The organism is Stenotrophomonas sp. CFBP 13725 (genome assembly GCF_014841935.1).
GTDB lineage: Bacteria > Pseudomonadota > Gammaproteobacteria > Xanthomonadales > Xanthomonadaceae > Stenotrophomonas.
Map to the genome: position 1 here is coordinate 1 of NZ_JACYUV010000011.1, position 105,398 is coordinate 105,398.

Annotated in this window: 96 protein-coding genes and 1 tRNA gene; 40 read left to right on the plus strand and 57 right to left on the minus strand. The window is 64.7% G+C overall.

The window, feature by feature from the left end; translation table 11 throughout:
• Positions 1–215 (plus strand): hypothetical protein (locus tag IFT65_RS18515; protein ID WP_206756814.1); only part of this gene is annotated, 215 nt, incomplete at its 5' end.
• Here IFT65_RS18515 and IFT65_RS15360 read toward each other — a convergent pair.
• From IFT65_RS15360 to IFT65_RS15380, 5 genes are all read right to left on the minus strand, one after another.
• The gene (locus IFT65_RS15360; protein ID WP_192082151.1) at positions 212–1,471 is read right to left on the minus strand and encodes an OprD family outer membrane porin; all 1,260 of its coding nucleotides are present in this window, start codon (positions 1,469–1,471) and stop codon (positions 212–214) included. The genes IFT65_RS18515 and IFT65_RS15360 overlap by 4 nt on opposite strands.
• A gap of 39 nt (positions 1,472–1,510) precedes the next feature.
• A complete protein-coding gene (locus tag IFT65_RS15365; RefSeq protein WP_192082152.1) occupies positions 1,511–2,851 on the minus strand; it encodes an SLC13 family permease in 1,341 nt (446 codons plus the stop codon).
• 69 nt (positions 2,852–2,920) lie between these two features.
• A complete protein-coding gene (locus tag IFT65_RS15370; protein ID WP_192082153.1) occupies positions 2,921–3,853 on the minus strand; it encodes a hydroxymethylglutaryl-CoA lyase in 933 nt (310 codons plus the stop codon).
• A complete protein-coding gene (locus tag IFT65_RS15375; protein ID WP_192082154.1) occupies positions 3,850–5,043 on the minus strand; it encodes a CaiB/BaiF CoA-transferase family protein in 1,194 nt (397 codons plus the stop codon). The genes IFT65_RS15370 and IFT65_RS15375 overlap by 4 nt, the downstream gene beginning before the upstream one ends.
• A gap of 96 nt (positions 5,044–5,139) precedes the next feature.
• Positions 5,140–6,036, minus strand: coding sequence for a LysR family transcriptional regulator (locus IFT65_RS15380; protein ID WP_192082155.1), 897 nt, complete (start codon positions 6,034–6,036; stop codon positions 5,140–5,142).
• Between the two features lie 828 nt (positions 6,037–6,864).
• On the opposite strand from IFT65_RS15380, the gene IFT65_RS15385 reads away from it, so the two are divergent.
• From IFT65_RS15385 to IFT65_RS15395, 3 genes are read left to right on the plus strand one after another with little or no spacing between them, the layout of a single operon-like run.
• The gene (locus IFT65_RS15385; protein WP_192082156.1) at positions 6,865–8,379 is read left to right on the plus strand and encodes an alpha/beta fold hydrolase; all 1,515 of its coding nucleotides are present in this window, start codon (positions 6,865–6,867) and stop codon (positions 8,377–8,379) included.
• On the plus strand, positions 8,376–9,122 hold the full coding sequence (locus tag IFT65_RS15390; protein WP_188325369.1) for an ATP-binding cassette domain-containing protein: 747 nt from the start codon (positions 8,376–8,378) through the stop codon (positions 9,120–9,122). Before IFT65_RS15385 ends, IFT65_RS15390 begins: the two co-directional genes overlap by 4 nt.
• On the plus strand, positions 9,119–10,303 hold the full coding sequence (locus IFT65_RS15395) for an ABC transporter permease (RefSeq protein WP_192082157.1): 1,185 nt from the start codon (positions 9,119–9,121) through the stop codon (positions 10,301–10,303). The genes IFT65_RS15390 and IFT65_RS15395 overlap by 4 nt, the downstream gene beginning before the upstream one ends.
• 48 nt (positions 10,304–10,351) lie before the next feature.
• On the opposite strand, the gene IFT65_RS15400 is transcribed toward IFT65_RS15395, so the two are convergent.
• From IFT65_RS15400 to IFT65_RS15410, 3 genes are all read right to left on the minus strand, one after another.
• Entirely contained in the window at positions 10,352–11,062 is a 711-nt protein-coding gene (locus IFT65_RS15400; protein ID WP_192082158.1) for a transposase, read from the minus strand.
• A 145-nt stretch (positions 11,063–11,207) separates the two neighbouring features.
• Positions 11,208–12,230 carry an energy transducer TonB gene (locus IFT65_RS15405; protein WP_192082159.1) on the minus strand — a complete coding sequence of 341 codons (1,023 nt, stop codon included), beginning with the start codon at positions 12,228–12,230 and terminating at the stop codon, positions 11,208–11,210.
• A 154-nt stretch (positions 12,231–12,384) separates the two neighbouring features.
• Complete coding sequence (locus IFT65_RS15410) at positions 12,385–13,008, minus strand: TIGR00645 family protein (RefSeq protein ID WP_192082160.1); 624 nt, start codon at positions 13,006–13,008, stop codon at positions 12,385–12,387.
• A gap of 110 nt (positions 13,009–13,118) precedes the next feature.
• Between IFT65_RS15410 and IFT65_RS15415 the strand changes: the two genes are divergently transcribed.
• From IFT65_RS15415 to IFT65_RS15425, 3 genes are all read left to right on the plus strand, one after another.
• Positions 13,119–13,808 (plus strand): glutathione binding-like protein, encoded by a 690-nt coding sequence (locus IFT65_RS15415; RefSeq protein ID WP_192082161.1) that lies wholly within the window; start codon positions 13,119–13,121, stop codon positions 13,806–13,808.
• Positions 13,809–13,918: 110 nt separating this feature from the next.
• On the plus strand, positions 13,919–16,144 hold the full coding sequence (locus IFT65_RS15420) for a DPP IV N-terminal domain-containing protein (protein WP_192082162.1): 2,226 nt from the start codon (positions 13,919–13,921) through the stop codon (positions 16,142–16,144).
• A 147-nt stretch (positions 16,145–16,291) separates the two neighbouring features.
• Positions 16,292–18,103, plus strand: coding sequence for a DUF885 domain-containing protein (locus IFT65_RS15425; RefSeq protein WP_192082163.1), 1,812 nt, complete (start codon positions 16,292–16,294; stop codon positions 18,101–18,103).
• Positions 18,104–18,203: 100 nt separating this feature from the next.
• Here IFT65_RS15425 and IFT65_RS15430 read toward each other — a convergent pair whose 3' ends face one another.
• Positions 18,204–18,659, minus strand: a complete 456-nt coding sequence (locus IFT65_RS15430) for a hypothetical protein (protein ID WP_188325360.1) — start codon at positions 18,657–18,659, stop codon at positions 18,204–18,206.
• Positions 18,660–18,855: 196 nt separating this feature from the next.
• Here IFT65_RS15430 and IFT65_RS15435 point away from each other — a divergent pair, with 196 nt between their 5' ends.
• From IFT65_RS15435 to IFT65_RS15465, 7 genes are all read left to right on the plus strand, one after another.
• Positions 18,856–19,104 (plus strand): hypothetical protein, encoded by a 249-nt coding sequence (locus IFT65_RS15435; protein ID WP_188325359.1) that lies wholly within the window; start codon positions 18,856–18,858, stop codon positions 19,102–19,104.
• 126 nt (positions 19,105–19,230) lie between these two features.
• Positions 19,231–19,593: a bestrophin family ion channel gene (locus tag IFT65_RS15440; RefSeq protein ID WP_249405183.1), complete on the plus strand. Its 363-nt coding sequence runs from the start codon at positions 19,231–19,233 to the stop codon at positions 19,591–19,593.
• Between the two features lie 25 nt (positions 19,594–19,618).
• The gene (gene hemB, locus IFT65_RS15445; RefSeq protein WP_188325358.1) at positions 19,619–20,608 is read left to right on the plus strand and encodes a porphobilinogen synthase; all 990 of its coding nucleotides are present in this window, start codon (positions 19,619–19,621) and stop codon (positions 20,606–20,608) included.
• Positions 20,609–20,641: 33 nt separating this feature from the next.
• Positions 20,642–20,872: an SHOCT domain-containing protein gene (locus IFT65_RS15450; RefSeq protein WP_188325357.1), complete on the plus strand. Its 231-nt coding sequence runs from the start codon at positions 20,642–20,644 to the stop codon at positions 20,870–20,872.
• Positions 20,873–21,030: 158 nt separating this feature from the next.
• Complete coding sequence (locus tag IFT65_RS15455; protein WP_192082164.1) at positions 21,031–21,462, plus strand: hypothetical protein; 432 nt, start codon at positions 21,031–21,033, stop codon at positions 21,460–21,462.
• Positions 21,463–21,644: 182 nt separating this feature from the next.
• The gene (locus IFT65_RS15460) at positions 21,645–22,277 is read left to right on the plus strand and encodes a hypothetical protein (RefSeq protein WP_192082165.1); all 633 of its coding nucleotides are present in this window, start codon (positions 21,645–21,647) and stop codon (positions 22,275–22,277) included.
• Entirely contained in the window at positions 22,231–23,058 is an 828-nt protein-coding gene (locus IFT65_RS15465) for a peptidoglycan-binding domain-containing protein (RefSeq protein ID WP_192082166.1), read from the plus strand. Before IFT65_RS15460 ends, IFT65_RS15465 begins: the two co-directional genes overlap by 47 nt.
• Positions 23,059–23,112: 54 nt before the next feature.
• Here IFT65_RS15465 and IFT65_RS15470 read toward each other — a convergent pair whose 3' ends face one another.
• Entirely contained in the window at positions 23,113–24,009 is an 897-nt protein-coding gene (locus tag IFT65_RS15470; protein ID WP_192082167.1) for a PD40 domain-containing protein, read from the minus strand.
• 67 nt (positions 24,010–24,076) lie between these two features.
• Between IFT65_RS15470 and aroE the strand changes: the two genes are divergently transcribed.
• The 3 genes from aroE to dinG all read left to right on the plus strand — a co-directional run bounded on the left by aroE (position 24,077) and on the right by dinG (position 27,504).
• Positions 24,077–24,916, plus strand: a complete 840-nt coding sequence (gene aroE, locus IFT65_RS15475; protein WP_192082168.1) for a shikimate dehydrogenase — start codon at positions 24,077–24,079, stop codon at positions 24,914–24,916.
• A 2-nt stretch (positions 24,917–24,918) separates the two neighbouring features.
• Complete coding sequence (locus IFT65_RS15480; RefSeq protein WP_188325352.1) at positions 24,919–25,272, plus strand: hypothetical protein; 354 nt, start codon at positions 24,919–24,921, stop codon at positions 25,270–25,272.
• Between the two features lie 129 nt (positions 25,273–25,401).
• Positions 25,402–27,504: an ATP-dependent DNA helicase DinG gene (gene dinG / locus IFT65_RS15485; RefSeq protein WP_192082169.1), complete on the plus strand. Its 2,103-nt coding sequence runs from the start codon at positions 25,402–25,404 to the stop codon at positions 27,502–27,504.
• Between the two features lie 104 nt (positions 27,505–27,608).
• Here the strand turns inward: dinG and IFT65_RS15490 are convergent, their stop codons facing one another.
• Together IFT65_RS15490 and ilvD are read right to left on the minus strand one after the other, a co-directional pair.
• A complete protein-coding gene (locus tag IFT65_RS15490; protein WP_192082170.1) occupies positions 27,609–28,199 on the minus strand; it encodes a hypothetical protein in 591 nt (196 codons plus the stop codon).
• 202 nt (positions 28,200–28,401) lie between these two features.
• Complete coding sequence (gene ilvD / locus IFT65_RS15495; RefSeq protein ID WP_192082171.1) at positions 28,402–30,237, minus strand: dihydroxy-acid dehydratase; 1,836 nt, start codon at positions 30,235–30,237, stop codon at positions 28,402–28,404.
• Positions 30,238–30,428: 191 nt separating this feature from the next.
• Between ilvD and IFT65_RS15500 the strand changes: the two genes are divergently transcribed.
• Together IFT65_RS15500 and IFT65_RS15505 are read left to right on the plus strand one after the other, a co-directional pair.
• Positions 30,429–31,001, plus strand: coding sequence for a DUF1190 domain-containing protein (locus IFT65_RS15500; RefSeq protein WP_188325348.1), 573 nt, complete (start codon positions 30,429–30,431; stop codon positions 30,999–31,001).
• Positions 31,002–31,004: 3 nt separating this feature from the next.
• Positions 31,005–32,183, plus strand: a complete 1,179-nt coding sequence (locus IFT65_RS15505) for a glutathionylspermidine synthase family protein (RefSeq protein WP_192082172.1) — start codon at positions 31,005–31,007, stop codon at positions 32,181–32,183.
• A gap of 6 nt (positions 32,184–32,189) precedes the next feature.
• Here IFT65_RS15505 and IFT65_RS15510 read toward each other — a convergent pair whose 3' ends face one another.
• The 9 genes from IFT65_RS15510 to IFT65_RS15550 form a co-directional block, all read right to left on the minus strand.
• The gene (locus IFT65_RS15510) at positions 32,190–33,488 is read right to left on the minus strand and encodes a DUF58 domain-containing protein (protein WP_192082173.1); all 1,299 of its coding nucleotides are present in this window, start codon (positions 33,486–33,488) and stop codon (positions 32,190–32,192) included.
• Complete coding sequence (locus IFT65_RS15515) at positions 33,485–34,495, minus strand: MoxR family ATPase (protein WP_188325345.1); 1,011 nt, start codon at positions 34,493–34,495, stop codon at positions 33,485–33,487. Before IFT65_RS15515 ends, IFT65_RS15510 begins: the two co-directional genes overlap by 4 nt.
• Positions 34,492–35,688, minus strand: a complete 1,197-nt coding sequence (locus IFT65_RS15520; protein ID WP_192082174.1) for a DUF4350 domain-containing protein — start codon at positions 35,686–35,688, stop codon at positions 34,492–34,494. Before IFT65_RS15520 ends, IFT65_RS15515 begins: the two co-directional genes overlap by 4 nt.
• Entirely contained in the window at positions 35,685–37,322 is a 1,638-nt protein-coding gene (locus IFT65_RS15525; protein ID WP_192082175.1) for a DUF4129 domain-containing protein, read from the minus strand. The genes IFT65_RS15520 and IFT65_RS15525 overlap by 4 nt, the downstream gene beginning before the upstream one ends.
• The gene (locus tag IFT65_RS15530) at positions 37,312–38,313 is read right to left on the minus strand and encodes a stage II sporulation protein M (protein WP_192082176.1); all 1,002 of its coding nucleotides are present in this window, start codon (positions 38,311–38,313) and stop codon (positions 37,312–37,314) included. The genes IFT65_RS15525 and IFT65_RS15530 overlap by 11 nt, the downstream gene beginning before the upstream one ends.
• A complete protein-coding gene (locus IFT65_RS15535; protein ID WP_249405184.1) occupies positions 38,310–39,002 on the minus strand; it encodes an RDD family protein in 693 nt (230 codons plus the stop codon). Before IFT65_RS15535 ends, IFT65_RS15530 begins: the two co-directional genes overlap by 4 nt.
• Positions 39,003–39,633: 631 nt before the next feature.
• The gene (locus tag IFT65_RS15540) at positions 39,634–40,170 is read right to left on the minus strand and encodes a gamma carbonic anhydrase family protein (protein WP_192082177.1); all 537 of its coding nucleotides are present in this window, start codon (positions 40,168–40,170) and stop codon (positions 39,634–39,636) included.
• A 94-nt stretch (positions 40,171–40,264) separates the two neighbouring features.
• A complete protein-coding gene (gene mnmG, locus IFT65_RS15545) occupies positions 40,265–42,154 on the minus strand; it encodes a tRNA uridine-5-carboxymethylaminomethyl(34) synthesis enzyme MnmG (RefSeq protein WP_192082178.1) in 1,890 nt (629 codons plus the stop codon).
• Between the two features lie 455 nt (positions 42,155–42,609).
• Complete coding sequence (locus tag IFT65_RS15550; RefSeq protein ID WP_192082179.1) at positions 42,610–43,146, minus strand: hypothetical protein; 537 nt, start codon at positions 43,144–43,146, stop codon at positions 42,610–42,612.
• A gap of 157 nt (positions 43,147–43,303) precedes the next feature.
• Between IFT65_RS15550 and IFT65_RS15555 the strand changes: the two genes are divergently transcribed.
• Both IFT65_RS15555 and IFT65_RS15560 read left to right on the plus strand, forming a co-directional pair.
• Positions 43,304–44,263 carry a pyridoxal-phosphate dependent enzyme gene (locus IFT65_RS15555; protein WP_192082180.1) on the plus strand — a complete coding sequence of 320 codons (960 nt, stop codon included), beginning with the start codon at positions 43,304–43,306 and terminating at the stop codon, positions 44,261–44,263.
• Positions 44,248–44,865 carry a YdcF family protein gene (locus IFT65_RS15560; RefSeq protein WP_192082181.1) on the plus strand — a complete coding sequence of 206 codons (618 nt, stop codon included), beginning with the start codon at positions 44,248–44,250 and terminating at the stop codon, positions 44,863–44,865. The genes IFT65_RS15555 and IFT65_RS15560 overlap by 16 nt, the downstream gene beginning before the upstream one ends.
• A gap of 285 nt (positions 44,866–45,150) precedes the next feature.
• On the opposite strand, the gene bioC is transcribed toward IFT65_RS15560, so the two are convergent.
• From bioC to IFT65_RS15585, 5 genes are all read right to left on the minus strand, one after another.
• Positions 45,151–46,035 carry a malonyl-ACP O-methyltransferase BioC gene (gene bioC / locus IFT65_RS15565; protein WP_192082182.1) on the minus strand — a complete coding sequence of 295 codons (885 nt, stop codon included), beginning with the start codon at positions 46,033–46,035 and terminating at the stop codon, positions 45,151–45,153.
• Between the two features lie 28 nt (positions 46,036–46,063).
• Positions 46,064–46,846, minus strand: a complete 783-nt coding sequence (locus IFT65_RS15570) for an SDR family oxidoreductase (RefSeq protein ID WP_192082183.1) — start codon at positions 46,844–46,846, stop codon at positions 46,064–46,066.
• Between the two features lie 36 nt (positions 46,847–46,882).
• On the minus strand, positions 46,883–47,680 hold the full coding sequence (bioH, locus tag IFT65_RS15575) for a pimeloyl-ACP methyl ester esterase BioH (RefSeq protein ID WP_192082185.1): 798 nt from the start codon (positions 47,678–47,680) through the stop codon (positions 46,883–46,885).
• A 9-nt stretch (positions 47,681–47,689) separates the two neighbouring features.
• Positions 47,690–48,889 (minus strand): aminotransferase class I/II-fold pyridoxal phosphate-dependent enzyme, encoded by a 1,200-nt coding sequence (locus tag IFT65_RS15580; RefSeq protein ID WP_192082187.1) that lies wholly within the window; start codon positions 48,887–48,889, stop codon positions 47,690–47,692.
• A gap of 90 nt (positions 48,890–48,979) precedes the next feature.
• On the minus strand, positions 48,980–49,246 hold the full coding sequence (locus IFT65_RS15585) for a hypothetical protein (protein WP_192082189.1): 267 nt from the start codon (positions 49,244–49,246) through the stop codon (positions 48,980–48,982).
• A gap of 273 nt (positions 49,247–49,519) precedes the next feature.
• Between IFT65_RS15585 and IFT65_RS15590 the strand changes: the two genes are divergently transcribed.
• The gene (locus IFT65_RS15590; protein ID WP_192082191.1) at positions 49,520–50,206 is read left to right on the plus strand and encodes a ComF family protein; all 687 of its coding nucleotides are present in this window, start codon (positions 49,520–49,522) and stop codon (positions 50,204–50,206) included.
• A 55-nt stretch (positions 50,207–50,261) separates the two neighbouring features.
• Here the strand turns inward: IFT65_RS15590 and IFT65_RS15595 are convergent, their stop codons facing one another.
• From IFT65_RS15595 to IFT65_RS15665, 15 genes are all read right to left on the minus strand, one after another.
• The gene (locus IFT65_RS15595; RefSeq protein WP_192082192.1) at positions 50,262–50,612 is read right to left on the minus strand and encodes a transcriptional regulator; all 351 of its coding nucleotides are present in this window, start codon (positions 50,610–50,612) and stop codon (positions 50,262–50,264) included.
• A 508-nt stretch (positions 50,613–51,120) separates the two neighbouring features.
• Positions 51,121–51,573 carry a PA2169 family four-helix-bundle protein gene (locus IFT65_RS15600; RefSeq protein WP_188325330.1) on the minus strand — a complete coding sequence of 151 codons (453 nt, stop codon included), beginning with the start codon at positions 51,571–51,573 and terminating at the stop codon, positions 51,121–51,123.
• A gap of 168 nt (positions 51,574–51,741) precedes the next feature.
• Entirely contained in the window at positions 51,742–52,137 is a 396-nt protein-coding gene (locus IFT65_RS15605; protein WP_192082194.1) for a hypothetical protein, read from the minus strand.
• A gap of 321 nt (positions 52,138–52,458) precedes the next feature.
• Positions 52,459–52,535, minus strand: a tRNA-Arg gene (locus IFT65_RS15610).
• A 100-nt stretch (positions 52,536–52,635) separates the two neighbouring features.
• Complete coding sequence (locus IFT65_RS15615; protein ID WP_192082196.1) at positions 52,636–54,519, minus strand: acyltransferase family protein; 1,884 nt, start codon at positions 54,517–54,519, stop codon at positions 52,636–52,638.
• An 83-nt stretch (positions 54,520–54,602) separates the two neighbouring features.
• Positions 54,603–55,694 carry an acyltransferase gene (locus IFT65_RS15620; RefSeq protein WP_192082198.1) on the minus strand — a complete coding sequence of 364 codons (1,092 nt, stop codon included), beginning with the start codon at positions 55,692–55,694 and terminating at the stop codon, positions 54,603–54,605.
• Positions 55,691–57,046, minus strand: coding sequence for an O-antigen ligase family protein (locus tag IFT65_RS15625; protein ID WP_192082200.1), 1,356 nt, complete (start codon positions 57,044–57,046; stop codon positions 55,691–55,693). Before IFT65_RS15625 ends, IFT65_RS15620 begins: the two co-directional genes overlap by 4 nt.
• A gap of 19 nt (positions 57,047–57,065) precedes the next feature.
• Complete coding sequence (locus IFT65_RS15630; RefSeq protein WP_192082202.1) at positions 57,066–57,992, minus strand: glycosyltransferase family A protein; 927 nt, start codon at positions 57,990–57,992, stop codon at positions 57,066–57,068.
• A 94-nt stretch (positions 57,993–58,086) separates the two neighbouring features.
• Positions 58,087–59,031: a glycosyltransferase family 8 protein gene (locus tag IFT65_RS15635; RefSeq protein WP_342365899.1), complete on the minus strand. Its 945-nt coding sequence runs from the start codon at positions 59,029–59,031 to the stop codon at positions 58,087–58,089.
• Positions 58,982–60,418 carry an oligosaccharide flippase family protein gene (locus tag IFT65_RS15640; protein ID WP_192082205.1) on the minus strand — a complete coding sequence of 479 codons (1,437 nt, stop codon included), beginning with the start codon at positions 60,416–60,418 and terminating at the stop codon, positions 58,982–58,984. Before IFT65_RS15640 ends, IFT65_RS15635 begins: the two co-directional genes overlap by 50 nt.
• A complete protein-coding gene (locus IFT65_RS15645; protein ID WP_192082207.1) occupies positions 60,415–61,530 on the minus strand; it encodes a polysaccharide pyruvyl transferase family protein in 1,116 nt (371 codons plus the stop codon). The genes IFT65_RS15640 and IFT65_RS15645 overlap by 4 nt, the downstream gene beginning before the upstream one ends.
• Before the next feature lie 57 nt (positions 61,531–61,587).
• Positions 61,588–62,901, minus strand: a complete 1,314-nt coding sequence (locus IFT65_RS15650) for a Coenzyme F420 hydrogenase/dehydrogenase, beta subunit C-terminal domain (protein WP_192082209.1) — start codon at positions 62,899–62,901, stop codon at positions 61,588–61,590.
• Between the two features lie 100 nt (positions 62,902–63,001).
• The gene (locus IFT65_RS15655; protein ID WP_342365900.1) at positions 63,002–63,634 is read right to left on the minus strand and encodes a WecB/TagA/CpsF family glycosyltransferase; all 633 of its coding nucleotides are present in this window, start codon (positions 63,632–63,634) and stop codon (positions 63,002–63,004) included.
• A gap of 143 nt (positions 63,635–63,777) precedes the next feature.
• Complete coding sequence (locus tag IFT65_RS15660; protein ID WP_192082211.1) at positions 63,778–64,752, minus strand: NAD-dependent epimerase; 975 nt, start codon at positions 64,750–64,752, stop codon at positions 63,778–63,780.
• A gap of 9 nt (positions 64,753–64,761) precedes the next feature.
• Positions 64,762–65,928 carry a nucleotide sugar dehydrogenase gene (locus IFT65_RS15665; RefSeq protein ID WP_192082214.1) on the minus strand — a complete coding sequence of 389 codons (1,167 nt, stop codon included), beginning with the start codon at positions 65,926–65,928 and terminating at the stop codon, positions 64,762–64,764.
• 605 nt (positions 65,929–66,533) lie between these two features.
• Between IFT65_RS15665 and IFT65_RS15670 the strand changes: the two genes are divergently transcribed.
• Together IFT65_RS15670 and ubiA are read left to right on the plus strand one after the other, a co-directional pair.
• On the plus strand, positions 66,534–68,756 hold the full coding sequence (locus tag IFT65_RS15670; protein WP_192082216.1) for a polysaccharide biosynthesis tyrosine autokinase: 2,223 nt from the start codon (positions 66,534–66,536) through the stop codon (positions 68,754–68,756).
• 115 nt (positions 68,757–68,871) lie between these two features.
• Positions 68,872–69,762, plus strand: coding sequence for a 4-hydroxybenzoate octaprenyltransferase (gene ubiA, locus IFT65_RS15675; protein ID WP_192082218.1), 891 nt, complete (start codon positions 68,872–68,874; stop codon positions 69,760–69,762).
• Positions 69,763–70,303: 541 nt separating this feature from the next.
• Here ubiA and IFT65_RS15680 read toward each other — a convergent pair.
• Both IFT65_RS15680 and IFT65_RS15685 read right to left on the minus strand, forming a co-directional pair.
• On the minus strand, positions 70,304–70,549 hold the full coding sequence (locus IFT65_RS15680; RefSeq protein WP_192082220.1) for a hypothetical protein: 246 nt from the start codon (positions 70,547–70,549) through the stop codon (positions 70,304–70,306).
• A 61-nt stretch (positions 70,550–70,610) separates the two neighbouring features.
• Complete coding sequence (locus IFT65_RS15685) at positions 70,611–71,282, minus strand: VOC family protein (RefSeq protein WP_192082222.1); 672 nt, start codon at positions 71,280–71,282, stop codon at positions 70,611–70,613.
• Between the two features lie 510 nt (positions 71,283–71,792).
• On the opposite strand from IFT65_RS15685, the gene IFT65_RS18520 reads away from it, so the two are divergent.
• Positions 71,793–76,664: ESPR-type extended signal peptide-containing protein (locus IFT65_RS18520; protein ID WP_206756815.1), on the plus strand; the 4,872-nt coding region annotated here is incomplete at its 3' end.
• Between the two features lie 2,802 nt (positions 76,665–79,466).
• Positions 79,467–80,273, plus strand: coding sequence for an OmpA family protein (locus IFT65_RS15695; protein WP_192082226.1), 807 nt, complete (start codon positions 79,467–79,469; stop codon positions 80,271–80,273).
• Between the two features lie 91 nt (positions 80,274–80,364).
• Here the strand turns inward: IFT65_RS15695 and IFT65_RS15700 are convergent, their stop codons facing one another.
• Positions 80,365–80,712 (minus strand): hypothetical protein, encoded by a 348-nt coding sequence (locus IFT65_RS15700; RefSeq protein WP_192082228.1) that lies wholly within the window; start codon positions 80,710–80,712, stop codon positions 80,365–80,367.
• 240 nt (positions 80,713–80,952) lie between these two features.
• Positions 80,953–82,455, minus strand: a complete 1,503-nt coding sequence (locus IFT65_RS15705) for a YifB family Mg chelatase-like AAA ATPase (protein ID WP_192082230.1) — start codon at positions 82,453–82,455, stop codon at positions 80,953–80,955.
• A 159-nt stretch (positions 82,456–82,614) separates the two neighbouring features.
• Between IFT65_RS15705 and IFT65_RS15710 the strand changes: the two genes are divergently transcribed.
• The 10 genes from IFT65_RS15710 to IFT65_RS15755 all read left to right on the plus strand — a co-directional run bounded on the left by IFT65_RS15710 (position 82,615) and on the right by IFT65_RS15755 (position 91,367).
• Complete coding sequence (locus IFT65_RS15710) at positions 82,615–83,307, plus strand: hypothetical protein (RefSeq protein WP_192082232.1); 693 nt, start codon at positions 82,615–82,617, stop codon at positions 83,305–83,307.
• A gap of 99 nt (positions 83,308–83,406) precedes the next feature.
• Positions 83,407–83,931, plus strand: coding sequence for a hypothetical protein (locus IFT65_RS15715; RefSeq protein ID WP_192082234.1), 525 nt, complete (start codon positions 83,407–83,409; stop codon positions 83,929–83,931).
• A 20-nt stretch (positions 83,932–83,951) separates the two neighbouring features.
• Positions 83,952–84,194, plus strand: a complete 243-nt coding sequence (locus tag IFT65_RS15720; protein WP_192082236.1) for a hypothetical protein — start codon at positions 83,952–83,954, stop codon at positions 84,192–84,194.
• A gap of 156 nt (positions 84,195–84,350) precedes the next feature.
• Positions 84,351–85,301 (plus strand): glutathione S-transferase family protein, encoded by a 951-nt coding sequence (locus tag IFT65_RS15725; protein WP_192082237.1) that lies wholly within the window; start codon positions 84,351–84,353, stop codon positions 85,299–85,301.
• A gap of 195 nt (positions 85,302–85,496) precedes the next feature.
• Positions 85,497–85,892, plus strand: a complete 396-nt coding sequence (locus IFT65_RS15730) for a glycine zipper 2TM domain-containing protein (RefSeq protein ID WP_188327374.1) — start codon at positions 85,497–85,499, stop codon at positions 85,890–85,892.
• Positions 85,893–85,989: 97 nt separating this feature from the next.
• Positions 85,990–87,060 carry a tartrate dehydrogenase gene (locus IFT65_RS15735; protein WP_192082239.1) on the plus strand — a complete coding sequence of 357 codons (1,071 nt, stop codon included), beginning with the start codon at positions 85,990–85,992 and terminating at the stop codon, positions 87,058–87,060.
• A 350-nt stretch (positions 87,061–87,410) separates the two neighbouring features.
• Entirely contained in the window at positions 87,411–87,743 is a 333-nt protein-coding gene (locus IFT65_RS15740) for a hypothetical protein (RefSeq protein WP_188325316.1), read from the plus strand.
• Positions 87,744–88,281: 538 nt separating this feature from the next.
• Complete coding sequence (locus IFT65_RS15745; protein WP_192082240.1) at positions 88,282–88,794, plus strand: hypothetical protein; 513 nt, start codon at positions 88,282–88,284, stop codon at positions 88,792–88,794.
• A gap of 67 nt (positions 88,795–88,861) precedes the next feature.
• The gene (locus IFT65_RS15750) at positions 88,862–89,455 is read left to right on the plus strand and encodes a hypothetical protein (RefSeq protein WP_249405186.1); all 594 of its coding nucleotides are present in this window, start codon (positions 88,862–88,864) and stop codon (positions 89,453–89,455) included.
• A 91-nt stretch (positions 89,456–89,546) separates the two neighbouring features.
• The gene (locus IFT65_RS15755; protein ID WP_192082242.1) at positions 89,547–91,367 is read left to right on the plus strand and encodes a peptidoglycan-binding protein; all 1,821 of its coding nucleotides are present in this window, start codon (positions 89,547–89,549) and stop codon (positions 91,365–91,367) included.
• A 59-nt stretch (positions 91,368–91,426) separates the two neighbouring features.
• On the opposite strand, the gene IFT65_RS15760 is transcribed toward IFT65_RS15755, so the two are convergent.
• Positions 91,427–91,684: an accessory factor UbiK family protein gene (locus tag IFT65_RS15760; RefSeq protein ID WP_188325313.1), complete on the minus strand. Its 258-nt coding sequence runs from the start codon at positions 91,682–91,684 to the stop codon at positions 91,427–91,429.
• Positions 91,685–91,783: 99 nt separating this feature from the next.
• On the opposite strand from IFT65_RS15760, the gene IFT65_RS15765 reads away from it, so the two are divergent.
• Positions 91,784–92,122, plus strand: coding sequence for a P-II family nitrogen regulator (locus IFT65_RS15765; RefSeq protein ID WP_192082244.1), 339 nt, complete (start codon positions 91,784–91,786; stop codon positions 92,120–92,122).
• Between the two features lie 250 nt (positions 92,123–92,372).
• On the opposite strand, the gene IFT65_RS15770 is transcribed toward IFT65_RS15765, so the two are convergent.
• On the minus strand, positions 92,373–93,038 hold the full coding sequence (locus IFT65_RS15770) for an RIO1 family regulatory kinase/ATPase (RefSeq protein ID WP_192082245.1): 666 nt from the start codon (positions 93,036–93,038) through the stop codon (positions 92,373–92,375).
• Positions 93,039–93,395: 357 nt separating this feature from the next.
• Between IFT65_RS15770 and IFT65_RS15775 the strand changes: the two genes are divergently transcribed.
• Positions 93,396–94,301, plus strand: a complete 906-nt coding sequence (locus IFT65_RS15775; protein ID WP_188325310.1) for an aspartyl/asparaginyl beta-hydroxylase domain-containing protein — start codon at positions 93,396–93,398, stop codon at positions 94,299–94,301.
• A gap of 16 nt (positions 94,302–94,317) precedes the next feature.
• On the opposite strand, the gene IFT65_RS15780 is transcribed toward IFT65_RS15775, so the two are convergent.
• The 6 genes from IFT65_RS15780 to speE all read right to left on the minus strand — a co-directional run bounded on the left by IFT65_RS15780 (position 94,318) and on the right by speE (position 99,567).
• Positions 94,318–95,310, minus strand: a complete 993-nt coding sequence (locus IFT65_RS15780; RefSeq protein ID WP_192082247.1) for a PDR/VanB family oxidoreductase — start codon at positions 95,308–95,310, stop codon at positions 94,318–94,320.
• Positions 95,307–96,617 carry an aminotransferase class I/II-fold pyridoxal phosphate-dependent enzyme gene (locus IFT65_RS15785; protein WP_192082249.1) on the minus strand — a complete coding sequence of 437 codons (1,311 nt, stop codon included), beginning with the start codon at positions 96,615–96,617 and terminating at the stop codon, positions 95,307–95,309. The genes IFT65_RS15780 and IFT65_RS15785 overlap by 4 nt, the downstream gene beginning before the upstream one ends.
• A gap of 1 nt (position 96,618) precedes the next feature.
• Positions 96,619–96,963: an AzlD domain-containing protein gene (locus tag IFT65_RS15790; protein WP_192082251.1), complete on the minus strand. Its 345-nt coding sequence runs from the start codon at positions 96,961–96,963 to the stop codon at positions 96,619–96,621.
• Positions 96,960–97,661, minus strand: a complete 702-nt coding sequence (locus IFT65_RS15795; RefSeq protein WP_188325306.1) for an AzlC family ABC transporter permease — start codon at positions 97,659–97,661, stop codon at positions 96,960–96,962. Before IFT65_RS15795 ends, IFT65_RS15790 begins: the two co-directional genes overlap by 4 nt.
• Positions 97,658–98,482, minus strand: a complete 825-nt coding sequence (locus IFT65_RS15800) for a sugar phosphate isomerase/epimerase family protein (RefSeq protein ID WP_197974160.1) — start codon at positions 98,480–98,482, stop codon at positions 97,658–97,660. The genes IFT65_RS15795 and IFT65_RS15800 overlap by 4 nt, the downstream gene beginning before the upstream one ends.
• A gap of 230 nt (positions 98,483–98,712) precedes the next feature.
• Positions 98,713–99,567: a polyamine aminopropyltransferase gene (gene speE / locus IFT65_RS15805; RefSeq protein ID WP_188325304.1), complete on the minus strand. Its 855-nt coding sequence runs from the start codon at positions 99,565–99,567 to the stop codon at positions 98,713–98,715.
• A 175-nt stretch (positions 99,568–99,742) separates the two neighbouring features.
• Here speE and speA point away from each other — a divergent pair, with 175 nt between their 5' ends.
• A complete protein-coding gene (gene speA / locus IFT65_RS15810) occupies positions 99,743–101,632 on the plus strand; it encodes an arginine decarboxylase (RefSeq protein ID WP_192082255.1) in 1,890 nt (629 codons plus the stop codon).
• Between the two features lie 85 nt (positions 101,633–101,717).
• Here the strand turns inward: speA and IFT65_RS15815 are convergent, their stop codons facing one another.
• The 3 genes from IFT65_RS15815 to IFT65_RS15825 are packed head-to-tail and all read right to left on the minus strand — an operon-like array spanning position 101,718 to position 104,016.
• Positions 101,718–103,046 carry a sensor histidine kinase gene (locus tag IFT65_RS15815; protein WP_192082257.1) on the minus strand — a complete coding sequence of 443 codons (1,329 nt, stop codon included), beginning with the start codon at positions 103,044–103,046 and terminating at the stop codon, positions 101,718–101,720.
• An 11-nt stretch (positions 103,047–103,057) separates the two neighbouring features.
• Positions 103,058–103,720, minus strand: coding sequence for a response regulator transcription factor (locus IFT65_RS15820; RefSeq protein ID WP_188325301.1), 663 nt, complete (start codon positions 103,718–103,720; stop codon positions 103,058–103,060).
• Complete coding sequence (locus IFT65_RS15825) at positions 103,720–104,016, minus strand: PepSY domain-containing protein (protein WP_192082259.1); 297 nt, start codon at positions 104,014–104,016, stop codon at positions 103,720–103,722. The genes IFT65_RS15820 and IFT65_RS15825 overlap by 1 nt, the downstream gene beginning before the upstream one ends.
• Before the next feature lie 121 nt (positions 104,017–104,137).
• On the opposite strand from IFT65_RS15825, the gene IFT65_RS15830 reads away from it, so the two are divergent.
• Positions 104,138–104,581 carry a PepSY domain-containing protein gene (locus IFT65_RS15830; RefSeq protein WP_188325299.1) on the plus strand — a complete coding sequence of 148 codons (444 nt, stop codon included), beginning with the start codon at positions 104,138–104,140 and terminating at the stop codon, positions 104,579–104,581.
• A gap of 146 nt (positions 104,582–104,727) precedes the next feature.
• Here IFT65_RS15830 and IFT65_RS15835 read toward each other — a convergent pair whose 3' ends face one another.
• Positions 104,728–105,228 carry a hypothetical protein gene (locus IFT65_RS15835; protein WP_192082261.1) on the minus strand — a complete coding sequence of 167 codons (501 nt, stop codon included), beginning with the start codon at positions 105,226–105,228 and terminating at the stop codon, positions 104,728–104,730.
• Positions 105,229–105,398: the final 170 nt, after the last annotated feature.

Sequence of the window (105,398 nt, forward strand, 5' to 3'; positions counted from 1 at the left end):
GCGCGAATGCGATGACGTGGACCCCGCCATGGATGGCGCGAAACAAGGCACGCAGGACGCAGTTTTTGCCGTCCCCCGGCAACCCACCCCGCCCCGCCCAACACACAGCCCTGCAGGCCGTTGCTGTTGCCCTTGCTGTTGCCCTTGCTGTTGCCCTTGCTGTTGCCCTTGCTGTTGCCGTTGCTGTTGCTGTTGCCGTTGCTTCGCGCTTCTAGCCCTGGCCCGCCCACAGCGGTACGTCGTACACCACCATCACGCGGTTTTCTTCGGCATCGCGCTGGTAGTTCGACCGGAAGAATCCGTTGCGCCAGCGGATCGACAGGTGCTTCAGCGCCTCGCTCTGGAAGGTATAGCCGATTTCAAAATCACGCTGCCATTGCCGGCCCTCGCCCGCGAAGGTGGCCGGGCGCGCGTTGTCGCCTTTCACGTAGCGCAGCAGGAACTTCAGGCCGGGCACGTTGATCTGCTTGCCGTCCAGTTGGTACCGCAGCTGCCAGCTGCGTTCGTCGCGTTCCATGAAGTCGTTGATGAACGTCCAGTTGAACACGTTGCCATCGGTGCCGCCGACGAACGGCATCGCCGTGTCGCCACGCATGTCCTGCCACATGACCGCGAATTCCTGGCCGGCGTGCTGCCACGCCACCAGTCCGTTGAGCGCCCGGTTGTCGATCACACCGGCCAGCGCAGGACCCACGTCATCTGACACGTAGTAGCGCACTTCGGTGCTCAGCTTGCCCAGCGGCAGCGGCTGCTTGAACTGCACCGAGGCAACCTGCTGGCGGTACAGGTCCAGCAGTTCGCCATGCTCGACGTGCAGTTTGAAGCGGTCATTCGGGGCCCACGAAGCGCTGAACAACTGGAAGCCCTCTGAATCCGGGGTCCCGCTGAAACGGCGGTCCTTGTTGGTGATGGTCAGGTCCACGCGCTCGGTGCCGTCGCGATACCAGGAACGGTCGAAGCGCGAATAGCCCAGTTCCAGACCGTTGCCCCAACGGGCGCCCAGCGTCGCACCCTCGAAGGTCTGCGGCAGCAGGCGGCTGGTATTGGATTTCAGCAGCAGGTCCGAGGCGATGTGGCTGCCCACGCGCAGCTCGGCAGGTCCGGCCTTCGCCTTGCCGGTCACGGCGATGCGGCCGAACGCCGAGCGTGCGCCGTCTTCGTCGTAGGGCAGGATGCCGGTGCCGACTTCAGACTGCAGGCCATCCAGTTTGAAATCGGCCAGCCCCAGCACGTCGATGCCGAAACCGATCACGCCCGGCGTATAGCCGCTGCGCGCGTCCAGCAGGAAGCCCTGCGCCCATTCCTCGCGCTTGCCCTGGCCACTGCCACTGCGGAAATCACGGTTGTAATAGAAGTTGGTTGCGGTCAGGTCGGCGCTCGCGCCGGCCAGGAAACCTTGGCCATCGGCGGCCAGTGCCGAAGCACTGGCCAGCCCGAGGCAGATGAATGAAGAAGTGCGTGCAAGTTTCATGAGTCCGGCCCCTCCGCCGTACACAGATGGAAGAACGGATCAGAACAGCGCGCTGGCCACCAGGATCAGCAGCAGCGATACCACCGAGGCCAGTGACACCGGCAGGCTCAAGGTCTTCAGCGTGCCGCGCAGGGTCATGCCGAAGGTGGTCTGCATCAGCCAGAACGTGTTGCTGGTGACATGCACCAGGAACAGCGACCCGGAGCCTGCCGCCAAGGCGACCAGCACCGGTGGCACGTCCAGCGAATGCAGCGCCGGGGCCAGCATGCTGGCGGCGGTGATTGCCGAGGCGGATACCGAGCCGATCGCGATGTGCAGGATGGCGGCCACCACCCACACCAGCAACAGCGGTGCGGCCGAGTTGGCGCTGAAGTAGCCCGACAGGATGTCGCCCAACCCGGTGGTGGCGACCACCGCGGACAACGAGCCGGCCACGCCGGTCAGCAGCAGGATCTGACCGCTTTCCTTGAACGCATCGGTCACCGCACCACTGCGGTCATGCGCAGGGACAGTGAAGCGGGCGATGACGAAGGCCAGCACCAGGCCGCAGAACAGCGCGAACGTCGAGTTGCCCACGGCTGCCAGCGCCGGGATGTCCAGGCCCAGTGCACGATCCAGTGCGCCGGTGGCGATCATCAGCAGCGGCACGATGATCGGCAGCAGCGACAGCTTCAGCGGTACCGCGTTGTCTTCGTCCTTGATCTCGGCGGCGACCACGGCCGGTGCCTGGTCATCGGGCAGTTCATCGGTGTCTGGATTCCAGAACCCGCGACGCAGCAGGAAGTGGAACCCCCACAAGGTCAGGAACACGGTCGGGACCGCAATCGCCAGGCCGACCAGCAGCATCGTCCCCAGCTCCACGTCCAGCACCGCCGACAGCGCCAGCGCGGCCACGCCCGGCACCACCATGGTCAGTGCGAGGTAGATACCCACGCCGACCGCACCGGCCATCTTCGGTAGCGCGTCGCCGCCCATGCGCTTGGCGGTGGCACGTGCCAGTGGCGCGGACATCAACAGCAGCACGTCGGTGTAGATCGGCGGGAAGATGGACGTCAGGATCGTGGCGAACGCATACGGCATCTGCGTGGGCTTGAAGGTACGGACCAGCAGGCGCACCACCTGCTGGAAGGCCCCCATGCGGTGCAGGAAGGCGCCGATCATCACGCCGAAGCCGATCAGCAGGCCGATCTTGCCCATCAGGTCGCCGAAGCCGTCGGTGATCGCCTCGATGGTCGGGCCGAACCCCAGCCCGGATGACAGGCCCAGATACAGCGGGCCGGCGATCAGCGCGATCATCGGGTTGACCTTGAAGTAGATGATCAACAGGACGATCAACAGGATGGCGAACATGGCGTTCGCCAGCACAAACCACTCGTGCATGATTCCCTCCCAGGAATGAAGCGTGTTCTGTAGAGCGGAGCCGTGGCCCGCTGTGAAAGTTCGAAAGGGTTACGCGGCGCGCAGTCCCGGTGGAGCCGGATGCAGGTCGCGCACGCGTCCTGCCTTGGCCACCTGGCCGGCGGTGTCGTGGCCTACCAGCGCAGGCAAGCCGCGCGACAGGGTGATCAGCGCGGGCAGGTCCAACCCGGTTGCAATCCCCATCTCTTCGCACATCGCGACCAGGTCTTCGGTACAGATGTTGCCCGACGCACCGGGGGCGAACGGGCAGCCGCCCAGCCCACCCAGTGCGGCATCGAAGCGCTGTGCGCCGGCATCGAAGGCGGCGATCACATTGGCCAGTCCCAACCCGCGGGTGTTGTGGAAATGCAGGGTCAACGCATCGGCCGCGACCAGCTTCAAGGCCTGCTCCACCAAGGTGGCCACCTGGCGTGGATTGGCCATGCCCGTGGTGTCGGCCAGCGTGATGCCGGTGCAGCCCAGGTCAAGGTAGCGGCGGACCAGATCGAGCACCTTCGGCACCGGCTGGTCGCCGTCGAACGGGCACCCGAACGCGGTGGCCACGGTGCCATTGAGCCGTGTCTCGCCCCGCGGCAACGCGGCGATCTGCGCGAAGCCGGCGAAGCTTTCCTCGGTGGTCATGCGCATGTTGGCCAGGTTATGGGTCTGGCCGGCGGACATCACCAGGTTGAGCTCGTCCGCACCGGCGGCAAGCGCGCGCTCGGCACCTTTCAGGTTCGGCACCAGCGCCACGTAGACGGTTCCCGAAGCGCGCTGCAGGCCGGCGAACACCTCGGCCGCATCGGCAAGGGCCGGCACGGCCTTCGGTGAAACAAAGCTGCTGACCTCGATGCGTTCGAAGCCCAGCGCACTGAAGGCGTCACCCAGGCGGATCTTTTCTGCGGTGGGGACGAACACCGGTTCAATCTGCAGGCCATCGCGCAGGCAGACTTCCTGCACGATCAAGCGGCGGTCGGCGGTCATGCGCGTACTCCCCGGCCACTGGCGGCGGCGATGGCATCGGCGGCCATACCCAGTTCCGTCAGGACCTGATCGGTGTGTTCACCCAGCGCCGGGCCGGTCCAGTGCATCTGCCCCGGCGTTTCAGACAACTTCGGCACGATGCCCGGCAGGGTGATCGGCTGGCCGTCGGGCAGGGTGGTTTCCAGCAGCATCCCGCGTGCACGGTAGTGCGGGTCGGCGACGATGTCGGCGGCCGAATAGATGCGTCCGGCCGGCACGTCGGCCGCGTCCAATGCCGCCAGCACGGCATCGATGTGCAGGCCGCTGGTCCAGTGGGTGATCGCCGCGTCCAGCTCCGCGTTGCGCAGCACGCGGCCGGGATTGGTGGCCAGTGCGGCATCCGCAGCCAGATCATGGCGGCCGATGGCCTGCATGAAACGGCGAAAAATCGGATCGCTGTTGCCGGCGATCACCACGAAGCTGCCATCGGCCGTCGGGTAGGTGTTGGAGGGGCTGATACCAGGCAGCGCGCCGCCGGTGCGCTCACGTACCGTGCCGAACATCGCATGTTCCGGCACCAGGCTTTCCATCAGGTTGAACACGCTTTCCACCAGCGACACATCGACCACCTGGCCACGGCCTTGCCCGGTCTTCACCCGCAGCAGGGCCATCAGTGCGCCCATCACCCCATGCAGCGATGCAAGCGAATCGCCCAGGCTGATCCCCACGCGGGCGGGCGGTGTACTCGGATCGCCAGTGGTGTAGCGGATGCCGCCCATCGCTTCGCCGATCGCACCAAAGCCCGGCCGATCGCGGTAGGGGCCATCCTGGCCGTAGCCGGAGATGCGCACCATGATCAGGTCGGGGTTCAGCGCGGACAGCACGTCCCAGCCAAGGCCCAGCTTTTCCAGGCCGCCGGGACGGAAGTTCTCGATCACCACGTCGGCACTCGCTGCGAGCTGACGTGCGGCCTCGGCGCCTTCGACGGACTTCAGGTCCAGCGCGACGGACTTCTTGTTGCGTGCCTGCAGCGACCACCACAGCGAGGTATCGCCATGCAGCTTGCGCCATTTGCGCAAGGGGTCGCCGCCCTCGGGCGACTCGATCTTGATCACGTCCGCGCCGAATTCCGCGAACAGGCGCGCGGCGAACGGCGCTGCGATCAGTGTTCCGAATTCAACAACACGGATGCCATGCAATGGACCGGACATCATCAACCCTCCCAGGAAGCAGGTCCGCAGGGTAGGTCGCTGAGGCAGGCGGCGCCATGCCTTTCTGACGAAAAAGCGTTCGCATATCGCGAACGCCTACGCCTTTAGTCGAAGGTGCTCCACCAGCTGTTGGGCGGCGGTGGACAGGGGCCGATCGCCGCGCCAGACGAGTTTCAGCTCACGCTGGGCCCACCCGTCGGTGAGCGGCTCGATGTGCAGGTTCATCGCCCGCCCAAACAGGGCGAACACGGGCTCCGGCACCACGCCGATGCCCAGGCCGGCCTGCACCGTGCGGCAGATCGCATCGAAACCCGGCACGTGGATGCGCCGTCGCAACGCCCTGCCCGCATCACGTGCGGCCATCTGCGAACGGGTGAAGATGGAACTCTCCGCATGCAGCGCGATCTGGTCGTAGCCCAGCGTATCGGCGAACGCGAGCGGACCCCCGCCCGCCAGGGGGTGGTCCGGGCGCATCAGCATGACCAGCCGATCGCGGCGGAACGGCAGCGCGGTCAGCTCTCCCAGTTCGCCATCGCCGGAGCACACGCCGATCTCCGCCCACCCTTCCTGGATGCCGCGCACCACGCCGCCGGTAGGCCGCTCTTCGAGCTCGATGCGCAGGTCCGGATGGGTCAGGAAGAACTGCTCCAGCTCTTCCGGCAGGTAAGCCACGATGGCCGACAGGTTGGCCAACATGCGGATGTGCCCGCGGATGCCACGGCGGTACTCCAGCAGCTCCGACGACAATGCTGCCGCGGCCAGCAGCATGCGGCGCGCGTGCTGCAGCAGGCTCTCGCCGGCCAGGGTGAGCTGCATGCCGCGCGAGTTGCGGGTGAACAGGGCAACGTCCAGCCCGCTTTCCAGATCGTTCAGGCGACGGCTGGCGGCGGACGTGGCGATGGCTTCGCGCTCGGCCGCGCGGGTCAGTGATCCCTCTTCGGCCACCGCGACGAACAACCGCAAGGTGGTGAGGCTGATCCGATCGATGGACATCGGCTGGCTGATGGGAAGGATCCTGCTGCAGGCGAACTGACATTGTACGGCGCACCGCTGCGCTGCCCGTGGCACGGGTGGATGCTCGAGGAACGCTCGCGGAATGGCCGAGAAATTCCGAGAAATTCCGAGAAATGCATGGGGAATGCCCGCGAAATGTGCCGGGGGAGGATAACCGCGGAATGCACGGGAATGCATGGGGTATTCACGGCGAAATGCCCGCGGAATGCACGGGGGAATGACCGCGGAATGCGTGGGGGATGCACGGGGAACGAACGGGGAAATGGCCGCGGAATGCACGGGAACGCATGGGGAAATGCGCGGGAAAATATCTCAGGGTAGAGCCGACTTCAGTCGGCTGCTCTTCTTACCGCAGCCGACTGAAGTCGGCTCTACCAAGTCCAAGTCCAAGTCCAAGGCCAAAGCCAAAGCCAAAGCCAAGTCCAAGTCCAAGTCCAAGTCCAAGTCCAAAGCCAAGGCCAGTTCCAATGCCAAGGCCAAGGCCAAGTCAACGTCCGAAGCCAGGTCCACGTCCGAAGCCGAATGCAGAGCCAACGAGACGTCCGAAGCCGAATGCAGAGCCAACGCCGCGTCCGAAGCCAAATCAGCGTCCAGATCCAAGTCCAAACCCAAACCCAGATCCAAACCCAAACCCAAACCCAAACCCAAACCCAAACCCAAACCCAAACCCAAACCCAAACCCATTGAAACGCCGCATCTCGCCGCCACCGCCCATCGCGGCGCTGCCACCCTTCGGTGTAACTTGGTCACATCCGCGACCGGGCCCCGTCCCGTTTGCATGACCATCAGCAAGGGGAAGCAAGGAAGATGTCCAGAATCCACCTGAAACTGGCCGGGGTGTTGGCCAGTGTCCTGTGCGCGTCCTGCAGCGCGCCGCCCTCCGCGGGCGACGGCGACGGTACCGGACGCCACTACGGGCAGATCGAGTTCAAGCCCTGCACGTTGAGCGGCTCGGTGGCCTCGGCCAATGTCGAAGCCCAGTGCGGCACCTTGTCGGTTGCGGAGAATCCGGCTGCGCCGGACGGCCGCCGGATCGACCTGCGCATTGCCTGGTTGCCGGCGGACAACAACGCTACCGGCCTGCCGGATCCGGTGTTCTTCATTGCCGGCGGCCCGGGGCAGGCGGCCAGCGAGGTCGCGCTGCCCGTCAGCACCGCGCTGCGCCTGGTGGGCAAGCAACGCGACATCTTCCTGGTCGATCAGCGGGGCACCGGTGGCTCCAATCCGCTGAGCTGCCTGGGTGCCGACGGCAAAGAGCTGCCGATGGACGAGAAGGCCGAACCTACCGAAGCCAACGTCCGCGCTTACGCCGGCCGGTGTGCTGCGTCGCTGCAGGGCCGCGCGGACCCGCGCTTCTACACCACCTCGCAGGCCATTGACGATCTGGACGCGGCGCGCAAGGCGCTTGGCGCGCAGCAGCTGAACCTCGTCGGCGGCTCCTACGGCACCCGTGTGGCACAGCACTATCTCGCCCGCTACCCGCAGCACGTCCGCAGCGTGGTCATCGACGGCGTGGTGCCCAACGATCTGGTGGTCGGCGGTGATTTCGCCAACACCTTCGAAGACGCGATCATCCTGCAGTCCGCGCAGTGCATCAAAGACGCGGCCTGCGCCAAGCGCTTCCCGGTCAATACGCGCACGCAGCTGCGCACGGTGATGGATGCGCTTGCCGCAGCACCGGTGACGGTGGACTACCGGGATCCGGCCACCGCCGAAGCGCGGCAGGACGTGCTCAGTCCAGACAGCGTGATCGGGCTGGCGTTTGCGTTCTCCTACATGCCGGAGCTGTCATCCTTGCTGCCGGTCGTGCTGGATGAGGCCGCGCACGGGCGGTATGCGCCACTGGCCGCACTCAGCCGCAATGCATCGCGCGCGGTCGACCTGCAGATCAACCGCGGCATGCAGTGGTCGGTGATCTGCAGCGAAGACGCGCCGCGCTTCCAGCCCGCTGCACAGAGCGATCGACTGCTCGGCCCGCACGTGGCCGGCATGTTCTTCGCTGCCTGCCAAGCCTGGCCCCACGACAAGGCCCCGGCCGACAGTGCCGTACCGCTGAAGAGTGACGCATCCGTGCTGCTGCTGTCGGGCGAGCTGGACCCGGTGACGCCGCCGCGCTATGCGGAGCAGGTGCTGAAAGGCTTGCCCAATGGCCACCATATCGTCGCCCGCGGCCAGGGCCACGGCACCCTCAACGCAGGCTGCATGCCGCGGGTGGTGGCGCAGTACATCGAAACGGCAGACGCCAAGGCAGTAGATGCCGGCTGTCTGGACGCGCTGAGCCACGTGCCGGCGTTCACCTCGTTCAACGGATGGGAACCATGATCGTCGCAGAGGGCCTGCACAAGGCATTCAATACCAAGACCGGCCGCATCCAAGCGGTGCAGGACGTCAGCTTCCGTGCCGAGGATGGCCGCATCACCGGCCTGCTCGGCCCGAACGGCGCAGGCAAGACCACCACCATGCGCATGCTGTACACCTTGATGAGCCCGGACCAGGGCCGTGTCACCGTCGATGGCATCGATGCGAATGTCGATGCGACGGAAGTGCGCCGCCGACTGGGCGTGCTGCCCGATGCGCGCGGCGTCTACAAGCGGCTGACCGCGCGCGAGAACATCGCCTATTTCGGTGAACTGCATGGGCTGGATGCTGGCACCATCGCCCAGCGCACCGAGGCGCTGTCGCGCGCACTGGACATGGCTGACATCCTGGACCGGCAGACGGATGGCTTTTCGCAGGGCCAGCGCACCAAGACCGCCATCGCCCGCGCGCTGGTGCATGACCCGCGCAACGTCATCCTGGACGAGCCGACCAATGGCCTGGACGTGATGACCACCCGGGCCATGCGCCGCTTCCTGCACGGCCTGCGCGACGAAGGTCGCTGCGTGATCTTCTCCAGCCACATCATGCAGGAGGTCGCCGCGCTGTGCGATCGCATCGTGATCATCGCCAAGGGCACGGTGATGGCCGCCGGCAGTGCCGATGAACTGCGCGAACAGGCGGGCGAGAGCAACCTGGAGGACGCCTTCGTCAAACTGATCGGCACCGAAGAGGGCCTGCACGCATGAGCATCATGTCCACGTTGTTCACCGTGATGCGCAAGGAACTGCGCGACCTCTCGCGTGATCGACGCACGCTGGCGCTGACCCTGCTGTTGGGTCCGCTGCTGTACCCGATCCTGATCCTCGGCATGGGCAAACTCGCCGAAAGCCGGGTCAAGTCGCAGATAGATCAACCCCTGGACATCCCGACCATCGGCGCACAGAACGCGCCGAATCTGGTGCGCTTCCTCGCCGCCCAGGGGCTCAATGCAACCGACGCGCCGAAGGACCTCAACCAGGCGATTTCCGACCAGCGCATCGACGTGGCGCTGCGCATCAGCGATGAGTTCGATGAGCGCTGGCGCGATGGCCGTCCGGCACTGGTGGAGATCCTGCAGGACAGCACGCGGCGTGCCGCCGATGTGCCGACGGCCCGGTTGAAGGCGGCCCTGCAGACCTACAACGGCCAGGTCGGCGCGCTGCGCTTGATGGCGCGTGGTATCGACGCCCAGGTTGCACGTCCGCTGGACGTCGCCTCGCAGGACATGGCATCGACCGAAGCCAAGCAGGGCATGATGCTGTCGATGCTGCTGCCGCTGCTGTTGACGATCACCTCCTTCCTTGGCGGCGCCTACCTGGTCATGGATACCACCGCCGGCGAGCGCGAGCGGCAATCCTTGGAACCGCTGCTGGCCACGCCGGCCAAGCGCAGCGCCATCGTCAGCGGCAAGATCGCCGCCGCGTGTGCGGTCGGACTGGTCTCCCTGCTGCTGACATTGGCCGCGTTCAAGATCAGCGCCCAGCTGTCGGACAGCAGCGTCGGCCGCCAGCTCAACATGGGACTCGGATCGATGCTGCAGATGCTGTTGGTGATGCTGCCGATGCTGCTGATCGGCACCTCGCTGCTGACCTTCCTGTCGGCGGCCTCCAAGAGCATGAAAGAGGCGCAGAGCCACATGACCTGGCTGATGCTGTTGCCGATGCTGCCCAGCTACGCGCTGATGGTGTACCCGCTGAAAAGCGTGCTCTGGCAGTACGCCGTACCGTTCCTGTCGCAGAACCAGATGCTGCTGAAGGTGATCCGCCACGAGCACATCAGCCCCACCATCTGGGCGATCTACCTCGGCGCCAACGTCGGCCTCGCCGCCCTGCTCTGGTACGCCGCCGTCCGCCGCTACCAGCAGGAACGCCTCGCGATCTCCGGCTGAAAAAAGGGGACGGAGGGGATTAAGTCGTTTTCGACTCCCTCCGTCTTCTCATCGCGCCCCTGTACCGTGCAGGCCCTCTTTGCGAGGGCGGCCGGGACACCGCATTGCGACCGACTGGCCCAGCGTTTCGCGCAGCATCTCCAGGAAGCGCTCATCCCCCAGCGGCGACTGCCTGCGTTCGTGCTGGCGGATGGTGGCCGCATCGTCCTGTGCGTGGCTGTCCTGCAGGAACGTGTGGTAGCGCGAGGTTATCTCCGTCGGCGTCTCGCCCAGCGCTCGGTAGGCAGGATGTGCCACCAGCAACGGATCGCGCCGCAGCCCCAGGTTGCCGTGCACGCTTGACCAGCGATGCTGCTCGGCACGGTCCACCAGCCCCGCCCGCACCGGATTGAGCTCGATGTAGCGGTACACCGCCAGCAGATATCGGTCGTGATCGATCAGGCTCGAGTGGAAACGCCCCTGCCACAGCGGGCCGCAACGCCCGTGGCGCTGATTGAAGGCCTGCACGTACCCGTTGCCCAACGCACGCATCGCGAAGGCGAGCGAGTTTTCCGCGCGTGGCGTGGCCAGCAGATGCACATGGTTCCCCATCAGCACATAGGCGTGCAGGGCGACGCCGTATTTTACGAACGCTTTGTGCAGGACGCGGAGGAAGTGCTCACGGTCCTGATCGTCGAAGAATATCGCGCCTTTGTTGACGCCGCGCTGGACGACGTGGAAAGGCAGGCCGGGGACCAACAGACGGGCATGGCGAGGCATCAGCGGGGCACTCCAGGCAGGCTGGAAGCACAGCATGACCCGCGGTGTCGCCCATCCGTATCAGCGCACAGCGCACCAGGCCGTCGCGGCATGGCGCGCGCTGCACAGGGAGGGGATTACGACTTAATCCCCTCCGTCCCCTTTTTTAGTTGCCGGGGCTGAAGGCGAGGGTGCGGCGGGTGGTGACCGGGGCGGCCACGGGTTCGAAGCGCCAGCGCTTTACGGCGCTCAGGGCTTCGCGGTCGAAGGTGCGGGCCGGTGTGGCGCGCAGCACGCGCGCACTGGTCACCGAGCCGTCGGTGCCTACGGTGATTTCCACCAATACTTCGCCGGACGTGTTCGAACGCAGGGCGTCGGCCGGGTAGCGCGGGGCCGGCGTGCTGACCGGGCGCAGCGTGGGGGCAGCGGTCTGGCGAGCGGCGGCAGCGGCCTGCGCGGCAGCCTGCTGCTGGCGCTGCTCGGCCTCGCGACGGGCGGTGTCCGCTGCGGCCGCTGCCGGGGTCGGTGCGGGCGCTGCCGCCGGTGCAGCGACGGGCTGCTGCGCGGCGATCTGCTGCGCAGCGGCGGCCTCACGGGTGCGCTGTTCGGCCAGCTTCTGCTGCTCGGCCAACTGCTTGGTCTTGGCCTCGGCTTCACGCTTCACCCGGTCGGTTTCTTCCGTGGTGCGCTGCGCGGCCACTTCCACGCCGCGGGTGATGCCCTGCTTCAGGCGCGGCAGTGCCGGCGCCTTCGGATCGACTTTCTCGATCAGCGCGATCAGCCGCTGGCCTTCTTCGAAATCTTCGCGTGCCAGATTCTGCTCGGCGGCGATCAGGGTGTAAGGCAGCAGGTCGGTCAGCGCGCTCTTCACCGAGGCGTCGTCCGGGGTCTTGTCGCGCAGCGCCAGGTAGTACTCGATGGCGTTGTCACCGGCCGGCGCGTACATGCGGTTTTCGCGCAGTGCCTGGCTGGCCGATTCACGCAGTTCTTCGCTGCCCATCGCCTGTACCTTGCTGGACACCGCAGGCGGCGCCACGGGCGCGGTCGGCGTGGCGGCAGCGGGCTTGGCGGCATCGGCCGCAGGCGCGGCGGTTTCGTCCTTGCCGGAACAGGCCGCCAAGCCCATCAGCAGGAAGGCAGGCGCCAGCAGGCGCGCACGGACAACCACGGATTTGCTGACGTACGACATCCAACTTCCCCTTGAATACGACGGTACGAAAAGCCCGGCACTGGTCCCAGGCGATGGCCGGCGGCGTTTCCCGACGCCGCCGGCAGATTCACTCAGGGATGCAATCTAGCATCCCGTGCCCGTGATGGGGCAGGGGTACGTGCCGCCGTTCCCTTCAGTGCGCTCGGTGCGCATCCTTGGCAGGCTCATTGCCGCTGTTCATCAGCTTGTCGGTCCAGGCGATACCGATCGCAGACAGGATGAATACGGCATGGATGATGGTCTGCCACAGCACGCCGGTCGAGGTCAGGGTCGAGCACCGGGCGGCGCCGATGTTGGCGGCAGACGCAGCGGCGTTCATCAGCTCCGGCGGACACAACGGCAGGCCATCCAGTGCGCCGGCGGCGATGAACGTCTTCAGCAGGTGGATCGACGAGATGCCGATGATCGACAGCGCCAGCTTCACTTTCAGCACGCTGGCGTTGACGTGGCTCAGCCACTCCGGCTGGTCCGGGTGGCCTTCCAGGCGCAGGCGCGAGACGAAGGTTTCGTAACCGCCGACGATCACCATCACCAGCAGGTTGGAGATCATGACGACGTCGATCAGGCCCAGCACGATCAGCATGATCTGCTGTTCGCCGAGATGGCCTGCTTCCATGATCAGGTGCCACAGCTCCTTGCCGAACAGGAACACGTAGACGCCCTGGGCAACGATCAGGCCCAGGTACAGCGGCAGCTGCAGCCAGCGCGAGGCGAAGATCAGCGTGGACAGCGGGTTGGGGCGGTACGGAGGAGTCATGGACGGCATGCTGCGTTGCAGGAGAGCGCGCAGAGTACTGGCCCACGATGACGGTGCCAAGCCAGTGCGCGTTCTACACTCGGTGGACATCCTCGCCGAGTGCCACTGCCATGATCGATCTGTATTACTGGCCCACCCCGAATGGCCACAAGGTCACCCTGTTCCTCGAAGAGGCCGGGCTGGAGTACCGCATCCATCCGGTCAACATCGGGGCCGGCGACCAGTTCAAGCCGGAGTTCCTGGCGATCTCGCCGAACAACAAGATGCCGGCCATCGTCGACAACGCACCCGCCGGCGGCGGCGCACCGCTGAGCGTGTTCGAATCCGGCGCGATCCTGCTGTACCTCGCGGAAAAGACCGGCACCTTCCTGTCGCGCGACGCCCGTGAGCGCGTGGAGACCCTGGAGTGGTTGTTCTGGCAGATGGCCGGGCTGGGGCCGATGAGCGGGCAGATGGGACACTTCACCGTCTATGCGCCTGAGAAGATTCCGTATGCCATCGAACGCTATGGCAATGAAGTCACCCGCCTGCACGGGGTGATGGACAAGCGGCTGGCGCAGCACGAGTGGCTGGCAGGTAGCGAATACAGCATCGCCGACATGGCCAGCTACCCGTGGATCGGGCCATACGACAAGCTGCCGCCCGACTATGCCGCGTTCCCGAACCTGCACCGCTGGCAGCAGGCCATTGCCGCACGGCCCGCCACCCAGCGCGCCTACGCCCTGCGCCAGCAGGTCAACCCGGACGCCGGCAAGCCGATGGGCGAAGAAGGACGCAAGCACCTGTTCGGCAAGCGCTGAGCAGATCGTGCGCTGGGGCGTGGCCCGTCCCAGCGCACCACCAGGCACCCGGCGAGGCAGCCGTTGGCGCAGCGGGTTAGGATTGGGGTTGCTGCATACCGGAACCGTCCATGCGCCACCTTTTTGCTGCCCTTGCCCTGATGTTCGCCACGACCACCGCTGCCCACGCAGAAAAACTCACCCTGGAAGCCATCACCGGCTCGCTGCCGCTGTCCGGCCCGACGCTGATGAAGCCGAAGGTCGCCCCGGACGGGTCGCAGGTAAGCTTCCTGCGCGGCAAGGATAGCGACCGCAACCAACTGGACCTGTGGACGTATGACATCGCCAGCGGGCAGACCCGCCTGCTGGTCGATTCCAAGGTGGTGCTGCCGGGCACTGAAACGTTGAGCGATGAAGAAAAGGCCCGCCGCGAGCGCCAGCGCATCGCCGCGATGACCGGCATCGTGGATTATCAGTGGTCGCCCGATGCCCGCAGCCTGCTGTTCCCGCTGGGCGGCGAGCTGTACCTGTATGACCTGCAGAAACAGGGTAGTGCGGCCGTGCGCCAGCTTACCCACGGCGAAGGCTTTGCCACCGATGCCAAGCTGTCACCCCTCGGCGGCTTCGTCAGCTTCATCCGCGCGCGCAACCTCTGGGTGATCGACCTGGCCAGCGGCGCGCAGCGTCAGCTCACCACCGACGGCAGCGCGACCATCGGCAACGGTGTCGCCGAGTTCGTCGCCGACGAAGAGATGGACCGCCACACCGGCTACTGGTGGGCACCGGATGATTCCGCCATTGCCTTCGCCCGCATCGACGAAAGCCCGGTGCCGGTGCAGAAGCGCTACGAGGTCTATCCGGACCGTACCGATGTGATCGAGCAGCGCTACCCGGCTGCAGGCGATGCCAACGTGCGCGTGCAACTGGGCGTGATCGCACCGGTAGCCGGGTCGCCGCCGCGCTGGATCGACCTGGGCACCGACCCGGATATCTATCTGGCACGCGTGGACTGGCGTGACCCGAAGCATCTCAGCTTCCAGCGCCAGAGCCGCGACCAGCGGCAGCTGGATCTGGTGGAAATCGCGCTGGACAGCGGCGCGCAGCGCGTGCTGGCCCATGAAACCAGCAAGACCTGGGTGCCGCTGCACAACAGCCTGCGTTTCCTGGCCGATGGCAGCCTGCTGTGGTCTTCCGAGCGCACCGGTTTCGAGCATCTGTACCGCATCGACAAGGCCGGCAAGGCACACGCGCTCACCCACGGCGACTGGCCGGTAGACGAACTGCTGGCGGTGGACGAGGCCGCAGGGCAGGTGTTCTTCCGTGCCGGCGTTGAATCGTCACGCGAGAGCCAGATCTACAGCGTGCCGCTGCAGGGGGGGGCGCTGAAGAAACTGTCGCAGGCCCCGGGCATGCACAGTGCCAGTTTCGCCCGCAACGCCAGCGTGTACGTGGACAGCTGGTCCAACACGCGCACGCCGCCGCAGATTGAGCTGTTCCGCGCGAACGGCGAGAAGATCGCCACGCTGGTGAGCAACGACCTGGACGATCCTTCGCATCCGTATGCGCGCTACAAGGATGCCCAGTTGCCAGTGGAATTCGGCACGCTGACCGCCGCCGACGGCCGCACGCCGCTGCACTACAGCGTGATCAAGCCGGCAGGCTTCGACGCCGGCAAGCGCTACCCCGTTGCGGTGTACGTGTACGGCGGCCCGGCATCGCAGACGGTCACCGATGCCTGGCCGGGCCGTGGCGATCACCTGTTCAACCAATACCTGGCCCAGCAGGGCTACGTGGTGTTTTCGCTGGACAACCGCGGCACCCCTCGTCGCGGCCGTGACTTCGGTGGCGCGCTGTACGGCAAGCAGGGCACGGTCGAAGTCGCCGACCAGCTGCGCGGCGTGGAATGGCTGCAGAAACAGCCGTGGGTGGATCCGGCGCGGATCGGCGTGCAGGGCTGGTCCAACGGCGGCTACATGACCCTGATGCTGCTGGCCAAGGCGTCCAACCGCTATGCGTGTGGTGTGGCCGGTGCACCGGTCACCGACTGGGGTCTGTATGACACCCATTACACCGAACGCTACATGGACCTGCCGACCCGCAACGAAGCCGGCTACACCGAAGCCCGCGTACTCACGCACATCGATGGCCTGCGCTCGCGTCTGTTGTTGATTCACGGCATGGCCGACGACAACGTGCTCTTCAGCAATTCCACCGTGCTGATGAGTGCCTTGCAGAAGCGCGGCCAGCCGTTCGAGCTGATGACCTATCCGGGCGCCAAGCATGGACTGTCCGGGGCCGATGCCCTGCATCGCTACCGGGTAGCGGAAGACTTCCTCGGGCGTTGCCTGAAGCCGTGAGCTCAAGGCCGGTCTCTTTCGCTGGGCGAGAGGGACCGGCCCGCTTCTGCGATACAGGGCCACGGCGACGAGCGTGACCTCCGGCCGATTGCCGCGCCGCCGGTGAATGCGTAGGGTGCAGGCATTGCCCATCACCTGGATTGCCTGATGAAGCCGCTTGCCTTTGCCGTCGCCCTGGCCCTCGGGCTCACTCCGTTGCTGTGCGCTCCGTCGGCCGCTGCAGCGCCCGCCGCGGCCACCGCCGCCGCCGCGAAAAAGCCGGCTGCCGCGCCCGCCTGGGTGGCACGCAGCAACCAGCTGGCGCAGATCCTGCTCGACGCGCAGGGCCCATTCCAGCCGGAAAGTACCGGCTTCTTCGGCGTTCCCGGCTACGACGACAAAGTCGCCGACCTCGGTCCGGATAACGGCAAGCGCTACCGCGATGCGATGACCAAGGCGCGCGGCGAACTGCAGGCCAAGCTGGCTGGCGAGAAAGATCCCAACGTCCGTCAGGACCTGGAGATCATGATCGGCGCGGCCAACGAGAGCATCGAGGGCAGCGCGCTGACCGAGCAGTATTTCCTGCCGTGGAGCGATGCGCCGCAGACCATCTTCAGCGGTCTCAACCTGCTGCTGTCCGACCAGGTGCCGGCCGAGCGTCGGGCCAAGGCCGTGGATCGCCTGAAGGCCTACGCGGGCCTGCAGCAGGGCAGCACGGCGCTGACCACGCTTGCCCGCCAGCGTTACGAAGAGCGCCTGTCCAACAAGGCCTTGCTGCAACCGACGAAGATCGAAGTGCAGCAGTCGCTCGACAACGTGGATACCTACGTGAGCGGCATCGAATCGCTGCTGCAGAAGTACAAGATGACCGGCGCGGACGACGCGATGAAGGCCCTCGCCGGCCAGATGAAGGACTATGCCGCCTGGACCCGCGCCGAGGTACTGCCGAAGGCCCGTGACGACGCGCGTCTGCCCGCGCCGGTGTACGCGTTCCAGCTCAAGCAGGTCGGCATCGACATCGCCCCGCAGCAGCTGATGCAGCGTGCGCAGCTGGAGTTCATGGAAACCCGCTCGGCGATGCGCCAGTTGGCCCCGCTGGTGGTGCAGGCCAAGGGCCTGAAAGTTGCCGATACCGCCGACATCGTGGCCGTCATCCGCGCGCTGAAGCAGGAAAAGATTCCCAACGACCAGCTGGAAACCCACTACCGCAAGGTGATCGATGCGATCGACCCGCTGATCCACGAGCACAAGATCGTCGACGTGCCGCAGCGGCCGATGCAGATGCGCCTGGGTTCAGCCGCCGAAAGCGCAGCAAGCCCTGCGCCGCATTTCCTGCCTGCACCGTTGGTCAACAATACCGGGCAGCAGGGTACGTTCGTCCTGCCGCTGGGCAATCCGGCAGCTGGCGAAGGCGCGCAGTACGACGACTTCAATTTTGGCTCCGCCGCCTGGACGCTGAGTGCGCACGAAGGCCGCCCGGGTCACGAACTGCAGTTCACCGCTATGGTGGAGCGCGGCATCTCGCTGGCCCGCACCATGTTCGCGTTCAATTCGGTCAATGTCGAAGGCTGGGCGTTGTATGCCGAAGCCGAGATGGTGCCGTACGAGCCGCTGGACGGGCAGCTGATCGCATTGCAGTTCCGCCTGCTGCGTGCCGCACGCGCGATGTTGGACCCCATGTTGAACCTGGGCCAGATCGACCGTGCCAGCGCCGAACGCGTACTGATCGATGAAGTCGGCCTGTCCAAGGCGATGGCCACGCAGGAGCTGGACCGCTACATGGTGCGCATGCCCGGCCAGGCCGGCAGCTACTTCTACGGCTACACCCGGATCATGGAACTGCGCATGCAGACCGAACTCGCGCTGGGCGCAAAGTTCGACCGCAAGGCCTTCAACAACTTCCTGCTGGACCAGGGCCTGCTGCCGCCCGACCAGCTGGCCAAGGCAGTGAACGAAACGTTCGTCCCCAAGTACCGGTAAGCAAAACGGGACTGCAAAAAGGGGACGGAGGGAGTTAAGTCGCATTTGGCCCACGAGTGGGCCAAATGCGACTTAACTCCCTCCGTCCCCTTTTTTTTGTTCAGCGGGCCGGGATCTGCTGGGCGGGCAGGCGCGGGACGGGCTGCGGGTTGGGCACCCAGATCGCCACGCCGGCCGCTTTGCGCTGGGTGGTCGGGATGCCGATACCCAGGCCACCGCCGACGCGCGAACCGTAGCTGCCTGCGCCGACCGACATGCCCACCGGAGACCCGCTGGAGCCGACGCCCATCAGGATCACGCCATTGGCGCCCAGTGCGGCGGCATCGCGCTTCAAGCGGGCCACGGCGGCATCGGTCTGGCCCTGCGTGCCGAAGCCCACTGCACTGGAGGACTCCAGCTGCGCGATTTCCACCGAGCCGGCAGGCGGGGTGGAATACACCTGTACTTGTGACGGATCGATCGGTGCGCGGGCCTGGCCCAGCATCACCTTGGACGTGCTGGCGCAGCCGGCAGCAACCAGCAGCACGGCGGCGGCGGCAACCCAGCGCATTTTCATCGCGTGCATCTTCATGGCTCGAACCCCTGTTGGATGGAACGGATCATCGGTCCATCGATCTGAATCGGCCCCAACGCCGGGGCCCTGAGGCGACGCTAGCACCGGGGTGGTGAGCGTGATGGCAAGCTGCGGCGGGCCTATCCGGTTCCCACGCGACCGGCTATGGTGGGGCCCAATCCATCGGCGAGGAGGGCGCATGGGACTGATCAGTCTGTTGTGGGGCATCGTGGCACTGGGGTGGATGGTCATCGCGCTGGTGCCGCTGCTGGGCTGGGGCAACTGGTTCCTGATTCCGTTCGCGGCAGTGGGCGCGGTGGTCGCGGCGATCGGCATCCTGTTCACCCATCCCAGCAAACGGGGCCGTGCCTGGACCGGCCTGATCCTCAACGGCATCGTCATCGTGGTCGGCATCTTCCGCCTCGGCCTGGGCGGCGGCATCGTCTGACTGCAGCAGGTGCGACGATGCGTCGCAGCGGCTGAGCGCGCCGTCGGGGCGGGCGTACAATGGCGCCTCTGATGGCGCGCGCCATCGCCTGCGCCCGGCTGTGGCGCGCGACGCCCCTCATTCCTGATGATCATCCGCCCACGTCCCCACGGCTGGCAGCTTCTCTACATCCTGCGCGGGTCCATCGTTCCGGCGGTGGCACCGAAAGTGGTGGCGATCCTGCTGCTGGCGATCGCGGTCGCTGCGGTGGCCGAGCTGGGCGAGGTGCCGGGCATCGAGCGCGTGTCATCTGCACCCTGCGCCCTGCTTGGGCTGGTGCTGTCGATCTACCTGAGCTTCCGCGACAGCGCCTGTTACGAGCGATGGTGGGAGGGCCGAAAGCCATGGGGCCAGTTGATTCTGGAATCGCGCTCGGTGGCCCGCCTGGATGCGCTGGGCCAGCGCCCGCTACCCGAACCCCTGCTGCCGCGCGACTATCGCCTGCAGTGACCTGATATCCCGACGGAGCCCCCTCATGTCCCATCCTCTGTACCGCCCCCGCCGCATGCGTCGCGATGATTTTTCACGTCGACTGATGCGCGAAAACACGCTCACCGTGGACGACCTCATCTACCCGGTGTTCGTGCATGAGCATGCAGGACGCACGGCGATTCCTTCGATGCCGGGCGTGGAGCGGCTGTCGATCGAGGAGCTGCTGAAAGTAGCCGAGGACGCAGTTGCGCTCGGCATCCCGGTGCTCGATCTGTTCCCGGTGATCGATCCGGCGCTGAAGTCGTTGGACGCGGAGGCCGCCTGGGCCGATGACGGGCTGGCGCAACGCGCCGTGCGCGCATTGAAAGAACGCTTCCCCACGCTGGGCGTGATGACCGACGTGGCGTTGGATCCGTACACCACGCACGGGCAGGACGGCATCATCGATGACAGCGGTTACGTGCTCAACGACATCACGGTCGACGCGCTGGTGAGGCAGTCGGTGTCGCACGCACAGGCCGGCGTCGACGTCATCTCGCCATCGGACATGATGGACGGCCGCATCGGTGCCATCCGCCGCGGACTGGACGACGCAGGCTTCATCAACACGCGCATCATGGCGTACTCGGCGAAGTACGCATCGGCGTTCTACGGCCCGTTCCGCGATGCGGTGGGCAGCGCCGGCAGCCTGGGCAAGGCAGACAAGAAGACGTACCAGATGGACCCGGCGAACGGCGATGAGGCGATGCGTGAGATCGCACTGGATCTGGAGGAAGGCGCGGACATGGTGATGGTCAAGCCGGGCATGCCGTATCTGGATGTCGTTCGCCGGGTCAAAGAGACCTTTGGCGTCCCGACGTTCGCGTACCAGGTCAGTGGCGAGTACGCGATGTTGAAGGCCGCCGTTGCCAATGGCTGGCTGGATGAGCGCGCGTGCGTGATGGAGTCCCTGATGTGCTTCAAGCGCGCAGGTGCCGATGGCGTGCTGACTTATTTCGCCCCGCAGGTAGCACGCTGGCTGCACGAGCGCTGACAATAGCCGCTTCGGCACAAGGAGAACGGAACGATGGAAATCCTGGGCACAGGCCACTGGATGATCTGGATCATCGGCGTGGTGGTATTCGGCGCGTTGATCGTGTGGCTTGCGCTGGCCGCGTTTCGCCAGAGCCGGCAGAAGCCCGAACTGCCCTCGGCCGCGCGTCAGGTGGCCCTGGCCGAACTCGATGAGCGCAAGGCCAAGGGCACCATCAGCGAAGCGGAGTACCAGCAGGCACGCGCAAAGCTGCTCGCGGGCTGATCATCGGTACTGACGGCGTCGCTCCGGGTAGTGACGCCGCGCCCTGGTCGTGACGGCCGCTGGCCGTCAGCCTCTGCATCCAATGCCCCGAAACACCGCAGACGTCGGCGGTGGCTCTGACAAAGGACGGCCCCAGCCGCTAAGGTCGACCGGTGCCGATGCGGCACCTGCTGGGGATCTCCATGCGCTATTCCTGCTGGCCAATCCTCCTGATGCTGGGCGCCCTGACGCTGTCGTCGACCACTGTGGCAGCCGACGCGGTGCGGATGCCGAAAGCGCTGCGTGGCATGTGGGATTGGGGGCCAACTGCCTGCAGGCTCGAACTGAGCCCTGATACTCAATCGCCGATCTGGATCGAGGCGAAGGGCGTTCGTGGGTACGAGTCAAATGACGTGCCCGTCAAAGTAACTCGCGTGCATATCAAGCCATCCATCTGGGTGATCGAAAGCGTCGACGAAGCTCTGGCGCCCGGCGTTGAGACACTCGTCTACGTACTTGCTGGGGATACGCTGGCCATTACAGATGGCAGACGCAGTACGGACTATCACCGCTGCGAAGAGGCGGTCACGGCGGAACGCAGTTCCAGATGAAGGCCATATCCAAGGATGTCCGGGAGATCGCGGCGAGACCTCTTGTACGGAAACGAGTCTGCACTGGTAAAGGTGTCGTACCGAAGCTAGCGATCAACGACATCACGGTCCGGAGCTGAGATGACTTGACGACTCCGTGCTGATTATCCTGCTGAATTCACCGACAGCGGTGGCAGCGCTTCATGTTGAATGCCCAATCCAGCGAGGGTGTTCAAGTGGATCGATCCCCGTCAGAGGCATATCAGACGAAGTATCGAGTATCACAGCTCGTCAACGGCAGGTTAGGTAACCGGCACGTTGATGACTTTGATGGACTGGTACTCCATCACCCAATCAGCAACACCAGTGCACGCGTGAGCAACGGCGAAGTGGTCGACACCCAGCGCGGAGGACGACGAAGTTACGGCGTCATAGGCGGGCAGATCGAAGAAATCGAGACCCGTCAGTCAGACGCCAGATCCAGCGCCATCGGCCCGGACCAGGTACTCCTCATAAAAGACTTCATCCTGGAAGACAGTCGAATCGCTCCATTCGGCCGCGGTGCGCGCGACGTCGACGTGCCCGCTCCCTTCGCCGGATATGTCGGCAGGGTCATCCCCGGGCAAGGGTTGGTCGATATCCTTGACCGGAAAGACGGTGAACTGCTGGCCAGGATCCGCCACCTGAAGCCGATCAATGTCAGCGTCGGCGACACGATCCAGTATGGACAGACGCTGGGCACGCAGGGAGCCGTCGGTCTGGGTCGGGACGGACGCAAAGCATGTCCACATGGAAGTCGACACCGGTCAGTATCAGCAGTACGCGAACTACGTTGAAGACCTCGTCAGCGGCCGCTTGGCACTGGGTCCGGCCGACCGTGGCACAGGGATCGAACCGCGCGCGGTCGTCGATGATGGCGTCACGCGCGTCGGCGAATCGAACGGGGTCGTGCGGATCGTGCAGCAGCGCTTGAACGAGGGTGGATTTCGCGGCGCAGACGGAGAGCGGCTCGCAGAGGATGGGATCTATCGCTTGTCCATGCAGAGGGCGGTCATCAACTACCAGGCGGCCGAAGGACTGCCGCAGAGCGGCGATCTCGATGCGGCCACCTTGCAGCGCATCGCCCCCACGATCTTTCCACCGGCGGTGAACTCCCCCCGCAACCCCGCTTCGCCCGCCCTTCTCGAGGGGCAGGCGCAACTGCATGACGCGCCCGCAGGAGATGCACCCTCCGACCCCTTGTTCGCCCAGGCGCAGGATGCCATGCAGCACCTGGAAGAAAGCCTGGGACGCGGCTACGACGCGCACAGCGAACGCATGGCAGCGAGTGCGGCCTGCCTGGCCAAGGCAAACGGCTTTGATCACATCGACCACATCGTGCTGAGCAGCGCGACAGAAAGGGCGGCGCAGGGAGCGGACGTCATCGTGGTGCAGGGCGCCATGAACGATCCGGCGCACCTGCGTGCACAGATGGGGACGGACGATGCACTGGCAGTGCCCGCGGATGCCTCATTGGCCCGCCTCGCGCGCATCGAGCCGATGGCGCGGGAGCCGAGCACAGTGCAGGCCGACCCGTGCGTGCAGCAGGATCCGTCGGTCGTGCATCGAATGGGCTGACGCCTTGGCTGCGCCCGTACGGGCGGAGGGTGAGCATGCCTCCGGTCGACCGCTCTATCGGACGCCGGCACTCGCCGCGCCCACCGTCGGGCCACAGCCCGCGACCGGCTCCACCCGCGGCGTCATCATCCGGTACACATCGGTGCCGCCAGCACGTGGCGCACGCGCGCTGCGGCTGACCAGCATCATCTCGCCCGGCTTGGCGTTGTCCACCACCGGGGTGGCGGTGTGGCCGTCCGCGGTATTGAACGACAGCACGACCGGCTGCACGGCCCCGCCGGTCCACGCACAGCCACTGCGCCACACTTGTGCCGTGTCACCGATGGCACGCGTGAATACCACCGCGCCATCGCGTCCCAGCCAGTCGCCATCGGTCTCGCCAGCGGCAGTGTTCAACCCATCAAGCGCAATGGCAGCCCCGCGCCGACCGTCGACGACAGGTGCCGCGAACAGATCCCAGCCATGCCCCTTGCCCCGCTGTCGCGAGAACAGCAAGTGCAGGCCATCGGCACTCAGTGCGGGCGCGCGCTCCGGCGCGGCGTCAGCCGGATCGCGCCATGTCTCAGGCATGCCAAAGCGCCCGTCGCTGCCCATGGCCACCCGGTACAGCGTCAGGCCCCCGTTGCGGTCCGAGGCGAACAGCAGCCAGCGCCCGTCGCGGCTGAAATAGGGGTCCACGTCATCGCCGGCGCTGTTGAAGGCCAGCGGCTGCGGATCCTGCCAGCGACCCTCGCGTAGCGTCGCCTGCCACAGATCCCAGCCGCCCACACCACCGCTGCGGTCGCTGGCGAACACGATGTGCTGTCCATCGGCGCTGATGCTGGCCCGGCCTTCGTTGGCCTTGGTCGACACGACCCCCATGCCCTCGATGCCGAACTCATTCAACGCCACCGCCACGGGGGCGAAGAGTAAACTGGCGGCAATCGCCAACAGGGGCAGGGCAGTTCGCATCGTCCACGTCCAGGCAGTACAGGGCCGCCCAGTGTAGGGCGTCCCCTTTGAACCCTCCGAGGATTCCATGACCGATCGCTACGCTGTCTTTGGCCACCCCATTGCCCACTCCCGTTCGCCTGACATCCACGCCGCCTTCGGCCGGCAGGAAGGCATCGCCGTGGACTACCGCGCCATCGATGCCGCGCCGGACGCTTTCCTCGCCGCGCTTGACGCCTTCGCGGCGGACGGCGGTCGTGGCGCCAACGTGACCCTGCCGCACAAGGAAGCGGCCTATGCGCTGTGCACCACGCGCACCGCACGCGCCACCCGCGCCGGCTCGGTCAACACCCTGCTGCGCAAAGGGGATCGCTGGCATGGCGATACCACCGACGGCGCCGGGCTGGTGCGCGACCTGACCGATCGCCATGGCCAGGACCTGCGCGGTCGTCGCGTGTTGCTGCTGGGTGCTGGTGGATCGGCCCGCAGCGTCGCCCCGTCACTGCTGGACGCCGGCATCCGCGAGCTGGTGGTCGTCAACCGCACGCCAGAACGGGCCGATGAGCTTATCGACGCGATGGGTGAGCCGGGCCGTGCGCTCAGCCGCTACTGGGACGACCTGCATGACCTCGGCGACTTCGAGCTGATCGTCAACGCGACCTCGGCCGGACGCGATCCTGCGGCTACCTTCAAACTGCCCTTGTCGCTGGTCAACAGCATGACCACCGCCGTTGACCTCAACTACGGCGACGCTGCCATCGCTTTCCTGGCCTGGGCGCGCTCGGCAGAATGCCGCAACACCGTCGATGGCCTCGGCATGCTGGTGGAGCAGGCCGCCGAGAGCTTCCAGCAGTGGCACGAAGTGCGCCCGGATACCAATGCGGTCTACGCCGAGCTGCGTGCCCACAGCCACAACCTGGAGGACTGAGCATGGAAGGCACCGATCTGCTGATGACCGTGTTGAGCCTGGTGGGCGTGCGCCTGCCGGTGTTGATCGCGCTGACCGTCGGCGTGGTCTGGGTGATGGACGTGCCCCGCGGACCGGTGCGAAGTGGGGCCCTGGCCGGCCTGCTGTTGCTGGCAGTGACCACGGTCATCGGGCTGCTGGCGTCGATGCTGCCGATGGTGCTGGTCAGCATGGGCCGCTACGAGTCGATCTCCGGCATGAACATGATCTTCGGCGTCGTCCACTTCGTCCTGTCGCTGCTGGAGGCCTTCGGTCTGGTCCTGATCGTGTGGGCGCTGACCCGGGCACTGCGGGGTGGCGTGCCGCGCCCGGCCTGACCCTGTTGCGGTGCCGGCGCCATGGCGGGGACCCGCCCGCAGCACGCTGACAGGTTCAGCGTGCTGGCCCGGGCGCGCGGGCCCGGCGTGCGACAATACGCGGCCTGATCCTGTAACGGTAACCTTGGCGTGACCGAACCCGTCGCCGTCCCGCGTGCGCTTGATGACGCCTTGAAGGATTCGATCCGCAAGGCCTACACCACGCTGCAGGCCAACACCCCCGGCTTTGCCACCCGCCGCTCGCAGAGCCAGATGATCGGCGTGGTATCGCGTGCGCTGGCCAAGAGCGGGGGCGTGGGCGTGGTGGAGGCACCGACCGGCGTCGGCAAGAGCCTGGGTTACCTCACGGCAGGCGTACCGATCGCCCTGGCCACCAAGAAGAAGCTGGTGATCAGCACGGGCACCGTCGCGCTGCAGTCGCAGCTGGTCGAGCGTGACATTCCGAATTTCCTCAAGGCCACCGGCCTGGAGGCGACCGTGGCACTGGCCAAGGGGCGCACGCGTTACCTGTGCACCCGCAACGCCGCCGAAGCGCAGGGAGAGGCATCGCAAGGTGGCATGTTCGAAGACGAGCAGCCGTTGTACGACCGCCCGCTGGCCCCGATTGAAATGGACATCGCCGCGCGCCTGACGGTGGCGTTCACCTCCGGCAGCTGGGACGGTGACATCGACAACGCCCCGGAAACCATCAGTCCCGGATTGCGTGGGCGCATTACCACGCCGGCATCCGCGTGTGCGGGCAGGCGCTGCGCGTACTCGGCGCAGTGCGCGGTGCTGCGCTCACGCAACACCGTGCGCGATGCGCAGATCGTGGTCACCAACCACGCGCTGCTGCTGTCGGCCCTGTCCATCGGCGAGAGCGACAACGGTCAACCGATGATCGCCGCACCGTCGGACATGCTGCTGGTGCTGGACGAAGGCCACCACATCGGCAATGTAGCGATCGACCAGGGCGCGGCCAGTCTGGCGCTGGATGACATGGCCAAGCGCGTGGGCCGGCTGCAGATACTGATCGCCGGGGCGTACCGCGCGGTGGACAAGGATCGCTTGGGCAACCTGCTGCCCAATGAAGCCATCGACGTGGCCACCAACGTGGCCAAGCAGCTGCGCGCGTTCCGCGATCACGTCGAAGCGCTGTGGATGCCGGCCCCGGCCGACGAGGAGCCGATGTGGCGCGCGGCGAATGGTCGCCTGCCCGAAGCGTGGCGCGAACCGATCGAGGCCTTGGCCGACGACACCCGCAGCCTGTTCAACTGGGCGCACGCGGCCAACGCGCAGGTCGCCAAGGGCAAGCCGGATGATGCCGCGCGCGAACGCCTGCAGCGCAACCTCGGCATGGCGCTGGAGATGATCGAAGGCCAGTACAACCTGTGGCAGGCGTGGCGTCGCGAAGACAGGGATGGCGCACCGCCGATGGCGCGCTGGATCACCGCCACGCGCGAAGGCGACCTGGTGCTGCATGGCTCACCGGTGTCGGCCGCGCACGTGCTGCGCAAGTTGCTGTGGGACGAAGTGGATTCGGTGGTGATGACGTCCGCCACGTTGACCGGCGGCGGTGATTTCCAGTCGCTGGCGATCGACAACGGCATCCCCGAGGACGCCGAGATGGTGTCGCTGTCCTCGCCGTTCGACCTGCCCAACCAGGCCGAGCTGATCGTGCCGCAGTTCCCGGTGACGCCGGATGACCGCGAGGGCCATCCACGCGAAGTGGCGCGTTACCTCGCCAAGGAACTGGACTGGAAGAAGGGCTCGATGGTGTTGTTCACCTCGCGCTGGAAGATGGAAAAGGTCGCCGGCCTGATGCCCGCCGCCAAGCGCAAGCAGGTGCTGGTGCAGGGCGAGATGTCCAAGACGCGGCTGATCGATGAACACCTGCGCCGTGTCGCCGAGGGCGAAGGGTCGGTGCTGTTCGGGCTGAATTCCTTCGGCGAAGGCCTGGACCTGCCCGGTGAAGCCTGCACCACGGTGGTGATCACCCAGGTGCCGTTCGCCGTGCCCACCGATCCACAGACCGCCACGTTGAGCGAATGGTTTGAAGCCCGCGGCCTGAACGCCTTCAACTTGATTGCCGTGCCCCATGCCCTGCGCACGCTGACCCAGTTCTCCGGCCGCCTGATCCGCACCAGCACCGACACCGGCCGCGTGATCATCCTCGACTCCCGCCTGCTGACCCGCCGCTACGGCAAGCGCATCATCGACGCGCTCCCCCCGTTCAAGCGCGTGATCGGCTGACCGGGCGTCACACCGAAAAAGGGGACGGAGGGGATTAAGTCGTTTCCAGCACTGTGCCATTAGCAGGCCGTGCTGAAAGCGACTTAATCCCCTCCGTCCCCTTTTTACTGCCTGCAGGTCTGCATCGCTTGCAGATACGGCGTGTCAAAACAGCGTTGCAGCGCCTGCAGCACGTCCAGGTTCGCGGGCCATCGGATTTCCATGCTGTTGCCTTCCGGATCGGTGATAAGGAACTTGCCGTCCTTCACATCAAGGCCCGGTGGCGGGGGTGTTGCGGCCAGCTTGGCGACAGCACGCTGCAAGGCGGCGTTGTCCCGTTCAAGAAAGGCGATGCTTCCTTCGACATAGGCGTTCCAGCCGCTTGCCTCGCCATCTGGACCGCGCAGCGACTGCCGCATCAAGGGCACGGCGGCCGCGGACTGGCCGGCGTTCGCCCGCATCTGCGCTTCGTGCCATGCCAGCACGTTGCCTTCCTGCGGTTGATGGACCCTGCGGTATTCGGCAATCAGGTCTGCCGCTTCGGCGTGACAGCCTTTTGCTTCGCCCAACGTACGCCAGCCGCCCTGCAGGTCCTGATCGAACGCCTCGAACGACAACGCCAGCATCGCCTTGCGGTCCACGCTGCAGTCCGCCGCGGTGGGCGCCTGCACGCCGCCGGCCAGCGCAGCGGCGAGCACGAGTGAAATAAACGCCATCACAACTTCCTTGTCGAAAAAGGGGACGGAGGGGATTAAGTCGTTTCCAGCACTGTGCCATCACCCGGCCGCGCTGGAAACGCGCTGAGGGCCGGGCTCGACAAGCCGCCGAGCACGGCTCGGCGCTACCGTGCTGAAAACGACTTAATCCCCTCCGTCCCCGTTTTGCGGTCAGTCGAGCAACCGCGCTGAGGCCTCCTCGTCAGCCGAGCAGGGTGGTGTCGCGTACGGCGCCCTTGTCAGCGCTGGTGGCCAGCAGGGCATAGGCTTTCAGGGCGCTGGTGACCTTGCGCGGACGGGCTTCCAGCGGCTTCCAGCCGCGCTTATCGGCCTTGTCGCGGCGCGTGGCCAAGGTGGCCTCGTCCACCAGCAGATGGATGCCGCGGGTCGGGATGTCGATGCGGATGCGGTCGCCGTCCTCCACCAGGCCGATCAGTCCGCGAGCAGCCGCTTCCGGCGAGACATGGCCGATGGACAGCCCCGAGGTGCCGCCGGAGAAGCGGCCGTCGGTCAGCAGCGCGCACTGTTTGCCCAGCCCTTTGGACTTCAGGTAACTGGTCGGGTACAGCATCTCCTGCATGCCCGGGCCGCCCTTGGGGCCCTCATAACGGATCACCACCACGTCACCGGCCTGCACCGTATCGCCGAGGATGCCGGCCACTGCGGCGTCCTGGCTTTCGAACACGCGGGCAGGGCCTTCGAACACATGGATGGATTCATCCACGCCGGCGGTCTTCACCACGCAGCCATCCAACGCCAGGTTGCCGCGCAGCACGGCCAAGCCGCCTTCCAGCGAATACGCATGCTGCAGCGAGCGGATGCAGCCTTCGGCGCGGTCCAGGTCCAGCGACGGCCAGCGCGTTGACTGGCTGAAGGCGACCTGGGTCGGGATGCCGGCCGGCCCTGCAGCGAAGAACTCGTGCACCTTGGCGTCGTCGGTCAGGGTGGCATCCCAGCGCTGCAGCGCATCGGCCAGCGTGGTGCTGTGGACGGTCGGCACGGAGGTATCCAGCAGGCCGGCGCGATCCAGTTCGCCCAGGATGCCGAACACGCCGCCGGCCCGATGCACGTCTTCGACGTGATACTCCGGTGTATTCGGGGCGACCTTGCACAGCTGCGGTACGCGCCGCGACAGCGCGTCGATGTGGGTCAGGTTGAAGTCCACGCCGCCTTCCCGCGCTGCAGCGAGCAGGTGCAGGATGGTGTTCGTCGATCCCCCCATCGCGATGTCCAGTGTCATCGCGTTGTTGAACGCAGCGGCCGTGGCGATACCGCTCGGCAAGGCGCGTGGATCTTCACCGCCATACCAGCGGTGGCAGAGTTCCACGATCACCCGGCCCGCGCGGCGGAACAGCTGCTCGCGGTCGGCATGGGTGGCCAGTGTGGTGCCGTTGCCGGGCAGCGACAGGCCCAGGGCCTCGGTCAGGCAGTTCATCGAATTGGCGGTGAACATGCCCGAGCACGATCCACAGGTCGGGCAGGCACTGCGCTCGTACTCGGCGACTTTTTCGTCCGATGCGCTGTCGTCGGCGGCAATCACCATCGCATCCACCAGGTCGAGCTTGTGCTCGGACAGCTTGGTCTTGCCCGCCTCCATCGGCCCGCCGGACACGAAGATCACCGGCACGTCCAGGCGCATGGCGGCCATCAGCATGCCGGGGGTGATCTTGTCGCAGTTGGAAATGCAGACGATGGCATCGGCGCAGTGCGCGTTGACCATGTATTCCACCGAGTCGGCGATGATCTCGCGGCTGGGCAGCGAGTACAGCATGCCGTCGTGGCCCATGGCGATGCCGTCATCCACCGCGATGGTGTTGAACTCCTTGGCCACCCCGCCGGCCTGCTCGATCTCGCGCGCGACCAGCTGGCCGAGGTCCTTCAGGTGGACATGGCCGGGCACGAACTGGGTGAACGAGTTGGCGATGGCGATGATCGGCTTGTGGAAATCGCCGTCCTTCATGCCGGTGGCACGCCACAGAGCGCGGGCGCCGGCCATGTTGCGGCCGGCGGTGGAGGTGCGGGAACGGTAATCAGGCATGGGCTGGCAGCAACGGGCGGGCCGTACGACGTGGGTGTCGTTCGATGATGCCCAATTTTTCCGGTTGCGTTTGCAACCACCGGGCCAGGGTTGATCTGACCCACCGTTCATGTTGTGTGCTTTGCCGACTTTGGTTGCAGCCGCTGATGCGGCATTATTGTGGGGTTGACCCGCATGAGAGGCATGAGGCCATGAAACGTTCCCGCACCACCGCGCTGCTGTTGATGAGCGCCGCACCGCTGCTGTTCACCGCCTGCCAGAAGGAAGAACAGGTGCAGGTGCAGGAAGGGCTGTATACCTCCGTGCAGGCCTGTACCGAGGCCACGGCTGATCCGTCGGCGTGCCGCAACGCGTTCGCCGCCGCCCAGCAGCAGTCCGCCGATGCAGCGCCGAAGTACGCCGACAAGGCGGCCTGCGAAGCCGACTACAAGCCGGAGCAGTGCGTGGAGCAGCGCACCTCGGCCGGTACGTCCTTCATCGGGCCGATGATGATGGGCTTCTTCATGTCGCAGATGATGAACAGCGGACGCGCGGGCCTGGCCCAGCAACCGGCGGCCGCCAGCCCGGCCTTCCAGGACAAGAACGCCGGGTGGGCGCGTGCGGCCCCGGGTGGCAGCGGCGGATTGAACACCGCCAGCGGCATCGGTGCGGGCAAGGCCGGCCTGGCGCCCGTCACCAACCAGCCGAACCGCGCCACCACCGCCAGCCGCGCCGGCTTCGGCAGCACCAGTGCGCGCCGTAGCGGCGGCAGCTTCGGCGGCTGACCGATGCAGCGTGTCCGTATCGCCGAGCGCCCCCAGTGGCGCGCCCGGGCCGAAGAAGCCGGCTTCCGCTTCCACACCATCGACGGTCAGGCGTACTGGGATGAAACGGCGTACTACGCCTTCACCCTGCGGCAGATCGAGCAGGACATCGAAGACCCCAGCGCCGAGCTGCACCAGATGGCGATGGCGCTGGTGGAGGAAGTGGTCGGTTCCGATACGTTGATGGAGCGCTTGGCGATCCCGGCGCATTACCGCGAGTGGATCGCCGACAGCTGGCGCCAGCGCCAGCCGCACCTGTATGGACGCTTGGACCTGGCCTACGACGGCACCGGCCCGGCCAAGCTGTACGAGCTGAACTACGACACCCCGACCTCGCTGTTCGAGGCCAGCTTCTTCCAGTGGCAGTGGCTGGAAGAACAGCGCAACGCCGGCCGCCTGCCGGCGCACGCCGACCAGTTCAATGCGCTGCATGAGGCACTGGTGGAACGCTTCGGCGAGCTTGCTTCCCGACTGCCGCCGCCGCTGTATTTCAGCGCCGTGGGCAGTTCGCAGGAAGACATCGGCACGGTGGAGTACCTGCGTGATTGCGCCGCCCAGGCCAACCTGCACGGCGAAGGCATCGCGGTGGAAGACATCGGGCTGTCCGAGGACGGGCGCTTCACCGCGGTGGACGACACGGTGATCGGCACGCTGTTCAAGCTGTATCCGCTGGAAGACCTGATGGCCGAGGAATTTGGCCGCGCCTTGCCGACATCCGGCCTGCAACTGCTGGAGCCGGCCTGGAAGGCGGTGCTGAGCAACAAGGGCATCCTGCCCTTGCTGTGGGAGCGTCATCGCGGGCACCCGAACCTGCTGGAATCGCACTTCGACGATGGCAGTACGCTGCGCGCAGGGTGGGTACGCAAGCCGCTGTTCTCGCGCGAAGGCGCGAACATCGAAATGCATCTGGCCGACGGCACCACGCAGCGCAGCGACGGCCCGTACGACGGTCCGGCGATCATCCAGCAGGCGCATCCGTTGACCCGTTTCGAAGGCGGCTATCCGCTGATCGGCAGCTGGGTGATCGGCGACCAGGCCTGTGGCATCGGCATCCGTGAGGATGACAGTGCGATCACCCGGGATACGTCGCGGTTCGTTCCGCACGCGATCATCGACGAAGCGCCGACGCAGATCTACGTCTGAAACCGGCTACAACAAGCCGTCGCGCTTGACCGACAGGTAGCGCTCCACCAGCGCGCCGGGCAGGGCGTCGGCGGTGACATCCAGCACCATCACGCCGTGTCCGCGCAGCGCATCGTGCGCCTGCGCGCGCTGTTCCAGGTACAGGGCCGCCGCGCCGACCTGCGCGGCGTCGGCATCCGTCTGCACCGGACCCTGCAACGCGTGGTCCAGCACCTGCTCGCGCAGGCTGGCCACGCACACCAGGTGCCGGCGCTGCAGCAGCTTCACCGCGGCCAGCAGGTCTTCGATATCTTCGTCGCGCACGTTGGTCACCAGCATCACCAGCGCACGACGGCGCTGCAGCACCGACAGCTGTGTCGCGGTGGCCAGGTAGTCCGTCGCCACTGGCTGCGGCTGCAGGTCGTAGCTGGCGCGCAGCAGGTCATCGATCGTGCCCATGCCGCGTTTCGGTGCTACCCAGCGCTGCTCGCCGCCCATCGCATGCAGGCCCACGCCGTCGCCCTGCCGCAAGGCCAGATAGGCAAGCACCAATGCGGCGTTCAACACCTGGTCGAAGTGCGACAGGCCGCCATCACTGGCCATCATCCTTCGGCCAGAATCGAGCACCAGCAGCATCTGCTGGTTCTTTTCGTCCTGATACTCGCGCGACACCAATCGCCGTGCACGCGACGTCGCCTTCCAGTCGATCTGGCGCAGGCTGTCGCCGATGCGGTATTCGCGCATCTGGTGGAAATCGGTGCCTTCACCGCGGCGCCGCTTCAGGTGCGCACCGACCATCCGCGAGGCCTGTTCGGCACTGAACAAGGCGAAGCGTGTGAGCGGCACGAAGTTCGGGAATACGCGTACATCGAGCGCAGGCGGCACGACGCGCTGCTGCCGCCACAGCCGCCACGGTGAGTGCAGGCGTACCTGGATGCCGTCAAAGCGGAAGTGGCCACGCTGCAGCGGTTGCACGTGATAGTCGAGCGTGGCGGCAAACCCGGGACGCAGGCGCAGACGTCGCGGCATGCCCTCGCTCTGCCAGGCGCCCGGCAGCAGATCGAACACCTCCAGCCGCAGCGTGCGCTCAGCCTGCAGGGTCAGTTGCACTGCACGTCGCACGTTCAATGCCAGTGCTTCGGGAAGCTGCCGCTGCACGCTCGGCGAGGGCAGCCTGCGCAGACGCAGCAGGTCCACCAACGCCACCGCGACCACGATCGCCAAGACGGCCTGCCAGCTCCAGCGCGGCAGCCAGCCGGCCAGCACGGCAGCGCCTACGCCGGCCCACACCAGCAGGCATCCGAGCAGGGGCAGGGCAGGCCTCATCGGCGCGGTGCATCCACCTTGGCCAGCAGTGCACCGAGTACATCGTCGGCGCCCTGTCCTTCGATCTGCAGCTCCGGTGCCAGCGCGATGCGATGGCGCAGCGCCGGCCGGGCGATATCGCGCACATCGTCCGGCGTCACGAAGTCACGGCCGGCCAGCAGCGCCTGTGCGCGTGCCGCACGCACCAGCGCGATGCTGCCGCGCGGGCCTGCGCCGAGGGCGATGCCGGGCCACTTGCGCGTGGCCGCAACGATACGCACCGCGTAGTCGATCACTTCGGCGTCCACGGTGATCGCCGCGGTGGCCTGCTGCAACGCCACGACGTCCCCGGCGTTGAGTACGCGGGGCACCCGCTGCAGGTCGAAGTCGCTGGCGCTGCGGCCGGTGGTCACTGCATCGACCATGCGCTTTTCGTCTTCCAATCCCGGGTAATCGATGACGATCTTCAGCAGGAAACGATCCAGCTGTGCTTCCGGCAGCGGATAGGTGCCTTCCTGTTCCACGGGGTTCTGCGTGGCCAGGGTCATGAAAGGCGGCGCGAGCGCGAACGATTTCCCTTCGATGGTGACCTGGCCTTCCTGCATCACTTCCAGCAGGGCCGACTGGGTCTTGGCCGGCGCGCGGTTGATCTCGTCGGCCAGCAGCAGGTTGGTGAACACCGGGCCGCGACGGATCTTGAAGCTTTCGCTTTTGGGGTCGTACACCGCGTGGCCACTGACATCGCTGGGCATCAGGTCAGGGGTGAACTGCACACGTCCGTGGTCAAGCTCCAACGCCTGTGCCAGCGCACGCACCAGCAGTGTCTTGCCCAGCCCGGGCACGCCTTCGATCAGCACATGGCCACCCGCGAGCAGTGCGATCAGGATCTGGTCGAGCACCTCGGGCTGGCCGATGAAGGCATGACCCACGGCTTCGCGTACGGCGTCCACGCGTTCCAGCACGTCGGCTGCGGCCGATACGGCAGCCAGCGGCGGCGGCACGGAGGGGGAAGAGTCCAGTTCGGTCATAGCAGGCTTCTCATCTGCAGCAGGAGGGTGATCCGCGCTTTCAGCGCGGTCTGGTCATTGGCGGCTGGCGGTGCCAGCGCGGTGTGTACGCGGGTGACGGGCCACTGCAGCAAGGCGGCGATGGCCTGTTCCTGTGCGGCACCCTCAAGCGTGGCCGCCAGCGGTGCACGGGCCTGCAGCCGACGCAGGAACAGGTCCCGTACGGCTGCATGCAGTCGCGGGCCCTGGCGTTGGCGCAGCAGCAGTTCACCACTGGCGCGCACGTGTTCCAGCAAGGAGCGGCGCTCTGCCACCGGTGAAGGCTGCACGCTGCCGAAGCGCTGCGCGCGCGCCCACAACCAGCCCAGCAACGCCAGCAGCAACGGCAACCAGACCGGCCAACCCTGCAGCACGATGCGCGCCCATAGAGAGGGCGGTCGGCTGGCATACACCAGCCACACGGTGCCCTTGCCGTAATTCGGCGCCAGCAGATGGCGGGTCAGGTCGCGGTGCGCACGGTCGTGCAGGCCATCGCGCGGCTGCTCCAGGTCTTTGCTCGGCCGCAGTGCAGCCGGGAGCAGCGAGGTGGTTTCAGGTACGCCACGCATGAAGTCCATGTCCGCCAGCACATCGACCCTGCCCTGGCCATGGCGCAGGCGAGCGAACACGAAGCCGTCTTCGCTGCCCCACTCACGCTGCACCTGTGCGTACGCCGCTTCGGTCAGATCGAAGCGACGACCCTTGCAGAACTCCACGTGGCCGGTGTCATCGTCCACATGGAAACGCTGGCAGGCACTGCCGAATCCAAGGCTTTCCACGCCCAGGCGCTGCAACAGCAAGGGCTCGTTACGCGTGGTGTCTTCGCCGGTGGGGGGCGTGCGTACCAGCAGGTGGCCGCCCCGCTTCACCCACGCCAGCAGCGTATCCACCTGCGAGGGCGCCAGTTCACCGCTGTCCTGCAGCAGCACCACTGTATCGCCCGGCGCGAGCGTCATCGCCGCCAGGTCCAGCCGGGCCCGCGACTCTGCCTGCAGGCCGTCGGCGCGCAGCGCTTGGCCGAGCACGTACAACGGGTTGTAGCTGGCCTCGCCCTGCGGGGGCATCACCTCGGTGCGCGTCACTTTTTCGTGCGTGCGCAGGAACAGCACCACCAGCGGCACCGCCAGCAGCACGATCAGCCCGATCACCAACGACCACACCACCCGGGCCTTCATGCCGGCCACCGGTACTGCGCCTGCAGTGCGTCGGCCAGCGTTTCGAAATCGGCGTGGTCGGGCAGCCGGTTGCCATACGCGGCGTACTGCCACATGCGCACGATCGCCGCGAACAGGTCGCGGTCACGCGCGTCCGGCATGCGCCGCGATGCACGCAGCACCTGGGCTTCGGTCGCGCCGGGTGGCAAGGCCACGCCAGTCCGCTCCACCACCGTGCCGACGCTGGCGCGATACAGCAGGGCCAGTGCCTGACGTGGCATGCCGCGCGCCCACAGCGCACGTGCACGCGTGGCCACATCCGGCGGCACCACCTCGGGCAGCACGATCGAATCTTCGTTCACCGCAGGCGTGGGCGGGGCCTTGCACCGCGCCGATCCGCTCAGCCAGGGCAACCAGCGCCGCGCGGTGAGCAGCAGCGCCACGACGACGATGCCCAGCAGCAGCCAGAGGCCCCATTCGGCCACCATCGCCGCGATCTTCGCCGCACCACCGGACATCTGCTTTGCCGACTGTTCGTCGGCCTCGCGCTTCAGGCGTTCGCGCTCCTTGCGCTTGGCCTCTTCGTCGTCGTCCTTCTTGCGGGGTTCCCACTCGCTGATGGAGCGGGTGGGGCGCTGCAGCGGATCTTCGTAAGCGCGCTGCACGGCTTGGCGGAAGCCCGCCGTGTCCACGGGCACGTCACCGAAGATGCCAGCCGGCGTGTCAGCGGGATCGATGGCCGGCGGCTCCTCCTCGTCGTCGTCGGAAGCCTCTTCTGCCCGCTCCTCATCAGCCGCGCCTGCATCGTCGTGTGCGTGCGCTTGCTGTGCATGCACCGGCACAGTGGCAACAGGCAGCGCGAACAGGACCACCAGCAGCAACAGCGGCATGGCCTGCTGCAGCCGTTCGCGCAGGCGGCGGAAGCTGATCTCCACGTCCCAGGCCTCCATCTGCGTGCGTCGGTTCAAATAGAGTCCGAACCCGGCACCGACGTGGAAAGGCCCCATCACACTGGCCGCCAGCCAGAGCAGCAGGTTCATACCGAACTTCGCCCAAGCGGGGGTGTCCTGCCGCACCAGTTCCCACGCTGCGCGCCACGAATCGGACAGCAGTTCCACCGGTACGAACATGAAAACGGCCGTCAACGCGCCGATCACCAGCACGGCCTCGAAGCCCATGCACAGCACCGTGAGCAGCATCGATGGACCCGCGGCGGCAGACAGTACCGCGCGTCGGCGCTGCCCGCGGTGCGCTGCGTCCGTGCCTTCCAGCAGGTTCACCGGCAGGCACACATTGCGCACCGCGCTGAAGCGCCGCCACCCCAGGTAACCCCAGAAGCCGGCGACCTGCCAGCCCGGCTGCGCACGCAGCGCCTGCCACGCGGTGACCGGCTCACCGAACACGCCACGCGACAGCACGTACAGGACCACCCGTTCGAACGCCGGCTTGCACCACCACAGCAGCAGCCACGCCCAACCGAATCCGGCACCCAGCCACCACGCCAGCGCATTGGCCAACAGGAATAACGGTGCACTGGCCAGCAGCCACGCGCCCCAGGCCGCCCGCCACTGCCGGCGCGCCAGTGCAGTGCCCAGTTCCATTGCTTCCCAACTGCTGCGGGCACGCAGCACCACGTTGAGCTGATCAATCCGCATGCTGCGCCTCGCCCCGGCCGCCGCGCCACAGCCATAGCCCCACCAGCGACCACAGCACTGCGGCCACGCTGTACTTGCCCCATGCAGGCACCGCGGCGATGGAGGACCAGAATGCTTCGATGAACGCCGCCACCAGCAGCATCGCGGCGATGCCCAGGCATAGTCGCGCGCCGATGCGGCCGCCCTCCACCAGCGCATCGATGCGACGCTTGCGCCCCGGCGCCACCAGGCGCATGCCCAGTTGCAGGCCCGCCCCGCCGGCGATCACGATCGCGGTGAGTTCGAAGGCACCGTGGCCGACCACGAAACGCCAGAACGGATCACCGTGGCCGACATGCTGCAGGTGGCCGGCGACCGCGCCGATGGTGATGCCGTTGAACAACAGCACGATCACCGTGCCCACGCCGGCCAGCAGGCCGCTGGCAAACGTGCGCAGGCCGATGCTGATGTTGTTCATGATGTAGTAGCCGAACATCATCCAGTCGGTGCCGCTGTCGCGGCCCAGGTTCGGTGACGACGGATCGTACATGCGCTCCATCTGTGCAACGCGCGCGCTGTCCATCAACAGGTGGATAAGATCCGGGTGCAGCTGCACCAGCACGAAGCCGGCGACCAGCGGCACGGCGAACAAGGCCAGCGCTACCCACATCACTGTCGCCTGGCTGCGCACCAGGTGGGGAAAATCAGCGAACAGGAACTCCAGCACGCTGCGCCAGCGGAAGGCCGGGGTGCGATACAACAGCGTGTGGCCGCGCTGCATCAACTGCTGCAAGCGCTCCACCAGCTGCGGGCTGTACCCGCGCTGGCGGGCCAGCGCCAACTGCTGGCATAACCGTCGGTAGCGTTGCGGGAACTCCGCATCGGCGGGCAGGGCGGGATCGGCAGCCACGCGTGCACGTTTGCGGGCACGCAGATGGGCACGCTGCTGCAGCCAGGCCTCCAGTGCTTCCCATTCCCCTTGGTGGCGGGCGACGAATTGTTCCTGTTTCATCGGCGGCCCAGCAACCAGTTGGCCATCGCATACAGGCGCAGCACACCCACCTGGCCGTCGGTTTCGGTCAACGGGGTGACGATGCCGGCCAGCTCCTGCTGGCGTGCGGGTGAGAGCAGGGGCGCCCGCTCGGCGAAGGCGATCACGGCGGACTGCTCCTGCGGCTGCAGCGGCACCGGCGGCGGCAAGGCGCTGTCGATGGTGGCGGGTGCGTGGCGGGGGGATGCATCGCCATGCACCACCAACGTGCCGGCGACCAGATCACCCAACCGCCGGCCGTGCGCATCGAACAGGCTGCTCACCAGCCCCACGGCGTAACCGAACGGCAGCATGTCCACGGTGCGCAGCAGGTTGCGGGTGACGGCACCGCTCCACCCGACCGGTGCCCCATCGCGCGCAATCACCCGCAGGCCCATCGCCCGCTTGCCCAGCGTCTGCCCCCACACCGCTTCGAGCACGATGGCATAGGCCCAGTTGAGCAGGAACATCAGTGCCAGATAGATGCCACGGCCGAGCTCATCAAGCAGCATCAACGGGAAAGAGAGCAGCATCAGCGCGGCACCGCGGATGGCCAGGTCAACCAGCCACGCCACCGCACGCGGCAGGGGACCGGCCGCACGCAACTGCAGCGGCACGCCTTCCGGCGTGACCACCTCGCGGTAGGTATCCAGCATCGTCGCGGCGGTCATCGACACGCCACGCGTAATGAGGGAAGGCGCCGGGTTGCTCTCCGGCAGGGCGCCACGGGCATGGAAATCTCGACGTCATCCTGGTCGGGGCTCGACTTTAGCAGACCCGCGCCCCGCCAATGGTAGAGCCGCCAGGTAGAGCCGACTTCAGTCGGCTGCTCCACCGACGCGCGAGAGGCCAGCCGACCGGCTCTACCCATCGGCCTCACCGACGCGCGAGACGCCAGCCGCCTGGTAGAGCCGACTTCAGTCGGCTGCTCCACCAACGCGCAAGAGGCCAGCCGCTTGGTAGAGCCGACTTCAGTCGGCTGCTCCACCGACGCGCGAGAAGCCAGCCGCTTGGTAGAGCCGACTTCAGTCGGCTGCTCCACCGACGCGCGAGAGGCCAGCCGACTGAAGTCGGCTCTACCAGTCGGCCGCCCCACCAACGTGCGAGAAGCCAGCCGACTGGAGTCGGCTCTACCGGTCGGCTGCCCCACCAACGCGCGAGAGGCCAGCCGACTGAAGTCGGCTCTACCGGTCGGCTGCCCCACCAACGTGCGAGAGGCCAGCCGACTGAAGTCGGCTCTACCAGGCGCCTCTACCCATCGGCTCTAACCATCGGCTCTAACCATCGGCTCCACTCACGGCATCACGACCCGCCCAGGTACTCATCCTTCAACCGCACGTAATGATCAGCCGAGTAATGCAGCGCTTCGATCTCACTGTCTTTCAACAACCGCGCGGGCCGTGCCGGGTTGCCCAGCCACAATTCGCCTTCGCCCACGACCTTGCCTGGTCCCACTACCGCACCGGCGCCGACGAAGCCGTGCTTCTCCACGCGCGCTCCATCCAGGATGCACGCGCCCATTCCGATCAGGCTGTAGTCGCCGATGGTGCACGCATGGAGGATGCAGCCATGACCCACGGTCACGCCCTCGCCGATCAGCGTCGGATACCCGGCCTTGTTGAAGGGGCTGTGGTGGCTGACATGGATGATGGTGCCGTCCTGCACATTGGTGCGGGCACCGATGCGGACGAAGTTGACGTCACCGCGGATCACCGTGCCCGGCCAGACCGACACATCCTCGGCCAGCTCGACATCACCAATGATCGTGCAGGCGGGATCCACATAGGCGCGCGCGCCGAGTACCGGCATTTTGTCGCGGAAGGGACGTAGCGGGGTCAAGGGATTCTCCAATGTAGCGCCGAGCCAAGCTCGGCGAACGCAGCGGCGGGCAGGCAGCCGCCAAGCAGGGCTCGGCGCCACCGTGTTCGGTGTATCAGGCGACGCGACCGCGGCGCGAACGCTCCAGGTGCACCAGCAGCAGCGAGATCGCTGCCGGGGTCATGCCGGGAATGCGCTGCGCCTGGCCGATGGTCTGCGGCCGCACGCGCTCCAGCTTCTGCAGGGCTTCGGCCGACAGTCCACGCACGATGGCGTAGTCGAAGCTGTCGTGGATCGGGGTGGACTCATGGCGCTGCTGGCGCTCTATCTCGTCGCGCTGGCGGTCCAGGTAGCCGGCGTACTTCACACCGATCTCCACCTGTTCGGCCACCTTGGCGTCCGCCACGCCGGGGCCCAGCGACGGCACCTGCATCAGCTTGGCGTAATCCAGTTCCGGGCGCTTGATCAGGTCCAGCACGTTGGTTTCGCGGCTGACCGCCACGCCCAACACCTGCTCGACTTCGCGGCCCAGCGCGTTGCCCGGCGTCGCCCACACCGCGCGCAGGCGTGCGCTCTCGGCATGCACGGCCGACTGCTTCGTCTCGAAAGCGGCCCAGCGCCGGTCGTCCACCAGACCCATCTGGCGGCCCACCGGCGTCAGCCGCTGGTCGGCATTGTCTTCGCGCAGCTGCAGCCGGTACTCGGCGCGGCTGGTGAACATGCGGTACGGCTCGGTGGTGCCATGGGTGATCAGGTCATCCACCAGCACACCCAGATAGGCTTCGTCGCGGCGCGGGCACCAGCCGTCCAGCCCACGCACCTGGCGCGCCGCGTTGAGGCCGGCCAGCAGCCCCTGCGCGGCCGCTTCCTCGTACCCCGTGGTGCCATTGATCTGGCCGGCAAAGAACAGGCCGCCCACGGTCTTGGTCTCCAGCGACGCTTTCAGACCACGCGGATCGAAGTAGTCGTACTCGATGGCATAGCCGGGGCGGGTGATGTGCGCGTTCTCGAAGCCGCGGATGCTGCGCACCATGGCCAGCTGCACATCAAACGGCAGCGACGTCGAGATGCCGTTGGGGTAGATCTCGACGATGCCCAGGCCCTCCGGCTCGACGAAAATCTGGTGGCTTTCCTTCTCGGCGAAACGCACCACCTTGTCTTCGATGGACGGGCAGTAACGCGGGCCGATGCCCTCGATCTGGCCGCTGTACAGCGGCGAGCGATGCAGCGACTCGCGGATGATGTCGTGGGTCCGCGCGCTGGTATGGGTGATCCAGCAGCTGACCTGCGGCGGATGCTCATCCACCGAGCCAAGGAAGGACATCACCGGGCGCGGATCGTCGCCGGGCTGTTCGTCCATCACGCTGTAGTCCAGCGAACGGCCGTCGATGCGCGGCGGGGTGCCGGTCTTCAGCCTGTCCACCTGGAACGGGCGCTCGCGCAGGCGGGCCGCCAACGTGGTCGCTGGCGGATCGCCCATGCGGCCGGCCGCGTACTGGGTGGGCCCAACATGGATCTTGCCGGCCAGGAAGGTGCCGGCAGTCAGCACCACGGCCGCTGCATCGAAGCGCAGCCCGGTCTGGGTGAGCACGCCGCGCACCTGGTCACCTTCGATGACCAGATCATCCACGGCGGCCTGGAACACGGTGAGGTTCGGCTGCGCCTCCACCAGCGAACGGATCGCCATGCGGTACAGGTTGCGGTCGGCCTGGCAGCGGGTCGCCCGCACCGCCGGGCCCTTGGATGCATTCAAGGTGCGCCACTGGATCCCGGCGCGGTCGGCCGCATGGGCCATGGCCCCGCCCAGCGCATCGATTTCCTTGACCAGATGCCCCTTGCCGATACCGCCGATGGCCGGGTTGCAGCTCATGGCGCCCACGGTTTCGATGTTGTGGGTCAGCAAGAGGGTGCGCGCACCGCTGCGCGCCGCAGCCAAGGCGGCCTCGGTGCCGGCGTGGCCGCCGCCGATGACGATGACGTCGTAACGATGGAAGGAATCAGTCATGGCTCATGCAATGCGGGGCCGGAAGCGGCAGGTGGCGATTTTAGCGCCAATCGGACGAGGCGGTCAGGTCGCTTTTTCAAATGAACCCTAAAGTTGGCACGCTACCTGCAGATAACCCAATAGCACCCAGCGTGATCGGCGCCTCAGGCGCTATGGACCGGAATTGGAACAGGGGCTGGTCCAGATGCACGAGGGGGAAGCGACGGGCCGGCAGTCGGGGGACTGTCCGGCCCAGTTTTTTGCTGTTGGCTGAAACAACAAGGCCCCGCGCGAGCGGGGCCTTGTTGTTTAGTAGGTGCCGACATCCGACAGGGCCGGAACAGGGGGGATCCAGAGTTTCCCATCGGATATCGACATAGCTTGCATGACCCGCTGCGTCTGCTTTGTCACTTTTGGACGCGGCGGGTCATTGACGCTCTAGCTTGAACCTTCCCGACGGAAGGTTCAAGACCCGATCACGGCTCGGCCTGCCGTTCTGTGGAACGGTTCAAATTTCGCCACGGCGAACCGCTCGGACGCGGGGCTGAGGCGGGACGCGGCGGCGCGGCCGGGCGGACCTGCTGCTGCGGCGACGGGCGGTTCATGCCCTGCTGCGGACGCGGACGGGTGTTCGAATCCAGGTTGCGCCACGGCGAACCACCGTTGTTGCCCGGCGGGCGGGGCGGGCGCGGACCATTGTTGTTCGGCGGCCGGGTGGTGGGCGGTCGGTGGCCGTGATGCGGCGGACGGTAGTTGGGGTACGGACGATAGACCGGATAGCCATAGCCGCCACCGTAACCACCGCCGTAATAGCCACCGCCACCGCCGTAATAACCGCCACCGTAGCCATAGGGCGAACCGTAGGGGTAGCCGGCCGGATAGCGGTATTCGGTCGACGGGGCGCCGTGGTAGTAGCCACTGCCGCCGCCTCCGCTGCCGCCCACGTAATCGTAAGTGGCGCAGCCGGACAGGGCCAGCAGCAGCCCTCCGGCAACGATCAGACGCATCTTCATGACAAGACCCCCCATGGGTTATGGACTCCAGCTTCTGCCTAATGCGTTGAATCGCCCCTTAATTCGTGCAACGAAGCATGAATGGTTAGGCGAAGCGGACATCCTGGCACGACGAGATAGGCCGCGACCGATGGCGGGCATACGTTAATCTTTGCACATGAACGAGGCCCCACCCCCTGCCATCGATGTGTTGGTCGCCGCCGCACGGATCGCCCCGCATGCCACGGTGACGCCGGTGCTGCGCTCGCGCACGCTGGATGAGCTGGCGGGTGCCCGGTTGGCGTTCAAGGCGGAGCACCTGCAGCGCAGCGGCGCCTTCAAGTTCCGCGGTGCCTGCAATGCGGTGTGGGCGTTGTCGGCCGAACAGGCCGCCGCGGGCGTGGTGACCCATTCTTCAGGCAACCATGGGGCCGCACTGGCGCTGGCGGCGCTGACCCGGGGCATCGCCTGCCACGTCGTGGTGCCCGAGGGCGCGGTGGCGGCCAAGCTGGCCAACATCGAACGCCATGGCGCCACCCTGTGGCGTTGCGCCGCCAGCATCGCCGCCCGCGAACAGCTGTGCGCGCAGGTGCAGGCGGATACCGGCGCCACCTTGGTTCATCCGTATGCCGATGCGCGAGTGATCGTGGGCCAGGGCACGGCCGCGCTGGAACTGCTGCACGCCGAGGGTCCGTTCGACGTACTGGTGGTGCCGGTGGGCGGCGGCGGCTTGGCCGCAGGCACCGCGTTGGCCCTGCAGCATGCCGCGCCGCAGACCCGCCTGGTGCTTGCCGAGCCGACCGGCGCTGCAGACACGGCGCGCTCGTTGCAGGCGGGCGAGCGGCGTATCGAATTCGTGCCGGACACGATCTGCGACGGCCTGCGAGGCACGCTGGGGGCGCCCAATTTCGAGGTGCTGCGCGCGGCCAAGGCCGAGGTGATCGTGGTGGACGACGCGGCCACTGTGCAGGCCATGCGACTGCTGTGGCAGGTCCTCAAGCAAGTTGTGGAGCCGTCCTCGGCGATCGCACTGGGCGCCGTGCTGGCCCAGCCGCAGCGCTTCGCCGGCCTGCGCGTGGGGCTGGTGCTGTCCGGTGGCAATGTGGACATCGATGAGTTGCCATGGGGAATTGCATGAGCGGGCAGCGGGCTGGCGTATTCGGTTGGCTATGGCGGCTGTTCGTGCTGCTGATGGTCTGGCTGTTCGCGGTGACCGCGTGGATCGTGTGGATCGGCGAACGCGACCAGGCCGCGCATGCTGACGCGATCATCGTGCTGGGCGCAGCCGCTTACGATGCCAAGCCGTCGCCGGTGTTCCAGGAACGCATCCGTCACGGGCTGGATCTGTACGACGCGGGCTACGCGCCGCTGCTGATTTTCACCGGCGGCTATGGCGGCAGCGGTGCGCGTTTCTCCGAATCGCAGGTGGCGCGGCGTTATGCCTTGAAGCAGGGCATACCGGACAAGGCGATCCTGATTGAAACCGCATCGCGCAACACCGTGCAGAACCTGGTGGAAGCCAAGCGGCTGATGGACCAGCGCGGGCTGCACCGCGTGATCATCGTCAGCGATCCGCTGCACATGGCCCGCGCGCTGCGTCTCAGCCGTGCGATGGGCATAGACGCATTGGCCTCATCCACACCGAGCACGCGCTTCCGCAGCTTCCACACCAGCTGGCGATTCCTGGCACAGGAAGTGTATTTCTTCCACCGCGACCTGTTCGTAAAAGCCGCAGGCTAGGGACGAAGAGCAGCCAATGCCGGCACCGTAGCAAACAGCAGCGAATGGTAGTGCCGGCTTCAGCCGGCACCGTGGCAAAGCGCAGCAAATGGTAGTGCCGGCTTCAGCCGGCACCGTAGCAAAGAGCAGCAAATGGTAGTGCCGGCTTCAGCCGGCACCGTGGCAAAGAGCAGCCGACTGAAGTCGGCTCTACCGAGGCCCGTCCAAGGCCCGTCAACGCCCGTCCCTCTGGTCCGTCGGGGCGACGCCCGCGGCATGCCGCGTGGCGCGACCACCGCACCGCACTTACACAGGCCGACGGCGGATCGGGATCGCCGATACCGGCACAGCGGCGATATCCTGGCCCTGCTCGCGGATCGGGGCGCCGGCCTCCGGTGCCCAGGCATGCGCATAGATGACGTCCCAGCTGCTGGGCAACTTTCCGTCGGCGCGCCGCATCGCTTCATACGCCGCCGCAGCCGCGGTGAAGCGGGCGCGTCCGGTCAACGTGCGGCGACGATCCATCCGCGCATTGGTGGCGCCCAACGCCCGCAGCTCACGCATCAGCGCCGGCAGGTCGTCATAGGTCAGGGTGAACAGATCGCGGTCCAGTACCGGATCGCGGAAACCGGCCATCATCAGCGCATCGCCGAACTGCGCGATCGGTGCGAAGCGGCTGACGTGCGGTGACGCGTCGTCGGCGTGGAACGCCTCCGCCAGCTCGATCAGCGTTTCCGGGCCGAACGTCGAACACAGCAGCAGGCCGCCCGGCTTCAACACCCGGCGGAACCCGGCGAAGACGGCCGGCAGATCGTCCACATACTGCAGGCACAGATTGCTGAAGATCACATCCACGCTGTTGTCGGCCAGCGGCAGCGCAGTCGCGTCGGCGCACAGGCGCTGGAACGGCTTCCACCAACCCGCCTGCCGCCTGGCTTCGTGCAGCATCGGCATCGCCACGTCCAGCGCGATCACCTGCGCCTTCGGCCAGCGCTTCTTGATCAGGGCGCTGGCATGGCCGGTACCGGCCCCCACGTCCAGCACGACCTCCGGGCTGCGCGTTTCCAGATAGTCCAGCGACTCCATCAGGCGCTGACGCACCTCGCGCGGCAGTGCAGCCGCTTCGTCGTAGGTCGTGGCGGCCCGCGAAAAAGCGCGGCGAAGGTGGCGGTGGTCGGTACGGGGGTCCATGCGGATCTCGATGAAAAACGGTGCGGCGTCAGAACGTTCCGGGGTAGGCGCCGCCGTCGATCAGCAGGTTCTGCCCGGTAAGGTAGCCGGCCTGCAGGCTGCACAGGAAAGCACAGGCGGCGCCGAACTCATCCGGCTGGCCAAAGCGCCCTGCCGGGATGTGGTCGCGTTTCTGCGCGGCGATCGACTCCATGTCCCCGCCCTGCTGCTCGGCCAGGAAGGCGAAGTTGCCACGCAGGCGATCGGTATCGAACTGGCCAGGCAACAGGTTGTTGATGGTGACGTTGGCCGCCACCGTACGCCGTGCCAGCCCCGCGACGAAGCCGGTGAGCCCGGAACGCGCACCATTGGACAGCGCCAGGATGTCGATCGGTGCCTTCACCGATGACGACGTGATGTTGACGATGCGGCCGAAACCGCGCGCCATCATCGCATCCACCGTGGCGCGGATCAGGGCTATCGGTGCCAGCATGTTGGCATCCAGCGCGGCGATCCAGTCATCGCGCTCGAAGGTGCGGAAATCACCGGCAGGCGGGCCAGCGGCGTTGGTGACCAGGATATCCACCTGCGGGCAGGCCGCCAGCGCGGCGGCACGTCCTGCTTCGGTGGTGACATCGGCGGCCACGGCGATCACCTGGCCTGCGCGGGGCAGGGTACGCAGCACCGCCGCGGCCTGCTGCAGGGCGGTCTCGCCCCGGGCGACGATCACCACGTTGACCCCTTCGGCGGCCAGCGCACGCGCGCAGCCCAGGCCGAGCCCCTTGCTGGCGCCGCATACCAGCGCCCAACGTCCCGCGATTCCCAGATCCATGTCAGTTCACCTTGCGATGCGTACGACGGTTGGCCGTCATCCGTGCATTGTCGGGTGACGGCCAACCGCCGTCACTATCCGCTGCATGACGAAGCGTTGCAGCTGCTCCGCTACCTCGTCGGCATGGCCGAGGAACGGGGCGTGGCCACCGTGGGCAATCGTGTACGCACAGGCGTGCGGGGCCATCGTCGCTGCGGCATGGGCCGCAGCGGGCGGCACCAACCGATCGCGCTGGCCGGCCAGCCACAGGCTGGGCACAGGCAAGGTGGGCAGGGCGCCCCGCAGATCGGTGGCTTCGAGCAGGTGCCGGCCGTCCGCCGGCACGCGCGCAGCCGGCGCCCCGCTGTCCAGCAGGCGCTGGCGCAGGCCGCGCAGATCCTCCCGGCCTGGCGCGACGTTCATCAGGTCCAAGGCAAGGAAACGATCCACCGTGGCGGGGAAATCCTCGGACAGGTCGGCGGCGAACTGCGCGAATACCGTCGCAGGAACCGCGTGGGCCCAGCGCTCATCGCGCACGAAGCGCGGCGACGAGGCCAGCATCACCAGACCCTGTACCTGCGGCTGCGTCGCCGCGGCATGCAGGGCGAACAGTCCGCCCAGTGACCAACCACACCACACCGCCGGTGGCGTCGCCGCCGCAATGACGCTGACGACCGGTGCCAGCTGCAGCGGCGTGGTGTCATCGCGGCTGCGGCCATGGCCGGGAAGGTCCACGACGTGCACGGTGAAATGGTCGGTGAGACGTTGCAGCAAGGGCGCGAACACATCGCCCTGCAACGCCCAGCCGTGCAGCAGCACCAGATCGGGGCCGCTACCGCTGACTGAAATATGCATACGGGTCGCTCAGACGGTGGCCGCGACAGGCAGCACGGTGCCGGACTGCAGCCCATCACGGGCGAGCGCAATGGCATCCACCAGGGCCTGGACCTGTGCGGGAACGTGCAGCGCCGACAGACGCACACGCACGCGTGCCGCGCCATCGCCGCTGGCTGCCGCGTCGATGGTCTCGATCCACCAGCCGGCCTGCTGCAGATTCCGGGCGATGGCCTGTGCGTGCGAATCGGAGGGAAAGCTGAGTGACTGGATGGGCATTTCCGAGGCCATCATCGCGAGCCCGCGGGTGCGCGCTGCAGTGCGGAAGGTGGCCACCAGCTCGCCCAGTTTTTCGCGGCGCCAGTCATCACGGCAGGCCAGGCGGAGTGCGGCCGTCGATGCGGCGGCCAGTGCAGGCGGCAGCATCGGGGCATACCGGTAGGGGCGCGCACAGGTGGCCAGGTGCTCGATCACGTGCGCATCGCCCAGCACCAGCGCACCGGCACCGCCCAACGCAGTGTCCAGCGTCACGGTCTGCAGCGGCACGTCGGCCACGCCCAGTCCGGCGGCCGCCACGCTGCCGGCGCCGTGTTCGCCCAGCACGCCCACGCCGTGTGCATCGTCCACGTACAGAAGCGCTTCCTGCAGCCGCGCAACCAAGGCCAACGACCGCAGCGGGGCGGCGTCGCCATCGGTGCAGAACACCGCCTCGGTCGCCAACATCGCCGCACCTTCACCGGCATGCTTGAGCTGGCGCATCGCGCCTTCTGAATCCAGATGCGGATAGCGGCGCAGGCGCGCGCCTGCCAGGGCGGTGGCGTCCAGCAGGCTGGGATGGTTGAGCTGGTCCTGCACGCAGACGTCGCCGTCTTCGCCCAGCAGCGCCTGCTGCACGGCCAGGTTGGCCAGGTAAGCGCTGCCGAACAGCAGAGCACGGGGGTAACCGAGCCACTGCGCCGCTTCGCGTTCCAGGACATCGTGCACCGCATGGCGGCCGCCATTGGCCGGCGAGGCGGTGGTACTGCCGTCGCGTGCTGCCGCATCCTGCAGGGCGTTGACCACGCCGAACTGCTGCGCCAGGCCCAGGTAGTCACTGCTACGGAAGCTGGTCAGCCACTGGCCCGCCACTTCCACGCGCACGCCATCGCGACGGCCGATCGCCGCAGGCAGCGCCGTGCCCCCGCTGGCAGGCAGGGTCTGGACGCGGGCAAGCAGATCAGGACGGGCCATGGCGGCGGCAGCGATGCAAGGCGGCCTAGCGTAGCAAAACGGTGCGGCTGCAACCGGGTGGTGGACGGCGTCCGGCCGTCGAGCCCCGCTTCAGGGGCGCAGCGCCGACGCCGCGGGAACCTGGATCACGATAGGGGGCGGAGGGGAAGAAACACCCCTCTCCGAATGAGAGCGAACCGTTCCCACCATGATGTTGGCGATGGTGAAGAGCCCCACCAGCACGAGAACAGCGGTCGCAATGAACCCCCCCTTCATTTCACTTGAGACCTTGTGGAGATCTGCACGCACGGCCTCTACGTCTGACTTCGTGGCCAGCGTGGGGGTGATGCCTTCGAGCTTGGCGAGGCGGGATTCCATCGCAGTATCGTCCGGTGGAAGGGGCAGGGCTTCAACATGCTTGGATGTGCGTCGCATTCTAAGCGCCTCATTAGGGCGCAGCCATCAGGAATCGTGCCCTGCCGCTACCGGAAATCGCCACGTTTCCACACCTGCGTCGGACATCGATAGCAGAGATCAATGACCCATCTGGCTTCGCGTTTGGCGGGCGACCCTCGTTGGTCATCACAAGCATGAGGCCATTCCGCACTTTCCCGATACCGCGCGCTGCCCGGGCTTCGCATGCTCAGGTCCATGCATATCCCCGGCCTCTATACGCTGGCCAACCGCCTGGCCCACACGCTGCTGCCCCCCGTCTGCCAGATCTGTGCAGAACCCGGCGAGCAGGACCGCGAGCTCTGCGCGGCCTGTTGCCTTGCGCTGCCTTGGCATACCGACGCCTGCGCGCGCTGCGCCGCGCCCCTGCCGGACGATGCCGCGGCACTCTGCTTTCGCTGCGAGGAATCGCCGCCGCTGCTGGATGCCGCATGGGCCGGATTCCGCTATGAAGATCCAATCTCCGGGTTGCTGCTGCGCTACAAATTCCACGAAGACCTCGCCGCGGGGCGACTGTTGGCGCAGTTGATGGCGTTGTCACCGCCGCCATGGGACGCCGTGCCGCTTGTAGCAGTGCCACTGCACCCGTCGCGGCTGCGCCGACGCGGGTATGACCAGGCCGCGCAGCTGGCCAGGCAGCTTGGATTGCCGCGCTGGCAGGGACTGCACCGCGTACGTGCCACCTTGCCCCAATCCGAACGCAGCGCTGATGCCCGACGCCACAACCTGGACGGCGCATTCGCCGTGCGCGGCGACGTGCCGGAGTCGGTTGTCCTGGTGGATGACGTGATGACAACGGGAAGCACGTTGCATGCGTGTGCCGAGACCTTGCGCAACGCGGGATGCCAGGACGTGAGGGCATGGGTGTGTGCACGCGTGCCGTGATGGCAGATGCCCGCGCCAAGGGGTGGCACATGTGGGTGTTTGCTTGGAACCCGCCTCATACCCGGCGTGATGCGATCCGTCCTTCGCGCGAATACACGCTAGCGCGCAGCTCAACGCCGAGCGCACGCATTGCGCCCAGCACCGTGCTGAAGGTGAGTGTGCGTTTACCGGTCAGCTGCCGGCGCAGCACGTCGATGGACAGGCCGCATTCGCTTGCAACGTGATGCAGATCGTCGTGGCCGATGATGAACAACAGGGTCTCGCCCATGGTGACGGGATCACCAACACTTTCGTGGATGCTGGCGTCGATGTAGTCCGCTATCTGCAGGGGCGTGCGCGGTCGCTCGTCAGTTTCGAAGACGGTCGCGTCGGGCTTTGAGGGCGGTTCCGGTGGCAGCGGGCTCACTCGGCGCACCGATGTGCGGCGACGGAGGTGGGCAGGACGTCGGACAGGCAGCCGATCACATCGTACGGACGTACGGTGATGGAAAAGAGGTGGGTCATTGGAGCCTCGCGCATCGCAGGGAAACCACCTGCGCCGGAGCGCAGGGTGGCGGGCGGTGCGGGTTGGCGTACCGGACATCTTCAAACAAAAAACCGGCGGATCGGGATCCCCGCGCACCGTCCGCCGTATGACCGGCAGAGCAGTGCATTCTCCGCCGTGCCCGAGGGCAACAACAGAGCTAGATGTCTGAAGATGAAGCGGGACGCCAATCCCGGCTGACGCGTACAGCGCCAACCCGATCATCCTGCGCGGCCTTCCGCAGGCGCGTCCATCAGGAAAGCTGGATTCTTTCGTCAGTCAGCCCTTCAAGCGGGCGATAACGCATGGCCCATAAAAAAACCGACGCTGCGTGGGGCAGCGTCGGTTTCGGCATTGCTTGCGGCGACGGGGCGAACCCCGTCAGCGCAGATCAGGAAGCCTTCATCGCATGCTTGCGGGCGCGCATGACCGCATGGGTCTCCTGCACTTCCGGCAGCAGACGGGTGACTTCAGTGCGCACCGGAGCCGGCACGTCGTTGTCGGTCAGCACATCCTTGAAGGCCTTCAGCAGGCGGTCTTCGGATTCTTCCAGCTCGGCCACATAGCCGTACTGGGTGTCGCCCAGGGTGGCGCGGATGTTGCCGTACATCTTCTGCACCGAACCCACGAAGGTACCGTGCTCTGCCGGCTCACCACCGGTGGCGGCAACCGTGCTGCTCAGCGAGGACACGATGTCCGACTTGCTGCCGGCAATGCGGGTGAACAGGGCAGCCAGCTCGGCGTCCTTCACCTTGGTAGCGGCTTCGCTGTAGAACTTCTGACCATCACGGGCGATCTCGATCAGGTCGTTGAGGCTGTGTTCGATCTTGGACTGGGTGCTCATGTGTAGTGCTCCATGTGAGTGGTCGTTTGGAACGGCGAGACAGATGCCGTGCCGTTGGAGACCACCTTGGACGAGTGCATATGCAGTGCGGGTGAGGACCCATTGATGGGTTCGTCATGTGCCGGAACGGGGGTTTAACAGACCCGACTGACCCCGCCCGGCGATGGGTCAATCGCGGTCCAACTTGATCGCCAACCCATCGGCCGTATTGCGCACCACGATCACGTCGAAATCCCGATTGCCGTTGATGGCTTTCATCTCGACCTCGTCGGTGCCATCGGTCCTGATCGCATACACGCCGGTGCCGAACTCCTTCGACAACGCATTGGAGATCATCACCGCGGCCGCCTCGTGGTTGGTGGCCGCAGGAATCGCAATCGCGACATTGGTCGCTTCACCGCCTGCGGGGGTGACGGCCAGGGTGATCTCGCCATCCGTCTTGGCCCGACCCTTCAGATCGATGTTCCATTCATTGGCGGGCGCGGCGAACGCAGCCGGCGCAGCCATGCCGAATGCGGCAGCCATGACCAAGGGACGGATAAGCGGGGTACGCAGGAAGTTCATCGTTGCCACTCCTCGTTGATGCGGGCAGCTGCCCGACGGTAGGCCGATGCTGGCCCAGAGGAGTTGGTGATGATGTGAACCAGCGCGATGGGCGACGTCGATGGTTGACGTTCGATGGACTACGGCGGGAATCGAACGGGACCGGCATGCGACCGCTGGCGGTAGAGCCGCCGGTAAAACCGCCGGTAGAGCCGACTTCAGTCGGCTGCTGTTGGATCTGAAGGCAGGACGTCTTCTGCGGAAATCAGCCGACTGAAGTCGGCTCTACCTTGAGCCCCAGCCCCGTGCGAAAGGCCCGGAAGCGGAGTGAAGCAAGGGAATTGGTGCGCCCGGAGGGATTCGAACCCCCGACCAATGGCTTCGGAAGCCACTACTCTATCCGGCTGAGCTACGAGCGCGCTGGCCGACTAGTGTAGCGGAAAGTTGGAGGATTGGGCAGCGGAGGCCGACCATGCGCAGTCTTGCTGGGATGTCGGATCACTGGCCCAGGAGCTTGGGTCACCTGGAGGCTGAGTCCGCCTTTGTCCGCACGCTCCTTAACGCCTGAATATGTGGAGCTAGCCCGCTTGCGAGTACTCGGGCGGCATGCATGCTCGGATGATGAGCATCGAAGAACAGAGAGGCGCCGCCCGCGGTCAGCGCACACTGACCAGAGCGGCAGAACAGATCGGTCGGCAGATAGATCTGCGCCGACGGCTCCATCCTCCGCCGGAAGTCGTCGATTGCCGTGGAATCCAGTTCGACGAACGGCAGGCCTCCTCGAGCCAGATACGTAGGAACATCAGAGTGTCCGTCGATCGCAGCATAAGGGCCTATGACGATCACCTGCTTTCCTGCGCCCCTCAGTCGTTTCGCCGTGTCGGCAATGCGGGACTGCAACAGCATCGATTGCTCAATTGCCTCACCGTAATAGGCGACAAGCACAACGGTCTGAATTGAAGTGTCCGAAGATAGATAGTCGAAGACCCGAGAATTGTGCGCTTGGCAATGAGGGCGGTCAGGTTTGCTGGGTTGCGCAGGGGCCGGCGGGCACGAGGAGTAGGTAAGTTCACGGACGGAGAAACCCTGCTCGCTGATCGCCTTGGCAAGCTCAACGCCATGACTGTCGCCCCAGACTGCTACGGACGGGACGCCCTGACCAAGCACGCAGGAATGTTCCAACGACGGAAGCCCTCCTTCGAAATGACAGCGCTCACGGTCGGAACTGCGGTCATCGCGGCTGGCGTCAAAGGCGATCACAGATTCCGAAAAGCGTGACGGCCAACCACCCAATGAAGCATATGCTGCCGACGTCGCAATGATCAACAGGGACGAAATGACCACCGTGAAGGCAAGATGTCGGCCGCTGAATACTGTCTTGTTTCGGGTAGGCGATTCAATGAATCGCCAAGTGAGCCACGCGGCTGCAACAGAAATGCCAATTACCGCAAGTTTGCCTCCAGCACTTGCCAGCCATCCCGAATTCCGGAAGAAGACCACCAAAGGCCAGTGCCATAGATATAGCGAGTAGGAAATGAGTCCAATGCGGACCAATGGAGCGGCGGACAATAGTCGCCCAGTCCAGCTCGACTGGCCGCTGTAGATCAGCAGGGCGGCACCCAGCACCGGTACGACGGCCCAGTAGCCGGGAAATTCGATAGCTTTTGTAAAATAAGTAACGGCAAACAAGATCAGGCAAATGCCAACGACGCCAAGGACGTTGTTCATAAGCCTTGTTGCGGAACCAAAGGGCTGATCTCGCGCTGATACAAGGAGCCCCAGTAGAGAACCAGCGAGCAGCTCCCAGGCGCGAGTCGGTATAAGGTAGAACGACGCACTGGGCTTTAGCGGAGTCAAGTAGATGCAGGCTGCAAGGGAGGCAGCCAAGCCGGCGCAGATCAGCGGAATCTTAAAACGAGGCATGAAGCGGAAGATCACGAAGAGCGCAAGCGGTGCAATCAGATAGAATTGCTCTTCCACGCCCAGTGACCACATGTGAAGAAGTGGTTTAGCCTCAGCGTCGGCGGCGAAATAGCCAGACTGTCGCCAGAAATTTATATTTGCGACAAAGAGAAGTGCCGAGATGGAGTCACGTCCAAGGTTCGCGAAATCGCTCGGTAGAAGGAAGGCTGGTGATGCCGCCAAGACGAAAGCGAGCACTGTAAGCAGCGCAGGAAATATCCTGCGAATACGCCGCTCGTAGAATGATCTGATGCTGTAACGATCCTCCGAAATCTCGCGGATGAGGATCAGTGTGATCAGGTATCCGCTGATGACAAAGAAAACATCTACACCAACGTAGCCGCCGGGAAAGCCCGGAACTCCCGCGTGATACAGAAGTACGGGGAGGATGGCGAGTGACCGGAGGCCATCGATGTCCGGACGATACTTCGGGGGGCTCATGCAGGACCTTTGTTGCTAGATTTGGTGTCAGCTGTGCTGGGTACAGGGCGCGTCGCGGGTGGCATGTTTTCTAGATGAGCAGGTCACCCAAGAATCATGCCCGCTAGGCGCTTGGGAAGAAGCCGGCGAAGTAACAATACAAGCGCGATGCATGCAAACAATGTCATTGATGTCGAGAGAAATATGTAGACCGGTTGAAGTCCGATGATCGCAGGGTAGCTGCCTAGAAAGCGCTGTATAGGGGTCAGCAGGATCATGTGGACAAGGTAGACAGCGTATGAATTCCGCCCCGCCAACGCGAGGAATGAGTCGTGGTTGAAGACGGTTCTACTTCTCGACAAACTGAGTATCAATAGGAAAAATGTTACTGAATAGAGAGTGTTGGTTAACTTCAACTGGGAAGTGCCAAAGCTGTAGTTTCCGTGCCGTGCCCAGAAGTATCCCTCGATAAATCCCGCGATGGCGAAGATGAAGGTCAGAGTGATGAATTTTCGTGGCCCATTAAATGAGCTGCTTCCTGCCGCCTGCCGCTGGGCGGCGTAAATACCCAAGTGATAGAAGGGGTACCACACGAAGAATGGCAAAGCATAAGCCGGAAATTTAGAAATCGGGCTTTCAGGGTGGAGTGCTGGAAAGTAGTAAGTGAAAAAAAGTCCGATGGCGGTAATCGTCATCATGATCAAAAAGTGTTTTCGTCCGCTCTTTATGCGGGTGATCAGCGGCGTGAGCAATGTGTACTGAGTCAGCACGATTACGAAATAGCCTATGCCGATACCTGTTCCAAAGAGATAAGCCTTTACCGCCTCTTTGATGTTTAGTGATTCAGTAATGGCATCCTGAGCAAGATAGATCGTAGTCCATATAAAGTATGGAGCAAGTATTCGGACTAGTCGCTTGCGATAGAAATCAACTGGCGAGCCGGACGGGCCGCGGCCAGCGAAAAAGCCGGCCATCGCCAAGAACACTGGCACTGCAAAGTTTACGATTTGGCGCAATCCTATGCCAAACAGCCCTGTAAGAGAGTTGGGCGGGGACGAGGAAAGCTCGCCGCAGGAGTGGATTACCACCACCGCAACAATTGCGAGGCCCTTCCATACATCCCAGTAGGATGATCGTGTTGAATTTGGCGCCGGTCCTCGCATTACTTCCCCGGAATCGCTCTTTGTGAGCTTCATCTGGCTACATCGCGCTGCAACGGGGAAAAGGCAGGGTGGTGTGCACCCATGCTCTGCGGGTTCTCGCCTTGCATTGTTCCCGCTCTGGAGAAGTAAGGTCCCTTGGCAATGAAGGAGAGCACGGCAAGGTAAGCGAACAGGAATGCCGAGAGCGGGGCGTACGCATCGATATCCTGGAAGATGCAGTAAACCAGGAATGAGGGCACTGCCGCGATCATGGCGATGGAGTAGCCGCGGGGATCGCCAGCATGTCCGGCTCCGAGTGCCCTGAGTAGTGCTTTGGCTGACCATAAGGCCGGGATCACAAGGAAGAGAGCAATTGAAAGTGCTGCGCCGATAAGTCCGCCTCGAACGAGTAGCGACAGTATGGTCGAATGCGACCCGATGGGGATTGCGGTCTGGTCCAATCTTGGCTTCACGCCAAGGCCAATCAATGGGCCTTCCTTGAGTGTCACGTCCAAAGACATCTCATAGATTGCGAACCGTGTGTCCGAAGATGCTTGTCGCGCCGAATTAATGACCTCGAGCACTGGTGCCGCAAACGTCAGTCCAATGATTGCGGTCAAGACCGATCCTGTCACTATCAGCTTTCTGTTCTTGCGGAGCGAAAGTACGAAGTAGATTGCCAGCCCGGCGACCAGGCCCAAGATCGCACCGCGAGTCAAGGTGGCGGCCATGGTGCATAGAAGTGCGAAGATGAAGACGTAGCTGAGGGCGCGGCGACTACGATTGAGTGAGGCCAGGAAGAAATAGCTGGAGAAGGCAATCAGTGCCGCGCTTGAGGTGGCATTGGTCGAAAGTATCGTAAGCCTGGGAATGCTGGACTCGGCGAACCAATCCACGTCAATGAGCCAGGATTTCTGGTAAAGCCCAAGAAGATTGTCCTGTGCTGGGGTTATGATTCCGAAAAGCGTCGGAAAGGAAAGGCTGTTTACACCTCGGAAAAAAAGGAGGTAGACGCAAGGGACGCCGATCAGTACTGAGAATAGGCCCACTTTCCCCAGTGCGCTGAGTAGATCGTCTAGTGCTTTAGGGTTCGTACGGAAGCTCTGATTAAGAAATCCGTAAATTATGTAGCCATTTGTGAGGATGGAAATGTTGTTCAGCGCAGCGACAACGCGGGAAAGGTCCGCGGCACCGGATGCGGCAGACATCATCATCGACAATCCGAGTAGGCTGATCAGCGTAAGCAGCAAATACTGAAACGCATCACGCGGCCGCAGTGCCTGTGGCGCTGCAATTGCGGCAAGTAGCGCGGCAACGTGAAAGATGAAGAATCCTGTGCCCAGCACCCACCAGAGTGGTGTCAGCATGAAGGTTGTCGTAAGTACTCTTAGCGCGCTGATTTTCATGGTCGGGTATGCCTGCGCCTCAGCGAGGCTTGAGTGTTAGGTCGGCGATCTTACGGTAGGTCGCCGTTGACAAGAAGATCTGGGCGCCAATTCGCATAGCCAGGGTTGGGCTGTAGCACCCGCAGGCAACGGCTCTAGCGTACAGCCAAGCAGCCTTAAGCGGCTCGCCACGCTTGAAATGCGACTTGGCAACATACCAGCCCTCATCACCCAAGCGCGCCCGCCGTGTGATGGAGCTAGACACGCTGTCCAGCCACTCGAGTCTCGCTGCTGCATCAAGGGCATTTGAAACCCGGCCTGCCTGCGCATGATCCGTCCATTGCGCTTGGATCGAGTCGAGCATGACAAATTCAGCCCCCGCGGCAGCCAATCGGATAGCGAAATCGGTGTCTTGGCCAAATCGCAGACCGACCTTGTAACGTATCTTTGCTGCCAACTGGCGTGGTAGGACTACTGTAGATGTCTGGATGAAGCCCCGATCACACAGGAGATACTCCGAAATCGGCTCGTTCTGCCGGCGAGCTCTGGGTGGCTTGGTGAAATAGCGCTCTTCGCCACGATCAACGCGTATCTTTCCGTACACGACCGTTGATTCCGTAGTCGCCCGAAGCACGGCTAAGGAGGCAGTCAGGTGGCCTGGCAAGAAGGTGTCATCGGAATCTAGAAATGCCACGTACTCACCCCGAGACACATCAATCCCGTGATTTCGTGCAGCGCACGCCCCGCTGTTCGCCTGCCTGAAATATCTGATCCGGGAATCACCAGCGCGGTCGAGGATGCTGGTGGGATCGTCCGTTGAGCCGTCGTCGACGACCACAACTTCGATGTTCCCATGATCCTGCTCGAGGGCAGACTGAACTGCTCGCAGGATCGTGTCCTTCCTGTTGAACAAGGGGATGACAACGGAAACGAGCTCTGCGGCTCTGGTGGGATCGCGCGTGGTCATGCTGGAACTCCATGCTGCTTCAAGTGGCAGGCAGCGGAGGCTGCCATTGAGCAGCTGGGCGTTTAGCCCCAGCCGCGATATTAGTCTTGGTGAATTAATAGAAGTACGGGTTGGCTTGCAAGAAACTGTATTTGAGTTGTCGAAGCCGGCCTATCAGAAAGTCAAGGGCAAGTCCGCGACGCGGCGCCATCCTGTGTGTACTGAGAAGCTTGTACTCCTTCGAGAAACAAATTCGATTGCTGGCGTGCCACTGCTTGTGGCCTGCGGAGAAGTGCATGATGGCAGGGTCTGCCAAGAAGCGAATATTCCACCGCGGCGCGAGTTCGCGCGCAAGTTCCTTATGCCGGAGCAGCATTGAAACCTGACAATTATAAGTGGGATCCAGCTCGATCCATTTGCCGCGCATTACCACGTTGAGGGCATCCTGATCGGGCATGCGTAGCAGGTCAACGTTGTTGCGAAGATATTCCAACACCCGCCCCTTCATTCCGAACTCGCGCCAAGCAGGCGTATTAATCAGCATTACGCCGGAGTTGAAATACACATCATCTGGCGCCAGACCGAGCCTGCTCGCATCATGGAACGGATTTACTACTGCCGCCGCCAGTGCCCCCCTCAATTCTGTTGCGAAGATGCCCTTCAGGTCATGTCGGACGAGGACGTCGCAGTCTACGTAGAGCACCTTGTCAGCGTTGACCAGCTCCGGGATCATCAACCGGTAGTACATGCCCCTTGAAATGTGCGTCACTTCAAGCAGGTCGCCGAACTGATCGGCGCTTATGACGTGGATGCAACTACGTTCGGGACAAAACATCTCCAAAGCCTGTCTAAATGCAGGCTTCGGCTCATGATCAATAATTACGTCGACCGCAACGCGGGTTCCGGGCTCGGCCGAGCGAACAATCGACTCCACTGCGGGCACAATGAAATCGACGTATCGACCGTCGGCGCAAAGACATACATGTATGTCTGCAGGCGGGCTTGCCACGTCAGCGCTTGAGGACATGGCGGATGATCTGATTTCGGCTGAGAACTGCATAGAGCGCCATCAAGGGAAGGTAGATAAGCAGGGTCTCGATGAATCCGTGGGAACGGTACTCATCGTAGCCAACGGCGAAGTAAACAAATGAGCCCAACGAGCCGACACAGAAGAGATAGGGCAACATATGCGTGAAGAGCTGCCATGCCGCGCTCCTCTTCCCTAGGCCGACAGCGCTGGCTGCGGCGAAATAGAAGAGCATTCCTGTTGTAATGCGCTGGATCGCCACGCCGATGCAAGCGCCGAGTACACCGTAGAGCACGCCGCCAATCCAGACCAGTCCAATCAGGGACACCGCGTCGATGATGGAAAGTAACGTGCGCGCGCGATAGCGGGCCATCGCTTCTAGCGCCGAAGAGCCAAGTGGCGAGGAAAGGAGGCGTGGGGGGACGACTACCGTCACGATTAAGGTCAATGAGATAGCGTCATCCCATTTTCCGCGCCAGACGGTGTGGATCACGAAAGGGAACCAGACTAGAAGCGAGAGGCATAGCGCCCCCGAGATCAGGCTCAACGCTTCCCCTGCCTTCTGCAGCCCCGAGCGTACTCGAGTCATGTCGTCCTTGATTGCGGAGAACAGAGGGAGCAGAAGATGGTTGAGTGCCATGCCTATCAACTGCACCGAAGCGGCCATTAACTGGTACGAGAAGTAATACAAGCCCAGCGTAGCCTTGGCGACAACTAGCGAAAGGACGAGATAATCTCCACGTGTCGCAACATTGTTCATGTAGGAGCTCATGACAAGCCATTTGGCCCGTCCGAGGAAGCTTCGAAATGCGACGATTCCGGGCCATAGCTTGGCGCGGATCGGTGCCTGTCCTGAGCGGTACATGATGAAGGCTGTAAGCGTGAGAATGATCTGAGATGCCACGAAGCTGTATATGCCAGCACCAGTCGCAGCGAGTGCCGCCATGCTGAGATTGCTTGCAAGTACAGAGACTGACTCCACGCGAGAAATGCGCTTGAAGTCGAAGCTGATTGCCAGCCTTGCTTTGTAAGGCAAGGCGGCAATGTTGAACGGCATGGCGAGGACCAGCGCAGCTGTAATTAGGAGCAGTCGTGGATCTTGGTAGTGATGTGCAATAAGCGGGGCGGCACACAGGAGGAGCAAGACACCAGTGAGGTTGACTATCTGTGCCGACGAGACAAGCTCCGGCGCTTTCTCCTCAAAATTAGTCCGATGCTCCTGAAGAATTTGGTACAGCCCGACTTCTTTGAAGCCGGACGCAAACAGATAGATCACTGAGATGATCGCAATGACACCAAAGTCTTCCTTGAAAAGGAAGATTCCCATCACCCACTGGGCCAGGAACGCTGACGCCCGGCTAGACGCAACGATCAGCAAGAGGTGAAGGAAGCCTGTTCGGCCGATAGAGGTGAGATTCATGCTTCGGAAAGCGCATTTGCCAGATATGACTTGGACGCATTGATCTTCGCCTGGAGCGTAGCGCCCAGCTCTAATCGCGCACCCATATCCATCACCTTTGCAACAACGCTCTTCACGCTAGTCGGATTGTCGTCAAGGAGCAGGAGTTCGGTGGCACCGAAGTCACTCATGATGCTGACAATGCGTTCCGAGCGCCAGCCCGAAGAGTATCCGATACAAGGTTTTGCGAACTTTTGGGCGAATATCAGTCCGTGGAAGGAGTCGGTCACGATCAAGCTCGCTTCCTGCATTGACGCGAGGAACTCCTTTGGCCCATAAGAATTGACAAGGTGTGTCGCCCAGTGAGGCTTGTCGAAATTTTTCTCGCCGTTGATGAAATGGACTTCAATGTCGGGCTGGCGCTGCTGCACTTCTCTAACGATACTTTCCGCTACCGCGAAATTATCGATGTCCAGCGCATAGACCATGATGAAGGGGGGGCGCTGGTTCCCTTCGGCAGACGTGCGGAACTCGTTGAAATCGTGCAGTAATGTAGGATCAACGACGACGGTTGGATTCTTCTGTGTCAGCCGTTCGACGATCTCTCGACTGACCTCGTTTCGGACCGCAATGAAGTCGAAACGACCTAGGTCCTTCGCAGCTTGCGAAAGAATCTCATCCTTCTGCTGCCGCGTACCGAAGCAGGAGGCGTAGCTTACCTTGAGCGGCCCCTCGGCAATAAATCCCTGATAAAAATACGGCTCATATGATGGCATGAACTTTGTATTCCACGTCTGATCACTTCCAGTCAGTACTGCTTCGAAGCGCGAAATATCCCTTTTGATCGCATCCTTGCTGGAGAGGGAGGCATCAATGGGAAGTTGCGAACGGAAGCTGTCGAAGCGCTTGTAACGCTCAACTTGACGCAGACGCCTGAGAATTGCGGTGATTGGATTCCTTCGCCGCAATCCAAGTCCGCGGAACAGCGAGGTGTTCCCGACCAAATACGCTGGGTGACTCTTGGGCACCGTAACTGAATGTCCCTGGCTCTCTAGGTACTTCACGGTAGCGTAAGCCTGCAGCAAACCTCCGTAGTTGTAGTTGAACGAGTAGGTAAGGAGTAGGATATTCATGGGGTGATTTCGAGGGGAGTGGGGATTTAGTCTGCTATCTGGGTTTCCGCTAATTCGTCATCTCAGCATGCGATTGATTCGTGTGACTATCTTCAGGAGGATGCGGTGTACATACATCCTCCTATCAAACCGAGCGGCGCTTCTTGACCGACGCCAGCTGTTGAAGCTGGCTGATCGGGTAAGTTCGCGCTGGATCTGTACAAGTGCATATGAGAAGGAGATCCGTTTTAGAACGCGGCTTCTCACCTCAGGCACAGGCTGTCCCAGCATCTTTGCCTGACCTATGCGGAACCTGAGTGCGTCTCGCCTATGCAGGAAACTTGCCCGCTGTGAGCTGATGATCTGTGAGGGGGCGCAGTCCGCGACATGCAGGTCACCTTGCTCGATACCCCTTCGAATGATGTCATCAGCGACCCGTGACCGGGTCACAATAACGCTGTTCCCAAGTCCATCAGTTCTGTACTCTGGGAGCCACGCATCACCCAGGGATATGTCGGCAAGCTCAGTCAGCACATCGGTGCAGAAATCACATGCCTTGGCTTTGAACATCCCGGTTCCCCACATATCGCCGACGCGCGCCATCTTCATGGTATGCACAGTGCCAACCTGGTCCTCAGCGGAGAAGGCATAGTTGCTGGCAGAAGCGGCTGCGCTCTTAACGCGGTACTCCGGATGACGGTAGCGTGCTCCGGCACCAGCGCTGTCGGCGAGGTAATCGGTGAAATATTTGCTCTTCAATCCGCCACAAATAATGCCAGCTACAAAGGCGATCTTCTGATTGAATTCGGGGAACGACTTTTGCCGCATTCGTATTGCCTTGACGAAGCAAGCGACCCCCGAGACAGCAATTCTTCCGTCCAATGTAGGCACTAACTGAAAGAAGTCTTCTAGCGTGACCGGGAAGTACCGGGTCTTGGAGGTGGCCACGAGATCGGCGTCTCTCTCCACAAGCCGGTACTTGTAGCCTGTACCGTCAGTTAGAACAACGAAAAGGTGTGTAGCGATCCCTTGCGAAAGGACTTGCTCGAATACAAAAGTAGCAAGCCCGCCAGACGAGGAGGTATCACGATGTCGTGGCGAGTAGCCGATATAAGTCTGTTCGAATCTACCAATATCTGGGTCATACGTCGGCGCATCGGGGAAAAAATCCAGTGCCAGCTGGTCTTCGTTTGCATTGCCGCCCACTGCCGTCGACTTAAACGGACATGCTTTTACAGCCAGCTCAGGAACTGGGCGATCCGATATCTTGCGTGGGACAAGAAAGCCATGCATATCCCAATCCATGCGCAACGTGCTGTCGGAATCAGCAACGCATGCGCCGCACCCGGTGCAGTAAGGGCTTACGGGATTCTGACTGCTGGCATTCTTCATCGCTTGATTGATCTCATCATGTTATTGAGCGAGATATCCTTACCCCAAGCTTCGGGAGGTGCATCTCACGCCCCTGATTAATTATTCGAATTGACTGCGGTTACTTGGTATATCTGAGAAGGCGATATAGCGAATAAGGATTGGTCGTCAGATATCGCCAGCCAAGACGAGTCGGCTCCTTGGCAGCTCGGTATAGCCATTCCAGGCCCGCGGCCTGCATCCATGAAGGAGCTCTCGGTGCATCACCAGCGAGGAAGGAGTAGAGCCCCCCGCAGGTCTTGATCCAGCCGACCCCTTGCAGCTGGGACCGATTGCGGATGGACCAGTGCTCCTGGCGCGGCTTTCCCAATGCCACCCACACGACATCTGCACCGCTATTGCGAATGTCCTCGCAGATTTCCGCATCCTCCTCATTGCTGAAATAGCCGTCGTGGCTACCAACGATCTGTAGCTTCGGATAGCTGGTCCGAATGGCCAAGATGGCGGCTGCGTTCTGAGCAGGGGTCGCACCGAGCATGTAGAAGCGCAGGCCTATCTCTTCGGCAACGCGTGCTGCATCGTGGAAGAAGTCGGTTGTGGCGATGCGTTCTGGCAAAGGATTCGCGGTCAGTCGGCTGGCGAATACGACTGGCATGCCATCGGCATGGATGATGTCGGCTTGCGCCATGGTTCGCGCGAACTCCTCATCTCTGCCAGCGAGTGCGATGCCCTGTCCGTTGGAAGAGAACACCACGCGTGGCAACCATGTATCTGGTCGCTCTCGAGCGCGTGCGCAGTCTTCTGCCATGCACTGCGCGAGGTCCGCGCGAGTGACGGACGCGGTTGGTAGGCCGCCGATGGATACGATAGGGAAGGCGTAGGAGGTGCTTGACATTGTTAGGCCTGGTGACACGATTGGTACCACTTGGCGAAGTGTGTCAATCCATCGGCAAGACTTGTCTTGGGTGAGAACCCTAAGTCGCGGGCGCTCGCCTCGATATCTGCATAGGTTGAATGCACATCGCCTGCCTGCATGGGCAGGAAGTTTTTTACGGCAGACTTGCCCAGTCTTTCCTCAAGGAGGCTGATCATATCCATGAGCTTCTCTGGTTGGTTATTGCCCAAGTTATAGACCCGATGGGGAGTCACATCGCTTTCGCCGGGCGCGGGCGCTTCGATCAGGGATGTAATCCCATCGACAATGTCGTCGATGTATGTAAAGTCCCTAAGCATGTCGCCATTGTTGTAGACGTCAATCGGACGACCTTCGGTGATCGCCTCGGCGAACTTGAAGTAGGCCATATCAGGACGTCCCCAAGGCCCATAAACCGTAAAGAATCGAAGCCCCGTGATGCGCGTGCGGTAGAGATGCGCGTAGGTCTGGCACATCAATTCGTTGGACCGCTTTGTGGCCGCATAGAGTGATACGGGATCGTCCACACGGTCTTCGATAGAGAATGGCTGCTTCGTGTTGCCGCCATACACCGAGGACGAAGACGCATAAACGAGATGTCCGATTCTGTGATGACGACATCCTTCGAGAACGGTGAGCGTGCCCGTCAAGTTGCTGTCCACATAGGCAAAAGGGTTATCGATTGAGTAGCGAACCCCGGCTTGGGCACCTAGGTGCAGAACCACATCAAAGCTATTTGCTTCGAACAATCGTGCCATCCCGTCCCGATCAGCGAGATCCAGCTTCAGGAACAAGAAGGTCTGCCGCTCTTCCAGCTGTGCCAGACGACGTACTTTCAATCGGGTGTCGTAATAGTCATTGAGGTTGTCAATTCCCACAACCTCATGGCCGGCTTCGAGCAGGCGAAGGGAGCTATGGAAACCGATAAAGCCTGCTGCACCTGTCACTAGAATTTTCATGTTGCAGCCTCAGTCAGCGCCAAAAAGATCGCGGCTATATACCTTGCCAGCCACATCCTGCAGGTCCTCGGTCACCCGATTCGCCACAATGACATCCGCCTCGCGCTTGAACGCTTCCAGATCCTTCTCCACCCGCGACCCATAGAATGTTGGCTCATCCAGAACGGGCTCGTACACGATCACCTCGATACCCTTCGCCTTGATCCGCTTCATCACGCCCTGAATGGCCGAGGCGCGGAAGTTGTCCGATCCGGCCTTCATCACCAGCCGGTGAATGCCAACAACACGCGGCTTGCGGCGAATCACTTCGTCAGCAACGAAGTCCTTGCGCGTCCTGTTCGCGTCCACGATCGCGTTGATCAGGTTCTGCGGCACATTGCTGTAGTTGGCCAGCAACTGCTTCGTATCCTTCGGCAGACAGTACCCGCCGTAGCCGAACGAGGGGTTGTTGTAGTGCCCGCCGATACGCGGATCCAGGCTGACGCCTTCGATGATCTGTCGCGTATCCATGCCAGCGGTGGCAGCGTACGTGTCCAGCTCGTTGAAGTAGGCAACGCGCATCGCCAAGTACGTATTGGCGAACAACTTGATCGCCTCGGCCTCGCTGGCATCGGTAAACAACACCGGCACATCCTTGCGGATGGCACCTTCCCGCAGCAGCTCAGCGAAGACCGCGGCGCGCTCGGAGCGCTCTCCCACGATGATGCGGCTCGGATGCAGGTTGTCGTACAGGGCCTTGCCTTCGCGAAGGAACTCAGGCGAGAAGATGATGTTCTGCGTACCGTAACGCGCGCGAAGTTCGGTCGTGCAGCCCACCGGCACCGTCGACTTGATCACCATCACCGCGTCGGGGTTGATTTCCAACACATCCCGGATGACAGACTCGACCGAACTGGTGTTGAAGTAGTTGGTCTGAGGGTCGTAGTCGGTAGGTGTAGCGATGATGACGAATGATGCGCCTTCATAAGCCTGGCGGCGGTCCAGCGTGGCGACCAGATCTAGTGTCTTGTTCGACAGGAAATCTTCGATTTCCCTATCCTCGATCGGCGCCTGCCGTGCGTTGATCTTCTCAACGCGCTCGGATTTGATATCAAATGCAACAACCTGATGGTGCTGCGCCAACAACACAGCATTGGACAGGCCGACATACCCTGTCCCAGCCACGGCAATCTTCATTGCGAGGGATCCTTTCTATCTGCAGCACGCTGCTATGGGGATGCAGGAATGGCGATTGCAGCAAAGGTGCGCGTCCCCTCAGACGCACCACTGTCCGCACATTCCTGTTACTGATGATGCTGTTGCTGGAAAAACGTGTGGGGGTCATCCCGGCAGACGTAGGGGATCGTACTACAGCCAAGTGCGACACGGTCTATCGGACATGACCCAGTTACTGGGTCATACATTCTGCTTGAGATGAATCCATTCACGCGCGGCTCCACGAGGGCGGCGATGATACCAATCCAGCGTTCCGAGGCGTAGCCGAACCGGCAAAGGAGCCATTCGGGATCCCAGGAATGCGGCTCGGAACTGCGTCACACTTTTGATCGTCAAGGACAGGTTGTTCGCCGTGGTCAGCGGCCTGAGATGGGGTAAACTGACGTGCTTGCCCCAAGGGATGGGCTGCAAGTTGTTGATGAGAAAGGAATCGGGCTTCCCGCCCTGCTTCCCGATACGAACTTTTTGGCTGGCCGCTGGAGATATCGTCCACACCCAGTCCGATGCATGAAATCCGACCGAGCAGTACGACGCATGCGCGACTGCTCCTGAATCAAGTGGAAGCAATGACAAAGCAAACGGGATCACGCGTGGTCAAGGAAGACGAGATCGATCTTCGCGAGCTGCTGGGCGTTCTGATTGACCGCAAGTGGTGGATCATCGGTACGACGGTGGTGTTCTTCATCGTGGGCGCGGCCTACGCACTGCTTGCCTCGCCGGTATATCAGGCGCAGTCGATGGTGCAGGTGGAATCCAAGGTGCCGGCCATCCCGGGCATCTCGGATCTGGCGTCGATGGGGGGGGCAACCAGCGCTGCTGCTACCACTGAAGTGGCCTTGCTGACCTCGCGTACCGTCATCGGCACCGCGGTTGATCAGCTTCAGCTTGATGTTGTGGCTACGCCGCGTCGATTCCCGCTGATCGGTGATTACTTCGCACGCAAGTTCAAGGCCCCGTCCGAGAACGACGTTGCGTTGCCGCGTTTTGGTGCCAGCAGCTACGGCTGGGGCGGTGAAGCGCTGCAGATCCATCGTCTTGATGTCCCGGCGGCAATGATCGGGGCGCCCATGGTGTTGCAGGCCGGTTCTTCCGGTAGCTTCGTGCTGTTCGACGGCGACGGGGATGAGATTCTGCGGGGCCAAGCAGGCAAGGCGGCCGAGGGCCGGGGTGTGACGCTGGAGGTCATCGCGCTGCGGGCTAATCCGGATACGCGTTTCGACCTGGTGAAACTGCGGCGCTTTGACGTTGTGTCGGGCCTTCAGCAGTCCGTGCAGGCAGTGGAGCAGGGCAAGGAATCCGGCATCCTGCAGGTCATGTACGAAAGCGAGAACCCGGTTCTCGCCGAAGCGGTCGTTGCCCGCGTGGCCGACGCCTATGTCCGCCAGAACGTTGAGCGCAGCTCCGCCGAGGCCGCATCGCAGCTGCAGTTCGTGAAAGAACAGCTTCCTGTCATCCGCCGCCAGGTGGAGCAGGCGCAGGTGGCCATGACGGCCTATCAGTCCAAGGCCAACTCCGTGGACATCACCATGCAGACCAAGGGTCTGCTGGACCAGGAAGTGGCGGTTGAAGCCAGTATCCAGCAGTTGCGCTTGAAGCAGGCAGAGATGGATCGCAGCTTCACCCGCGAGCATCCGGCGTACCGTGCGCTGCTTTCGCAGATCAGCAGCCTGGAAGGCCGCAAGGCCGGTTTCCAGCGCCAGGTCGGTCAGTTGCCGGATACCCAGCAGGAGCTGCTGCGCCTGACACGCGACCTGCAGGTCAGCAATGAGATGTACACCGCGCTGCTCAATCAGGCCCAGCAGCTGGATGTGGCACGTGCGGGCGCTGTCGGCAATGTGCGCATCGTCGATCCGGCTGCCGTGGATATCGCCAATCCGGTGAAGCCGCGCAAGTCGCTGATCGTGGCCATCGCTACGCTGCTCGGCGCGTTCCTGGCAACGGCGCTGGTCTTCCTGCAGCGCATGCTCAACCCGGGCATTGAAGATCCCGCGCAGATTGAAGAACTCGGCCTGCCGGTGTACGCGGCCATTCCGCTCAGCGTATCCAGTACCTTGCCCAAGCTGCGCAAGGGCAAGCATGGTACCCGCGTTATCGCCGATGGTCGCCAGCATCTGCTTGCGGTCACCTCGCCGGCAGATCCCACCGTGGAAGCGCTACGCAGCCTGCGCACCAGCCTTCACTTCGCCATGCTGGAAGCGAAGAACAACATCCTGACCATTTCCGGCCCGCGTCCGGGCGTCGGCAAGACGTTCGTGTCCAGCAACCTCGGCGCGGTTATTGCACAGGCTGGCCAGCGCGTGTTGGTCATCGATGCGGATATGCGCAAGGGAACCCTGCACAAGCTGCTCGGTGTGAGCCACCAGAACGGTCTGTCGGATGTGCTGGGTGGAAAGTTGCCGGTCGAGGGCGCGATCCACCCGGTGTCCGGGTTGGAAGGCATGCACTACATGGTGCGTGGTGACATCCCGCCGAACCCGGCCGAGCTGCTGATGCACCCGCGCTTCCAGCAGATGCTGGAGACGCTGTCGGCGCAGTACGACCTGGTCATCGTGGATACGCCGCCGATCCTGGCAGTGACTGATGCCGCGCTGGTGGCCACGCATGCGGGTTCCAGCTTGCTGGTCACTCGTTTTGGCGTGAACCAGGCGAAGGAAATCCTGCTCACCCTGCAGCGCTTCGAGCAGAACGGCGTGCAGATCAAGGGCGCGATCTTCAACGCGGTCGAGCGCCGTGCCACGGGCTACTACAGCTACGGGTATTACGAGTACAAGGCAGACGGCAAGGATTGATGCCGTTGTCCTGACGGCTCTGGTAGCGCCGGGCCGTGCCCGGCGGAATGCCAAGGCATGACGACCAGCGGTCGTCATTACCAAGGTCTTTGCAGGCCGGGAGTATCATTTCCCCATGTCACACCACTCTACTGACGCGTCCCCCGGGGACGCCACGCCGCGCTGGCGGCACTACTGGAAACTGATGCGCGCCGATCGCCCGATCGGCACGCTGCTGCTGCTGTGGCCCACCTGGTGGGCACTGTGGCTGGCCTCTGGCGGGGTGCCTCCGCTGTGGACGCTGTTCGTGTTTACCGCGGGCGTCTGGCTGACCCGCTCGGCCGGCTGCGTGATCAACGATTACGCTGACCGCTGGCTGGACCCGCATGTAAAGCGCACCAAGGATCGTCCCCTGGCCAGCGGCGCGGTAAGGGGCCGGCATGCATTGATGCTCTTCGCCGCGTTGATGGTGGCAGCGTTCGCCTTGGTGCTGACGATGAACTGGCTCACCGTGGCGCTGAGCTTCGTGGGCATCTTGCTGGCGGCCAGCTATCCGTACCTGAAGCGTTACACGCACCTGCCGCAGGTCTACCTGGGCATGGCCTTCGGCTGGGGGATTCCGATGGCCTTTGCGGCCGTGCAAGGTGAAGTGCCGGCGCTGGCGTGGCTGCTGTACGTAGGCAATATCGTGTGGTCCACCGCGTATGACACGTGGTACGCCATGGTGGATCGCGATGACGATCTGATAATGGGTTCGCACTCCACGGCGATCCTGTTCGGTCGGTACGACCTGGTGATCCAGGGCGTGCTGTATGCCGTGTTCCTGGCGGTCATGAGCGGGGTAGGGGCATGGGCCGGGCTGGGCCTGTGGTACTTCGGCGCGGTGGCCGTGGCTGCCGTGCTGGTCGGCTATGAGTTCTGGCTGTGCCGCAACCGCGAGCGCGACCCGTGTTTCAAAGCGTTCCTGCATAACAACTGGGTGGGGGCTGTGTTGTTCGCGGGTATCGCCGTGGCCCTGCTCCGGTAGAGCTGACTTCAGTCGGCTGCTGTCAGGCGAAGCCGACTGAAGTCGGCTCTACCGGGGCGGTGAGGCGCAGGCGAAGCCGACTGAAGTCGGCTCTACCGGGGCGGTGAGGCACAGGGGCAGCCGACTGAAGTCGGCTCTACCGGGGCGATGAAGCGCAGGGGCAGCCGACTGAAGTCGGCTCTACCGGGGCGGCGAAGCGCAGGGGCAGCCGACTGAAGTCGGCTCTACCAAGGCGGTGAGGCGCAGGGGCAGCCGACTGAAGTCGGCTCTACCGGGGCGATTGAAGGGGTGGTGAGACCGGCACGGTCATGCACCATGGGACCGGGATCGGTAGCGCCGAGCCACGCTCGGCGAGCGCAGCGGCAAGCGCATGACCGCCAGCGCCGTCGCCCCCCGGCACCGCCCGATGAACAGGCCAAAGAACTGCCCGGAATGACCACATGCAAACACCGTCTGAATCCTTAAGGTGCTTGTGCCACTAGGCCTGGGTGGCCTCCGGGTGGGCCGTGTGATGCCGTCCTCCACACGTTCCCACGCGTGGTTAACCAATGCTTGCAGAGGATGGCCATGACCGCGGCATTCCGCATGCGGCTTTGAGAGCACTGACATGGCAAACCAGCAGAATCAGCAGAACCCGCAGCAGGGTCAGCAGAACCAGCAGGATCAGCAGGGCCAGCAGCGCGGCGGCCGCGACCAGCAGCAGCAACAGCAGCAGGAACAGCAGCAGCGCAACCAGAACCAGCAGCAGGGCGGCAACGAAGAAGAAGAATGAGTTGTCGCACTGCACTGAAGAAACAAGGCCCCGCGATCGCGGGGCTTTGTTTTTAGGGAGTCTGTTTTCAGCGCATCTACAGTGAAACGCAGCGCCATCGCTGCTGTGCGTCAGCAACCTGTCCGCCGCGTTGCGATGCCTCGATGACAAGTTCGATACCCACCGCATTGGGCAGGTCGCGTTGCTCGGGAAACCAAGGCCGGGTGGCCTCCACCACGATGAGCAGCCCCTCGTCATCGCCCATCGGGGCGAACGCTTCTGAAGGCTCGGACAGCGGCGTCAGACCGAAGGTATCCGCCAACCGGCGCTGCGTGCCGGGCACATCGTCGACGGGCAGGCCGACTTCGCTCAGGCAGGTGATCTCGCTGCCATGGAAAGGACCCGTGCGCGAGGAGAGCGGCAAGCGCTTGCGCCCGATCAGCTCCAGGATCAGGCCGTCCGGTCCGGTGAAATATACCGACTGCGATTTCCAGTTGCTCTCCAGCGCGAAGTACTCCTTGCCGTCCGGCGAGCGCTGCAACGGCGCGCGCTCGCGCAGCCACGCCATGGCTTCGATGAAACGGTTGTCCGGCACATTGAAGGCCAGGTGCACGCCGCCCGTCGGACGGTCATCGGCAGGCACCGGTCGGATCGTGCTCCAACCGATCACGGTGGCGCCGCCATCCACGTCCATCTGCAGCACGTCGGCGAAGTAGGCGGCCAACGCGGCCGGGTCGGAAGCCGGGAGGCTGAGGTCACGTATACGCATGGCTCTACTGTACCGAACCGGGTACAGAGCGGCACAACTGTGATGCACGTCTCAAATAATTGACGACGGCCGTCACGGATTGTTAGCATTGCGTTGTTCGGTAGACCAGTGGATGGTTGTGCAGCAGCAGGGAGTCTGGCTTTTCGCACCGATGCGGGCGTCAACGCCCAGCTTGCCTTTTCATCCGTCCCTGGCCTGCGCCGAGCAGCCGTGACCCGTCGGGTCGCGTAAGGGGGCTCTTTGTATGTGGCAGTCGATAACGTCGCGTGGAAACGCGTGCGGCGCTTTGCTTCGCCTTGAGTTTGTTGCGCAGGTTCCTACGGGCCTGTCGATGTCCCCTGCGCGCGTGGTTCTGCCCACGCGCTGCGCTGCTGCTTGCCGTCAGGCACCGGACGCCCTCGCCAACCGGCGTATCCGCGGACCCAACCTGCCCCGTGCAGGCGCGGCCGCTCTTCCAAGCGGCCCTTCGCAGCATGCCGTCGACATCGTGAACTTCGTGGAGAACTCTCAGTGAACAAGATTTATCGCAAGGTCTGGAACAAAGCCCTGGGTCGTATCGTGGTCGCATCGGAGCTGGCGAGCAGCGATGGCGGCGGCACCACCGTCGGCGCAGTAGGCACCTCGCGCGGCACCGCGCACGCCAGTCTGGTGGCCGCCGTCGCGTTGGCGTTGGCGTCCATGGGCGCGCATGCGCAGGACCAGAATGTTGATGTCGGCCCGACCGGCAGCGTGACCGCTGGCCAGACCGTGCTGGACAACGATGGCATCCGCATCGGCAACACCGTGGCCATCGGCGCCAACGCCGTCACCGTCAGCAACGGCGCAGACAGTGCATCGCTGTCGGCGCAGGGCCTCGAGGTGGGCTCGGTGCTGGTACGCGGCACTGCCGTGACCGTGGGCACCACCCGTCTGGATACCACCGGCCTGACTGCTACCAGCGGCGCCACCACCACCGTGGTCAACGGCACTCGCCTGGGCGTAAGCAACGGCGCGTCCAGCAGCAACCTCACCACGACCGGCCTGGCCGTCACCAATGGGGCGGCGACCACGAATGTCAACGCCACCGGCCTGCGCATCACCAACGGCCCCAGCGTGACCACCACCGGCATCAATGCCGGCGGCCTGAAGGTCACCGGCGTGGCCGATGGCAGCATCGCCGCCAACAGCAAGGAAGCGGTCAACGGCGGCCAGATCTATACGCTGCGCGACGAGCTGTACACCGTCGGCGCCGGCGTGAAGTACTTCCATGCCAATTCGACCGCACCGGATTCCATCGCCAACGGCGGACAGTCCGTTGCGATCGGCCCGAACAGCGTCTCCGATGGCTTCCACAGCATCGCCGCCGGTGACGGCGCCACGACCGCGCTCAATGGGGAAGCCGCCATCGCCGTGGGTCGTCTGGCGACCACCGCCGCTGCCCGCTCCATCGCCTTGGGTGACCGCGCCAACGCCGGCAACCTGAACGTGCAGGACACCATCGCCATCGGTACCACCGCCGCGGTGACCGGTGATTTCAGCCTGAAGGGCATTGCCATCGGCCATGCCGCCACTGTGTCTGCCGTCGATGGCGTGGCCTTGGGCGCAGGCACCACCGCGTCCGGCGATGGCGCTGCCGCAGTGGGCGCCAACTCGGTTGCAGGCGGCGCTGAAAGCGTGGCCGTCGGCCGGGCAACGGCAACCGGCGCACGTTCGCTGGCAGCCGGCAGTGGCGCCACCGTGGCGACCGCGGACAGCATCGCGTTGGGTACCGGCGCGGGCGTCGGCACGGCCGGCAACGCCGCCGGCGACCGCACCTCGCACATCGCCATCGGCACCGGTGCAGGCACCGGCGTGATCGGCAACCAGACCACCGCCATCGGCTTCCAGGCCGGCACCGGCGTGGAAGGTGACCAGAACATCGCCATCGGTACGCAGGCCGGTAACGCGGCGGAAGGTGACTACAACGTGGCGCTGGGTTACCAGGCCAACAGCAGCGCGAGTGAGCGCGACCGCACCGTCGCCATCGGCGGCCTGTCCACCGCTGCGACGGACGCCACCTCGCTCGGCTATGGCGCCAAGGCTGAAGGCGTGGCCTCGGTGTCGATCGGCTCGCAGAGCCGTGCCAGCGAATCCGGCGTGGCCCTGGGCCGCAACGCCCGCGCCGACAAGGAAACCGTCGCGCTGGGCTTCAACTCGGCCGCGCTGGAATCCGACGCGCTGGGTTCGGCCTACCTGACCGGTGACGTCGCGCCGAGCTCGGTCGTTTCCGTCGGTAACACGGTGGCCGGCCAGACCCGCCGCATCGTCAATGTCGCCGCCGGTGCCAATGCAACCGACGCCGTCAACGTCAAGCAGCTGCAGTCCGCGCAGACGTCCGTGGCCAACCTGATCGGCGGCGACGTCTCGCTCAATTCGAACGGCTCGTTCTCGCCCATCAAGGTGGGCAACAACACCTACAACACGGTGACCGAAGCGCTCAGCGCCGTCAGCAGTGGCGCCACCACGGCGTTGCCGCCGGAAGCGGTGACCCGCGTCAACGGCCGCATCAACAACATCGCCGCCGGCCAGGTGGCCAGCGATGCGGTGAACGTGCAGCAGCTCAACGAAACGGTTGAGGCGAACAGCAGCAAGTACGTCAGCGTGCGTTCCACCGCCGTCGGCAACCGCAGCAACGACGGCGCAATCGGCGAGAACGCCGTGGCCATCGGCGCACTGACCGATTCTGCTGGTGACGGTGCAACGGCTGCTGGCTACCAGGCACATGCCATCGGTGCCGGTTCGGTAGCGATGGGTCGCAACGTGTCGGCCGAAGGCGCTTCGTCGTCGGTGATCGGTGACAACAGCTACGCCAAGGACGAAGGTGGCGTGGCGATCGGCCGCGGCGCACGCAGCACCGGTGTGAACTCGGTGGTGATGGGTACCCGCGCGCAGGCAGATCCGAAGGCTGGTTCGACCGTCAACGATGCCATCGTGATCGGTACGGACGCCGAAGTGACTGCCAATGACGGCGTAGCCATCGGCCACAGCGCGCTGGCTTCGGCGGTGCGCGGTGTTGCGCAGGGTTACGAGGCGCAGGCCACGGGCGTGGACTCCATCGCACAGGGCAGCAACGCGCTGGCCTCCGGCGTGAGCGCTCAGGCCAGCGGCACCCAGTCCGTCGCCAGCGGCCAGAACGCACAGGCACGCGGTACCAATGCGGCAGCCAGCGGCACCGATGCCATCGCCAACGGCACCAACTCCCGCGGTTATGCCTCCAACGCGGTGGCCATCGGTACCGGCGCAGTGGCAGGTATCGCCAGCCCGCGTCCGGAAGACCTGATCAACAACACCAACGCCACCGCAATCGGTAACGGGGCTCTGGCCAACCAGCGCAACACCACGGCCATGGGTCCGTCTGCCAGTGCGACCGCACGCTCGGCCATGGCACTGGGCGACAGCGCCAGCGCTACGGCAGTGCAGTCCTCTGCAGTGGGCACCCGCGCCGCAGCCAGCGGCACCTCGGCCTTCGCGGCAGGCACTGATGCGGCCGCCAGCGGCACCTCGGCCATCGCCGTCGGCACGACCTCGGTCGCGTCTGGCGCAGACAGCGTGGCGGTCGGTTCGACCAGCCAGGCCACCGGCAGCCGTGCCTTCGCGGGCGGCTTCGATGCACAGGCCACCGGCAATGATGCGTATGCACTGGGCCGCGGCAGCCGCGCCAGCGGCATCGACTCCATCGCCTTCGGTCGTGACGCGCAGGCGTCCTTCACCGATTCGGTGGCACTGGGCCACAACTCGGTGACCGCCGCTGCCGTAGGCACCCCGAGTGCCACGGTCGACAACGTCACCTACAGCTACGCCGGTACCCAGCCGGGCAGTACAGTGAGCGTGGGCACCGACACCATCAAGCGCACCATCACCAACGTGGCCGCCGGTCGCGTGAGTGGTACCAGCACCGATGCGATCAACGGCAGCCAGCTGTTCGGCACCAACCAGGCCGTGACCGCACTGGGCAACAACCTGGACAGCGCAGGTACCAGCATCGCCTCGGGCCTGGGTGGCAACTCGTTCTACAACGCCGGTACCCATCAGGTGGTCACCCGCCTGCAGCTGGGCAACACGACCTACAGCAACGCGCAGGACGCGCTGACCCGCGCTGCCAGCGGCATCAACCTGACGGCCCAGGGCGCCAACAGCACCAACGTCGGCCCGACCAGCACCGTCGGCGCCACGATGGATCTGCGTTCGGTCAACAGCAACATCGGCGTCAGCAAGGCCGCCAACACCAATACCGTCGAGTTCGCCCTGACCAACAACCTCGACTTGGGCACCAACGGCAGCGTCAAGACCGGCAACACCCTGGTCGACAACGCCGGCGTGGCCGTGACCAATGGTGTCGAAAGCACGCGCATCACCGCCGGTAACGTGGCCGTGGGCAGTGGCGCCAATATCACCAACGTGGGCCCGACCAGCGTGACCGTCGGCGGCGCCAACCCGCTGGTGGTCAACGGCGGAACCGGTACCGTCAACGGCCTGGCCAACAAGTCGTTCAACCCGAACAGCTTCACCAGCGGCCAGGCGGCCAGCGAAGACCAGCTGAAGCAGGTCAACGATGCAGCCACCGCCGGTTGGAACGTGACCGACGTCAACGGCAACGCCGCCAACATCGGCCCCAATGGCCAGGTCGCCTTCATCGGCGATGACAACCTGACCGTCGCACAGACCGGCGCGCAGGACGCCGGCGTGGTGGGCGTTGCCCTGAAGAAGCAGATCGATCTGGGCACCGCCGGCAGCGTCACCACCGGCAACACGCAGGTGAACAACAACGGTGTGGTGGTGAATGACGGTGTCTCGTCTTCCTCCATCGGCGCAGGCAACATCGCAGTGAGCGATGTGAACGGCACCACCGCCATCGGCGGCAACAGCATCACCGTCGGCGGGACCAGCCCGGTGGTGATCAACGGCAGCACCGGTACGGTCAATGGCCTGACCAACAAGAGCTTCGACCCGACCAACTTCACCAGCGGCCAAGCCGCCAGCGAAGACCAGCTGGCCTCGGTCAGCCAGACCGTGAGTGCGGGCTGGAACATCAGTGCCGATGGCCAGAACGCCTCCAAGGTGTCGGCCACCAGCCCGACCGGCAGCGACGTCGACCTGCGCAGTGCCGATAGCAACCTGGTGGTGAGCAAGGCCGCCAACAGCAACGACGTCGAGTTCGCGTTGGCCAAGGAGATCGACCTGGGCGCAACCGGCAGCGTCACCACCGGCAACACCGTGGTCGACAATGCGGGCGTGGCTGTGAATGACGGTACCTCCCTCACCACGGTGACTGCAGGCAACGTAGGCGTCAGCGATGGCACCTACAGCACCGCCATCGGGGCGACCCAGGTCAGCGTCGGCGGCCTCAATCCGCTGCTGATCAACNAGGTCAGCGACGTGGCATCGGCGGGTTGGAACGTCACCGATGCCAACGGCAACCAGGCCAACATCGGTCCGAACGGCGTGGTCACCTTCACCGGTGACAGCAACCTGGACGTGGCGCAGAGCGGCGCGCAGGATGCCGGCGTGGTGGGCATCACGCTGAAGAAGAACCTGGACCTGGGCACAACCGGCAGCGTGGCCGCGGGCAACACCACCGTGAACACTGCGGGTGTGACCGTGGATGACGGCACCGCCTCCACCCAGCTCGCCACGACCGGCCTGACGACCACCGACGGTACGTCGTCGACGGTAGTGACTGCAGGCCAGGTGGGCGTCAGCGATGGCACCAATGCTACCGCCATCGGAGCGACCCAGATCAGCGTCGGCGGCCTGAACCCGCTGCTGATCAACGGCGCCACCGGCACCATCGGCGGCCTGACCAACACCACCTTCGATCCGAACAGCTTCACCAGCGGCCAGGCCGCCAGCGAAGACCAGTTGAAGCAGGTCAGCGACGTGGCGTCGGCGGGCTGGAACATCAGCGCGGAAGGTGCCAACAGCAGCAACGTCGGCCCGAACAGTGTCACCGGCAGCAGCGTCGACCTGCGTTCGGCAGACGGCAACGTGGTGCTGACCAAGGCCGCCAACAGCAACGACGTCGAGTTCGCGTTGGCCAAGGACATCGACCTGGGCGCGACCGGTAGCGTCACCACCGGCAACACCGTGGTCGACAACGCGGGCGTTGCGGTGAATGACGGTACCTCCACCACCACCGTGACCGCCGGCAACGTCGCCATCAGCGACGGCACGTACAGCACCGCCGTGGGTGCGACCAGCATCAACGTCGGCGGCGCCAACCCGCTGCTGATCAATGGCGCCACCGGCACCATCGGTGGCCTGACCAACACCACCTTCGACCCGAACAACTTCACCAGCGGCCAAGCGGCCAGCGAAGACCAGCTGAAGCAGGTCAGTGATGTGGCGAGCGCGGGCTGGAATGTCACCGCCGAAGGTGCCAACGGCAGCAACGTGGCCGTGGGCAGTGCCACCGGCAACAACGTGGACCTGCGCTCCAGCGACGGCAACATCGTGGTGTCCAAGTCGGCGACCAGCAACGACGTCGAATTCGCGCTGGCCGATGACCTGGCGGTGGCCGGCAGCGTGACCGTTGGCAACACCCGGATCGACACTACCGGCCTGACCATCATTGGTGGCCCGAGCATCACCAGCGCGGGCATCGATGCGGGCAGCACGCGCATCACCAACGTGGCGACCGGCGTGGACGGCAGCGATGCGGTCAACGTGGATCAGCTGGACGACACCATCGAAGCACGTCGCACCCGCTACTACAGCGTCAACTCCACCGGCGGTGGCAACGAAGCCAATGACGGCGCGACCGGCGCGGATGCGATTGCATCGGGCCGCGATGCCGAAGCAGACGGTGATCAGGCCGTGGCGATGGGTCTGGGCGCTCAGGCAGCGGGCAATGGCAGCGTTGCACTGGGTGCCGGTGCACGGGCGCAGGCAGTGAACAGCCTGGCCTTCGGCAACGGTGCCGTGGCCAGCCATGGCAACAGCATTGCGATGGGCGCCGGTTCGGCCACCACGGTGGGCGCGCAGGCGAACTACCAGGGTGCCTACGTGGGCAACTCCAGCTCCACCGGCGAAATGAACCTGGGCGGTCGCCAGGTGACCGGTGTGGCGGCGGGCTCGGCGGCGACCGATGCGGTCAACGTCAGCCAGCTTACTGCCGGCGTAGCCAGCGCGGTGTCTGATTCCAACCAGTACACCGATACGCAGATCAGCACGGTCAACACCCGCATCGACGGCATCGACAACCGCGTGACCAACGTGGAAGGCGACATCATCGACATCCGCGGTGACATCACCGACATCCGCAACGACGTGGTGGATATCCAGGGCGACATCACCAACCTGGATGGCCGCGTGAACACGATGGAACGTGACCTCAACAACGCCAACATGGTCGCCGGCAACACGGCCGCCAAGGTCACCAACATGGAGTACGGTGCCGACGGCATGTTCCAGGTCAGCCAGGATGGCGATCTGAACAAGCCGCAGGTCACCGGCCAGAATGCGGTGGGCGGCGGCAAGGGCGCAGTGGCATCGGGCAACAACAGCACCGCGCTGGGCAACCAGGCCGTGGCCAGCGGCGCCAATAGCACCGCCATCGGCCAGGGCGCGGTCGCCAGCCACGACAACAGCGTGGCACTGGGCCAGGGCTCGAAGACCACGGTGGGCGCACAGACCGGCTACAACGCCGCGTACGTGGGCACCAGCAGCTCCACCGGTGAGGTCAACATTGGTGGCCGCACGATGACCGGCGTTGCGGCCGGCATCGCAGGCACCGACGCGACCAACGTCAACCAGCTCACCGCCGGCGTCAACCAGGCCATCACCTCGGCCAACCAGTACACCGATAACCGCATCGGCAAGGTGGAAGACGACCTGTGGCAGCTGGACCGTGGCTACCGCAGTGCAACGGCCGCCGCGATGGCGATGGCCGGCCTGCCGCAGGCGTACATGCCGGGCAAGAGCATGTTGTCGATGGCCTTCGGTGGCTACCAGAGCGAGTACGGCATGGCGCTGGGCCTGTCCGGCATCACCGACAACGGTCGCTGGGTCTACAAGGCGCAGGCCAGCGGCAACACCATGCGCGACTGGGGCTTCTCGGTCGGCGCTGGCCTGCAGTGGTGATGTCGTCCTGATGCCGCAGCGGAGCCGGCCACGCGCCGGCTCCGCTGCAGCCATGCAACCCCATTCGAATTCGAAGGAAACGTCTTGATGAACGTAGCAAAGAGCTTCAAAGCCGCCGCACTGGCCGCGCTGGTCCTGGCCCTGGCCGCCTGCAGTACCCATGCCGCGAAGGAAACCAGCGGCGACGTAGTGTTCCCGGACCTGGATCGCATCGTGCTCAAGGAAGGCACCTTCCCGAACGTGGCCAACCTGCGCAGCGTGGGCCCCGGCGTGACCAAAGAGCAGCTGTACCACCTGCTGGGCCGCCCGCACTTCAGCGAAGGCTTCGCGCCGAAGGCCTGGAACTACCTGTTCCACTTCCGCACCCCGGACGGCATCGTGACCTGCCAGTACCAGGTGAAGTTCGACGATGAGAAGCGCGGCCAGTCGTTCCATTGGGCCCCGGCCTCGTGCGCCGACATGCTGAAGCCGTCGGCACCGCCTGTTGCCCCGGTGGCGGGCGCGCCGGATGTGGCGCGTTTCTCGCTGTCAGCGGATGCCCTGTTCGCCTTCGGCCGTTCCGGCGTGGCGGACATCAAGCCCAACGGCCGTGACGAACTGGCGCGCATCGCCGCGCAGATCAGCAGCGCGCAGGACAGCCAGGTCACCGTGGTCGGTCACACCGACCGCATCGGCAGCGAAGACAGCAACCAGCGCCTGTCGCAGGCCCGCGCGGAGACCGTGCGTCGCCTGCTGGCCGACCACGGCGTAGCCGCCGGCAGCATCCGCGCCGAAGGCCGCGGCGAAGCCGAACCGGTCACCCGCAACTGTGCCGACAGCCTGGCCCGTAGCGCCCTGGTGAACTGCCTTGCACCGGACCGCCGCGTCGAAATCACCGTCAGCGGCCAGAAGTAAGTACCCACAGCGGGCGGCGTCCAACGTCGCCCGCTGATTCAAATCGAGCGACACCGGGAGTGATGGCCGCTGGCCGTCAGCTCTGGCTCCCTCAGATCCCGCTCTTGGCAAATTCCGCATTCAACGCATGCGTCATCCGCGCGATCTCCGGCGTCAGGCACGTATTGAACTGCGCCGGATCCTTGCACCGCGACGCCACTTCCGTCGAACGCTGCTTCAACCCGAACGTCCCCAGAATTCCGCGCGCACGGACAAAACACGCCGCGCCCGGCGATCCCTGCTGCAACTCGCCATGACGCGCGGTGCAGTGGGTAATGGCAGCCGCCAGCGCCGCCGCATTGACCGCATACAGCGCACCCTCGCTGGTATCAGCGGCATGCGCCTTCATCGGGGCCGCCACGGACAGGCCAACCAGCATCAACGTCCAGATCGATTTCACTTCAAGGCTCCAGCACGGCCAAGCGGCCTGTGTGCCGCACGCGTCATTCTATCGCACGCCCGTCGGCCACCTGCCATCCCTCGATCTCTGTAGCGCCGAGCCACGCTCGGCGGAATGCCTCATCACCCGTACCCCCAACCGCCCCTGCAGACCACCACACCCCTGACGTCCGCACCCACGCCCCCGGTAGCGCCGAGCCACGCTCGGCGGAATGCCTCATCACCCGCACCCCAACCGCCCCTACAACCCACCCCCACGATCCAACTGCCGATACCCGATCGCCTCCGCCAGATGCTCGGTCCCAATGCCCTCACACCCGGCAAGATCCGCAATCGTTCGCGCCACGCGCAGAATCCGATGCATCGCACGCGCCGACAGCTGCAACCGCTCGATCGCCTGCTCCAACAGCCCCTGATCCGCCTCCACCAGCGACGCACACGCACGCAGCGCCTTGCTGTCCAGGTGCGCATTGAGCGCCCCGCGCGCCAACTGCCGCTCGCGCGCTGCAATCACACGCGCCCGCACATCCGCACTGCATTCGCCCGCAGGTGCACCTTCCCGTAGCTCTTCCGGCGACAGCCGCATCACCGTGACATGCAGGTCAATGCGATCCAGCAGCGGCCCAGACACCCGACCGCGATAACGCTGGATACGCTCGTTGGTACATAGACACCGATTGCTGCGATCACCCGCCCAGCCGCAAGGGCAGGGGTTCATCGCCGTCACCAACTGGAACCGCGCAGGAAACACCGCGCTGCGTGCCGCCCGGCTGATACGGATATGGCCCGACTCCAATGGCTCACGCAGGATCTCCAACGCACTGCGCGACCATTCGGGAAGCTCGTCCAGGAACAGCACGCCATTGTGCGCAAGCGAGATTTCCCCGGGATGTGGCGGGTTCCCGCCGCCCGCCAGCGCCGCTGCACTCGCACTGTGGTGCGGCGCGCGGAACGCCCGCTGCCGCCATCGTCGTGGGTCCAATCCACTGCCGCTGATCGACGCCACCGCGGCCGTCTGCAGCGCCTCGGCCTGGCTGGCCTCCGGCAGGATGCCGGGCAGCCGCGACGCCAGCAGCGTCTTACCGCAACCCGGGCTGCCGATCAGCAGCAGGTGGTGCCCGCCCGCCGCAGCCACTTCCAAAGCGCGCCGCGCATGCGCTTGACCCCGTACGTCGGCCAGGTCCAGCGGCGGATCGGCCTCGATGCTCTCTCTTTCTGCGCGCGGCAGTCGCGCCGGGTTATCCACGGAGGCACAGACTTCCAACAGCGTGCGGGCCACGCGCACATCCGCATGTTCCGCCAGCGCGGCCTCGGCGGCATTGGCGGGTGGCACGAACAACGTGCGGCCGGCCTCAGCGGCAGCGATGGCGGCGGGCAACACGCCGTCTACCGGGCGCAGCTCGCCGGTGAGGGCCAGTTCGGCCACGTACTCATGACGGACCACCTGCTGTGGGTCCAGCTGGCCGCTGGCGGCGAGGATGCCCATCGCAATGGCCAGGTCGAAGCGGCCGCCTTCCTTGGGCAGATCGGCCGGCCCGAGGTTGATGGTGATACGTCGTTGCGGGTAGTCGAAGCGCGCGCAAAGCAGGGCGGCACGGACGCGTTCGCGTGACTCGCGCACGGTGGTTTCCGGCAGGCCGACGATCTGCGTGACGGGCAACCCGCCGGACAGGTGCACCTCCACACGAACCAGCGGCGCATTGGCACCGGAGCGGGCGCGGCTGTGGACCAGCGCGAGGCTCATGGGAGGGTCCCTTGGGGTGGTGGGACCAGTGTGGGCTGGGATGGTGTGGGGATCAGTCAGAAATCCATCGGCGTGCGCGTAGGCAGATAGCGCTGACGCGCAGAGAGTGGGCACCCCACGCACCTGCACTTCCAGATGAGATGTCGGCCGCAGCTCAGAATGAGCTTTTCTGGTAGCGTCAAACCCAAGACAGGCAACGACCATGATGGACATGGAGAGTTACGCCGTATGAAAAGGATATCCGCAGCCATCGCCCTCGCATTCGTCTCTTCCACGGCGGCAGCACAGATACCGCCGCCGGGTACCGAGGCGATGCTGGAACTGGAAATGCTCGTCAGAAGCTACGTGGCACGGCACCCCGGCGTATCGATCGACGATGCGGTTTCACGTATGGCCATCCAAAGCGAGCTCGCGCCTGTGGCGGAGTCGCTACGCGAAGAGTTTGCCGAGCGCCTGACCGATATTTCCATACAGCACGATCCGGACCAACACATCCTCGTTGAGCTCAAAGGGCCGGGTTCCGTCCCGAACAGAGTTGCGCGGACGCCGAGTGGGGCGACACGTGTGGTGTTCGAGGCAGGCCATCGCTACACGAACGAAGAGTTTCATCAGGTGCTGGACAGCCACCGGTCCTTGATCTACAGCGAAATTCCAGGGATCACAGGGTCTTCGGGCTTTCCTGGCGAGGATCGTGTGCTGATCTACATCTCGGGGGATGCCGATCAGGCAGACCGTCTCAAGGACACCATTGCGAAGCTGGAGCGTTTGCTCGGCTTCAAGATTTCGCTGAGACCCAACATGCCGAAGTCCATGAACATGGCAGCGCCAATGGCCGGTGGCGGTATGGAGTAGCCGTCACAGTGCAGACTACCAAGAGGCTGCGCGATTTTTGAAAGCAGACATGTTAGCCCAACGCGTTAGGCTAACCGTGTCTTCAAACCAGGAGGACGCATGATCTGTGAAGCAACACTCCACGTCCCGCTGTCGAGCGCCTACGCCCTGCCGTTGGCAATCTGCCTGCTGTCCGCACTGGCAGTGGCCGCCACTTGGCGCGGGCCCATCGCCGAAGGCACCAGTATCCGCTCCAGGCACATCGTGCTGGGTGCCTCCCTCGCCTTGGTACTTACTGTCTCGGTAGGCCTGATCTACCAGGCGCGCAGCGCACACATAACCGTGCAGGGCGACACACTGACATCCTCCGCCCTGTTCGTTTCCACAACCATTCCACTATCGGCCATCCAGTTCGACGACGCAGTGGATGCTTCAACGCTGGCACTCCCTCGTCGTAAACTCGGAACCAGCACCGGGAGCGTGCAGATGGGCAGATTCGAGACGGAAACAGGTCGCGAAGTGTTCGCCCTCCGCGCTGGCGCAGCGTCACTGCGCATACCCGCTCACGGTAAGGCCGATCTGGTGCTTGACCGACCGTTGTACGAGGAAATACGTGCATGTCTGGCCGCGCGCCAGACGCCATGACAGGATGAAGGAGAGCAAGGATGAGCAACAAGAACTACTGGTTTACCTCGCGCACCTACGGATGGGGCTGGGGACTTCCCAGCGCATGGCAGGGCTGGGTGATCTACACCGTGGCGGCAGGCGCCTTGATCGCCGGTTTCTTCCTGTTTCCGCCCGCTCGTGAAATGCTGAAATTCCAGCTTTACACGTGGGCCGTCCTGCTGGTGCTCGTGCTGATCTGCTGGCTGAAAGGCGAGCCGCCGAAATGGCGCTGGGGCAAGTAATCCGCCTGTAATTCGCGCGGGGCGAAGCACCACGCGCACTCACGGCATGACGGCAGCCCTCACCGTGGGTTGTCGTCCCCTCCGTTACAACAGAAGCGTGGCCGCATAGCCAACATCGCGGTCACCCACACTGATTGAAGAGGAGGGTGTTTCCCGATGGGCATGTTGATTGATGGCGTATGGCAGAAGGGCACGGCGGGTGCAGCGGGCGACGATGGGCAATTCCATCGCGAGGAAGCTTTGTTCCGTAGATGGCTGACGGCGGACGGCGGCAACGCCCCCACCGGTGAGCCGGCCGTGCAGGCGGAACCCGCACGCTTTCGCCTCTATGTCAGCCTGGCCTGTCCGTGGGCCCACCGCACGCTGATTGTTCGCGCCCTGAAAGGTCTGGAAACCCTGATTCCGTTGTCCGTGGTGAACTGGCACATGGGCGACAACGGCTGGAGCTTCGCGCCTGGCCCGCTGGTGACGCCGGACCCGGAGCGCAACGCCGCCTACCTGCACGAGCTCTACCAGGCGGCGAAGCCGGGCATGACCGGCAAGGTGACGGTGCCGGTGCTGTGGGACAGCGAGCGGGGCGAGATCGTCAGCAATGAATCCGCCGACATCATCCGCATGTTCAACGAGGCTTATGACGCGCTGGGTGCGCGTCCCGGTGACTTCTATCCGGCCGAGCTGCGAAGTGAGATCGACCGGATCAATGACAAGGTCTATGACACCGTAAACAACGGTGTGTACAAGGCGGGCTTCGCCTCCACGCAGGCGGCTTATGAGGAAGCCATCGGGCCGCTGTTCGAGACGCTGGACGAACTGGATGCCCTGCTGCAGACCCAGGATTGGTTGGTGGGCGGCGTCATGACCGAAGCGGACATCCGTCTATTCACCACGCTGATCCGCTTCGATTCGGTCTATCACGTTCACTTCAAGTGCAACGTGAAACGTATCGCGGACTACCCCGGCCTGCATGCGTTCGTGCAACGGATAATGGACATCGAGGAGGTGGCATCCACGGTGAACTTCCAGCACATCAAGCACCACTATTACGAAAGCCATGCCCATCTGAATCCGTCCGGCCTCGTGCCCGCTGGCCCAGCGGAGCCGTACTGAAAATACAGCCGCAACAAGGGCTTGTAACCGGTTGCAGGCGCTGGCTGCGTTGCTTGCGCCAACCTGAACAGGCGCCGGTTCATCCCCGGGTACGCAATGTTGCGGCAATCTTCGAGGCACAGATTCGATTGTGCGGGGGCACTGATGACCCGCCAGCTTCGTAGCTGATCACCTTCCCGATTAGAGGATCCGATGATGCTCACTTCTACTGTTTTCAGCTTCCGTGGCCTGGCGCTGGCATTGGCACTCACCGCAGGCGTGACCGCCGCAGGCAATGCAGACGCGCTGTCGCGCAAGGACAAGAACACCCTGGTGGGTGCAGTGGTAGGCGGCGTGGCGGGCCATGTGCTGTCCAACGGCGACCCGCTTATGACGGCAGGCGGCGCAGTGGCCGGTGGTGCGATTGGTAATGTCGCCACCAAGGATCGCCGCAACAACCGCGATTACCGTTATGACCGTGGTCATCGCTATGACCGCGACCAGCGCTACCAGCGCACCAGCTACCGCGAGCGGGATCGCCGCCATGACCAGCGTCGCTGGGATGATCGTCGTGGCTATGATCGTCGCCACCACAACGGTGGCTGGCGCTGAGTAAGCCAAGAATGGGGTCAGAGCGCTTCCGCCATCCGGGAGCGGTCTGACCCTTTTTCTTGGCATGATGGTGGTTTCCGTCACACAGGGAGCCCCCATGGCACGCACGTTCAACATCGCCGTCATCCCCGGCGACGGCATCGGCAAGGAAGTGATGCCTGAAGGCCTCCGCGCGCTTGAAGCGGCAGCCAAGCGTTTCGATCTGTCGTTCAACTTCACCCACATCGACTGGGCCAGCTGTGCGTACTACCAGCAGCACGGTCAGATGATGCCGGACGACTGGAAGGCGCAGCTGCAGGATCAGGATGCGATCCTGTTCGGCGCGGTCGGCTGGCCTGACGTCGTGCCGGACCACATCTCGTTGTGGGGCTCGTTGCTGAAGTTCCGTCGGGAATTCGATCAGTACATCAATCTGCGGCCCGTGCGCCTGTTCGAGGGTGTGCCGTGCCCGCTGGCCGGCCGCAAGCCCGGCGATATCGATTTCTTCGTCGTGCGCGAAAATACCGAAGGCGAGTACACCAACCTCGGCGGCATCATGTACGAGGGCACCCCGCGCGAGATCGTGATCCAGGAAACGGTGATGAGCCGCCACGGCGCGGATCGGGTGCTGAAGTATGCCTATGAGCTCGCGCAGTCGCGCGCACGCAAGCACCTGACCGTGGCGACCAAGAGCAACGGCATCGCCATCAGCATGCCGTGGTGGGATGGTCGCGCCGATGCGGTAGGTGCGGCGTATCCGGATGTGACCGTGGACAAGCAGCACATCGACATCCTGACGGCGCGCTTCGTGTTGCAGCCGCAGCGCTTCGACGTAGTGGTGGCGAGCAACCTGTTCGGCGACATCCTGTCTGATCTGGGCCCGGCGTGCACGGGCACGATCGGCTTGGCGCCGTCGGCAAACCTCAACCCGGAGCGGGACTTCCCGTCCTTGTTCGAGCCGGTGCACGGGTCGGCACCGGACATCTATGGCAAAGGCGTAGCCAATCCAGTTGCGATGATCTGGTCGGCGGCATTGATGCTGCAGTTCCTCGGTTGTCAGCCGGCCCACGACGCGATCCTTGCGGCAGTCGAGGGTGTGCTGGCGCGTGGTCCGTTGACGCCGGACCTGGGCGGCACGGCGACGACGCGCGAGCTGGGCGAAGCCGTGGCCTTGGCGGTCGCGGGGTGATTCCGCGTTCGCTACGTCATCCAATGCAGTGACGTCGCGGATGACGCATGGCGCGCCCACAACGCAACTTTCCTGATGTACCCGCAGGATCACCGCTGCGCACGATAGGTCCCGCTGGTGCCGCAACGCGCCAGCCGGGATTGCAGTCCCGCATGACTAAGCGTGATTACCTCTGTTTTGCCCTCACGGGCACGGCGGAGAATGCATCGTCCTGCCGGAACCATGGCGGGCGATGCGTGGGGATGTTTCTCAATCCGCCGGCTTTTCGCGCTTGCTCACCGGTACTGCAACCCGCATCGTCCGCCACCTTGCAATCGGGCAGGTGGCCACAACCCGATGTGAGGCCACCGATGCTGCAGAAATCCGTCGAACACCAAGAACGCACCCCGCCCACCAGCAAGCCCAGCGCGGGCCTGCCTGACGCCCCGCGGCGCAGCCCCGAAGAGAGTGCCGCGCTGCTGACCAACTGCATGCGCGAAGGCGATAGCGAGGCCATGCTGTTCGTTCGCACGCTGGGCCTGCTCGCCGACGTGCATGGCATCAACGACATCGCCCGCGCCTGCGGTGGGCTGTCGGCCGATGCGCTGCGCCGGGAGCTGTCAGGGCAGCGGGCGCCGTCGCTGCAGACCGTGGTGAAGGTACTGCGCGCCATGGATCTGCGGTTCCGCGTGCGGCCTTCGTAGCGCGCTCGCAACGCCTGTCGGATCAGGCCGGCCAACACGACGTTTGTTTGACCAGCACGCCGTAACCGAGCAGGCATCCCGCCGCTTGGGCGGCGTGCTTTTTTGTGCGCAGCACCCAGGATGGACGGTCTCTGGGGGCGGAGCTGCCAAGCAGTGCTCGTACGCACTGCTGCCGCGACCCAAGCAACCTCTCCACTGTTCTGGGCGGTCACGCAGGCCAGGCCGCGCTGCGCGTCGTTAGCCGGTCCCCATAGCTTTGCTATATCCAAATTTTTTACAGCGTTCAGCAGCGATCTGCATCTTTGATGCCGCTAGGCTCGCTGAACGCCGCATCTAACTAACTGATTTGCAACGTTTACAGCGGAATTGATGAAAAGCTGTAAGTTACAGCGCATCGGAGAGAATTGCCCTGGAGTGATTTGTAAAGCCAATCGAATCAGACGCTTAGCCCCTGTCTACAGCCCTTAACACGCGGCACGTTATTCTCCGCCCACATGCGCGCCACTTGCGGCGACGCACGACCGATCAGGAGGATCCGTTGTTCAAGTCCCGCTCCCTTACCGTGCTGGCGTTGTCCTTGGGCCTGGCCCTGTCCGCCTGCAAGCCCACGCCTTCGGCGGAAACGACCGCTGCGGCCGATCCGGCGGCGGCGACGCCTGCTGCTGCGCCCATTACCGCTACCGCGGCTGACACCACGGCGGCGCAGTGCCCGCATGCCGATTTCAACGCCTTTCTGACCTACTTCAGCAATGACATCGCCCTGCAGGAGAAGTCCGTAGCGGATCCGCTGACGGTTGAATCGGTGGATGCCGACGCACAGCCGGAGCCGCGCCCGGTCACCAAGCAGGTGCCGCTGGCTGAGGTGGAATGGCCGGTGATGCCCGACACGGCCACGTTGCCGCGTCAGGGCCGGGAAATGCAGGTGACCCCGCAGGCCGATGGCAGCGTGCAGGTGCGCATCAACAAGCCGGACACCAGCGATCAGCAGACCTATACCTTCGCGCAGAAGCCGTGCTGGCTGCTGCAGAAGGTGGTGGACGAGTCGATCTGACCCACGCCCTTTGAACTGAGCCCGGCGCAGCCCGCTGACCGGTCTGCGCCTTTTCACGGAGCAGTACATGACGACAAAAATGGTCGCACCTGCCTTGGCGCTGATGCTGCTCACCGCATGCAATGCGCCGGACGCAACCGCCCCCGCCGCGGCACCGGCCACCGCTGCGCCGACGGCTGCGGCGACGCCCGCACCGCCCACTGCACCTGCGTCGGCCGCTTCCGCAGCCACGCCCACCATCCCCCATCAGGACGAGACAGGAATGCACATCGAATGCCAGGGAACCCGCCTGACCGTGGCGGGTCTGCCTGCTGCCGGCAACGACGCGTCGCCGCAGACCCGGCTGGACCTTGAGAAAGACGGCCAGACGCGCAGCCTCGACAAGCCGGCCGAAATGGCCGACTACACCGCCGTCGGCCTGGCCTGCGTGCAGGACAAGGAAGGCGCACCGTACTTCGTCGTCCAGTACGGCGAGCTGCCCTTCGGTTGCCAGTTCTGCGAGTGGTTCTATCTGTATGACGCGCAGGGCAAGCAGCTGACCCACAGCACCCCGCCGTTGCGTGGCGAGGGCGATGCGCAGGAACCCAACAACGACGAATACGAGCAGTGGTTGAGCAAGCTCGGCGTGAATCATCCCGAGGTGACGTACTTCAAGCCTTGACGCGTTCAGGGATCCCGGCAACGGGATCCTCGCAACATGGAGCAACACCCCTTAAGGAAATTCCCTTTTTCATAGAATGGATCGCACCGCTATGCCTGACATCTACCAAGACATGGTCCAGCCCCGCGGGGCTGGTTACCGCAGTGATCAGATCAAACCCTACAGCCACTATCGTGAGCCGATCGACCAGACCGATGGCCGCCTGCACGGCGAGTCGCGGCGCTGGGGTGATGCCACCCCGGAAGTGCAATCGCGTGTCATCGATACGCTGATTGAATCGTCGCGGGACGCCGGGCTGTCGCCGCGCGAAACCGCGCACGTGCTGGCCATTGCCCGCGTGGAATCCGGCTTCAATCCGGATGCTGCGGCAGGCACCACGTCGGCCTCTGGCCTGGGCCAGTTCATCGACGGCACCGGCAGTGCCTACGGCCTGGGCAATCGCAACCGCTTCGATGTGGAAGCGCAGTCCGACGCGTTGGTGAAGCACTTCATCGACAACCGCGAACTGGCCCAGCGTCGCGGCCAGGGCGAGGAGTACATCTACAAGTACCACCACGATGGCCCGACCCGCGATTACGGCGGTCTGGGCTTGGCAGAGCGCAAGGTGCTGCCGCATCTGGATGAGTACACCCGGTTCGTCAACGAGCGCTTGGCGCAGTCGCAGGGCCAGACCCAAGAACCCGCGCAGACCCAATCGCAGGGCCAGGCACAGTCGACCGTGGGTGCTGCGGCGGCGGTGGGTGCTGCGGCAGGGGCCGGTGTGGCCGCGCTGCATCAGGCTCAGTCGCAGTCGCAGTCGCAGTCGCAAGCGCAGCCGGCCAGTCAGCAGTCGGCCAGCTCGTTCCAGCACACCATGCAGGTGATGCTGCCGCCGCAGAATGGCGTCAAGCCGCACATCACCGGCCACTACGGTGAAGAGCGCGGGCACAAGGACCACGGCGGCACCGACTTCAACTACGTCGGTGGCCAAGCCGGGCGCAACCTGCAGCATCCGACCATCAACGCGCCGATCTCCGGCAAGGTCACCTTCGCTGGCGGCACCTACGGCACGGTGAAGATCCAGGACGCGCAGGGCAATTCGCACGAGATCCTGCACATGCAGGGCGTGCAGGTGAAGGAGGGCCAGCAGATCCAGGCCGGCCAGCCGATCGGCACGATGGGCGGGCGCGGCCCGAATGGCGCCGATCAGTATGCGCAGCACGTGCATTACCAGCTGCGCGATCCCAGCGGCAAGCTGCAGAGCCCGGAAGCGTTCTGGGACCAGCGGCGGGTGCAGGATGCGCCGGCAGGCCAGGCGCGGGGCGAAGAGGCTTCTTCGGTGCTGCGTCATGGCGCACGCGGTGAGGATGTCACGCGCCTGCAGAAAGAGCTCAACCAGGCCGGCGTACGCGATGCCCATGGCAAGCCGCTGGCCGAAGACGGACGTTTCGGTGACAACACCCGCGAAGCGCTGACGGCGTATCAGCGCGCCCAGGGCCTGAAGGCCGACGGCGTGGCCGGGCCGCAGACGCTGGGCCGGCTTGCCGAGCCGAAGCCTGCGGCGGACAGCCATTCGCACGCAGCGCCTGCACGTGGCCCGCAGCTCGGCGAACCGGGCCATCGGGACACGCCATTGCATGCGGCCATCCGCGCGCAGTTGCCGTCTGCGGTGTCCAACGACATGGCCGCGCACGTTACGCGCACGGCCAAGGAAGCGGGCATCGACAGTCCCGAGAAGCTGCAGTCGGTGGCGGTGCAGGACGGCAAGGCGTTCGTCATGGGGACCACGCCGGGCTTCCGTGCGATGGTGGACATGAGCCAGCCGGCACCTCCGGCCGAGCAGACCAGTGCGGCCTTGCAGGGCGAGAAGTTGAGCGCCCAGGTACAGCAGGGGCAGGAAGAGCAGCAGCGCGCCGCGGTGGCGATGCGCTGACTGCGGGGTCAGGCTCCTTTCGCTTGGCGGAAGGAGTCTGGCCCGTCATCAACCGGGTATCACGCCGATGGTGGGGTACCCGGCTTCTCCATTTCCGCGACGGCGCGCTCCAGCGCCTCCAGTTTCTCCCGCGTGCGCAGCAGTACCGCGCGCTGCACGTCGAATTCTTCGCGGGTCACCAGGTCCAGCTTGCCCAGGCCGGCCTGCAGGGCGGTCTTGAATGTGGACTGCAGTTCTTCGCGCGATTGACGCAGGCCCGGCGGCACCAGATCGCTCAGGCGGCGGGCGAGGTCATCAAGATGGTTGAGGTCGATCATGGGGGCTCCTGGCCTGTCCGTGGCTGACAAGGATACTGCTGCATCGCGCCGGACGCTGGCAGGCGCTATCCTCGCGACCGGAGCAACGGAGTAAATACGATGAAGATGGTCATGGCAGTGATCAAGCCGTTCAAGCTTGATGATGTGCGTGAAGCACTGGCCGAGCGCGGTGTTACCGGCATCACGGTCACCGAGGTGAAAGGCTTCGGCCGGCAGAAAGGCCATACCGAGTTGTACCGCGGCGCCGAGTACGTGGTCGACTTCCTGCCGAAGGTGAAGCTGGAAGTGGCGGTCACCGATGACCAGGTGGAGGCGGTGGTGGAATCCATCGTCAAGGCCGCCGGCACCGGCAAGATCGGCGACGGCAAAGTGTTCGTCTATGAGTTGGGCAGCGTGGTGCGCATCCGCACCGGCGAGCTGGACGGCGACGCCCTGTAACGCGCCACGAAGCCGGACCGGCGCGGGTAACGGCGGGGGAACGACTTCGTAACTGCGTGGGAACGGTGGGGGGCTACTCCGGAACTACGCGCGGCGACGGTGGGGGAACGGCCGGGGTAGAGCCGACTTCAGTCGGCTGCTGCGTGGTTGAACGCAGCCGACTGAAGTCGGCTCTACCAACGGCAGAAAACGCAGCCGAACCGGGTAGCGCCGAGCCACGCTCGGCGAGCGCAGCGGCGCTCTACCGCCCTCAGACCCGCTTCGCCCACGCGTAGAACCGCTTCCACCCGTGGCGAACGACCGCCACCCAGCCGGGATCCGCAACGCGCGCAGCCAAGGCCGCACTCGGCCGTTGGCCGGTCAGGCGCTGACGCATCTTCACCAGGTTCTTCAAGTCGCTGCGGCTGAGCTGCCGGGTGATCGGGTTGCGGCGCAGCCAGCGCGGGGTGCGCCAGGCCGAGGTGAAATCCAGCAGCACCGGTACGCCGGCGCTCACCACCACATTGGTGCCGTGCAGGTCGTTATGGGTGATGCCTGCGGCGTGCAGCCGGTCCAGCGCCTGCTGCAACTGCTCGAAGACCTCCCCGCCCACCGCCTGTGCGGTACTCAGGGTCTGGCCGGGGATGTACTCCATGCCCAGGGCGAGTCCGCCGATGGTGCCCAGCAGGGCGGGCGCGTGCTTCCAGCCACTCAGCCGCTGCAGCATGTGCGCTTCGTGCCGGACCAGCACGCGGGCGAGCAGCGACACCGGCGTACCGCGATACCGGGTGTAGTCCTTGACCACGGCGGGCTGTCCGTCGAAGCAGGTGCGGTAGACATCCGGTTCCAGGAACCGTTCGCCGCGCTTGAGCAGCAACGGCGGCAACGCGGCATCGTCGCCGCAGGCAGGGGAGGGGGTAAACGTGGGGGCGTTCATGACGTTCTCTGACAGCCCGGTGGGTGGCGCAGAGCGTCAAGCGAACCGGTAAGGGGGGACTAGCTAAACTTTCGTTAATTTTAATACTGGTGAGTTCGCTAATCCATGCGTTGACGGCTTTGCCATCGGAACAGTGTGTGCCTGCTATTCGGACAATTGCGTCTCACTCATTATTTTGTGCGCTTTCCACATGTCTACGCTTGACCCGGGCCCCGCACCTGCCGACCATTGCCTGTTACCTGCGCGCAGGTCGGGCCGCCCCTTCATCGGCACGTCCTCCGATCCTGTGCCAACGGCCCCGGTCCGCGCCGGCACCGCCCCTGCAACCTGCGTCCGGTCACCGCCGGAGGAAACCCAATGATCAAGATCGTGCTGGCCGTGCTGTTCGTCGCCTGCGTGCTGTACATCCATTACCGCGGAAAGGTCCGCGCCCGCTGGTCGCGTCAGCTGCTGGACCATTCCAGCTTCATGGCCCCGATCAACGTGGTGATGTACCTGTTTTCCAAGGTGCCCACCACGCCATTCCTGGATCCCGGCAAGGAGTTCCCGCAGCTGGAGCCGCTGCGCCAGAACTGGCAGGTGATCCGCGATGAGGCGCTGGCGCTGCGCGATGCACAGAAGATCGCGGCATCAAGCAGCTTCAACGATGCGGGGTTCAACTCGTTCTTCCGCCGTGGCTGGAAGCGGTTCTACCTGCGCTGGTACGGCCCGTCGCACCCCTCGGCCAAGCAGTTCTGCCCGCAGACGGTGGCGCTGATCGAATCGATTCCCGATGTGCGCGCGGCCATGTTCGCGCAGCTGCCGCCGGGCAGCGAGCTGCGTCCGCACCGCGACCCCTTCGCCGGTTCGCTGCGTCTGCATCTGGGCCTGAGCACGCCGAACGATGACCGCTGCTATATCGAAGTGGACGGGGTGAAGAAGAGCTGGCGTGACGGCGAGTGGATGATGTTCGACGAGACCTACATCCATCACGCGCACAATGAAACCGACCAGGACCGCGTGATCCTGTTCTGCGATATCGCCCGTCCGCTGCGCTTCGGGCTGCCGATGCTGTTCAACCGCGCGGTGGCCTCGACCCTGCTCGCGGGCGGCGCGTCGCCGAACCTGCCGGGTGATCCGACCGGTGGCGTGAACAAGGCCTTTGGTGGCGTATACAAGGTGCGGCTGAAGGCCAAGGCGCTGCGCGCGCGCAGCCCGCTGGCCTACCACGTGATCAAGTGGGGCCTGGTGGTCGCGGTGATCGCGGGAATCTGGGCGATCTGAAGGCGGCGCTCTGGAGCTAGAGGTCCAGCTCCAGGTGGGTGCCGTGACAGCTGGATACACAGGGCAGCATCAGCTGCGACTGCTGTCGCTCGTGGTCGCTCAGGATGCCATCACGGTGATCGACCTCGCCGCTGATCACTCGGGTGGCACAGCTGCCGCAGACGCCTTGGCCGCAGCCGCTCGGAATCGGGACGCCGCTGCGCAGCAGGAAGGCCAGCAGGCTTTCATTGCCTTCATAGTGGAGTCGTCGACGCGACCGCGCCAGCACCACGTCGTACTCTTTTTGGGGTGCGCTGTCAGACGCATGGGACGAAGCGCTGAAGCGCTCCATGTGGGCATGGGGGATCTGCAATCGCTGACAAGCCTGCGCAAAGGCGTCGAGCATCGGCCCGGGCCCGCAGCAGTAGAAGTGCGCGTCGGACGGGTGTGCCGACAGCAGGGCAGGAAGATCAGGCGGGCCATCGCATTCATCATCGAACAGGCAGGTTGGCACGATGCCCAACATGGCGATGTCATCGAGGAAGACCGCGTCGCTGCGCGAACGCGCGCCGTAGTAGAGCTGCACAGGGCGGCCCCGCGCGACAAGCTGCCGGGCCATGCACAGCAGCGGCGTGATGCCGATACCGCCGGCGATGAGCACGCTCTGTCCGGCATGGTCGTGCAGAGGGAACGCGTTGCGCGGCAACGAGACCTGCAATGGATCACCTTCGCGCAGCTGCTCATGCAGATAGCGTGATCCGCCGCGTCCCTCGTCCACCCGCAGGATGCCAAGCTGGTAACACTGCGCATGCTGCGGCGGATTCATCAGCGAGTAGCTGCGCACCCGCGCATCCGGAAGTACCAGGTCGACATGCGCGCCGGCCGCAAATCCCGCCAGCGGGACGGGGGTGGCGGGAGCGAGCTCGATCACGATCACGCGGCTGCCGCGGCGCTGCAGTCGGCTGACGAACGTGGACTGCCAGGCGGGCTGCGGGGACGCGGCCATGGTGAAGGACGTAGTGGCGTTCAAGGGGCTCGCTTCACGGCGTAGGTGTCATGAGTGCTCGTGCCCGATGCCCTTTCCGCGCAGGCCAGCAACACACACCCTGCGATGATGTCGGCAGCCTGCGCTGCGTGGTCAGGCGAGAGGCGGGACGGCGCGATGCGCAGGCAACGGTCTTCGCTATCAATACCGCTGCAGTGAGTCGTTCCCGCCGGCGTGATCGCCACACCGGCCTCGGCGGCCAAGCGGACGATGCGGCGGGCGCAGCCGGGCGGCACCCAAAGGGTGATGAAGTAGCCGCCGGATGGCCGGCTCCAGTACACGTCCTGCAGCGCCGAGAGCCGGTGCGCGAAAACCTGCTGGACGCGCTCGAAGCGCTGCTGCAACAGCGATCCATGCTGTTGCATGTGGCGCGCAACACCTGCTGCGTCCACGAAAAAGCGAAGGTGGCGGACCTGGTTCACCTTGTCGGGCCCGATCGTGCAACGCTGCTGCGCTGACAGCCACCAGTGCACACGCAGTGCACTGCCTCCCAGCATTGCGATGCCGGCGCCCGGAATGGTCATCTTCGATGTCGAGGCGAACAGCAGCGGACGATCCGGATGACCGGCCGTCGCGCAGGCGTCGTACAGGCCCGGCAGCGCGGACGCCTGCGGAGCAAAGTCATGGGCGGCGTAGGCGTTGTCGCAGAACAGGGTGAAGTCCGGCGCGGCGGTGTTCATCGTCGCCAGGCGGCGTATCACTTCCTCGCTGTAGATGGCGCCGCAGGGGTTGGAATGCCGTGGCACGCACCACATGCCGCGGATCAGCGGATCGCGGGCCGCCAGTTCCTCCACCTGGTCCATGTCGGGCCCATCGACACCCATCGGCACCGGCACCATCGCGATGCCATGGTCGCGGCAGATGGCGAAATGGCGGTCGTACCCCGGAACCGGGCAGAGGAAGCGCACTTCACTGGCGGCTGACCACGGGGCGTGCCCGGGCAGCCCGATACGCCACACCAACCCGATGGCCCCGTGCATCATCGCCAGGCTGCTGTTGCCGCCCACGGCGGCCTGCGCGGGCGGCACGCCGAGCAGCAGCGGCGCCAACAGGGCGCGCAGCTGCGGAGTGCCCTGCTGCCCACCATAGTTGAGCCAATCCTGGCCGTCCTCGCTGTCGAATGGCGCCACTCCTGGCAGGGACAACATCGCGTGGGACAGCGCGATCTGTTCGCGCGACGGCAGTCCGCGGGTCATATCCAGTTCCAACGGTGCGGCTCGGCAGGCGGCGTGCCATCTCAGTAATTTGCCGAGTCCGTCGGATCCATTGCAGGCGAGCGTGGGATCGGTCATATCAGCCCGCCCCCAGCAACAACGCCGCCGCGTAGAGCGCGGTGCAGGCTATCAGGGGAATGAACACACTGCGCCGCCACAGGGCCAGCGCCCCGGCGAACATGACGATGGCCAGCTTCAACAGGCCATCGGCGTCCTGAAGATGGGCCGCAGGCCGCGCAAAGAAGGCCTCGCCGAACAGGGCGAGGTAGATCACGCTGCCCATCACCGCTGACGCCGCATGCTGGAGGAACCGGATCGCCGGGCTGTCCCGACGCAATGAAAGGCGGCGGAAAACCAGCAGGGGGATGGAACGCATGAGGTAGGAGGCGGCTGCGGCGGTGCCGATCAGGGTCCATCCGTTCATGAGGCGTCCCCCTGTGAGCGGGCATCCATCGCACATAGCAGGGCGGCGATGCCCAGCGGAACCACCAGCACATGCAGGCTGCCCAATGGGCCCCCGATCAGCGGAGTGAGCACGAAGCCGGCCACGGTGGCCTGCAGTGCCCGGTTGCCACCGGCAGCGTGGCAGGCCAGTGCGGTGAAGTGCACCGGCAGGATGATGGCGACAAGCTGTGCCAGCTGTGCCGACGGGGATGCGCCGATGAGGTGGCCAGCCGCCGTGGCCGCGATGGCGCAGCCCAGCGTTGTGATGCCGCAGCCGAGGTAATAGGCGTACGCATCGCCTGGTCCTGTGCTGCATCGATTGGAAAGGGTAAAGGTGGAAATGGACAACAGCTGGGCGGACAGCAGCGAACGCCCCAGGCTTATGTGCTGGAACTGCTCGGCAAGCACCGAAGACATGATCACGAAGCGGAAGTTGACCAGCACCGTGGCAACCAGCAGGGCAGCCACACCCAACGTGTCTGATTGCTGGACGATCAGGGCCTGCAGTGGGGCGGCGTGGACGGTCAGGGTCATGGCGGTGGCCTGCAGGAGCGAGAATCCCGCCTTGCTGGCCAATGCGCCGATGGATGAGAACAGGAACAGGAAGGTCAGGCACACAGGCAGGGAGTCGCGGCATCCCTGCAGGAAGCTCTTACGCGCGACACGCTGTGCATTCACCTCGCGTCTCCCGGATCATCAAGGCGGCAACGCAGCCCAGCGAGCAGCTGCACACTGTCAGCCAGCGTGCCGCCACGGGTTTCGAACCCCACCATGCCGCGCCAGCGGGCGGTGTGGATGGCAGCGACCAGCGCATCGAACGGCAGGGTGCCCGCACCCAACGGCAGGTGCGCGTCGCGATCCTGGTTGTTGTCACTGAAGGACATGCCGACGATACGACGGTGAAAGCGCTGGAACATCGCGACCGGGTCGCCGCCGTTGACGTAGGCATGGGACACATCGAAGAAAAGATGCAGGCCAGGCACCTGTTCCAGCACCGTGGCGATTTCATCGGGAGTGGTGCAGATGTAATAGAAGGGATGGAAGCGGGTGTAGTTGGACAGGTTCTCCAGCCAGACCTCCACACCGCGTGCTGCTGCATAGGCAACCAGTGCGCGAAGGTTGGCGATCAGCTGGTCCAGTCCCGCCTGGCGTACGTCGGCGACCAGCCGTGGCTCCACAACGCCACCCCCGTGCACGATCAGCGGCGCGCCGCCCAGCCGGGCACAGACGTCGACTTCACGGCACGCGTAATGGAGCGCCGCTGCGGCCAGCGCCGGTACGTCGCTGCCCAGCGGAGACTTGAAATTGCCGTGGTAGATCGGCCGCATGCCGGTCTGCTGCATCCGTTCCAGCAGTGCGTCCAGACGCGCTGGTGGGAAATCTTCCGGGCGTTCCCCGTGCAGGCTCCCGTCCACGTACCAGTGGCTGTAACCCTGTTGCAGGGCGCGGGCGAGGCCCGACTCGGCATCCAGGTAGTCCTGCTGGGCGGCGGCTGCCATGAAGTCCGGCCATGAGCTGGCGGACGAGGGGGGGAACGCTGGGTAATCGGAAGCCGGGGTGCGCATGGTCGACGCTCGCTGCAGGATGTGCAGCTACTCTGCCCACGGCAGGAGGCGTCGTATGTCAGTCAATGGCGACCCCGGCGATGGCGGTTTGCAGGCGTCTGCCGTAAGCGGATCGTCGCCACGGTAGGGCCGAGGTCGCTCGGCCCTACCCATCGTCGGTGACGTCAGCCTTTCAGTGCGGCCTGCACGAACGGCGGGGTCACCAGCACGCCGGTGTGCAGCGCGGCGGTGTAGTACAGGGTGTCGAACCCCTTGGCGGCGGCGTCGGACTGGCGGAAGTCGAATCCGCTTTCGCCCTTGCGTGCCAGCGTCACGCTCCACCAGCCGGTGGGGTAGCACGGCTGCGGGAACGGCAGGGTCTTGAACGAGCCGAAGCCGGCCTTGCCCATTTCCGTGCGCATTTCGTTGATCAGGTCCAGCTGCATCAGCGGCGATTCGGACTGCTGCACCAGGATGCCGTCGTCCTTCAGGGCCTTGAAGCAGCTCTCGTAGAACGCCTTGTTGAACAGGCCTTCGCCCGGACCGACCGGATCGGTGGAATCGACGATCACCACGTCCACGCTGCCCGCCGGGCAGTTGGCCATGTAGGCCACGCCGTCGTCGAACATCAGCTCGGCGCGCGGGTCATCGTTGGAATCGCACAGTTCCGGGAAGTGCTTGCGCGCCATCACCGTGACCTGCTCATCGATGTCGCACTGGGTGACGCTCTGCACGCCCTTGTGCTTGAGCACTTCGCGCAGGGTGCCGCAGTCACCGCCACCGATGATCACCACGCGCTTGGGCGCGGCGTGGGTGAACAGCACCGGGTGGCTGATCATCTCGTGGTAGAAGAAATTGTCCTTGCTGGTCAGCATGATGGCCCCATCGATGGTCATCAGGTTGCCCCAGTCGGTGGTCTGGAAGATCTCGATCTTCTGGAAGGGCGACTGCACTTCGTCCAGCTTGCCGGTGATGCGGTAGCCGATCGCCGAGCCGGTGCGCTCGAAGTGCTCGATGTACCAGTTGTTGTTGTCAGTCATGGAGAAGCAATCCTGTTGTGAGGATGGGAAGCCGGGCGGGCGGCGGCAGGCCGCGTGGCGACCGACCCGTTCAGGTCCAGGGCAGCGACCACGGGCGCGGGCGCGCATGATAACGAACCCTTCGTCGATCAGGGGTTATCATGCACCCCCATTTTTACCAACCAGGCCGACTTCAATGACCGATTGGTCCCTCGACCAAGCCCGCAAGACCTACTCGATCCCGCATTGGGCGGACGGTTACTTCGACGTGGATCAGGCCGGGCACATGGTGGTGAGGCCGACCGGGGCCGATGGTCCGGTGGTTTCGCTGCCGGATGTGGTGGATGCGGCGCGCGCGAACGGGGCCAAGCTGCCCTTGCTGGTGCGCTTCCCGGACATCCTGGGCCAGCGCCTGGGCAAGCTGCAGGCCGCCTTCCAGCAGGCGCAGGCTGACTGGGAGTACCCGGGCGGTTACACAGCCGTGTACCCGATCAAGGTCAACCAGCACCGCGGCGTGGCCGGCACCCTGGCCAGCCACCACGGCGAGGGCTTCGGCCTGGAAGCAGGCAGCAAGCCGGAACTGATGGCCGTGCTGGCGCTGTCGCGCCCGGGCGGGCTGATCGTCTGCAACGGCTACAAGGATCGCGAGTACATCCGCCTGGCACTGATCGGGCGCAAGCTCGGCCTGCAGACCTACATCGTCATCGAGAAGCCGTCCGAGCTGAAGCTGGTGCTGGAGGAATCCAAGGCGTTGGACGTGATGCCGGGCCTGGGCGTGCGCATGCGTCTGGCCTCGCTGGGTGCGGGCAAGTGGCAGAACAGCGGCGGTGACAAAGCCAAGTTCGGCCTGTCCCCGCGCCAGCTGCTGGATCTGTGGAAGTCGCTGCGCGATACCGAATATGCCGACTGCCTGAGCCTGCTGCATTTCCACATGGGCTCGCAGATCTCCAACGTGCGCGACATCGCCAACGGCATGCGCGAAGCGACGCGTTACTTCGTGGAAATGTCGCAGCTGGGCGCGAAGATCACCCATGTGGACGTGGGCGGCGGCCTGGGCGTGGATTACGAAGGCACGCGTTCGCGCAGCTTCTGCTCGATCAACTACGGCCTGAACTCGTATGCCGGCAGCATCGTGCAGCCGCTGGCCGATGCCTGCAAGGAACACGGCCTCACCCCGCCGCGCATCGTCACCGAATGTGGCCGGGCGATGACCGCGCACCATGCGGTGCTGATCGCCAACGTGTCCGAGGTGGAGCAGGCGATGGAAGGCCGCGTGCCGGACCAGCACGATGACGAGCCGGCATCGATCCGCCACCTGCGCGAGATTCATTCCGAGCTGGGCGAGCGTCCGGCGATCGAACTGTTCCAGGAAGCGCAGCATTTCCACGCCGAAGGTCTGTCCAGCTATGCGCTGGGCCAGATCGACCTGCCGCAGCGCGCGCGTATCGACGACTTGTTCTATGCCATCGCCCATGCCGTGCGTGCGCGCCTGAGCTTCGACGAGAAGAGCCACCGTCCGGTGCTGGATGAGCTCAACGAACGGCTGGTGGACAAATACTTCGTCAACTTCAGCGTGTTCGAGTCGATCCCGGATGTGTGGGCCATCGACCAGGTGTTCCCGATCGTACCGATCGAGCGCCTGGACGAGCAGCCGGACCGTCGCGGCATCATTGCCGACATGACGTGCGATTCGGACGGCATGGTGGAAACGTACGTCGGCAATGAAACGCTGGACAGCTCGTTGCCGCTGCATGCGCTGCGGTCTGGCGAGAGCTACCGCATCGGGTTCTTCATGGTGGGTGCCTACCAGGAGATCCTGGGCGACATCCACAATCTGTTCGGTGATACCGATGCGGTGGAAGTGCGTGCGACGCAGGGCGGCTATGCGATCACCCAGCAGCGTCGCGGTGACACCACCGATGTGATGCTGGATTACGTGGGATACAGCCTGGACGAACTGCGTGCGACCTATGCCGAGCGCGTGGCGGCAGCGGACCTGAGCGCCGAGCGCGCGCAGGAACTGGCTGATGCGCTGGAAACGGGCTTGACCGGGTACACCTACCTGTCCGACGAACCGCTGGTCTGAACGACGCCGATTGACCGGTAGCGCCGAGCCATGCTCGGCGAGCGCAGCGGCCGATGATCGGCCCCATGACGGCTGGGAGCCGTCGTCAGCCTGCCGGCAACCACAGGGTGGCGCGCAGGCCGGGGTGGGCGTTGTCGAGCGCCAGCTCGCCGCCGTGGCTGGCGGCGATGTCGGCCACGATGGCCAGGCCCAGGCCGCTGCTGTTTTCGCGCTCGTCCAACCGCACGCCACGCTGCAGCACGGCCTGCAGCTGGGTCGGCTGCAGGCCGGGACCGTCGTCCACGATGTCGATACGCAGCCGCCCACCTTCTGCGTGGGCAAGCACCTGCACCTGCTGCGTTGCCCATTTGCCCGCGTTGTCCAGCAGGTTGCCCAGCATCTCCTCCAGGTCCGCCGCATCACCGGCGAACTGCAGCGCAGGATCGATGTCCTCGCTGGCGAACGCTACGCCGCGCCCGGCATGCACGCGCGCCATCAGCCGACACAGCGCGGACACCACCGGGGCCACGTCCGCGCGCTGCCGATGATCGACCGCCAGCCCCGCCGCGAGATACCGGTCGATGCTGCCCTGCATGCGGGCACCCTGCTCGCGCACGGTCTGCCGCCACGTGGCCTGGGCTGCATCGTGGTCCGCCTCGGCCGCCAGCACGGTCAGCGGTGTCTTCAGTGCGTGCGCCAGATCCTGGGCGCTGGTGCGGGCACGCGCCACCATGCGCTGGTGATGGTCGAGCAGCGCATTGAGCTCATCGCCCAGCGGCGCGATCTCCGCACTCAGTCCGGCGGTATCCACGCGCTGCGCTTCGCCGCGCCGCACGCGTTCCACCTGCTGCCCGAGCCGACGCAGCGGGCGCAGGCCGAAATGGATCTGGCTGGCCAATACGGCAAGCCACGCGGCGACCAGCACCGCCAGCGCCAACGCACTGCGCTGCCGGAACTGCGCTACCTGTGCCTGCAGGTCGCTGCGATCCAGCGCGACCAGCAGCTGCAGCGGGGCCTGAGCACGCGGAAGCCTGACCTCGCGCGCCAACACGCGCAGCGGCTGCTGCAGCGGGCCTTCGATGTCACTGGCGGTGCCCTCGCCGGGGGCTACCGGCGCGGTGAGGCTCTGGTCCCACAGCGACCGTGACTGCAGCAGCGGCGCGCCATCGGCGCTGCTCAGTTGCCAATAAGCGCCGGAGAACACGCGCTGGAAGCGTGCTTCATTGGGCTCTTGCCGCAACACCACGCGCCCTTCGGCATCCACTTCGGCCTGCGCGAGAACGGTCAGCAGGTCCTGTTCCAGCGCAGCATCCAGGCTGTCACGCGCGGCGCGCTCGAAGAGGTGTCCCAGCAGGGCGCTGGCAAGCGCTGTCACCAGCAGCAGACCGAGGCCACCGGCCAGCAACAGACGGTTGCGCAGCGACGCACGCTTCATGCCCGCGACCTTCATGCCGGCGCGGTCAAGCGCCAGCCCTGGCCGCGCACGGTCTGGATCAGATCGACGCCGAGTTTGCGCCGCACCCGGCCCAACAGCACATCGAGTGCATTGGAGTCCGGATCGAATCCGCTGTCGAACACATGCTCACCCAGCCGCTCGCGGCCGATCACGCTGTCCGCGTGGTGGATGAAATAGCCGAGCAGCCGGAACTCCTGCGGGCTGAGTGCCAGCTCGTGGCCATCGAGGCTGAAACGCCCTGCGTTGACGTCCAGCTGCAGGGGCCCACATTGCAGGCGCGGACTGGCATGGCCGGTGCTGCGACGGATGAGGGCGCGCAGGCGCAGCACCAGTTCATCCGGCTGGAACGGTTTGGTCAGGTAGTCGTCGGCACCGGCATCGAAGCCGGCCAGCTTGTCGTGCCAGCGTCCGCGCGCTGTCAGCACCAGCACGGGGAAGCCCCGCCCGTTGGCGCGCCAGCGCTCGATGATGCTCAGTCCATCAAGCCCCGGCAGGCCCAGGTCGACGATGGCGGCCTGGATGTCCTCCACTTGGCCGTGCTCTTCAGCAAGACGACCATCGGTGAAGGCATCCACTACATAACCGGCCTGCTCCAGCAGGGGCTGCAGGCGCTGCGCCAGTTCGGTGTCATCCTCGGCCAGCAGGATCCGCATCAGTCATCCAGTTCGGTTTTAAGCAGCTTGCCGGTGCGGGCATCATAATCCAGCTCGACGACCACGCCGTCCGCGCGCAGGATCTCGACCTCGTACACGCCGTCGTCCAACTCCACTTCCAGCAGTTTGCCGGGATGGCGGCGGACGGCATCGCGCACCACGTTTTCCAGCGGCACATAGCGGCCCTGCTCGACGGCGCGACGCGCGGTCTGCTGGGCATGGTCGTCGCCAGCGACTGCCGGCACGATGGGCAGCAGGGCCAGGGCAACGATAAGGGCGGCTTTGTACGGATACATGGGCGTAGTAATAGCGCGGCCGACTAACCGTTGGCTAACAGCGTGGGCTAAGCAGCTGTTAGGTGTGGTGCGCAGACTGTGTTGGCCGGACCTGCATTGGTCCACCTCCCAGGAGAACCCCATGAAGAAGCTGTCCCTGATCGCCACTGCTACCGTCGCCGCCCTGCTGGGCACCGCTGCCGCCGCCCATGCGGCCCCGCTGGGCCTGGCCCAGGTGGAACAGAAACTGCGCGATGCCGGCTACAGCCGCATCCATGAAATCGAGAAGGACGATGGTCTGTGGGAAGCGGACGTGACCCGCGACGATGGTCGTTTCCGCGAGGTCTATGTCGATCCGAAGACCGGCGAGATCTTTGACGAGTTCGATGGCCGTGCACAGCTGAGCATCGATCAGCTGCTGGCGAAGGCGAAGGACCAGGGTCTGCGTGAGATCCATTCGGTGGAGCGGGACGGCGCGACATGGAAGCTGGAAGCGCGTAATGACCGCAACCAGAAAGTGGACGTGCGCCTGAGTGGGCACGACGGCCGGCTGCTGGCCAGCGAGCGTGATGGCTGGTTGGATTGATCCACGCCAACGGCGGATCCCGGACTGGTAGCGCCGAGCCATGCTCGGCGAGCGCAGCGGCGAACGGGTCACGATGCTCGGCGAGCGCAGCGGCGAACGGGTCACGATCCCGCGGCGCGTCCAGATCCCGCCCAGCGTGGCGGGGTTTACCAGCCGAACGGTGGCGGGCGGTCCCAGTATCCCGGGCCGGGACCGAAGCCGCCGCCGTAACCGCCACCCCAAGGGCCGTAGAACCCAGGCCCCTTGCCTTCGCTGACATGGATGTTGACGTTCACGCCGCGGGTCTTGCCCTCGTCGGTGGTGTAGTTTTTGCTGAGGTTCAACGAGGCGGCGTTGTAGTGGCTGTTGCCATAGCCCTCGGAATAGCCGATGCCGGTGCTGACACTGCCTGATACGCGCAGCTTGTCATCGGTGACCTCGGCCACGCGTCCGTCTTCGCCACGCGGCAGCGGGCCGCTCTTGTCGCCGTAATACGTGCCCGGTGCGTCCTGCTGGAAGCTGGGATCGTTGAGATAGCGCAGCGGCTCGCTGGGTACGGCCAGATTGAGACCGGTCGCGGACTGCGGGCCGGTGGCTCCGGCTGCACTCTGCGCCATCACCAGGGACGGTGCGCAGGCCAGGCAGAGCAGGATCAGGGGGCGGATCATGACGGAACGCTCCAGCAGCGGACGGGGCAGGGCACGCGGCCCTCATGGCGACGCTAGCAGCTGCAGCTTGAATGATGCCTGTCGTGGCGCGGTTGCGGTAGCCGTGCGGTGGTGGTCCGGGCGGGGCCGGACGGCCGGCGGCTGATGCGGAAGGCGCCGCGTTGCTCGCC

Bases quoted from the DNA above. Each gene is read 5' to 3' on its own strand.
- IFT65_RS15605 (WP_192082194.1), bottom strand. From the start codon at position 52,137: ATGAACTTCCTGCGTACCCCGCTTATCCGTCCCTTGGTCATGGCTGCC.
- IFT65_RS15770 (WP_192082245.1), bottom strand. From the start codon at position 93,038: ATGAACGCCCCCACGTTTACCCCCTCCCCTGCCTGCGGCGACGATGCC.
- IFT65_RS15835 (WP_192082261.1), bottom strand. From the start codon at position 105,228: ATGATCCGCCCCCTGATCCTGCTCTGCCTGGCCTGCGCACCGTCCCTG.
- IFT65_RS15650 (WP_192082209.1), bottom strand. From the start codon at position 62,901: ATGAAGAATGCCAGCAGTCAGAATCCCGTAAGCCCTTACTGCACCGGG.
- ilvD (WP_192082171.1), bottom strand. From the start codon at position 30,237: ATGCCTGATTACCGTTCCCGCACCTCCACCGCCGGCCGCAACATGGCC.
- IFT65_RS15470 (WP_192082167.1), bottom strand. From the start codon at position 24,009: ATGCGAACTGCCCTGCCCCTGTTGGCGATTGCCGCCAGTTTACTCTTC.
- IFT65_RS15600 (WP_188325330.1), bottom strand. From the start codon at position 51,573: ATGAGCACCCAGTCCAAGATCGAACACAGCCTCAACGACCTGATCGAG.
- IFT65_RS15440 (WP_249405183.1), top strand. From the start codon at position 19,231: ATGATCATCCGCCCACGTCCCCACGGCTGGCAGCTTCTCTACATCCTG.
- IFT65_RS15585 (WP_192082189.1), bottom strand. From the start codon at position 49,246: ATGGAATCCCGCCTCGCCAAGCTCGAAGGCATCACCCCCACGCTGGCC.
- IFT65_RS15715 (WP_192082234.1), top strand. From the start codon at position 83,407: ATGATCTGTGAAGCAACACTCCACGTCCCGCTGTCGAGCGCCTACGCC.
- IFT65_RS15460 (WP_192082165.1), top strand. From the start codon at position 21,645: ATGTTGAATGCCCAATCCAGCGAGGGTGTTCAAGTGGATCGATCCCCG.
- IFT65_RS15705 (WP_192082230.1), bottom strand. From the start codon at position 82,455: ATGAGCCTCGCGCTGGTCCACAGCCGCGCCCGCTCCGGTGCCAATGCG.
- hemB (WP_188325358.1), top strand. From the start codon at position 19,619: ATGTCCCATCCTCTGTACCGCCCCCGCCGCATGCGTCGCGATGATTTT.
- bioC (WP_192082182.1), bottom strand. From the start codon at position 46,035: ATGGACCCCCGTACCGACCACCGCCACCTTCGCCGCGCTTTTTCGCGG.
- IFT65_RS15420 (WP_192082162.1), top strand. From the start codon at position 13,919: ATGCGCCACCTTTTTGCTGCCCTTGCCCTGATGTTCGCCACGACCACC.
- IFT65_RS15520 (WP_192082174.1), bottom strand. From the start codon at position 35,688: ATGAAGGCCCGGGTGGTGTGGTCGTTGGTGATCGGGCTGATCGTGCTG.
- IFT65_RS15550 (WP_192082179.1), bottom strand. From the start codon at position 43,146: ATGAAGATGCGTCTGATCGTTGCCGGAGGGCTGCTGCTGGCCCTGTCC.
- IFT65_RS15395 (WP_192082157.1), top strand. From the start codon at position 9,119: ATGAGCATCATGTCCACGTTGTTCACCGTGATGCGCAAGGAACTGCGC.
- IFT65_RS15830 (WP_188325299.1), top strand. From the start codon at position 104,138: ATGAAGAAGCTGTCCCTGATCGCCACTGCTACCGTCGCCGCCCTGCTG.
- IFT65_RS15410 (WP_192082160.1), bottom strand. From the start codon at position 13,008: ATGACTCCTCCGTACCGCCCCAACCCGCTGTCCACGCTGATCTTCGCC.
- IFT65_RS15385 (WP_192082156.1), top strand. From the start codon at position 6,865: ATGTCCAGAATCCACCTGAAACTGGCCGGGGTGTTGGCCAGTGTCCTG.
- IFT65_RS15750 (WP_249405186.1), top strand. From the start codon at position 88,862: ATGACGACAAAAATGGTCGCACCTGCCTTGGCGCTGATGCTGCTCACC.
- IFT65_RS15790 (WP_192082251.1), bottom strand. From the start codon at position 96,963: ATGAACGGATGGACCCTGATCGGCACCGCCGCAGCCGCCTCCTACCTC.
- IFT65_RS15685 (WP_192082222.1), bottom strand. From the start codon at position 71,282: ATGCGTATACGTGACCTCAGCCTCCCGGCTTCCGACCCGGCCGCGTTG.
- IFT65_RS15660 (WP_192082211.1), bottom strand. From the start codon at position 64,752: ATGAAAATTCTAGTGACAGGTGCAGCAGGCTTTATCGGTTTCCATAGC.
- IFT65_RS15615 (WP_192082196.1), bottom strand. From the start codon at position 54,519: ATGAGCCCCCCGAAGTATCGTCCGGACATCGATGGCCTCCGGTCACTC.
- IFT65_RS15590 (WP_192082191.1), top strand. From the start codon at position 49,520: ATGCATATCCCCGGCCTCTATACGCTGGCCAACCGCCTGGCCCACACG.
- bioH (WP_192082185.1), bottom strand. From the start codon at position 47,680: ATGCATATTTCAGTCAGCGGTAGCGGCCCCGATCTGGTGCTGCTGCAC.
- IFT65_RS15415 (WP_192082161.1), top strand. From the start codon at position 13,119: ATGATCGATCTGTATTACTGGCCCACCCCGAATGGCCACAAGGTCACC.
- IFT65_RS15665 (WP_192082214.1), bottom strand. From the start codon at position 65,928: ATGAAGATTGCCGTGGCTGGGACAGGGTATGTCGGCCTGTCCAATGCT.
- IFT65_RS15695 (WP_192082226.1), top strand. From the start codon at position 79,467: ATGAACGTAGCAAAGAGCTTCAAAGCCGCCGCACTGGCCGCGCTGGTC.
- IFT65_RS15635 (WP_342365899.1), bottom strand. From the start codon at position 59,031: ATGCAGTTCTCAGCCGAAATCAGATCATCCGCCATGTCCTCAAGCGCT.
- IFT65_RS15570 (WP_192082183.1), bottom strand. From the start codon at position 46,846: ATGGATCTGGGAATCGCGGGACGTTGGGCGCTGGTATGCGGCGCCAGC.
- IFT65_RS15760 (WP_188325313.1), bottom strand. From the start codon at position 91,684: ATGATCGACCTCAACCATCTTGATGACCTCGCCCGCCGCCTGAGCGAT.
- speA (WP_192082255.1), top strand. From the start codon at position 99,743: ATGACCGATTGGTCCCTCGACCAAGCCCGCAAGACCTACTCGATCCCG.
- IFT65_RS15450 (WP_188325357.1), top strand. From the start codon at position 20,642: ATGGAAATCCTGGGCACAGGCCACTGGATGATCTGGATCATCGGCGTG.
- IFT65_RS15670 (WP_192082216.1), top strand. From the start codon at position 66,534: ATGACAAAGCAAACGGGATCACGCGTGGTCAAGGAAGACGAGATCGAT.
- IFT65_RS15380 (WP_192082155.1), bottom strand. From the start codon at position 6,036: ATGTCCATCGATCGGATCAGCCTCACCACCTTGCGGTTGTTCGTCGCG.
- IFT65_RS15490 (WP_192082170.1), bottom strand. From the start codon at position 28,199: ATGGCGTTTATTTCACTCGTGCTCGCCGCTGCGCTGGCCGGCGGCGTG.
- IFT65_RS15365 (WP_192082152.1), bottom strand. From the start codon at position 2,851: ATGCACGAGTGGTTTGTGCTGGCGAACGCCATGTTCGCCATCCTGTTG.
- IFT65_RS15525 (WP_192082175.1), bottom strand. From the start codon at position 37,322: ATGCGGATTGATCAGCTCAACGTGGTGCTGCGTGCCCGCAGCAGTTGG.
- IFT65_RS15370 (WP_192082153.1), bottom strand. From the start codon at position 3,853: ATGACCGCCGACCGCCGCTTGATCGTGCAGGAAGTCTGCCTGCGCGAT.
- IFT65_RS15430 (WP_188325360.1), bottom strand. From the start codon at position 18,659: ATGAAAATGCGCTGGGTTGCCGCCGCCGCCGTGCTGCTGGTTGCTGCC.
- IFT65_RS15510 (WP_192082173.1), bottom strand. From the start codon at position 33,488: ATGAGGCCTGCCCTGCCCCTGCTCGGATGCCTGCTGGTGTGGGCCGGC.
- IFT65_RS15580 (WP_192082187.1), bottom strand. From the start codon at position 48,889: ATGGCCCGTCCTGATCTGCTTGCCCGCGTCCAGACCCTGCCTGCCAGC.
- IFT65_RS15535 (WP_249405184.1), bottom strand. From the start codon at position 39,002: ATGACCGCCGCGACGATGCTGGATACCTACCGCGAGGTGGTCACGCCG.
- IFT65_RS15505 (WP_192082172.1), top strand. From the start codon at position 31,005: ATGCAGCGTGTCCGTATCGCCGAGCGCCCCCAGTGGCGCGCCCGGGCC.
- IFT65_RS15775 (WP_188325310.1), top strand. From the start codon at position 93,396: ATGATCAAGATCGTGCTGGCCGTGCTGTTCGTCGCCTGCGTGCTGTAC.
- IFT65_RS15465 (WP_192082166.1), top strand. From the start codon at position 22,231: ATGGAAGTCGACACCGGTCAGTATCAGCAGTACGCGAACTACGTTGAA.
- mnmG (WP_192082178.1), bottom strand. From the start codon at position 42,154: ATGACTGATTCCTTCCATCGTTACGACGTCATCGTCATCGGCGGCGGC.
- IFT65_RS15735 (WP_192082239.1), top strand. From the start codon at position 85,990: ATGGCACGCACGTTCAACATCGCCGTCATCCCCGGCGACGGCATCGGC.
- IFT65_RS15785 (WP_192082249.1), bottom strand. From the start codon at position 96,617: ATGACCGATCCCACGCTCGCCTGCAATGGATCCGACGGACTCGGCAAA.
- IFT65_RS15390 (WP_188325369.1), top strand. From the start codon at position 8,376: ATGATCGTCGCAGAGGGCCTGCACAAGGCATTCAATACCAAGACCGGC.
- IFT65_RS15640 (WP_192082205.1), bottom strand. From the start codon at position 60,418: ATGAATCTCACCTCTATCGGCCGAACAGGCTTCCTTCACCTCTTGCTG.
- IFT65_RS15515 (WP_188325345.1), bottom strand. From the start codon at position 34,495: ATGACCGAACTGGACTCTTCCCCCTCCGTGCCGCCGCCGCTGGCTGCC.
- IFT65_RS15400 (WP_192082158.1), bottom strand. From the start codon at position 11,062: ATGCCTCGCCATGCCCGTCTGTTGGTCCCCGGCCTGCCTTTCCACGTC.
- IFT65_RS15710 (WP_192082232.1), top strand. From the start codon at position 82,615: ATGAGCTTTTCTGGTAGCGTCAAACCCAAGACAGGCAACGACCATGAT.
- IFT65_RS15815 (WP_192082257.1), bottom strand. From the start codon at position 103,046: ATGAAGCGTGCGTCGCTGCGCAACCGTCTGTTGCTGGCCGGTGGCCTC.
- IFT65_RS15725 (WP_192082237.1), top strand. From the start codon at position 84,351: ATGGGCATGTTGATTGATGGCGTATGGCAGAAGGGCACGGCGGGTGCA.
- IFT65_RS15560 (WP_192082181.1), top strand. From the start codon at position 44,248: ATGGGGAATTGCATGAGCGGGCAGCGGGCTGGCGTATTCGGTTGGCTA.
- IFT65_RS15765 (WP_192082244.1), top strand. From the start codon at position 91,784: ATGAAGATGGTCATGGCAGTGATCAAGCCGTTCAAGCTTGATGATGTG.
- IFT65_RS15480 (WP_188325352.1), top strand. From the start codon at position 24,919: ATGGAAGGCACCGATCTGCTGATGACCGTGTTGAGCCTGGTGGGCGTG.
- ubiA (WP_192082218.1), top strand. From the start codon at position 68,872: ATGTCACACCACTCTACTGACGCGTCCCCCGGGGACGCCACGCCGCGC.
- IFT65_RS15360 (WP_192082151.1), bottom strand. From the start codon at position 1,471: ATGAAACTTGCACGCACTTCTTCATTCATCTGCCTCGGGCTGGCCAGT.
- IFT65_RS15720 (WP_192082236.1), top strand. From the start codon at position 83,952: ATGAGCAACAAGAACTACTGGTTTACCTCGCGCACCTACGGATGGGGC.
- IFT65_RS15825 (WP_192082259.1), bottom strand. From the start codon at position 104,016: ATGTATCCGTACAAAGCCGCCCTTATCGTTGCCCTGGCCCTGCTGCCC.
- aroE (WP_192082168.1), top strand. From the start codon at position 24,077: ATGACCGATCGCTACGCTGTCTTTGGCCACCCCATTGCCCACTCCCGT.
- IFT65_RS15435 (WP_188325359.1), top strand. From the start codon at position 18,856: ATGGGACTGATCAGTCTGTTGTGGGGCATCGTGGCACTGGGGTGGATG.
- IFT65_RS15405 (WP_192082159.1), bottom strand. From the start codon at position 12,230: ATGTCGTACGTCAGCAAATCCGTGGTTGTCCGTGCGCGCCTGCTGGCG.
- IFT65_RS15425 (WP_192082163.1), top strand. From the start codon at position 16,292: ATGAAGCCGCTTGCCTTTGCCGTCGCCCTGGCCCTCGGGCTCACTCCG.
- IFT65_RS15800 (WP_197974160.1), bottom strand. From the start codon at position 98,482: ATGGCAGCCGCCGCCCAGCAGGACTACCTGGATGCCGAGTCGGGCCTC.
- IFT65_RS15620 (WP_192082198.1), bottom strand. From the start codon at position 55,694: ATGAAGCTCACAAAGAGCGATTCCGGGGAAGTAATGCGAGGACCGGCG.
- IFT65_RS15645 (WP_192082207.1), bottom strand. From the start codon at position 61,530: ATGAATATCCTACTCCTTACCTACTCGTTCAACTACAACTACGGAGGT.
- IFT65_RS15740 (WP_188325316.1), top strand. From the start codon at position 87,411: ATGCTGCAGAAATCCGTCGAACACCAAGAACGCACCCCGCCCACCAGC.
- IFT65_RS15755 (WP_192082242.1), top strand. From the start codon at position 89,547: ATGCCTGACATCTACCAAGACATGGTCCAGCCCCGCGGGGCTGGTTAC.
- IFT65_RS15730 (WP_188327374.1), top strand. From the start codon at position 85,497: ATGCTCACTTCTACTGTTTTCAGCTTCCGTGGCCTGGCGCTGGCATTG.
- IFT65_RS15375 (WP_192082154.1), bottom strand. From the start codon at position 5,043: ATGTCCGGTCCATTGCATGGCATCCGTGTTGTTGAATTCGGAACACTG.
- speE (WP_188325304.1), bottom strand. From the start codon at position 99,567: ATGACTGACAACAACAACTGGTACATCGAGCACTTCGAGCGCACCGGC.
- IFT65_RS15530 (WP_192082176.1), bottom strand. From the start codon at position 38,313: ATGAAACAGGAACAATTCGTCGCCCGCCACCAAGGGGAATGGGAAGCA.
- IFT65_RS15500 (WP_188325348.1), top strand. From the start codon at position 30,429: ATGAAACGTTCCCGCACCACCGCGCTGCTGTTGATGAGCGCCGCACCG.
- IFT65_RS15555 (WP_192082180.1), top strand. From the start codon at position 43,304: ATGAACGAGGCCCCACCCCCTGCCATCGATGTGTTGGTCGCCGCCGCA.
- IFT65_RS15630 (WP_192082202.1), bottom strand. From the start codon at position 57,992: ATGACCACGCGCGATCCCACCAGAGCCGCAGAGCTCGTTTCCGTTGTC.
- IFT65_RS15625 (WP_192082200.1), bottom strand. From the start codon at position 57,046: ATGAAAATCAGCGCGCTAAGAGTACTTACGACAACCTTCATGCTGACA.
- IFT65_RS15820 (WP_188325301.1), bottom strand. From the start codon at position 103,720: ATGCGGATCCTGCTGGCCGAGGATGACACCGAACTGGCGCAGCGCCTG.
- IFT65_RS15455 (WP_192082164.1), top strand. From the start codon at position 21,031: ATGCGGCACCTGCTGGGGATCTCCATGCGCTATTCCTGCTGGCCAATC.